General features: G+C 48.3%; 93 protein-coding genes and 1 pseudogene. 39 read left to right on the top strand and 55 right to left on the bottom strand.

Annotation, left to right across the window (positions count from 1 at the left end):
* The 4 genes from ACFVSO_RS09395 to ACFVSO_RS09380 form a co-directional block, all read left to right on the top strand.
* Positions 1-326, top strand: a 326-nt coding sequence (locus tag ACFVSO_RS09395) for a hypothetical protein (protein WP_387472523.1), incomplete at its 5' end; no start/stop codon positions are given.
* A 160-nt stretch (positions 327-486) separates the two neighbouring features.
* On the top strand, positions 487-1,776 hold the full coding sequence (locus ACFVSO_RS09390; RefSeq protein ID WP_387472521.1) for a DUF445 domain-containing protein: 1,290 nt from the start codon (positions 487-489) through the stop codon (positions 1,774-1,776).
* A gap of 1 nt (position 1,777) precedes the next feature.
* Entirely contained in the window at positions 1,778-3,121 is a 1,344-nt protein-coding gene (locus tag ACFVSO_RS09385; protein ID WP_387472519.1) for a DUF445 domain-containing protein, read from the top strand.
* 138 nt (positions 3,122-3,259) lie between these two features.
* Complete coding sequence (locus ACFVSO_RS09380; protein ID WP_387472517.1) at positions 3,260-4,123, top strand: DegV family protein; 864 nt, start codon at positions 3,260-3,262, stop codon at positions 4,121-4,123.
* 942 nt (positions 4,124-5,065) lie between these two features.
* Here the strand turns inward: ACFVSO_RS09380 and ACFVSO_RS09375 are convergent.
* The 41 genes from ACFVSO_RS09375 to ACFVSO_RS09175 all read right to left on the bottom strand — a co-directional run bounded on the left by ACFVSO_RS09375 (position 5,066) and on the right by ACFVSO_RS09175 (position 37,998).
* Positions 5,066-5,197 carry a hypothetical protein gene (locus tag ACFVSO_RS09375; protein WP_387472515.1) on the bottom strand — a complete coding sequence of 44 codons (132 nt, stop codon included), beginning with the start codon at positions 5,195-5,197 and terminating at the stop codon, positions 5,066-5,068.
* Positions 5,190-5,375 (bottom strand): hypothetical protein, encoded by a 186-nt coding sequence (locus ACFVSO_RS09370; protein ID WP_387472513.1) that lies wholly within the window; start codon positions 5,373-5,375, stop codon positions 5,190-5,192. Before ACFVSO_RS09370 ends, ACFVSO_RS09375 begins: the two co-directional genes overlap by 8 nt.
* Before the next feature lies 1 nt (position 5,376).
* Positions 5,377-7,665 carry a hypothetical protein gene (locus ACFVSO_RS09365; RefSeq protein ID WP_387472511.1) on the bottom strand — a complete coding sequence of 763 codons (2,289 nt, stop codon included), beginning with the start codon at positions 7,663-7,665 and terminating at the stop codon, positions 5,377-5,379.
* Between the two features lie 2 nt (positions 7,666-7,667).
* Entirely contained in the window at positions 7,668-7,964 is a 297-nt protein-coding gene (locus ACFVSO_RS09360) for a hypothetical protein (protein WP_387472509.1), read from the bottom strand.
* Positions 7,961-8,758 (bottom strand): putative phage tail protein, encoded by a 798-nt coding sequence (locus tag ACFVSO_RS09355; RefSeq protein ID WP_387472507.1) that lies wholly within the window; start codon positions 8,756-8,758, stop codon positions 7,961-7,963. The genes ACFVSO_RS09360 and ACFVSO_RS09355 overlap by 4 nt, the downstream gene beginning before the upstream one ends.
* The gene (locus tag ACFVSO_RS09350; protein WP_387472505.1) at positions 8,755-9,855 is read right to left on the bottom strand and encodes a baseplate J/gp47 family protein; all 1,101 of its coding nucleotides are present in this window, start codon (positions 9,853-9,855) and stop codon (positions 8,755-8,757) included. Before ACFVSO_RS09350 ends, ACFVSO_RS09355 begins: the two co-directional genes overlap by 4 nt.
* The gene (locus tag ACFVSO_RS09345) at positions 9,855-10,292 is read right to left on the bottom strand and encodes a DUF2634 domain-containing protein (protein ID WP_387472503.1); all 438 of its coding nucleotides are present in this window, start codon (positions 10,290-10,292) and stop codon (positions 9,855-9,857) included. Before ACFVSO_RS09345 ends, ACFVSO_RS09350 begins: the two co-directional genes overlap by 1 nt.
* Positions 10,285-10,707, bottom strand: coding sequence for a peptide methionine sulfoxide reductase (locus ACFVSO_RS09340; protein ID WP_387472501.1), 423 nt, complete (start codon positions 10,705-10,707; stop codon positions 10,285-10,287). The genes ACFVSO_RS09345 and ACFVSO_RS09340 overlap by 8 nt, the downstream gene beginning before the upstream one ends.
* Positions 10,704-11,666: an XkdQ/YqbQ family protein gene (locus ACFVSO_RS09335; protein WP_483875065.1), complete on the bottom strand. Its 963-nt coding sequence runs from the start codon at positions 11,664-11,666 to the stop codon at positions 10,704-10,706. The genes ACFVSO_RS09340 and ACFVSO_RS09335 overlap by 4 nt, the downstream gene beginning before the upstream one ends.
* 41 nt (positions 11,667-11,707) lie before the next feature.
* Positions 11,708-12,337, bottom strand: coding sequence for a LysM peptidoglycan-binding domain-containing protein (locus ACFVSO_RS09330; protein ID WP_387472497.1), 630 nt, complete (start codon positions 12,335-12,337; stop codon positions 11,708-11,710).
* 14 nt (positions 12,338-12,351) lie between these two features.
* Positions 12,352-15,594, bottom strand: coding sequence for a hypothetical protein (locus ACFVSO_RS09325; RefSeq protein ID WP_387472495.1), 3,243 nt, complete (start codon positions 15,592-15,594; stop codon positions 12,352-12,354).
* 182 nt (positions 15,595-15,776) lie between these two features.
* Positions 15,777-16,268, bottom strand: coding sequence for a phage tail assembly chaperone (locus tag ACFVSO_RS09320; RefSeq protein WP_387472493.1), 492 nt, complete (start codon positions 16,266-16,268; stop codon positions 15,777-15,779).
* A 69-nt stretch (positions 16,269-16,337) separates the two neighbouring features.
* A complete protein-coding gene (locus tag ACFVSO_RS09315) occupies positions 16,338-16,775 on the bottom strand; it encodes an endoglucanase (RefSeq protein ID WP_387472491.1) in 438 nt (145 codons plus the stop codon).
* Positions 16,776-16,787: 12 nt separating this feature from the next.
* Positions 16,788-18,206, bottom strand: a complete 1,419-nt coding sequence (locus tag ACFVSO_RS09310) for a phage tail sheath subtilisin-like domain-containing protein (protein ID WP_387472489.1) — start codon at positions 18,204-18,206, stop codon at positions 16,788-16,790.
* A gap of 7 nt (positions 18,207-18,213) precedes the next feature.
* Entirely contained in the window at positions 18,214-18,414 is a 201-nt protein-coding gene (locus ACFVSO_RS09305) for a YqzN/YkzM domain-containing protein (protein ID WP_387472487.1), read from the bottom strand.
* On the bottom strand, positions 18,411-19,238 hold the full coding sequence (locus tag ACFVSO_RS09300; protein WP_387472485.1) for a 3'-phosphoadenosine 5'-phosphosulfate sulfotransferase: 828 nt from the start codon (positions 19,236-19,238) through the stop codon (positions 18,411-18,413). The genes ACFVSO_RS09305 and ACFVSO_RS09300 overlap by 4 nt, the downstream gene beginning before the upstream one ends.
* Before the next feature lie 454 nt (positions 19,239-19,692).
* Positions 19,693-20,079, bottom strand: a complete 387-nt coding sequence (locus ACFVSO_RS09295) for a Fe-S protein (protein ID WP_387472483.1) — start codon at positions 20,077-20,079, stop codon at positions 19,693-19,695.
* The gene (locus ACFVSO_RS09290; protein WP_387472481.1) at positions 20,079-20,444 is read right to left on the bottom strand and encodes a hypothetical protein; all 366 of its coding nucleotides are present in this window, start codon (positions 20,442-20,444) and stop codon (positions 20,079-20,081) included. Before ACFVSO_RS09290 ends, ACFVSO_RS09295 begins: the two co-directional genes overlap by 1 nt.
* Before the next feature lie 60 nt (positions 20,445-20,504).
* On the bottom strand, positions 20,505-21,536 hold the full coding sequence (locus tag ACFVSO_RS09285) for a phage major capsid protein (RefSeq protein WP_387472479.1): 1,032 nt from the start codon (positions 21,534-21,536) through the stop codon (positions 20,505-20,507).
* A gap of 18 nt (positions 21,537-21,554) precedes the next feature.
* Positions 21,555-21,968 (bottom strand): DUF2190 family protein, encoded by a 414-nt coding sequence (locus ACFVSO_RS09280; protein ID WP_387472477.1) that lies wholly within the window; start codon positions 21,966-21,968, stop codon positions 21,555-21,557.
* Positions 21,969-21,982: 14 nt separating this feature from the next.
* A complete protein-coding gene (locus ACFVSO_RS09275; RefSeq protein WP_387472475.1) occupies positions 21,983-23,014 on the bottom strand; it encodes a transcriptional regulator in 1,032 nt (343 codons plus the stop codon).
* 132 nt (positions 23,015-23,146) lie between these two features.
* Positions 23,147-24,154, bottom strand: coding sequence for a retron-type reverse transcriptase (locus ACFVSO_RS09270; protein WP_387472473.1), 1,008 nt, complete (start codon positions 24,152-24,154; stop codon positions 23,147-23,149).
* Positions 24,151-25,650, bottom strand: a complete 1,500-nt coding sequence (locus tag ACFVSO_RS09265; protein WP_387472471.1) for a phage portal protein — start codon at positions 25,648-25,650, stop codon at positions 24,151-24,153. The genes ACFVSO_RS09270 and ACFVSO_RS09265 overlap by 4 nt, the downstream gene beginning before the upstream one ends.
* Positions 25,641-27,368, bottom strand: a complete 1,728-nt coding sequence (gene terL / locus ACFVSO_RS09260; protein WP_387472469.1) for a phage terminase large subunit — start codon at positions 27,366-27,368, stop codon at positions 25,641-25,643. The genes ACFVSO_RS09265 and terL overlap by 10 nt, the downstream gene beginning before the upstream one ends.
* A 114-nt stretch (positions 27,369-27,482) precedes the next feature.
* Complete coding sequence (gene loaP, locus ACFVSO_RS09255) at positions 27,483-27,980, bottom strand: antiterminator LoaP (protein WP_387472467.1); 498 nt, start codon at positions 27,978-27,980, stop codon at positions 27,483-27,485.
* Positions 27,977-28,546 (bottom strand): phage protein Gp27 family protein, encoded by a 570-nt coding sequence (locus tag ACFVSO_RS09250; RefSeq protein ID WP_387472465.1) that lies wholly within the window; start codon positions 28,544-28,546, stop codon positions 27,977-27,979. The genes loaP and ACFVSO_RS09250 overlap by 4 nt, the downstream gene beginning before the upstream one ends.
* Positions 28,546-28,863 carry a hypothetical protein gene (locus tag ACFVSO_RS09245; RefSeq protein ID WP_387472463.1) on the bottom strand — a complete coding sequence of 106 codons (318 nt, stop codon included), beginning with the start codon at positions 28,861-28,863 and terminating at the stop codon, positions 28,546-28,548. Before ACFVSO_RS09245 ends, ACFVSO_RS09250 begins: the two co-directional genes overlap by 1 nt.
* Entirely contained in the window at positions 28,864-29,127 is a 264-nt protein-coding gene (locus ACFVSO_RS09240; RefSeq protein WP_387472461.1) for a hypothetical protein, read from the bottom strand.
* 4 nt (positions 29,128-29,131) lie between these two features.
* On the bottom strand, positions 29,132-29,587 hold the full coding sequence (locus ACFVSO_RS09235) for a guanylate kinase (RefSeq protein WP_387472459.1): 456 nt from the start codon (positions 29,585-29,587) through the stop codon (positions 29,132-29,134).
* A gap of 125 nt (positions 29,588-29,712) precedes the next feature.
* Entirely contained in the window at positions 29,713-30,027 is a 315-nt protein-coding gene (locus ACFVSO_RS09230) for a Mor transcription activator family protein (RefSeq protein WP_387472457.1), read from the bottom strand.
* Positions 30,028-30,066: 39 nt separating this feature from the next.
* Positions 30,067-30,798: a peptidoglycan recognition protein family protein gene (locus ACFVSO_RS09225; protein ID WP_387472455.1), complete on the bottom strand. Its 732-nt coding sequence runs from the start codon at positions 30,796-30,798 to the stop codon at positions 30,067-30,069.
* The gene (locus ACFVSO_RS09220) at positions 30,785-31,300 is read right to left on the bottom strand and encodes a hypothetical protein (protein WP_387472453.1); all 516 of its coding nucleotides are present in this window, start codon (positions 31,298-31,300) and stop codon (positions 30,785-30,787) included. Before ACFVSO_RS09220 ends, ACFVSO_RS09225 begins: the two co-directional genes overlap by 14 nt.
* 534 nt (positions 31,301-31,834) lie before the next feature.
* The gene (locus tag ACFVSO_RS09215) at positions 31,835-32,155 is read right to left on the bottom strand and encodes a hypothetical protein (protein ID WP_387472451.1); all 321 of its coding nucleotides are present in this window, start codon (positions 32,153-32,155) and stop codon (positions 31,835-31,837) included.
* Positions 32,152-33,000, bottom strand: a complete 849-nt coding sequence (locus tag ACFVSO_RS09210; protein WP_387472872.1) for an ATP-binding protein — start codon at positions 32,998-33,000, stop codon at positions 32,152-32,154. The genes ACFVSO_RS09215 and ACFVSO_RS09210 overlap by 4 nt, the downstream gene beginning before the upstream one ends.
* Positions 32,888-33,256: a hypothetical protein gene (locus ACFVSO_RS09205; protein WP_387472449.1), complete on the bottom strand. Its 369-nt coding sequence runs from the start codon at positions 33,254-33,256 to the stop codon at positions 32,888-32,890. The genes ACFVSO_RS09210 and ACFVSO_RS09205 overlap by 113 nt, the downstream gene beginning before the upstream one ends.
* A gap of 16 nt (positions 33,257-33,272) precedes the next feature.
* On the bottom strand, positions 33,273-33,707 hold the full coding sequence (locus ACFVSO_RS09200; protein ID WP_387472447.1) for a regulatory protein GemA: 435 nt from the start codon (positions 33,705-33,707) through the stop codon (positions 33,273-33,275).
* Positions 33,708-33,765: 58 nt separating this feature from the next.
* The gene (locus ACFVSO_RS09195) at positions 33,766-34,197 is read right to left on the bottom strand and encodes a hypothetical protein (protein WP_387472445.1); all 432 of its coding nucleotides are present in this window, start codon (positions 34,195-34,197) and stop codon (positions 33,766-33,768) included.
* 13 nt (positions 34,198-34,210) lie between these two features.
* Positions 34,211-35,164 carry an AAA family ATPase gene (locus ACFVSO_RS09190; protein ID WP_387472442.1) on the bottom strand — a complete coding sequence of 318 codons (954 nt, stop codon included), beginning with the start codon at positions 35,162-35,164 and terminating at the stop codon, positions 34,211-34,213.
* A 15-nt stretch (positions 35,165-35,179) separates the two neighbouring features.
* A complete protein-coding gene (locus ACFVSO_RS09185; protein ID WP_387472440.1) occupies positions 35,180-37,243 on the bottom strand; it encodes a Mu transposase C-terminal domain-containing protein in 2,064 nt (687 codons plus the stop codon).
* Between the two features lie 177 nt (positions 37,244-37,420).
* Entirely contained in the window at positions 37,421-37,717 is a 297-nt protein-coding gene (locus ACFVSO_RS09180; RefSeq protein ID WP_387472437.1) for a hypothetical protein, read from the bottom strand.
* Positions 37,718-37,779: 62 nt separating this feature from the next.
* On the bottom strand, positions 37,780-37,998 hold the full coding sequence (locus ACFVSO_RS09175; protein ID WP_387472434.1) for an XRE family transcriptional regulator: 219 nt from the start codon (positions 37,996-37,998) through the stop codon (positions 37,780-37,782).
* A gap of 249 nt (positions 37,999-38,247) precedes the next feature.
* Here ACFVSO_RS09175 and ACFVSO_RS09170 point away from each other — a divergent pair, with 249 nt between their 5' ends.
* From ACFVSO_RS09170 to ACFVSO_RS09140, 7 genes are all read left to right on the top strand, one after another.
* On the top strand, positions 38,248-39,129 hold the full coding sequence (locus ACFVSO_RS09170) for a helix-turn-helix domain-containing protein (RefSeq protein ID WP_387472432.1): 882 nt from the start codon (positions 38,248-38,250) through the stop codon (positions 39,127-39,129).
* A 77-nt stretch (positions 39,130-39,206) separates the two neighbouring features.
* Positions 39,207-39,425, top strand: coding sequence for a hypothetical protein (locus ACFVSO_RS09165; protein ID WP_387472430.1), 219 nt, complete (start codon positions 39,207-39,209; stop codon positions 39,423-39,425).
* Positions 39,426-40,222: 797 nt separating this feature from the next.
* The gene (locus tag ACFVSO_RS09160; RefSeq protein ID WP_387472428.1) at positions 40,223-40,861 is read left to right on the top strand and encodes an HNH endonuclease; all 639 of its coding nucleotides are present in this window, start codon (positions 40,223-40,225) and stop codon (positions 40,859-40,861) included.
* 638 nt (positions 40,862-41,499) lie between these two features.
* The gene (locus ACFVSO_RS09155; protein ID WP_387472870.1) at positions 41,500-42,468 is read left to right on the top strand and encodes an ABC transporter substrate-binding protein; all 969 of its coding nucleotides are present in this window, start codon (positions 41,500-41,502) and stop codon (positions 42,466-42,468) included.
* 152 nt (positions 42,469-42,620) lie between these two features.
* Complete coding sequence (locus ACFVSO_RS09150) at positions 42,621-44,288, top strand: helix-turn-helix domain-containing protein (RefSeq protein ID WP_387472426.1); 1,668 nt, start codon at positions 42,621-42,623, stop codon at positions 44,286-44,288.
* 47 nt (positions 44,289-44,335) lie between these two features.
* Positions 44,336-45,397, top strand: a complete 1,062-nt coding sequence (locus ACFVSO_RS09145; RefSeq protein ID WP_387472424.1) for an NAD(P)/FAD-dependent oxidoreductase — start codon at positions 44,336-44,338, stop codon at positions 45,395-45,397.
* A 322-nt stretch (positions 45,398-45,719) separates the two neighbouring features.
* Positions 45,720-46,796, top strand: coding sequence for a cysteine peptidase family C39 domain-containing protein (locus ACFVSO_RS09140; RefSeq protein ID WP_387472422.1), 1,077 nt, complete (start codon positions 45,720-45,722; stop codon positions 46,794-46,796).
* Between the two features lie 83 nt (positions 46,797-46,879).
* On the opposite strand, the gene ACFVSO_RS09135 is transcribed toward ACFVSO_RS09140, so the two are convergent.
* Positions 46,880-50,617, bottom strand: coding sequence for a non-ribosomal peptide synthetase (locus ACFVSO_RS09135; protein ID WP_387472419.1), 3,738 nt, complete (start codon positions 50,615-50,617; stop codon positions 46,880-46,882).
* A gap of 531 nt (positions 50,618-51,148) precedes the next feature.
* Between ACFVSO_RS09135 and ACFVSO_RS09130 the strand changes: the two genes are divergently transcribed.
* From ACFVSO_RS09130 to ACFVSO_RS09100, 7 genes are all read left to right on the top strand, one after another.
* Positions 51,149-51,976: an alpha/beta fold hydrolase gene (locus tag ACFVSO_RS09130; RefSeq protein ID WP_387472417.1), complete on the top strand. Its 828-nt coding sequence runs from the start codon at positions 51,149-51,151 to the stop codon at positions 51,974-51,976.
* Positions 51,977-51,988: 12 nt separating this feature from the next.
* On the top strand, positions 51,989-52,465 hold the full coding sequence (locus ACFVSO_RS09125; RefSeq protein ID WP_387472414.1) for a GbsR/MarR family transcriptional regulator: 477 nt from the start codon (positions 51,989-51,991) through the stop codon (positions 52,463-52,465).
* 920 nt (positions 52,466-53,385) lie between these two features.
* Complete coding sequence (locus tag ACFVSO_RS09120) at positions 53,386-53,931, top strand: hypothetical protein (protein ID WP_387472412.1); 546 nt, start codon at positions 53,386-53,388, stop codon at positions 53,929-53,931.
* 235 nt (positions 53,932-54,166) lie between these two features.
* Positions 54,167-54,652 carry an NUDIX domain-containing protein gene (locus tag ACFVSO_RS09115; RefSeq protein ID WP_387472410.1) on the top strand — a complete coding sequence of 162 codons (486 nt, stop codon included), beginning with the start codon at positions 54,167-54,169 and terminating at the stop codon, positions 54,650-54,652.
* A gap of 247 nt (positions 54,653-54,899) precedes the next feature.
* A complete protein-coding gene (gene serA / locus ACFVSO_RS09110; protein WP_387472408.1) occupies positions 54,900-56,492 on the top strand; it encodes a phosphoglycerate dehydrogenase in 1,593 nt (530 codons plus the stop codon).
* 23 nt (positions 56,493-56,515) lie between these two features.
* A complete protein-coding gene (locus ACFVSO_RS09105) occupies positions 56,516-57,259 on the top strand; it encodes a YggS family pyridoxal phosphate-dependent enzyme (RefSeq protein WP_387472406.1) in 744 nt (247 codons plus the stop codon).
* 21 nt (positions 57,260-57,280) lie between these two features.
* On the top strand, positions 57,281-58,510 hold the full coding sequence (locus tag ACFVSO_RS09100; protein WP_387472404.1) for a benzoate/H(+) symporter BenE family transporter: 1,230 nt from the start codon (positions 57,281-57,283) through the stop codon (positions 58,508-58,510).
* 18 nt (positions 58,511-58,528) lie between these two features.
* On the opposite strand, the gene pdxR is transcribed toward ACFVSO_RS09100, so the two are convergent.
* Complete coding sequence (gene pdxR, locus ACFVSO_RS09095; RefSeq protein ID WP_387472402.1) at positions 58,529-59,956, bottom strand: MocR-like pyridoxine biosynthesis transcription factor PdxR; 1,428 nt, start codon at positions 59,954-59,956, stop codon at positions 58,529-58,531.
* Between the two features lie 111 nt (positions 59,957-60,067).
* Positions 60,068-60,622: a pyridoxamine 5'-phosphate oxidase family protein gene (locus ACFVSO_RS09090; RefSeq protein WP_387472400.1), complete on the bottom strand. Its 555-nt coding sequence runs from the start codon at positions 60,620-60,622 to the stop codon at positions 60,068-60,070.
* 260 nt (positions 60,623-60,882) lie between these two features.
* Here ACFVSO_RS09090 and ACFVSO_RS09085 point away from each other — a divergent pair, with 260 nt between their 5' ends.
* From ACFVSO_RS09085 to ACFVSO_RS09075, 3 genes and pseudogenes are all read left to right on the top strand, one after another.
* Positions 60,883-61,239, top strand: coding sequence for an HAD family hydrolase (locus tag ACFVSO_RS09085; protein WP_387472398.1), 357 nt, complete (start codon positions 60,883-60,885; stop codon positions 61,237-61,239).
* Between the two features lie 15 nt (positions 61,240-61,254).
* A pseudogene (locus ACFVSO_RS09080) lies at positions 61,255-61,617 on the top strand (HAD family hydrolase); the annotation flags it as partial.
* A gap of 4 nt (positions 61,618-61,621) precedes the next feature.
* Positions 61,622-62,068, top strand: coding sequence for a hypothetical protein (locus ACFVSO_RS09075; RefSeq protein ID WP_387472395.1), 447 nt, complete (start codon positions 61,622-61,624; stop codon positions 62,066-62,068).
* 102 nt (positions 62,069-62,170) lie between these two features.
* Here ACFVSO_RS09075 and ACFVSO_RS09070 read toward each other — a convergent pair whose 3' ends face one another.
* Together ACFVSO_RS09070 and ACFVSO_RS09065 are read right to left on the bottom strand one after the other, a co-directional pair.
* Complete coding sequence (locus ACFVSO_RS09070; protein ID WP_387472393.1) at positions 62,171-63,373, bottom strand: MFS transporter; 1,203 nt, start codon at positions 63,371-63,373, stop codon at positions 62,171-62,173.
* A 25-nt stretch (positions 63,374-63,398) separates the two neighbouring features.
* The gene (locus tag ACFVSO_RS09065) at positions 63,399-63,980 is read right to left on the bottom strand and encodes a TetR/AcrR family transcriptional regulator (RefSeq protein ID WP_387472390.1); all 582 of its coding nucleotides are present in this window, start codon (positions 63,978-63,980) and stop codon (positions 63,399-63,401) included.
* 363 nt (positions 63,981-64,343) lie between these two features.
* On the opposite strand from ACFVSO_RS09065, the gene ACFVSO_RS09060 reads away from it, so the two are divergent.
* The 7 genes from ACFVSO_RS09060 to ACFVSO_RS09030 all read left to right on the top strand — a co-directional run bounded on the left by ACFVSO_RS09060 (position 64,344) and on the right by ACFVSO_RS09030 (position 70,157).
* Positions 64,344-64,940 carry a hypothetical protein gene (locus ACFVSO_RS09060; protein WP_387472387.1) on the top strand — a complete coding sequence of 199 codons (597 nt, stop codon included), beginning with the start codon at positions 64,344-64,346 and terminating at the stop codon, positions 64,938-64,940.
* A gap of 31 nt (positions 64,941-64,971) precedes the next feature.
* Complete coding sequence (locus ACFVSO_RS09055) at positions 64,972-65,289, top strand: hypothetical protein (RefSeq protein ID WP_387472385.1); 318 nt, start codon at positions 64,972-64,974, stop codon at positions 65,287-65,289.
* A 16-nt stretch (positions 65,290-65,305) separates the two neighbouring features.
* Positions 65,306-65,536, top strand: coding sequence for a hypothetical protein (locus tag ACFVSO_RS09050; RefSeq protein WP_387472383.1), 231 nt, complete (start codon positions 65,306-65,308; stop codon positions 65,534-65,536).
* Positions 65,537-65,690: 154 nt separating this feature from the next.
* Positions 65,691-67,979, top strand: a complete 2,289-nt coding sequence (locus ACFVSO_RS09045) for a right-handed parallel beta-helix repeat-containing protein (RefSeq protein ID WP_387472381.1) — start codon at positions 65,691-65,693, stop codon at positions 67,977-67,979.
* Between the two features lie 55 nt (positions 67,980-68,034).
* A complete protein-coding gene (locus ACFVSO_RS09040) occupies positions 68,035-68,388 on the top strand; it encodes a hypothetical protein (RefSeq protein ID WP_387472868.1) in 354 nt (117 codons plus the stop codon).
* Between the two features lie 151 nt (positions 68,389-68,539).
* On the top strand, positions 68,540-69,469 hold the full coding sequence (locus ACFVSO_RS09035; protein WP_387472379.1) for a VanW family protein: 930 nt from the start codon (positions 68,540-68,542) through the stop codon (positions 69,467-69,469).
* A 181-nt stretch (positions 69,470-69,650) separates the two neighbouring features.
* Positions 69,651-70,157, top strand: a complete 507-nt coding sequence (locus tag ACFVSO_RS09030) for a DinB family protein (protein ID WP_387472376.1) — start codon at positions 69,651-69,653, stop codon at positions 70,155-70,157.
* 63 nt (positions 70,158-70,220) lie between these two features.
* Here the strand turns inward: ACFVSO_RS09030 and ACFVSO_RS09025 are convergent, their stop codons facing one another.
* On the bottom strand, positions 70,221-75,854 hold the full coding sequence (locus tag ACFVSO_RS09025; RefSeq protein WP_387472374.1) for a glycerophosphodiester phosphodiesterase family protein: 5,634 nt from the start codon (positions 75,852-75,854) through the stop codon (positions 70,221-70,223).
* A 352-nt stretch (positions 75,855-76,206) separates the two neighbouring features.
* On the opposite strand from ACFVSO_RS09025, the gene ACFVSO_RS09020 reads away from it, so the two are divergent.
* Positions 76,207-76,779 (top strand): hypothetical protein, encoded by a 573-nt coding sequence (locus ACFVSO_RS09020; RefSeq protein ID WP_387472372.1) that lies wholly within the window; start codon positions 76,207-76,209, stop codon positions 76,777-76,779.
* A 216-nt stretch (positions 76,780-76,995) separates the two neighbouring features.
* Here ACFVSO_RS09020 and ACFVSO_RS09015 read toward each other — a convergent pair whose 3' ends face one another.
* Positions 76,996-77,535, bottom strand: coding sequence for a histidine phosphatase family protein (locus ACFVSO_RS09015; protein ID WP_387472370.1), 540 nt, complete (start codon positions 77,533-77,535; stop codon positions 76,996-76,998).
* Positions 77,536-77,724: 189 nt separating this feature from the next.
* Here ACFVSO_RS09015 and ACFVSO_RS09010 point away from each other — a divergent pair, with 189 nt between their 5' ends.
* Together ACFVSO_RS09010 and ACFVSO_RS09005 are read left to right on the top strand one after the other, a co-directional pair.
* Positions 77,725-78,471, top strand: coding sequence for an IclR family transcriptional regulator (locus ACFVSO_RS09010; protein WP_387472368.1), 747 nt, complete (start codon positions 77,725-77,727; stop codon positions 78,469-78,471).
* Positions 78,472-78,655: 184 nt separating this feature from the next.
* Positions 78,656-78,877: a hypothetical protein gene (locus ACFVSO_RS09005; RefSeq protein WP_387472366.1), complete on the top strand. Its 222-nt coding sequence runs from the start codon at positions 78,656-78,658 to the stop codon at positions 78,875-78,877.
* 34 nt (positions 78,878-78,911) lie between these two features.
* Here ACFVSO_RS09005 and ACFVSO_RS09000 read toward each other — a convergent pair whose 3' ends face one another.
* The 4 genes from ACFVSO_RS09000 to garR all read right to left on the bottom strand — a co-directional run bounded on the left by ACFVSO_RS09000 (position 78,912) and on the right by garR (position 83,598).
* Positions 78,912-79,763 carry a class II fructose-bisphosphate aldolase gene (locus tag ACFVSO_RS09000; protein ID WP_387472364.1) on the bottom strand — a complete coding sequence of 284 codons (852 nt, stop codon included), beginning with the start codon at positions 79,761-79,763 and terminating at the stop codon, positions 78,912-78,914.
* A gap of 87 nt (positions 79,764-79,850) precedes the next feature.
* Positions 79,851-81,287, bottom strand: coding sequence for a four-carbon acid sugar kinase family protein (locus ACFVSO_RS08995; RefSeq protein ID WP_387472362.1), 1,437 nt, complete (start codon positions 81,285-81,287; stop codon positions 79,851-79,853).
* Positions 81,288-81,321: 34 nt separating this feature from the next.
* Positions 81,322-82,668 carry a GntP family permease gene (locus ACFVSO_RS08990; protein ID WP_387472360.1) on the bottom strand — a complete coding sequence of 449 codons (1,347 nt, stop codon included), beginning with the start codon at positions 82,666-82,668 and terminating at the stop codon, positions 81,322-81,324.
* Positions 82,669-82,701: 33 nt separating this feature from the next.
* Entirely contained in the window at positions 82,702-83,598 is an 897-nt protein-coding gene (garR, locus tag ACFVSO_RS08985; protein WP_387472358.1) for a 2-hydroxy-3-oxopropionate reductase, read from the bottom strand.
* A gap of 201 nt (positions 83,599-83,799) precedes the next feature.
* Between garR and ACFVSO_RS08980 the strand changes: the two genes are divergently transcribed.
* Complete coding sequence (locus ACFVSO_RS08980) at positions 83,800-84,417, top strand: GntR family transcriptional regulator (RefSeq protein ID WP_387472355.1); 618 nt, start codon at positions 83,800-83,802, stop codon at positions 84,415-84,417.
* A 115-nt stretch (positions 84,418-84,532) separates the two neighbouring features.
* Here ACFVSO_RS08980 and ACFVSO_RS08975 read toward each other — a convergent pair whose 3' ends face one another.
* Positions 84,533-84,748, bottom strand: a complete 216-nt coding sequence (locus tag ACFVSO_RS08975; protein ID WP_387472353.1) for an aspartyl-phosphate phosphatase Spo0E family protein — start codon at positions 84,746-84,748, stop codon at positions 84,533-84,535.
* A 500-nt stretch (positions 84,749-85,248) separates the two neighbouring features.
* Positions 85,249-86,586 (bottom strand): LLM class flavin-dependent oxidoreductase, encoded by a 1,338-nt coding sequence (locus tag ACFVSO_RS08970; RefSeq protein ID WP_387472351.1) that lies wholly within the window; start codon positions 86,584-86,586, stop codon positions 85,249-85,251.
* Positions 86,587-86,871: 285 nt separating this feature from the next.
* Here ACFVSO_RS08970 and ACFVSO_RS08965 point away from each other — a divergent pair, with 285 nt between their 5' ends.
* From ACFVSO_RS08965 to ACFVSO_RS08945, 5 genes are all read left to right on the top strand, one after another.
* Entirely contained in the window at positions 86,872-88,182 is a 1,311-nt protein-coding gene (locus tag ACFVSO_RS08965; protein WP_387472349.1) for a homocysteine synthase, read from the top strand.
* Positions 88,183-88,205: 23 nt separating this feature from the next.
* Positions 88,206-88,994: a methionine ABC transporter ATP-binding protein gene (locus ACFVSO_RS08960; RefSeq protein ID WP_387472347.1), complete on the top strand. Its 789-nt coding sequence runs from the start codon at positions 88,206-88,208 to the stop codon at positions 88,992-88,994.
* Positions 88,991-89,659, top strand: coding sequence for a methionine ABC transporter permease (locus ACFVSO_RS08955; protein ID WP_387472345.1), 669 nt, complete (start codon positions 88,991-88,993; stop codon positions 89,657-89,659). The genes ACFVSO_RS08960 and ACFVSO_RS08955 overlap by 4 nt, the downstream gene beginning before the upstream one ends.
* A 115-nt stretch (positions 89,660-89,774) precedes the next feature.
* Entirely contained in the window at positions 89,775-90,635 is an 861-nt protein-coding gene (locus tag ACFVSO_RS08950) for a MetQ/NlpA family ABC transporter substrate-binding protein (RefSeq protein WP_387472343.1), read from the top strand.
* A 142-nt stretch (positions 90,636-90,777) separates the two neighbouring features.
* The gene (locus ACFVSO_RS08945) at positions 90,778-91,818 is read left to right on the top strand and encodes an LLM class flavin-dependent oxidoreductase (RefSeq protein WP_387472340.1); all 1,041 of its coding nucleotides are present in this window, start codon (positions 90,778-90,780) and stop codon (positions 91,816-91,818) included.
* A gap of 279 nt (positions 91,819-92,097) precedes the next feature.
* On the opposite strand, the gene ACFVSO_RS08940 is transcribed toward ACFVSO_RS08945, so the two are convergent.
* The gene (locus ACFVSO_RS08940; RefSeq protein ID WP_387472338.1) at positions 92,098-93,225 is read right to left on the bottom strand and encodes an ROK family protein; all 1,128 of its coding nucleotides are present in this window, start codon (positions 93,223-93,225) and stop codon (positions 92,098-92,100) included.
* A 325-nt stretch (positions 93,226-93,550) separates the two neighbouring features.
* On the opposite strand from ACFVSO_RS08940, the gene ACFVSO_RS08935 reads away from it, so the two are divergent.
* Both ACFVSO_RS08935 and ACFVSO_RS08930 read left to right on the top strand, forming a co-directional pair.
* Positions 93,551-94,960, top strand: a complete 1,410-nt coding sequence (locus ACFVSO_RS08935) for an MFS transporter (protein WP_387472336.1) — start codon at positions 93,551-93,553, stop codon at positions 94,958-94,960.
* 38 nt (positions 94,961-94,998) lie between these two features.
* Positions 94,999-96,429: a sulfatase family protein gene (locus ACFVSO_RS08930; protein ID WP_387472334.1), complete on the top strand. Its 1,431-nt coding sequence runs from the start codon at positions 94,999-95,001 to the stop codon at positions 96,427-96,429.
* The last annotated feature ends 78 nt before the right edge of the window (positions 96,430-96,507 follow it).

The following is a 96,507-nucleotide window of genomic DNA, read 5'->3' as shown; positions in this document are numbered from 1 at the left end:
GTGCTGGCGAAGGTAAAGGCGGCAACATCGGCGGCGGCGGAGCAGGCAAAGGCGGCAATATCGGTGGTGCTGGCGAAGGTAAAGGCGGCAACATCGGCGGCGGCGGAGCAGGCAAAGGCGGCAATATCGGTGGTGCTGGCGAAGGTAAAGGCGGCAACATCGGTGGCGGCGGAGCAGGTAAAGCGCCGGGCGGTAATGTCGGCGGTGGCGGAGCAGGCAAAGCACCGGGCGGCAATGTCGGCGGTGGCGGAGCGGGCAAAACGCCTCCGGGCGGTAAAGTTCCCCCAAGCGGCAAGATCGACAGCCAGCCGCGCAGTCAGCAATAAGAGGTAACGAATAAGAGCCGTCTCGATGGGTGCTCCTTACGGAGAATAGCCGGTCGGGGCGGCTTTTTGCCATGAACGCGACTAGAGGCGAGTGGATGGGCGCTCCAAAAAAGGTTAAACTATCATTACCGTATTCTAGCAAGCGAAATGGGGCAACGAGATGAACAATTGGAGCGTGAAAAAACAAGCCAACACTATCTTGATCTTATCGGGCATAGGCATCCTGGCGGCGTTCCCCTTCCAGCACACGTTTGCGGGAGGGCTGTTATTCGCCATATTCAGCGCCGGGACGATTGGCGGACTGGCGGATTCTTTTGCGATTAGCGCATTATTCGGTGATCCTCTGCGGATCAAATGGCCGAAATGGATGGGCACTCATATTATTTCCCGTAATAAAGAGCGGCTGATTGGCGAGCTTGTCGACATGGTGGAGAAGGAGCTGCTGACAGTTGCATCAATCAAAGCCACGCTCGAAGAACATGATCTGGGCAAGGTGCTGGTCCGCTATTTGTCCGAGAGCGGCGGAAGCGAAGAGGTGCAGCAATTCGCAGGCAAGCTGGCAGGCGATCTGCTGGAGAAAGTGGAGCCGGGCGGGTTGGCCGGAGGCATCGAGCGATTCGCCTATGATCATGCCGGCTCCTTACAGGTGTCCGATGTGCTCGCAGATGTAGGAGAATGGACCATTCGCAACGGCTATGATGATAAAATTATCAATTTTGTCGTTCAGCCGCTCGTGCAGTTAGTGAAGTCGGAGCCATTCCGGGCGCTTGTCGAGCAGTTCGCTGATTCGGCGATCCGATCCTATGAAGGGGAGAAGCTGCGCCGCAGACTGGTCGACTTCACAGCGGGCTTGAATGCGCCTGCCATTAGCGTGAAGGTTCAGGATTGGCTGGCTAACTTCATTGAGCAATTCGCTGCGGAGGATCATCCGCAGCGTCAAAGCTTTAAGCTGTTTCTTGCCGAGTTTGTACGCAGGCTGCGGGAGGATGAATCGCTTCGCCAGAGTATTGAGGCTGGGAAGCTGACTATTCTGGCCAAGATTCAGGAGAATGTCCCGCTGGAGGAGTTGCTGAAGACCCGTATCGAGAAGGCGCGAGCAGCTCTTATGGCAGCCGCTCAAGATGAGGGAGCCCCGCAGTCATCCCCGCTAGGCTGGCTGCGCCAGGAAATTGACAGAGGGCTAGAGCAATTAAGGACGCGTGAGGATCTTCAGGCAGCGCTCGACACTGGCGTTAAGTCGTTGTTGCTCGGCTGGATTGAGAACAAGCATACGCTTATCGGACGTTTGGTGAGAGAGAAGCTGAATTCTTTTTCAGAGGATGAGCTTATTGAATTAATCAAAGAAAAGGCAGGCAAGGACCTGCAATACATTCGGCTTAACGGGATGGTTGTAGGCGGGCTGGTCGGCCTCGTTCTCTATCTGCTCACGTTCTGGATAGGGGGGCGATAACATGACGATGAGACGAAAAGCCAATCTTAGCTTGCTGTTGCTGGCTCTATTATTCATCGGTGCGGCTGCCTTGACGTATTGGTATCCCGGCAGATGGTGGTCCAAGCTGTTGCTGTATTCCGCGGAAGCGGGCTTGGTAGGGGCGCTGGCCGATCTGTTCGCTGTGACGGTCTTGTTCCGGCATCCGCTTGGCATGCGCTGGGTTCCGCATACGGCGATCATTCCGCGCAATCGGACGAAGCTGGTCGAAGGTGTCGCCGCCATGGTAGAGGAGCAGCTGCTCAGCAAAAGCATGATCAAGGATAAACTGATGGCTTACAGCATAGTGGATGCCATCATCGGCTGGCTGGACCGCAAGGGCAGCGGCGGCATGGGTATTGCCGAGAAAGGCTGGGAGCTGCTGCTCTCCTGGGTGAAGGGAACGGATACGGAGAAGCTGGCTGGCAAGCTGGACGGATATGTTCGGGGTTCGCTTCGAGGGATGGATCTGTCCCGTTACGGTGGGAGAGGGCTTCGCTGGCTGCTGGTGAACAGCGATTTTCAGAAGTGGATGGGCCAGGTCGTCGAGTATGCGGCGAAGCGGGTCGCTAGCGAGGATACGAAGCAAGCGATTCGCGCCATGCTGACAAAGGAGAAGGACAACTTCGTCTCCGAAGGAGGCTCCTTCACCAAGTGGCTGAAGCGCAAGCTGGTTGATTTCGCCGAGGCAGCGGATGCGTTGAATCTGGATGATGCTGCGAATACGCTGTACAATGATCTGCAATCGTTTATGAATGATTTGAGGGATCCGAAGCATGAGCTTCGTGTGCTAGTCGAGGTCCGGCTGATGGAGCTGGCGGAGAAGCTGGAGACGAGCGAGGACATGGCTGCGACCATCGAGAAGTGGAAGCTTGAGCTGCTGGATGAGCTGTCGCTCCAGCCTTCCATCCATGCGCTGCTGGACAGCATGAGAGGGATGCTGCTTGCAGGCAGCGAGCTGAAGTATTTGGCAGCAGAAGAGCGCCAGCTTCATGTCGATGATGTGAAGAACTGGCTGTCGGAGCTGATCGGCGCGTATTGGGAAGCGTTCAAGGCGGATGAGGAGACCAAGGCTCAGCTCGATCGTTACTTGAAGCAATTCATCAACGGCATCATGGAGCAGGAGCATGCCTTGATCGGGCGTATTGCGCGCAAGACGCTGGAGGGCTTCACCGAGGAGCGGCTGGTGGAATTTATCGAAAGCAAGGTCGAGACGGACTTGCAGCGTATCCGGTTGAACGGTGCATTTATCGGAGCTGGGGTGGGGGCACTTATCTTCGTGATCCTGCATGGCATCTATGGGCCGCTGCTGGAGTATCTATTTTAGGAAAGTACTGGAGGAAGGCCTGTGCCGCATGGCGGTATGGGCTTTTTTTTCGCGGAATGGACACATTACCCTGAAAAGAAAACGCTGACATTAAAGTTAAATCGTTTATACTATATATAGTGATAGACAGACTATCGAATGGAGGAAGCAGGCCTGAACAACATTAGATTATTCGCAGACAGCGTGTCGGATTTGCCGCAAGAATGGATAGAGAGATATAACATTACGATCGTGCCTTTATATATTATTTTCAACGAGGAAGTCTTCCGGGACGGAATTGATATTACGACTGAGGAGATCTACCGGCGGGTGGAGGAGAACGGGGTATTGCCTCGTACAGCAGCGCCTTCGCCGGATGATTTCACGCAAGCATTTCAAGACGCAATTGACGCTGGAGATTCGGTGTTGTTTATCAGCATGTCTGCCAAAGTGTCTTCCACAAACCAGAATGCCAGAATTGCCATGAATGATTTCCCTGAGGGACGAATCACGCTCGTCGATTCCACCCACTTGTCCGCAAGCACCGCCATGCTCGTCATTATGGCCGCACGGCTGCTGGAGCAGGGGAAGGATATGGATACGGTGGTCGCACATTTGGAGTCGCACCGAGACCGCGTCGAGATCGACATCCTGATTGACCGCCTGGATTACTTGCACAAGGGCGGACGCGTATCCAGCATTCAGAACATGATTGGCAGTTTATTAAATATCCGGCCTGTACTTGGCATCAAGCAAGGTCTTATTCTATCCACGAAGAAATACCGGGGCAAAACGCAAAAGGCGCTTGAGGGCGTTATGCAAAATATTGTAGATAATATTGATAGCATAGATCAAAATGTTGTCGTCATTGCTCAGACTGTAGCTGAGAAGGCGGCGGACTACATGCGCAGTTACTTGTTGGAGCATACGTCTGTTAAAGAGATTATTATGATCGAAGGCGGTTGTACGATTGGCTCGCATACTGGGCCTAAGACGGTGGCTATTAGTTATTTGCGGAAGTAGGTATTTGGGAGTAAGTCTTAATAGAGGTACTGCACAAGCGAGTTATAGTTTCCTGAACTGCAAGTTGTACGTTGGAATCTTATCGGGCGCGCCATACTTAGAAGTTTCAGAACCGTACTGTTGTGCGGTTCTTTTTTTCTTTGGAGTTGTTCGCAGGAGAGACTTATGGGGAAGTTTTTCCTGTTGTTACTCTTTTGGCAGCAACAGGAAAGCAGAGTTGTTTTGACTTGTTGTAGCATGTCGTATTAGGCGCTATATTTCTATACATAGGTCAAATGGCATGATATAGTCAATTTGCAGGGATTGGAATTTAATCCAGTAGTATTAGCGAAGTTCATATATAAAACGTTTCAGGAAATCGACTCTAAGAAAAAATTCTTGAAAGGATGCGATGAGTTGGGGGGAAGCATGTGGTTGTTCATCTCAAAAGACTCAAAGGTAACGAAAATTTCCAAACCTATAAATCAAGTTTATAAGCCAGTTCCTTTTTTAGCTAGACAAGAAGTTCTCGAAGTCACTTTGTACTATGAAACCAAGTCTAGAAAACCCTCTAAACTTGAGATTGTTAATTTTGATCGATTTAGATTGGATGAAAATGGAGGGTTTGTAATTACGGATTTTGAAAGACGAAAATCGCTCTATAATTTTTTTGAATTTGGAATGAAGACGCCGGAGGAAAAAGCAGAAGACGATCAACCCATAGCTCTCCCAATACCACCGGTTATTCCGACTTTTAAAGAAAAAGAGGTAATATATTCATATCTAGAGCAAAAGTATCCATTAATAGCAAGTCAGGCTCCCATAATTGTAGAAAATATGATTGGTTTTTCTAACGAAACACATAAAAAACATATAGAATTTGTAGCGGCGCAAAATTTTTGGCAAAGATTCTCATCATATTTGACAAAAAAAGCCCCGCTTTTGCAGGGCTTTTCTAATGCTTTATTCTTCGTTATTTTGAGGCTCGCTTTCAGCCTTCAGAGCAGAACGATATGGTTCAGGTACAAATTCAATAGGCAACCTTCCCGATTGAACTGCTGTACGATACATACCCATAAACACTTCATTAAGCATTTTCCCCACCTCCCTCTAGGGTATCGACACGCGCCCGTAGAAAATCTACTTCAGCCATAAGGAATGTCAACAGAACTGCTACCATTTCTGTATTGAGTTGAAATGTGCTTTTTTGTGGCGCGACATCGATTCCCTTTTCTTTAAGGTAGGAAATCACATCTTGCATATTTAAGTCCATACTAAGCCTCCTCCAGTGCCAATAACCTTGCTGCATATTGAGCTAATATCCAATCTTGTATTCCATCGTGTGTTTTAATTTGAGCTATTTCTTGCACCGCTTGTGCCAGTATGCTGTTGGTAGCTGCCTTATAATGCAGAACAGCTTCTATTGCGTTCGTGCTGAAAGAGTATTTATCCAGCACTACATAATCAACGTACACATTATCAGGATTTAGCAAATCTTCTACGTTGATAGACGCCCTGACTTTGCCATGAGCGTTGCTTGAAACTGCGATAGACCATTTGGCATTGCGTTTTTCACCATCATAAATGGCTATTATTATAGCGGCGCGATGTGTTAATTGTGAACCCGAAGGAACTTCAAAGCTTGGTGTCGTTACTTGATTCAAGTTGATGTAATATTCATTACGGCTACTGGTGCCAGTTCCGCGAACGGGGTTTGCTTTTTCCCGAACGATCGTACCTTCCAGCAATTCCACTGAATTTTCTCTTGCATCCAGCGAGATGCTGCCTAGATCGCCCGATAGCTCTTCGGTAACTGGCATCGCAAGTACATAATCTAGCGTCGCCCATGCATCCCATCCTGGAGCTTTATTTGCAGCAACATAAGCCTCAGTATTGGTAGGTGGAGCCACACCCGTTAAAATCGATACCCAGCTATTGTAGACGCTGCCATTGTTGCCGTTAGCCTTCCATCCGTTCATCATCGCTTTGACAGCATTTGCGTTAGCATTTACCGATTCAACCCACCCAACATCAGACATCCGCACGTTAATGTAAAAGGTTCCATTGGAGTGAGCCATGAAGATGTTTTCTGTGCCTTCCGCTGTACTACCTTCAGGGAATATCAATCCATCGTAACGATGAAATATATGTCCTGGCATACCTACCATAATATTAGGAAAGTTGGTTATTGAAATACGTTTTATTACAGGATTTTCGGAGACATTCCATGCACCTAACCACGAGAGGGAACCATCCAACTTAACGCCTGTCTTCCATCGTCTAAACACTTGTCCCGTTGTGCTGTCGTAGCTATCCGCTATACTACGGTCAACGTTACTCCCCAAAGTAACGGGACAATGGGCGTATTGGTCGACGCGAGGTTCAAATGAATCTGGGAGTTTATCAACGCCACCATGAACCAACATCCAATTCTCTACAGTGAAAATGCCGTTGTAATTATTGCCAAAGCGTACCGATACATAAGCGGAATTTTGCGGAACGATAAACGTTAAAGGGTTAACACCAGTTGGCTGATAAATTGTGGTTTCGACACCGTTCGTATCAAATGACGTAACATAATGCTTCATATCTATGTCCGTTTTAAAGCTAATAGTGTAAGTGCCAGGTTTTAGACTTATGTCAAAATCCATTGTTTGGCTGGCACCTGTCCGATTTTGTATTGCTTTATATGGACCTCCTACAGTCCAAACCGAGCGAACGCGAGATGCTAGCGTTGCAGGCGGCAGCAAGTTTTTCCCCGTCTTACGCACACCCACACCTTTTAAACGCTTTAAACCATCCACATAAGGCAAATAAGCGTCAACGGCGTCGCCCAATATTGTTGTGCCTATGGCTGCATAATCGGCGGCAGATACCTCATATAGACGAACATCATCAATATACACTACTGCTGTAGGTTGACCCTCGGTGGTACTTGCCAGACCAATAAGTAATCTAAATCCGTTACCGACAAGGGTATTGGCTGCCGGGATTTTAACGTAAGCAAATTGCCATCCACCCACATTTGCTGAGGTGGTGTATAAGGCATAGCGAGATGTTGTAAGACTGCCTGGCTCGTATAGTCCTACCATGGGAAGCCCTCTCGTAAAAGATTCGACATATATCCATGCACCTAGTACATACTGCTTATTAACATCGAGCTTGTTGTTAAAGTCTTTCGACACATAACATGTTGCTCCAGACGCTGAAAATTTAAAGCTACTATTCCCCGATCTTTTGACTAAAGTCGATAATTCCGGCGTTCCTGCTTTAAACCAATTTGTTAGACTCTCGCATCCACCATCGTTACCCAAGATATTGACTAGCGTCCGGCCCTTAACCTGAACTGTCGCTCCGCTTGCCTTATCAGGCGTTACAATGTTTACACCATGTTTGATAGTTGCTGTTTGCTTCTCCTGGCTGTCAAGCTGCTTATGTGCATCTTCGATGCCTTTTTCGATGTTGTTAAGCCGAGTGGCGCTCACGGGTGTACCTTGTTGGATGATTTGGCCCGTATGATTATCAACAACATGATCTTGCCAAACGGTCTTATTATATGCCATCGTCATACCCTCCTTAACGTATACTTAAATGCTACAAGCAATCCGTTGATATTCGGCTTTGCAACTGAATCCGGCTGATCATCAAACACGGCTCCAGCCTGATCAATAAGCTGAAACTTATTGATCGTTCCCGTGACGGTATCATCCAGGTATAAATAGAATGTGATGACATCGCCGGAACGCTCTGTTTTAAAAATCGGTACAGTCGTTGGGGTGCTGCCGATGTAATAACGACCTTCTTTGATTAGCCCCTGTAAATAGTCCTTCAGCTTGTTGTGTCCTGTTGTTGTAATACTCAAATTGTCCCCCCCAATCCGCTATGAAAATTGCCGCACAGGTTGTATGGCCGTATAGATTTTCGTTGTTGTTGATTAAGCTCTAAATCTGATGAAGATTGAAGATAGAGCGTTTCGATCTCACGGTTTGAACCTGTCTGTACTTTTCCGGCGTACTTATACGGCCATTGCCCTGTATAGTAGTCGCTTTGCTTCAGCTCCACATCATCCCTGTAGAGTCGGCCCCATGTGGATGCATCCGGCCAAGTACCACATAAAAACGTTCCAGTGATAGGGAATGGGTACATGTACCTTTTAAAATCGAATTGCACTCGAAGCTCTTGGGTATAGGTGAAAACCGCTCTATACCTCGGTGACATGTGGGCATGAATAATGGTTTCGATTTGTTTGTAAAAGCTGGACGCCGTGATAAATGCCGTTTCAAATTCAAACGTAATCGTATACGTTAATGCATCAACAGTAACTTTGACAGGCCTCCCAGTGTAAGCCGATGCGACGCCTTCAAGCGTTCTAGCCGAAAAAGAAGAGCTGCTTCTAAGCTTCGCCAGGATTCGGCTCCGTCGCACATCGAAGCTATCCGTTTCTATCGTTTCAAGTCCTAATTCTTGTTCCCATGAGTCTAATCCCCATGTTGCCGTTCTGACAAAAAACTGATCTAGTACACCGTCCAGTGCATACCGTAGCTTATCAAATTCAACTCCTTCAGCCTGGAAAGTATCACGTAGAAACTTAGAGCGGCGGGCGTGCAACGGGAGATAGGAAAGCATTTCCTGTCCCCGTAGACTTGTTACAGTCATACCAGTGTCACCGTCCCTAATACGGCCACCTCGCCAAGCCCAACAGGGATATTGTCCGTGATTCCATTTACCGTCAAGCCGGAGTAATCTTGTACACCTGGCGTATCTAGCAGGATTGACCCTATCCGTACATACTTAACGGATGGATCAGAGCTGAAGGCCAACGACTTGATGTAATTAAGAAGCACGGAGCTAAACATGCTTTTTACGGTTTGCAAGTTGGTATCCTCCGCGAGCTGTACTTCTGCCGATACGTTTATCATGATCGCTTTGGCTGCCGATACTGTCACCAAAGCACCGATTGGAGCCATGCCATTTCCAAGAGCTGGATCAGGGGATATAAAGTTTTGAACGCTATATACAAGATCGGGTGATGCTGGTTGTTTGTCAGCACCCAAAATGATGACTTTTACCGTTCCTGGACCATCCCATAATGGCAGAATTTGAACATCTGAGACACCTGGCACTTCTAAGGCCCAATTAATATAATCATTCTTGTTCCCACCAGCAGAAGGAGTCCGCACCTTTTTAAGATAGCGATCAAGCAGAGCTGCATCACTCTCACGATCCGCTCCTCCACTTGTAGGACGTAGGTTTGTAACTGAAGTTAATCCTTCAATACTCTCTACAATGTTCACAATTGTTCCTGCCGCCACGTTTCCCAAAGCCCCAGCTTCCATAGCCCTGATTGCAGCTTCAACTTCTCCATCAGCTCCAACCATGACAGCATTCACCAGTTCAAAATAGATAGGGGCGTCACCAATCGTCGATAACTGCCAGCCTGAAGGTACATTTGTACCGTACTTACCTCTTAACAAAACCTTTTCGCTTGCGTGTACTGCCTCTTTACGAATTACACCATGTTCTTCAGTACGTAGGTCCAGATATTCGCCAAACGTATGTTGAGCGAAGCCTCGCCTCAAAACCTCCTGTGCCCAATCTGCCGCCAAAGTAAGCTCAATAGCAGCAGGGATTGTAGTATCCCACGGCATGGAACCTTCTGCTTTGTCCAAATTATCCGGCATGGAAGTAAGCATACGGGCATGGATGGCTTCTAACGTTTGGTCTGTGAGATATTCGGGGAGTGGTATGGTCATTAAAACATCACCTCCAACCTTTGCTCACGACCGATTGCAGGAACAGCCGTGAATGAAATATAATGCGAATCACCTTTAAAATCATGTTTGAAATCCTTGACCGTTTGTGTACGAGGATCAACCATTAACGCTTCAGTTATAGCGCGTTCAGCTTCCAGCATAGAAGCTTGTCTATTAGGCTGTTGCCGCGCTCGTTTCATTTCGGCCCCATAATCAGAGGTATAAGCAAGACTTTCAAACCTTTCGGTCATAACGGCTTTTATACACCATTGCGCCCAAACTGTATGGCCGTCAGCCATCACGACACGGCCAGCCCCGTCTATTACATAATCCCCGGTAGAAAAATCATAAAGCGGCCCCTCTGGATACATGACTTGACTGTTTGTATCATCTTCGACTAATTGAGGTGCGTCAAAAACAGGGAATAGATCAGGCATCTCCTGGTACCACCTTACTGATGATTACAGGTTCATTTCTTACCCATATGACAAGCACGCGATCACCAGGTTGAAGCGCCGAACCCATCTGAAGCTTTGCTTTTGGAATATGTCCATTATCAGAACCAGCACCAAAGTCAAGCCTTGAGCTTTGGGAATAAGACGTAACGCCTGGTATATCTGTTCCGTCAGGATTGACGGGGGAAGCAGTACGATAAATACGAGAATCTTGCGGAATATGTGCATCAACCATCCATTCAGCAATTAGATATTCGCTTTTAGGTAGAGGGATAGAAAATTGGTCAAGTAGCAGTTCACCGCTTTGGCCGATGGTAGCAAGGTCTATTGAAGATGGTTGTTCCTTACTACCTGTGCCTCGAATCGCTTCTGCTAATCGGCTGAATCCGTTGCTCATATTTCTGACACCTCCATTGTCATTTCACGATTGTCAGCGGAATGGGTAATGCTTTCAATCGCAAAGTATCCCTTAATAGTTCCGGCTGCGACATAGACTTTATCACCCCGCCGAAGAAATGGAACATCAGGAGCGGATATACTACGTCTTCGACGGGGTGAGCCTCTCTCTTTGAGAACTTCTTGCGCGGCCCTTTTTGCCGCAGCTACAGAGTCATATTGTTCGCGGTAAATTACATCCTGCAAAACGCCGAACTCTTTACGGCCATCGACAGTAGCAACAATTGGAGCGCGTCCAGCGGCGTTTTCTTTGCCAATTATTTTGACACGAGTCACAAGGTCCTCGATGTTTTGATTGTCGGACATTCGGGACACAATGTTTGAACCAAAATGATAGACTTCCTTGTTTTGTGCTTGGGGGAGAACATAGATTTTACCGCCATAAGCTCGCATGAAAAATTTACCGCCGCCACGATCCCGGACTTGATCAAGAACCTGCTGAATCATTGCCGCTACAGTATCACCGCGAAAGATTTGCTTTGATAATGAGATAGCAGGTAATGACATCTGCGCAACAGGGATTTTCCATGCTTTGGCGATGTCATTAATAATTGCGTTTGCCCGTGTCCCCTTGGGATAATACCGATCATCTTTGCTCCGTAGCAAATATATAAGCATGTCATAAGCCTTTACCGTCAAGGAGCCAACCGAATCATTGGTATAGTCCCAGTCGAAGACAATGCCCTGATGTAGCTCTTTCCAGCCTTGGCCCCAGTCAGCTTGCAAGATAGTCCGTGTGCCTAATGGCAATTTTTGATGCAGCCAGCCCTTGCCCATGGGTTGGTTCAGCAGCTTGAATTGTACGCTCGACGCCAATTCTCCGGCTTGCTCCGACCAACTCAATCCATTTGCAAGCCCAGTTAAAGAAAGCCGCTCTCCAGTTGGCTGGAGAACGGCAATGTCGTATTTTACATTTGATATGTTTATCAGTTTAATTCCTCCTATCCAGGCAAGCGGAGAACCTGACCAGGCTTGATCTTGTTCGGATCAGGACCAATAAGGGATTTATTGAGATTATATATTTCCTTATGTCTTGCTCCGTTTTGGAGATACCGCTTGGCGATTCCCCAAAGCGTATCACCTTTCACAACAGTATGAGTCTTGGACGATGCTGGAATTGGGCGAGAAGAAGCTGTCGAATTTGCTTTATTGACGGTTGGCACTATTATATCTCGCGCCTGTACTAGCTCTAATGTGAATCGCATGTCCCCATGACCACCTGACCACGTATGTTCAAACGACTGAACATATACATCAAAATTGATGACTGTCTCAGTAACAAGAAGTCTAAGCTTAATACCGCCGTCACGCCATCCCGCTAGGACAGAGGATAGCTCTCTTGGGTCTTGCCACGATTTGATAAAGGATGCATTGCGGCGTAATTTTCCAGGGAAGATGCCATCTAACATGACTCGCGACAGCATGGACCCCCTGGGTAAAGCATATTCTCCGAGGGATAGGCTTTCATAGGTTTGAATGCGTGCATTGGTTCCGACAGTGATTCGTTCAGGGTTTAATGGAAAGTGTAGTCGTTTACCGCCGCTTTCAGTTAGGTAGAAGTCTATTGCCATCACCCCCATATTTACTAGCTTGGCTGAATAATATTACTGTTTGATCCTTCAAGCTCTCTCGCAATAACATTTGCAACATCGCTTGCAATCTCTTCAACGTGTTCACGGATGGCTGTTATTACATCTTGACCATCGCCAGAAACTGAAATAGAAATCTGTATGCCTCCGAGATGAACCGCAAAACCACTAGCTCCACGGCTCGGAGAAGTTGAAAATGGTAGATTGCCGCTTCCTTCTATTGCAGGAACGCTAAAACCACCTCCAACAATGCCTCCCATCGCATATGGTGTCACACCGAGCATCAGTCCAGCTTTTTCCCAAAGCTCACGACCACGGCCTCGCATGTTTGCGGACAGTGGAATTATGGCTTCGGGTCCGGCTTCACCTACAAGCCCCATGTGAGGGCGAGATATGAAACCACCACGCGCATATGCTTTATAGCCACCACCAGCGGCTTTTTGTCCGGCCTCCTTGCCTTCGTTGAAAGCACCGCCGACTTTATCCCAAAACTTACCCCAACCGCTTTTAATATTCTCCCATGACTTGGAAGCCCAGCCCTCGACCTTGGCCCATTTGGATTGCCACCACTCGCCGTTAAAGAGCGTTGATTCAATTGCGGCCAGAGAGTTATTCCATACGTCCTGCGTCTTGTCCCAAGCGCTGGATGTCCAGTCCTGGACACCTTTCCACCTTTCAGCCCACCATTCGCCGTTAAAGATCGTGTCACCAATAGCGGCAATGGCGTTATTCCAAGTTTCCTTTGACTTCTCCCAGGACTCATCTGACCAGGCTTCAACAGCACTCCATTTTTCGTTCCACCACTCGCCGTTAAAGAGCGTATCACCAATAAAACCGACCGCATAGCCAATACCTTTAGCTATCGCTTGCGGTCCAGTATCGGAAATCCATGTCCATGTTGCTGATGCACCATTTTTTAGTGACGGCCAGAGAGTGGAGCTGAACCATCGAGATATGTCCTCACCCTTTGATCCAATCCAATCCCCTATGGCACCGCCACCCAAACCACCAAGGATGCCACCGATTAGCCCGCCGACCGCCGTCCCCAAGCCCGGCACAACAGAACCAACTGCTGCACCTCCAGCAGCCCCAGCAGCAAAACCACCCCAACCTCCAACAGTCCCGCCAATCGCTCGGTTACGTTCGGCTCCTGGTTGAGCTGAAGCAATATTTGCAGCATCCAGTCCAATGGATAAAGGAATAGCCGCTTTACCCACCGTTCTAGAAAGGAGTCCTAAGCCTTTACTTTTGCCACCACCCTTAAACAGGCTTTTCCACCAGCTTGTTTTTTCCTGGACTGGTCCACCAAAGGCTTTTTCCAGATCGTTAAAGCGCGATAGCCGACCTGAGTTCGCCATGTTTACAACTTCGTCGCGGCTATAAGTCTTATCCATCTGGATGTTTTCCCAGAACTTCGCGCCAGCAGGACGGTAGTTTGACGAAGGACGGGCAGACGGTCCAGATACCGGGATTGCCTCAACTGATTGTTGTATTTCTTTGCGCTTCAACAAATTTTGATGCCATGGCGTTTTACGTGACGATTCAACCTCAACAGGAGGGAACGGTTGAGTTTCTTTGCGTTTGAAGAGATTAGCCAGCCATGGCGTTTTACGAGCCGTTTCAGCAGCAGCCACAGGGGTAGCCGATTGAGCAACATCTCCAGCCGCCGTAGCTACTTTCTTTCCTCTTGCCAAGTCAAATATCTTCTTGCCACCACGTAAAGCCCCGCCTCCAGGTCCTTTAAGCAAGCTGCCGATCTTTGTAAGCAACCAGGCATCCATCATTAATACAAGTGCTTGACCCATAGGGCTGCTGGTTTCACCGCCTAACCAAGTGGGTTGAATATTGAAGAATGCTTCCTTGGCTTTATTCGCAATTTCTCCAGCGTCAAAAGCTTCAAGAAATGCAGATAAAAACGAACGGCCAGCAGAAGCCCCAGCTTCAACAAAGGGGGATTCACTGACCTTGGCTTCTGCACTTGAAGTCATACCCAACAGACCGAGGAGCACGCTGTTCAGTCCGGCCCCTAAAGCACTACCCACTTGGGCAGCGATTTTATCTACTTGCTCTTTACCACCACCAGACCACCATTCGGCGAATGGCTCACTGATGATTTTGTTCCAAGCAATTTTGACCTTGCCGAACAGATCAGCATTTTTAAATTCTTCGTCATTTAACAATTCACGTAGCCGACGAGTAACAACTTTGATTTTGTCCACAAAATACTGAGTGAATTTTACCGCTACCCGTTCCACTTGATTCCCAAGCTCTGCAATACCTGCGCTGTTCTCTTTGCGCCATTGTCGAAACGATTGCAATAATGGGGTAATGGTTGTTGTTAATCCTTGGCCCCAACGCTTAATCACATTGTTCATAAAAAAGGATTTGACACCTAGCATTAGGTTAGCAAGGTTATCGGACAGCTTTTCCATCATACCGTCAAACCTTGCGAACTCTTTCGTTGCTTGCGGCCAGGTCTTATGAATACTTTGCCCGGAAGCTGCAAGCTTCTCCAGACGATCACGAGCTGCTCCTGAAATTGCGCCCATCTCTTGTAATCGGCTCGTCATTTCACCGACAGGGCGACCCGCTGCCATTGCATCATATAGACGACCGACCCACAACGCCACATCACCAAACTGCTGTTGTGTACCCGCTGCAATATCACCGACCATGCGAAGTCCCTCGCCAGTGGATATTGCATTCCCCGTAAAGACTTGCAAAATACGACTAGACTCATAGATTTCATCACGGGTAAAAGGAGTAGACCCGGCAAAAGTCGTTAACTCTTCAACCCGCTTTTTCGCTTCTTCCGCGCTGCCAAGCAATACCTCGAATGCAGTTTCAACCGTCTGTTGCTGCATTACCATTTTTAATGGCAAAACAATAGTTCCCGCTGTCCCGGCACCTATGCCCAATATTCCCAATGCACTATTGAGGCCTGACATCATGGCGCGTATTGGGCTGGTAGCCAGGTCTAGCACTCGGACCGTTATCCGATACGATCCGCTTGCTACTCTTCGAGCTAATGCTCCGATACCATTGATCACAATGGATGCGCGATCTGCTGCACTAACTATCATCTGCCATTTAGTGCGATTCATCTGATTCAGACGATTGCGAACACGGTCCGTTATCTGATCAAACTTACTAACTTTTTTCTCTACATTGGTCAGACCTGGCTCAGTACGATCATCAATAAGCACAGGTATCTCAATGCGATATATTTCCTCTGCCATTAATGATCACCTATTTCTGGACTGTAATGCTCTTCGTTCTTCAGCCTCTTGTTCCAACGTGAGCTGCATCGAGGCAAAGCAAAAAAGCCGCTCACCTTCGGGCAGCTTCATGATTTCGCCAGGAAGTAATCCTTGACGCTGAAATATATGATGCAGGAGGGTGGCCCGCCCGCCCGCTTGGATTAGTTTTTTACAATATCAACTGCCTCGACATCATCCTCATCAAGATCGTAACCCGACAATTTATCAATCTGCTCGATTACAGCATCTTTCTCGCCAGGCAGCAAAACCTTTTCAATGAGTTGTGTGCCACTCAGAACATTGAGCTGATCCCAAGCTGCTTTATTGTTCCAAACACTTTTCCTATCCTCGTCAACTGTAGCCTGGTAGATAAGATTGGAGCGATATCTGGCTGTATCTGTATCCTCAGGCATCCTAAAGCCGCCCATACGTTTGTTTTTCTTGTACGTTGTTGCTTTTTCGCGGCAGTCATTATATTCAGCTTCAGACAGAGGATGAATGCGGAATAGAAACAGTACTTTACCTTTCCGCGAGATTTGGATTGTTTTCGTTTCCTCTTGCGCTGCTGTTGCTGCTTCTAGCAGCCCCCGCAAAATATCAGTCTCACTAGCCAACAATTCCTCTTGATCGATATGTTTATCTTGTGTTCCCATCTGTTTATTCCTCCTAAATTAGTTAGTAGGGGAGATGCCCAGGGAATCCCCGGACAGCTCCACTCTTTATTAGGCGCGAACTACGCCCGTGAAATTGAAGATTGCGTCTGGAGTATTGGAGCGGAGACTGTCATTCAACTTCTTGAACAACCGTGCATCCCTTACCACTGTCTCTGTAAACGTCAGGGTTACGCTGTAGCTCTGCATTAATGCCCAAGTGATTTTTTGACCCGCAGCCTGGTAATCACTATTTGTTATGCTAATTTGGGCTTGCCATGTATTCACTTCAGCGAGAAAGTTCCCATCGCCATCATAGAGTTGCCCGTTATAGCCACGAACGATGTTTCGGGGGTCAAATGCCCCTTTATCAAGCATCTGCTGAAGGTCTACAGCATTGTTGACGCGAAACGACCATGCTCTTTGCAGGATCTCGCCAGGCTGGACATTAGCGATATCAATTGAACCATCCGGGACACAATCCCTGAAAATGTATCTTGCATCTGACATTCATTACCCTCCTTATGCCTGTTGAGGCGTGAACTGAAAACCAAAGTCCAAGTAGATTTTTTCAATGCTATCCAGATCAATTAAATCGACAAAGCGGAACCAAGCCGAATCTCCTTGTGGTGGATAATCTGGATCAACCATTAACTGGCCGTCATCCAACCCACCCTCACGGATCATGGTCTGAATAATACCGTTTGCAATTGTCACAACAAAAGCACGACCATCAGCGTTGTTGTTCCACTTCCCTAAGTACGGATGAAGCGTATATACAATGCGGTCAATTAATTCAAAGCGTGTCCGTGTCCGACGAATCTTTTTCCAGCCTTCGTCTTCATCAGCCAGGAGGGTGACTTTGGTGTTGATGCCATAATCAATCTGAGCCATACCATCTGGGTTAACCGAGAAAGCCAGCATCCCGGATTGAATCGCTTCTTTGTATTGAGCGTTTGTCAACTCTCCGACCACGCCGATAGAACCAGTCATCGGCACATGAGTCAAACTCGCGTTGTATGCACTTGAAGCGATTACGCCCGCTATACGAGCTGCCGCTCTAGCCCCTTCAATACCCCCAGCGGCTGTCTCAATCCCATTGCACACGTAAACCATTGCAAAATCATTAAAAGCTTTAGCGTTCGCCGATCGATCCGCAAATGGTACGCTTGTTGACTCACCAACTACTCCTATCAAGCGACCACCACCTGAAGACAACATTCGACTAACAAACGAGTGGAGGGAAGCATGTACACCTACATCCTCAGAGTCAATACAAATCGTATCGAAGAACTTCCGCTCTAACAGCTCGAATGCAGCCGCATAATCTGCCCCAGTAACAATTGGATCAGCTCCACCCGTTATGGCTACATTCATAACGGTGTCAATTTCTCCGTTGCCATCAGCCACTTTCTGGCCCTTCAGATAGCGGCTATTGGCGTTAACCGCAGCTACCAACTGTGCTGGTTCATCCGTTCCGCTTGCAAACACAATCCGTTCCAATTGACGACTGCCTTCAAAGAGCAGCAGCTCTTTAAAATTATCCTCTAGTGTTTCACGGACTGTGACCGTAAAGGCTCGTGTTGTTGTGTACTTTGTTAATAGCTGTACGGATTTTACTGCTGTTGCTTGTGTATCGGATAATTCAAGCGAAGCAAGCTCACCGCCAGAGCCTGCACGTATCGAAAAGACTGTGCTTGTCCCGCCGTTGAATATTTCGTTGAGGCAATCCGGGCCTTTTCCCATACCAATCTTTGCAGTGATCTCATTAGGCGATTCAAGCGTTATTACTTTGTTCAGCGGCCCCCAATTGGACTGAACTACCGCAGCAGCAACACCCACAGTACCCGTCACCGTTCTGACGCCTCCAGCATCATGCCATTTTATATAAATATCTGGCCGTACTTTTTGTTCACCTAATACGTATACTTCTCCTGGCATAGGTCAGTCACACCTTCTTTCTTTTAAAGTCTTGTATTGCTTTTTCCACTTCGGATCGCGTCAAGGTATCCTTGTTGATCCGGCGTAAAGCTCCAGCCATAACATCCGACGAAACCTCAAAACGAGAGGCAGCGGCTATAATTTCTGCCTTAGTATATTGGGGTTCAAAAGTTGAAGCCTTCTGCTTTACTGCTTTTTGTTCAGTCATGGGGCACCCCCTATAAAATTTATTTGGTCAAGCTTCATAGCATCCGGCGATGTTCGTAATAACCCGAATCGGACGTCTATAGCAATTTGTCCTACTCGAAAAGGGTCTTGGCTGCTGTCAGCGGATATCTTTTGAATAAACATCGTTGATTGATCAAGCATGGACATATGACCATCCAGAGCGAGCTGCCGGATACAGCGTTCTAGCCATATGTTGCGAGCCGAGACATGGGGGACCAGCATATGACCCCGTAGGGTTGCATCAACCCACGCTCCCCAATTTGTTGTTTGCATGTTTCGTATACTGGCGGTGCGCCAATATAGTGCTGGAGAACTGTCTGAAGGATTCCAGCTTTGCGGGTCAGTTTGCATTTCAACAAATCTCTGCGCTGTCCATTGAGACATAGCGGATACGGGGTCTGGCTCAATGGGTTGATGCAGCAGCCAACCAAAAGAGAACACTTCAAATTGAATGCCTCTCGTTATGGCTTTGGACTTTTCATCCAGCATGTCCGCGCTGGTTGATCCTGTGAATCGGCAGAGGATAGATTCGCCCGTATCTGTGTCCGTTAACAATTGATGATCGAGCGCGGATATAATTTCTGAAACAAGTTTATCTACGCGCTGGAATAGGGTATGTGCAACATACGGCCATACTTCAATCATGTAACTTGATCCTGCCCAATCATTTTCTTCAGATTCGTTACCCTTTGCCAATACGAGATATGGCAAATCTTCATCGGCTGCCGCTGCATCTGTCTCATAGACTCGACCATTAATGTCAGGGATTCGGTCAATTAATCGTTGCCGAATTGTATTGCGCATGATTTAGTCCCTCCAGATATCACGGACAGCTTTTCGCAACGTTCCGATGTGTTGCTGCACTGTGGGCTTGATAATTGGCCTTGGCTTCATGCCTTTTACAGCCCTCGTCACTACAAATTTACCTCCACCGACAGGGAAGCGAAGGGCCTTTTTATTCACTGGCTTGATTAGCCGTTTTCTCGGCCCGTATAATCCCGTGCCTGTTTCCAAGTAATTACCGTAACGCATGGTATGCGCTAGATATACAATGACCTGACCATTGTCGGACCTCGAAGCATTACTTCTGATAACTGCACCGCCCTGGATACCTTGCCTAGCATGTCCCGTCCGATCTTCCCACGAGGCCCTTTGCTTGGCGTCACTTTCCATGACTTTACCTACATGACCAGCAACCGCGAATGTAGCAGCCTTCCGGCGAGCTATCTTTGCTCTTACAGGGTCCAAGATAGTCATGTCATTTCACCCTTTCGAGTCGGCATGTATATCCGCACAATTCACCCTGGACTATATGAGGATTGACGGAAGTAATTCGAAAGCGACCATAAGGTTCTGCTTCAAACTTTTGTTCCATATCCGGCCCACTACAAAGCACGGCTGTATCGTCAAACAGGATCGCATAGCTATCCGTTATTTCCTGCCTTACAGATCGTTCGGATTCTATCTTTGATGCCGGGGAGTTTGATGCGGCAAAAATACGGCCTGTTAACGGTCCGATATTCTCTTTCACATCTTCGAATCCGCCACCCGATCTGATCCGCCTAGTACCATGGATAATGATCGTTGAAGGATTTTGCTGAATGTTCCAACGTATATGTTTTCTTCGGGTTTCGGCATCTATCATCAAAAGACCTCTGGCCGTTTGACGCCCAACATAAATGAACCCGCTGCGTTGGGAGAAGGCTTCAGTGCCAGCCCATTAAATGTCTCTGCCATTTTTAACGCTGCATTTAATGCAGTAGTTAGATTTACACGTTGATACTGTTCTGCTCCTGTTTGATAACTCGATATGTCTCCAAGGCGCTTTTGAATCTTGGCTGCTTTTCTTCGCCATCCTTCAGCGGCAGCTTCATATAGATTAATCGCCTCATTCAACAATCTATCCAGCCGGACATCCGTGAAAGCAGTATCCTGATCGGTACCGTTTTCAGGTATCTCTTCGTCAAGCAGCTCGCGCAATTCTTCACGCAAATCATCGGTCGGCGTCATAGTTACACCCCCATACAAAAAAGCCGGGAATCCCGGCCTTTTTGTCAAATAAGTTGATAATTATTTCAATGCGATTTCTTGAACGTTTTCTTCCACGGCTGCATATGAGCCTCTGAATGCATAGCCAACCAACTGACTTTCTACCAGTCGGGATAGATCACCTTGATTCGCTTCGATATGCAAGTCTTTCTTCAGCAGCTCCTTGAACCCTTGTTTCGGTCGAATCAGATAGGCAGTGCCTGGAGCAACTCCTTCATACGTGTAATCTTTTTTTCCGACTTTCGTGTTGTAACCGTCATAATAGATGATGGTTGTAATTCCACTGATTGGCGCATAGGTTGTTCCACCAGCAGAGAAGCCTTTCAAAGCCATTTCGATATGTGTTTGATCGGCACTATTGGCAAGCAGGAGACTACCTTGGCGTTTTTTTGTGCCAGCCTCGCCTTGGGCTTCAATCAGAGTACGCCAGATCGCTACCCAACGTTCGTCTCCTGGCTGCCCCTGGAATGAGGTCTTGTTTGCAGCTTTGTAGGAAAATTTTACGATAGGGCCTAAGTGTATGTGATTCAGTAGGGCATTATATCCTTCGCCCATGGCGCGGTTCAGAATATCAATTTGAAAGCTGTGGTTAAACTCTTTCATCTGCTTCGTATACTCTAAGCCAGCAGAATACGTCACAATCCGTGCAGTCGGTCCTTGCTCAGCCCTCAAGGAACCAAATTTTACTTCCTGGCCTTCTGCATGTTCCATGAAGACGACTGCCCCCGTAAGTGCCCATTTTGCATCAATAATCTCAGGCAAGTTAGGGTCCGTGATCAGGTCATAGATTTCCTTATAAAGCAAAGGAATTTTTTCGCGGCCCAGCTCAACATCAAGCGCCACTTTGCCTACGACTTCTTTGTAGCTCTCGACACTGCCCTGAGATAACATTTCGCCGACAGGCTTCGTCCACCGTGGGATAGACATCTCACCATTTACAATCTTTTTTTGCACCTCGTACCGCTGACCATCCAATACAAATGGTACACGACTTTCAATGGTTCCCTGACGGCGCTTTGCCTTCTCTGAATCCGATGTAATGACTTTTAGCATTTTTGTCCATCCTCCTTATTAGGCTTGTGGCTCGACTTGTGGGCCGAGGACAAACCATATCACGTTATTGGCATCTTTTCCGTATGTGACACGACCAGCAGGACGGTTGCCTGTTGCCGTTTCGGTAAACTTCTTCGACGTATCGTTCCAATAGATCGCCACACCTTTGGCAAAGGTTTGGCTCGTGCTGATCTGATCCGTCTCATACTCCGCTTGTTGAATGGTAAGGGCTATTTCCTTGGATTCAGCAGCTCCCGTCTTGACTGCTTGGACCGTTACCCCCAAAAAGCCATCCAGTAGCGCCCATTCACCTGCTTGCAGCGTTGTGTTGGGTGGTACTGTTACTGTGACGGCTTCTCCATCACTCACTTTTGCTCGTGCTAATGAATGGACAGTGACGGGGACAGCACTACCTTGATATCTTGTTTCCATATGATTTAGCCTCCTTAGATCGGAACACTGTCCGTTGTTGTTGTAGTGCGGTCATTCCCGGAGAAGCCGCCGATAAAAGGCGGGAGGTCCGTTTGCATGCGACCTAGCATAGCTTTAATGGAATCGTCAGCCAGCAGACTGTCAATCTCGCCGGAGATGGTTTCTTTCGTTTGACCAGCCTTCGGCTTGACCAGCTTCAGCAAGAGACCCTGAGCCATTTCACCAGCTACTTTTTCCTTAACAACCTCTTTCACCGTTTGTCCAAGCGCTGCTTGATCAGCATCTTTCAGAGCCTTGCTTGCTTGCTCCACACTGGCAAGCAACTTGTCATCTTCCGTGACACCAAGCGCGTTCTTAACTTTATTGAGAAGCTCCAGCTTTGCAGCGGTATCCGCATCCAGTCCCGCCAGTACATCCTTCAGGTTTGTTTCTCCGGCTGTAATTTTCGCCAGGAGCTGCGCCAGCAATTCTTTCCAATCCATGTCTTTATCTCCTCCTTCGTTGTCATCCATTTCACCCACCGCAACAATTCTTGTCGGCATCCCGGAACGGTCAAGCGGCGTCCAGTCAATCGATAATGGCTTATAATCTATCACTTGTGTCTCACCGTCAACAGTCTGAAGCTTTGGCATTCCGTATATACTCACTTGCTTAATACGTCCGGCTCTGATCCAGCGCTTTAGGTCTGGAGATACGGCATCGACGATGCCCCGGAAGTACGCGCGATTACCGTCCATTTTTGCGCCCACCCAATGCGTAACGGGGTCTTCAAATACATTGGCGACGTCTTCTTCCTTCTGGTGACCTTTAAAGCCGGATAGTGTGTATTGATTTACATGATCGACAATTGCCTTCAGACTTTCAGGCAAGTAATTCCATCCTCGTGTCGATTTCCCGGCAGGTACTTCGACAACCACTTCAAGCGGATCATCATCACCAGCTTTGATGGCATCTAGGTCAACGCCGGGAGCGAGAGGGATATCTTGCGGCTTCATTTCACCGCTGATCGTCGCGGACAAAATGCTCTTATTTTTGGCCTTGCTCATTCTTCTTTCACCTCCTTGTCATAGTTGACCTTTAGAAACGTTCGCTAACGGCGTTATAACGCGTGATAACGGGGGTAAACTCTCTTAGTCGTAGAATCGGGCGATAAAATTCCGAATCGTTCTAGCGCCATTCTAGGCCGCTGACATGTAATGAGTAGCATACCAGTCATTTAATGCGGGTTGACTGTTCGGATTATCAATCCAACCCCGTAGCCTATTAGTGAAATCTTTGGGTGTTTCGTGCGTTTCAATCAGGTACGAGAGTGTATTCGGATGTGCAGGATATGGCGGGGGGTCATCTAGTGGATATACACCAGGCCCCAAACCTACGTCATGCCTTGCCAGCTCGTCGCATACATCCCTTACACGATGGGCAGGGGATAGGCAAAACTTGATCCCTTTACAAGACGGAGATGCTCTCGCCGACAAAATCGCACCTTGCCCAAGCGCTGCTGTCGTTTCGCTGCGAGCGGTCCGAAGCGCTTGATAGCTTAAATCCTCCGGGACGCGCCCCTTCATTCGTGACATCATCCCTTCGTAATACTTGGACATGACATTCGCATCACCACGGACATACGCTTCGAGCGCTCTGGCCGTTGTTATTGCATCCTGACCCTTTGCAATTCCGTCCTGGACAATATTACGGATCACATCTCCTGCGCCTTGCGACGTGTCCCATATGCGTTCTGATAGCTTCATCCCATATCGCGTTCGACTCCAATACGCTTGGACAGCAGACTCATTTATACGCACAAACATATTTTCCAAGCCATCCTTGGTAATGCGCGGGATAGATACTTTCTGCGTCATAAGGTCGATGGTCACTGCCCGATTATAGCGGCTGCCTATGTCTACAGCAGCGGCTATAGACCTTTCCAGGCTTAACGTTAGCCCGGTGTTGAGCTGCTCGATTAACGAGGAGAGTTGAGCTTCCATACGTTCCAGTAGCCAGTCATCGACCATGGAGCTGCCGCCTCGCTTCAGCTCATCCGCAATCCCGTCAGCAACTCTTACGAATAATTTGCGAATCTCTGGATCTTGTTTCAGCCTGAGTTCTAACCAGGCTTGTCGAGCTTTCAGTGCTTCAGAAGCATAATCTCCCGTTACGCGCCGGATTTCCTCAATCTCTGTTCGCTTCATGCTGCACCTTCTTTAAGTGCCTGTTTAATAGCAGCCAATTCCCCGATGCCTAGCGCACCATCGGACAGACGCTCGCGCTCTACCTGACTTAGAATAATGCGTGAATGTTCGGTATCGTCCTCTTCGTTTTCCGATTCGTATTCTTTCATGGTAGTGACATAGAGCTTCAAATATTCAGCAGCAGATTCCGTACTCAGGAATTTACCGTCGATTGCCGTTTTCAATCCGCTTGTTAGGGCATTGATCGTATCGGCTAACTCTTTTTCATCCCGTGGGTCAATTTCTTCCCACTCCAGCGTCGTGGAAAAGGTTTCAAACTGCTTGCCTGTATCCGCTTTGATTATGGCAAGTACCATACGCGCAAGGCGCTGCCAATTGCTTGTGAAATCACCACGCTTACGGCTAATGTTTCGTACAAACACAGGCATTTGTTCTTTAACGCTTGATAGGCTACTCGGTGTATGAACACCAAGTACAAATTCTGGCGTTTCAGAGACGGACACAATGCAATAGAAGATAAGCTTCAGCAGACTGGCTGCATCACCAGTCGAGCTGCGCACCTCGATAAAGCTTGCATCTTCGCCATCTGTCATAATTAAGAACTCTTTGCCATCAAGGGATATGGTGCCGCCATCCTTTGCATACTTCGCCGGGTCTTCGACACCAAAGTTGTTGCGAAGAAACGCCGCTACGTCCTTCAGGTTAAACTTTAGGCGAGGGGTAGAGTGCATCTTGCTTCCTTGCAAGGCATGCAGCATAACGTCGTGATAAGCCTTCAAAAATGGCTCAATGGCTTCCAACTCAGATTGCCCGTACAATCTCGTTTCGTCCTTCTCATTAGCAAAATGCTCAATCGGGATAAATCCAAGCGGATTCGATTCGATGATTTCGGGAGGAAATCCCGGAATCGAGTCACCTTCAAATTTCACCTTGCGGCGACTGGCGCTGATCCACTGTGTTACTTTTGTACTCCGCTTGTTCCCGGCACGATCTACCCAATCCATATTCGATTCAAGTACATATTCCTCGACACGCCCTGTCATAGGGTTGCGATTAATCGTCTTGACTTCCTCGTTCGGGATGATCGTATATGCCAGCCGCGATTGCGTTTCAGGATATAAAAGTGAATCCGTTGATTCCCTTGTAATCCATACAAAGCAATCTCCTTCTAACAAAGCTTTCTTGTGTGTTCTGTGCATCTTGGATGTGTGTTCGTCAAAAAAGGACTTTAATTCTTTCTTGGCTTCTACATCTATCGAGTTAAATGTAGGCACACCCATAAACCCTGATTTTGCATTGATGATCGGCTTGCAAAATCCAGCGCCTAGCTTGTAACTTTCATCCGTGTTGTCGTATAAGCTCCTAGCTAGTCCATAATCCACCCGTTGACTATCCAACTTGTACTTGGAGAAGCCGAGGCCGACCATGGCGCTGACCCGGCTACGTAGCTTGGAGATTTCACCGACAGCTTGCTTCATCCATGTGCCTAACCCCATATTCTCAGCCTCCTGAAAACACTTAATAGCCCGCTATCTAACACACCGTAACCTTTCGCCATGGACATACAAGCTTCCAAAGCATCCGGCCCGTCATCGTATCCCATAGGAAACTGCTTTAGTTGCTCTAACAGTCGTTTATGGCGGGCATCAAATTTAACAAAACGATTTTTGATAGTCGGCTGCATGCTTTGAATGCGAAGCTTCTTGTCGCCCGTCTGGTTCAGCTCTTCGATAGGGAGATAGAGGCTTTCTTTTGCGGACCTGGCCGCGAGCTGCTCCTTCAGGAACCACTGGAATTGGTTCGTTTCGCAGCCGAATTTCGCGTAGCCCTTGCCATAACTCATCCGCAACCAACGCTCTTTTTCTAGGACATCTGCAATAATGACATCCGGGTGACGCCGCTCAATGTCTGCATCCAGGATAAACATATAGCCTGTACTGTTTTGCTTGGCGATGGTAATGATCGAAGAGAAGTCACTTTTCTTCGTTTTGCCAAGGGAAGGGTCCACAAAGCCGAAGAAGGAGAAGTCCTCTCTAAAATCCATCGCCATAGGATTGTAGTAGTCGAACCACTCTTCGTTAAAGAGGCAATCGGCTGGATTGACTGGCTCGTTCTGTTCCTCGGAGTTAAAGGAGGCTTCGCCCTCTATAACGCGCATCACCATCAAGTCATAGTAGGAGAGCTTGGCATCCCATAGGACGTTTGTCCCTTCCAGCATTGCATCACGATTCGCTTCAAAGTAGGAGAGAGCATCTTGCTCACGGCTTTCATTCTCCAGATCGGTGAGAATCGCTTCCCAGGCTTCCCACAAGTCGTCTCTCGTGCTGAATGAGATGACTGCCTTATATTTCTTGCTCTGATAGCCAGGATTGCGGAGGATGCCCGCCAGCAAGCTGTCATAGTGTAAGATCGTACCGATGTAGAAAATATCCGTGTAGCTATCGCCAGCCTTGGACACCGCTTTAAAAAACCAGTTGGCGAGCTTTTTGCGTTGCTCCAACGTTCGCACGTTCTCGTCGTTTTCGATGTCGTCCAAAATAAACAGATCGGGACGCCAATTCTTATGCTTACGGCCACGAATCTTTTTTCCTGATCCGATAGCTTCCACCTTAATCCCCGTACTGGTGAGTATGACGTTGTTTCGCCATACCTTGCCCTTCAGCTCGCCAAAGTCCTCACGGATCGCATCGTTTTCTTCAAACTCTTCACGAATAGACTCCAGGAAACCCTCGGCCTGATCGGAGCTGTCGGAAAGAATGATCGGGTAATGCTTGTATTCGTAGACGACTGCATGGATCGTGTCCTTAAACGTGACATTTGTCGACTTTGCGTGACCACGGGGTGCAGCAGTTGCTTGCTTGCTACCTGACTTGCGATTAACCTTCTTTGCTTCACTTTCATCAATCGGTACGATTCCCTTCAGGACACCTTTTTGCCAAAGCTCGTCAAGTTCGCGGTGAAACTCTGGCGTGTCCCGGTTAAAGTAGTGAGGGAAGTAGGCTTTGCCGAAGTATTCAAGATCAATAGCCCCGAGTCGTCGCCGCAAACCATTTCGCCCTGTGAGCTGCTTCCCGGCTCGATACTCTCGTTGGAGCTTCACACGCTCCTGCGACTCATCACGATACAAGTACCGTTCCATTAGCTGCTTGATAGTCTTTGACTCTTGGACAGCTTCATGATTCGTTTTCCTAGCAAAGTCTTTTAAAATGCTCAACTTGCGTCACCTCCGGCGGGCATGCTTCGCCACCTAGCTGCTTATATCAGCGCCAGTTGATAAGCTTCCATATGTTCCCGGTGGTACACGGCCCTGCCGAAACAAGGTGCTGCTTCATTCCGGTGCTTGTAACAATTCGATTCCAAAATCAACGTCTTTCTCCTGGCCGAATAATGTCATGCGTACTCGCGCACGTCCTTTTCGGCGATCTACCTTGATAATCTGTCCCTCAAAGTCTTTCAGTGGTCCGCTAATGATTTTGACTTTATCCCCGTCAGTAACCTTAGATGTACCGACTAGCTCACTTTCTGAACACAGTCGAAGGACATTAGCCATCTCATGCGGGGGAACCGGGGAGGGAGTGGGCCGACCTAAGAATGAAATTACTCCTTCAGGAGCAATGGCCTTGTAATAGCTCTCAGGTGTTAAATCCACCTGGACGAACACATATCCCGGAAAAAGTATCCGTTTGACTGTCTTTTGGACGCCGTTTTTTCTTTCATTCACAATTCGGCAGGGGACCAGTGTCTTCAGCTCTGGCGTTCGCTTTTCATGATATCGCTGAACCTTCAATTCCTGACCACTGAGGACATGGAGCACATACCATCTCATGTTTCATCGTCCTCCAATCGTTCGGCCACGCGATCTGCAACCTGTATAAGCCGCTCGCACAGCTCCGGCTCGACACCTTCAAGCTCTGCATAGACTTCTTTTTTAAATGCTTCAAGCGCGACTTTCGTCTTCTCGGCTAAGTCGGCTTTCAATTTATCTTTGTATATCTTCGTGCGAGACAGTGACACCATGACTCTAGCTGCTTTATCCAGCGGCATGTCGTCCCATTCTTCCTGAGCCTGGGCGAACTTCTTTGTCAACTCACCCGCCATGATCTGAAGAGCACCTTCGGTGTAGTCCGCTTCCGGGTTTTGTTTAACCAGCTCGATCAGTGCTTTAGTTTGTTCTTGGGCTTCACGAAGGCGCTGCGTTGCTCGGCCAACTCGAAGTGCATAACGGCCGATAGAGCTTTTCGATACCTCAAAGCCTTGGTCCCATAAAAATTCCGCGATTTCATAATAAGTGTATTTCGTGTCAAGCAGCATTGTATCGACCTGATCCTTCATATGGACAGGCAGCTCGTCGACTTTCGACCGTACACGCCGTTTCTTGTGCTGGTCGCCCATTAGATCGCAACTCCCGGATCATCAGGCGATGATCCTTCGAGCAAATCGATTCCGTTTACCGTCAAGCGGATTACCGCATCGTTGGTGTAGGCGTTATATGAAGTAATTCGATCATTCGTATACTCGATGTAGCCTTTATTCTTCAAGTAGTCGAGATGCTTGGAAATGTCAGGGGAGATGATGATTCCATCGCTGACCATGACGTTTACAAGCTGGCGACACAGCAGGGAATTGTTGTTCCCTTTGACCAAGCTACGCATGATATAGCCACGCACAGCCTTGTTATGCTGTACACCGTGATAAGTTTGTTCATCCATCTATCTGCCACCTCCTAGCATTTTGTCGTGTATCTTATCCAGCTTATTATCCACGTTGTTCATCATGCGGATAAAATCCTCGCGGGTCGTGTAAATAAAGGGGAGGTCGTGCTTCAAATCTCCGAGTTCCTTCTCCAAATCATCCACGCGCTTTGATACAGTTGATATCTTATTGCCGATGTCGGCCATTGCATTTTTCATAAACCAAGCTAATGCGCCAATGCCTAGAAGGATGGCCGTTTGAATTGCCCATTCTACAGTCACAGCCTTAACCCCCTCGCAGCTCCAACACTTCGGTAACAACGGCATTTTGCTTCATTTCAAGAACCTTAGCCTCAATCGTGCTTGTGATGTACTTGTCAAGATCGCCGATTGAATCCCGCAGGGCGATATAATATTGAGGTTCTATCGTCTTGATGATGTCGGCATAGGCGGTATGGAATAGATTTTTGAGCCGCTTCGGATCAACCTCGCCGAGTTTAACCGCTCGCCTTAGCTCCTTGGCCGTTGTTTGTTCAATCGTCATCACCGTTTTGCTGGCGATATCATCCAGTCGAGTTATAGCATCCTGGATCAATTGGCGCTGATCATCCGATTCAATTTTGGCCGTCTCAACCTTCAGCTTATCGATCCCTTTTCTGATGTAAAAGAGGCCATACGAGGCAAGCAGCGTCACCACCGCCAATACCAAATTAAGCAATGTTTCATTTACAGTTTCTTGCATGTAATCCACTCCCTTTAGTTGTTTTGAAATGCAAAAAAGCTACCATCTGACTTTCGTCATAATGGTAGCTTATAACATTTCATTTTTTCATTTTAGACGGGGAAACCCGCTATTTGGCCCCGACTTTAGAATAGTTTGAGCTGGTTTTCGTCTTCGTCCCAATCCGGTGTTGGTCTTACGCCTTCGCATATTTCTCGAATGCGCCGCTCGCTTAAATTGTACTTCTTTGCGAGGTCGTGGGAATTGCTGCCGCGATAATCATCCCGTATGCGTTGATCTCGTATAGGCCGTAAGAAAAATTCTGATGTCGGAATATATAAGGTATCCCCACTAGAATAGTCAGCCAGCTTAATGAGGTTTTCCAGACCAATCAATTCTGCAATCGGACGGTATCGCTCCGGGATCGTATCCGTTGTCAGCTCTTTGATCCAATCCTCCAACGGAGAAGCACCTCCCATTATAACAGATTTTCAAATATGTCAACCAAATTGAAGTTGACTCTGTGCGCGAAGAGCAACGGCCAACGTTCGCCATCCTTCTTTTGAGAAGGTTGGCTCGTGAATCAACTTTTCAACGTTGCCCCCAAATTCCTCCACGAACCACTTGGGAGCTTCGATTCTCTCAGTAGCTGCTTTCAGAGCATTTGATTGAGCCTCTAATTGGTCTTTTTGGCTGCGTACGGTTTGTTGTAGTTCAGCAAATGCTTTTGCTTCGGCTGCTGTCATTTTGTCATCCTCCTGTTTTTTGTCGATGTTCTTTCTAAAGTCCGTCATGCTGATGACCGGGCAAGCTTTCCATGCATAATCAGGGTATTCACTATGACCAAGTACGTTGGTTGCATTCGGTAGCTGCTGACGTAACCAGCGAACCAGTTCAAGTGCCGCCGCATATTGTTCCTGGGTGGGAAGCTGCGTCCTGAAGTCACCCACCAAGCAAATGCCTAACGCATGCTTATTACTGTTTCCAACATGGTAGCTAACAACTGTATGATCCCAACATTGATAGACTGTGCCATCCCTACCGACAACGTAAGTGTACCCAATGCCAGGCCAAGCATTTGTCGTAACATGATAACGTGCAAATGCTTCAGCACTGCCAGAGAAAGTAAGTGAATGATGTATGGCAAAGGAACGAATGTCCGACAGCTTTCGAGTCTTATATTTGTATGTGGCATGTACTGGAAGCTTTCCTCTTAGATCAATGATTCTCATGTTCTACACCTTCGCTTTCGTTTGCGCGGCTTACAATGGCTTTTATCATATGGCCGTTGCCAATCTGAATCTGATTATCATCGAGGCGTTTTACACGGTAACGATAGGCTGATGATATCTGTGTTCGATCTAATATAATGGCATCTACCAGTTTACGCCCTTCTTTCTTGTATCCTCCAATAAGGGGGTTATCAATAAGTTTGGGTACTCGAACGACATCTCCGATTCTTGCTGACTCTCTCATATGACGAATATCTTTTAGCCGCTTCATTGTGTCACGTCGTAATTGATTGCGTTGCTTGACTGGCATGCGCTTGACGTTATACGCATAGACCGCCAGCCGCACACCCCGAATCGCCTGGTCAAACTTTCCTCCGTTGTCATCACAGATAAGGGCGATAGCTTCAACACAGCCTACTCGATCCCGCCAACTGAATTTATTTCCTTTAGGCTGATCCAGTTCGTCGTCTTCTTGACTTGAAGCAAATGTTTCTTGAATCATGAATGCGTTCCTCCTGGTTTAAAATGAATGGATAGTTTGCGCGAGAATGAATCGTAATCAATCGAATCTACCTCGCGTGTAGTCACTTGTTGCTGTATTTGACTTAATAGGCTTTGTAGACATACGGTCATATTAGCAGCCGTTAAATGGGCGGCAGGGAAGAGTATAAAGCACTTGTGTGGATCACGAGGAGCGGCAACGACTACAGGGTTTTGATTATTACTTTTCCGTCCCATTTGACGCCTCTCGTTTCGTTCGTTCCCCAAACCGTATAGGCTTTTTAATGAGCTGCCCATCTGTCGTCCGTGCGGGCTTCACTTCCCGCTCACGCAATATATCCAGTTCCTCCGGGGTTAATGTCCGAGTTTCAACTGGCCCCGATCCGTATGACCGATTTTCTTTTTCCCGTATAGGCATAGGATAACCCACAACTAACGCCTCCTTTTGCGCCGCCAGCGCCGCCATTTTTTAGCCTGGCTTCTCTCTTTTCGAAAGGCCAGCGGCCTACTTTCCATCATGCGCATTTGACGCTTCTTAATGTCCAAGCGCAATTGATTGATTTTTCGATCTATTTCTCTCATAGCGAAGAGAAAGCTTGCATCCCTGATCGTTGGGCGAATGATTCTGCGAATGATTCGGCTCATGGTATTCTCCTTTGTCATTTTCGTTGAGAATTTTTCGAAGTAGCTGCCTGTCGTCTGGTTTAATGATTAAGATATGACAATGCAAATCAGGACTCCATCGGATAGAACGGCGTTGAAGGTAAAGAGCGTCACATAAGTCATAGAGATAGCGGCGGCGATCAGCAACGACATGAGCTGATCCAGAAGCTTCGTTCATTACCGCTATCTTCATAGCTCCCAATTCTTCAAACGATAATCTAGTGCAAGGGGGTCTTCACCATCTTCTGTTAGCATCGTGGCAAAGAATTTTTTCCCCTTTGAACTAATCGTCCGCTCCAACAATCGGCCCGTTGTCGCTTTAGACAGGTATCCAATCAACTCTGAATAATACTCACTTGTATAGATAATAGGGAGGCGCTTTCGATAGCGGTAATCGACAATGCCATAAAACTCCCTGACCCAAGTATCCTTTTGACTCTCTTTACACACGTCATCAATTATGAGCAGCTCACAGTTGTATATCCTTTGCCGAATCTCTTCGACCTTGTGCGCTTCATCGGCATTATAATAGGCCATCCATTCCGTAAAGCTCTGCACCCAATTAAAGAACAATGGATTGATGCCAAGACCCAACAGCGGCTCGACTATCGCCGTTGCAAGATGTGTTTTGCCGCTGCCCGCTGTTCCCACCAGCCCGAACCATGGGACGTTTACTAATCCTTGACCGCTCTTTACTCGGGCTATGAGTCCGTCAGAGTATTCCTTCGCCAGAGTGTGCGCCTTGACCACTCGCGGATCAGCACCCTTCAGATTAAAAGACTCAAATGTTTTGTAAATCGCATCCGTGCTGATATTCGTAGATTTCATGACCCTTTGCAGCTTCTTCTGTTCCATACATGGGCAAGGATGAGCAACGTTTTGCTCGGCTACAAAGATAATGCCTTCATCTTTACACTGTGGACAGCTATAGGCGCCCGCCGAGGCGTCGTCTGAAGGCTTCTTCGGCGGCTGTGTCGCGCTTGCCTGGGCTGCTCTTTCCCTGAAAAGGTCGAGTAGCGGGAGCAAGGCTTCCCCGATCCCCTGCATTTATGCTTCCTCCTTTCAAATTGCGCAAAATACCTCTAGTGTAGTTTTCTTTGATATTGGGGTACTTTTCGATGTGTATGTTTAGCGCCCGAATCACAAGCTCCGGGTCGTATTTAGACCAGTAATCTTGTTCGCGCTGTTTGATGGCATTCGATATTTTTCCAGTAGACCGGGTGAAACGAATCGTATCCCAATACGAATCAATGACTTGTTGTTGCTCTGGTGAGTACCGTTCTTGCTCTGCCATAGGCAATGATCTCCTTTCATCCATGTTGTTGGCGCTCTTGCGATTTCTTGAAACCCTTTAACGATTCAATCAAGGATTGTGCTTGCTTGTACGCTAACCATTCCAGGCGTATAACACCTTTGCAGCATCGCCGCATAAAGCCCTGTAAGCGTTTAGGTTCTTTAGCCCATCCCAATGCCTGCTCCAGCTCACGGATTAAATGCAATTGCTCTGGCGTTGCCATACCTGGGCGGCGAACCTCTGTCGCAGGTGCTGGTCCTTTTCCGCTCATAAACTCCAATTCATCAATGAGCCTTGCGGCCTGTGTTCGGGATAGGGTGGATGTACTTCGCTGTGCTGTGAGTCGTTCAACAACATCTCTCAGCAGACCTTCGTCCAATCCCAACTCGCCAGCCAAGGCCCATATTTTGCGGTTTTGTTCCTGAGTCCGCTTCTCTTGGCCTTTGCTCATATGTGTTTACCTCCAAGTTTGTATTTGTCGAATCTACGTTCTATGGATCATTGACCCTTCAGGGTGGGCGAAGAGGGTCTAGCTCACTCTGCCTTTCAAAAACGTGGGAAAGCATCAGTGATAGGGTTTCACTGGATGTAATAGATTGAGGGAGGCGTTGTAGGATGTCCCTTGCAGCCTCTCTAGCATCTTCAAACAGGGCATCAAGAGTCATCCATTTGACTTGAATGATCTCCGCGAGCTGCTTGCATCTAAGGGCTATTATTTCGTGTCCAATGGATTCTGCCATGACAGAGAACTCAGTCAGGGCAACATAGAAGAAGGACAAGTCGTGAATATTAAACTGATAGAGTCCTATAGGACCCAACCGATCCGCAAGCTGCTCGTTTCTTTTTCTTGAAGCTTCTTGTGATCGGTAGCGTAGTGCTGCCTTTAAAATATCGAGTTCATCCCGAAGCAGCTCCAGCTCACATAGGCCAAATTTAAACATTGCATTCGCCTCCTTATAGCATCATCATGCTGCTGGCCTTCAGGATCGTGTTGACGGTTATGGTAGCACCGCCATCTTCTCGATGGACACGCAAAGCATTATCTAATGTTCTGGCAAGCAGCCTGAAGCATCCCGACTTACTGTTCGTACCGCGCACAATCATTTCTTCGATGGCGTCTGCCTCGAACGGAAATCCATTGAGATAATCGCGGACTTCCTTCTCTGTTAGACCAATCAAAGCAGTCCTGGCATCAACTCGATTCGCAAACCGCTCCAAGTAGCCTTTAATCAGCGTCTCCAGCCTTGGTTCCCCCGCAATGACCAGCCCGACCCGGCCCGTACCATAGATGGATCGGAGGATTTCCATTTTCTTTTGGGTGTACTTATTAATCAGCTTGTCTGCCTCATCTACAATCAACAGATAGCCGCGATTCACATTAAAAAATGAAATGATGCCTTGTTTCTTGCGGTAGATGCTGCCAGGCGTTGAAGGAATGCCAAGTGCATCTTCGATAGCGTCAATCAAGTCTTTGCATCCCATCGAATCATCACATTCCACATAGACGACCTTGGACATTTTGGCATAATGACGGAGTGAGTGGCTTTTTCCGTACCCGGTCTTACCTGTCACAATGCCCAGCTTTCCATGGTCTTGGCATTCGCCGCATAGACCTACGATATCGCGAGCATCACGCCCCACGTAAAAGTTCGGCGCGACTAATGGAACCGTAGCGGCATTAGGATTAGCGTCTTGGCCGTATTGGGACAGAAATTCTAATGCAGCAGGTTCGATCTTGGAGTTCTCTGCGTTGTAGCTGCCAGACAAATAGCGTGATAGTGCCGTGCGTGAGATGTTCATCTCCTTTGCAACTTCTGTAATCGTCTTGCCAGTTTCTTTTATGACTGCCTCAATTCGGCTCGCGGTATCTGCCTTAACGGTATATAGTTTCGTCGCTTCTACTGCCATTGAAATACCCCTCCATTAGCCGAGTTCTTGAAGCTTAGCTAAAGCTTTCTCGGCACGTTTTTGATAGTAATCATTCTCTACAGCCGCAACAGGGCGGGCTTTTTTGCTGCGTGTCTCTTCCTTATATTGTTTGTCTGATGGTAGGGCCACCACTTTAGACGATCTTCGTTTGGTTTCACCTTGGATAAAGAATCCAGCAACGTTATCCTGAGCATTCAAATGTTGTCCGACACGTTCTTCCAGTGGGGTGGTCAGCTCTTTCAACCGTTCGCGATCAGCCTTGATCTGTTGACTTTGACTGCGCTTATGTTCTTCAAGAGCTTTTTGCGGTATACGAGGTGCGATTCTAAGCAGCTCTTGGCTTTCCGCTTCACAAATTTTATTGCCAGTTATCCGATCATACACATACAGCCTCGTGACATCGTTCTCATCCCATTTGATATCCACATGATCGTCAATGTAGCTATCCAGTTCAGATGCACGGTACTCATACCCAAATCGCTTAATGCCAACCTGATAGACTCTGACGTTTTCTTCAGCTCGCATAAGCATAGTTGCGGCGAAGGACCTTGGCGGTACCGCCTTATAGTAGCGATCAGCATTTTGGAAGACCTCTAGCGGGGTATGCCACTGTTCGCCTTGACTCTTTAACCCACTGTGTTTGCGGGTATGGTATTCTTCATCGCGGAATTGCTTCCATAGCGTATAAAGTTCGTCCAAGCTGATCAGTTCACCACGTTCCAGCATGCCAGGGATATTCTTCTTGACCTTCCCGGCAGTCCGCGAGCCAGTTAAAGTGCCCGTGTAGCTGTTCAGCCACTTTTCAAATCGGTTAATCAGTGTCAGGAAGAATCTTTCGATTATGGCTTTACCCCATGGTTGATAGGGCAAGCTACGGAAATCATCCTTAATGCCAATGGAGCGATAAAAACCCGTTGCTTCACTGTCAAGGCTGATGCGCTCCTTGCGGCTGCGGCCTGTAAGCGTCTCGGCGGTAAATTCCTTCCCGTTATCGATCTTAAGCCACTCCGGGACACCGCCGACTTCGTTATAAACCATGTTAATAATAGACTGTTTGATAGTTTGGGAATTGGCAGTCAAGCAAATGATATCTCCAACGATGCAGCGGCTTCGCGTGTCGATCCACGCCACCAAATTCGGCTTAACTGCTGTGACCTTGCCGTTCGGGTGCCTGTACTGTACCCAAATGTCCATGGTATGTACGTCGCCTTGTACAAGCCCCATAACTGGAACGGACATTGCATCTTGCGATCCCTTGCGCATCTTCTTGTTTCGATAGGCACGATCTCCGTATTCAGCGAGATAATGAGCGTTCTTCAAACGTTTGACATCCATCAAATATGAGATATAGCGAGCAACTGTTTGATAGGATGGATAATCCCAACCGTTTGCCGAAGCCACTTGACTAAGCTTGCTGTATAACATGTCTATGGTTCCTTTGTTCGCTGCAAAGCGAGTATCGAACCATAGATTTTCAATGAAAACCTTGGCTTCATCAGATAATGAAGGGAACGTAAAGCTTTCTTTTGGTTTGCGGCATAGCGCTAGAATCTTGAAATAGTCATAATTCCTGCTATCCTGCTTGCCAAGCTTCATGGACCAAGCACTTGCTTCTAGATAAGCTTGTGAGTGCCGATAGAGTGTTCGCTGGCTCATGCCTAACTCTGCCGCAAACTCAGCCGCAAACCCGGTACGGTCGCGGTCTGCGTAATTAAGGAACTCTTGAATACTTTTTGATAATTCGACCGCCTCATAATATCGACCGCCGTGCTTCTTGATATATCCATCTAAGTCCAGATCGATGTACCAGGGAATTTCTTCACCTGCACGTTCCTCAATACCGTAGTCATTAATGCTATTTGCTTCTTTAAATGACCGCTTGGCCTTTTTACTCAAAGATGAAACGGCAATCATTACCCGATCTTTGCCACCATTAAGAGATGGTTGTGTTTTGGTTATATAAGCATGCGAGTTTCTTTGGATTTTCTTTTTCATTGCATCATAGCTTGTACCCTCAAATCTGGCAGCTTCTTCAAGCGATACATATAGTTCTGTCAAGCTGCTCCTCCTTCCCAAGACGTTGACTGGAATGATACAATTGAGGGGAATCATCTTAGCCAATGATTCATTGCTAGGGGGCAGTCACTTGGGGGTGATTTGCTCCCTTTTCTATGCAATTAATCATTTGTTCTCCTCCGTCTTGCTTCATTTATCACAATCAATTGATCTTGATGCTTAATTCTTTGAAGCGATTTTCTCAACTAATTTATTGTGTTCATCGTAACAACGGCGAAGCTCCATCATCATTGTGTTGAACACGGCGTTCCAGCGTTCTTTCTCAATAACTGCTGCTTTGGCTTGTTCCTCCATGGCAGCGATTTGTTGGTCCAGTATCTTGATTTGAGCCAGATACGTTTCAATTTCATGTGCAGCTTCATATTGTGTTGCTGCCCCTTGAATGAGCTGCATGCGCGTGCCAATATCAATGCGTTCGGGATTAACTCCAACGGCTTTGGGGGATTTTGGGTCCAAAATACATTCCACCTTCTCGATTTAGTTTTCAATGAACACCATATAAATCATTTGAATATTTCCTATAGAGCTTGCTGATCTGCCTGTTCGTCCGTGATGCCAAGTAAAGCTTTAACTTTCTCCGTTTGTTTAACAGCCTTGCGAGCGCCAGTCATGATGTCAGCTAGTCGATTCTCCGGGATTTCATATTTCTTACAAAACTCGCGTTGATCCATCCGAAGAGCAGCCAACCGTTGTTTAATTTGCCATCCCAGAGATGTGATTGGCCTTTTACGTGCCAATATCTTCCCCTCCTTTTTCGACAATCTTAGTCATAGCCAGAATGAATAAAATGCTATATAATTTCCTATGGGAATCTACCTCCCATAGCCACATTATAGTTTCCTATAGGAATCATGTCAACAACAAATATCCCATAGGAAACAATAATGGATTCGAAAAGTTTCCTATGGGAATAAATATGCCGTTTTTCCGTTGTTTTTTCATAGTATTGTTTCTTATATTGCTCTATTAGAGAGGTTGTGTTTCTTATGAGTAGTTTGCGCAAGTTAGTTGGGGATCGAGTCAAAGAACAACGTTCACTTCGCGGTTGGAATCAAGAGGTACTTGCAGACAATGCTGGACTTACCAAGAGTGCAGTGAGCAAGATTGAAAATGGCAATGTATCGGTAGCATTTGAGAGCATTCATAGCATTTGCAAAGCATTTGAAATTTCAATTGACGAACTACTTGATGGACAGACACCTAAGAGCGCAGCTTCGCAGCAAGCTCTTTTTTTTGATGAAAAAAGGGAAGTAGTTTCCCATATTGATTCTTTAATAGCTAAATTGGATGAAATCGATCAAAGTTTCATAAAGCGTTACATTGACCTTGCAATTTCCCATAGGAATCATATTGATGCTGCAATGAATGCCAAAGAAAGTACACGTTTAAATGATGAATCATCAAGTATAGTTAATAAGGAATCCGATAAATCGAAAGATGATGAAGAACTCGAAGAAGTGCGACCAGTACCTTTAGTAGGCAAGACCGCTGCGGGGATCGGGAAAACTTATTATGAATTCATTCATGGTTATATGCCAGTTCCTAAAATTTATACAAAGGGGACTTGCTTTGTCATGGAAGTGGATGGGGATAGCATGACTGGAGATGGAATTGAAAGCGGGGACTTTGTTGTTATAAGACAACAGCCTTCTGTTGAAAGCAAGGATATTGCATTATTAAAAATAAACGATGAAGAGATGACTTTAAAACGCATTTATCAGTCAAACGATGAGCTTGCTTTGCTTTCTTCTAATGCATCGCATCCAGAACGTATAGTTCCCGCTTCAAAGGTTCAAGTAATCGGAAAATTCATATACCGCATACCAAGAGATTTAGGCAGAGAATTAATCCGTGAAGAGCTATTTTAATGTCGTTTCTTCCACATTTTTGTAGTAAAATAAAAGTACTACCAACATAAATATTCACTGAGGGGAGTAATTACGTAATGCTAATTATCCTGGGAATCGCATTATTAATCGTTGTTATCATATTCCGTAATGAAATCAAGAATCTAATTGCATATGCAGCACTTGTTATTCTTGGCGCTGCACTTTGGCAGTTTTCATGGTGGGGAAAAGCGATAGTTTCGATTCTAGCCCTTATTCTTTTATTCGGAGCTGCTGTCAGATTGTTAGAAACTTTACGGGGGAAAAAGCTTCAGTAATCTGTCCCTTTGGTTTCGAGCACTCTTTAGTGTTCAAAATCGCCGAGATGCCGCATATTTACGGCAATGGGACGGCTTTTATGCAATAATTCATGTTTGTCCCATTGTAATTCACGTTTTACAAGCCTTTTTTGCACGATATAAGATACAATACGTGATTAATTCAATAGGATGTTAAACCTGAAACACCTTGATATTGCTGGCTTTATATAAAGTAAAGAATTTATCACGGTTACTATTAACGCATTTTTAACGTAGTGTTAGCACGTTTGCCGTTTTTTTTCGATCCAAAGTATTAATCATTCTGTTCATGAAATACATAAAAAGCCTGAAACCTCTTGTATATCAAGGTGTTTCGGGCTTTTTTGGCGTTTTTATCTTTTTTTGAATCTTCTCACCACAACTGACAACAGTTTTTCAGTCTGTCCCACCTAAACCCTTGTTGTATCAGCCTTTCTCGGCATTTCCCACTTCTTTTTTGGTTATCTCTCTTTTGTCATTTATTCTGAGAGTGTACAGAATTCGCAAAAAAAGCAATGAAAATAAAGAACAAATTAACGTCTAACTAATTCTCTCTAGTCACTGACATTCTAGGGCGCCAAATTCAGGCATCGTGGATTCGTCGTTGTTCCCAGAAGTAGTTTACTAGAATAGATACTGTGGACTGTGGATACACGAATCGTTATCTGCTGAAGTACCATGAAAGAAATAAAATAAACAGAGTTCTAGACTCTCTTACGGGTCATAAAACAAGTGATATAAGGCAAAAATGATATAGTAAAGAAGGTGTATATAATATGGCCTTTTCAGAAAAAGTGAAGAAATTAGCAAAACAGAAGGCAAACTTTCGTTGTGTTATTTGCTATAAACCATTTGTTGAAATTCATCATATTACACCTCAGGCAGAGGGAGGAGATGATACATTAGAGAATGCAGCGCCGCTCTGTGCTTCATGCCATGATCTTTTTGGTGGGAATCCTGAAAAACGTAAGCAAATCAAACAAATGAGAGATCACTGGTTTGAATTGATGGAGAAAAGAAGCCGCGGTGCCATAAACGTTTTAGCTCCGATAAACGAAGAACCTAATAATATTAATATGTTAAAGGAAAAAGGACTTGCAATATATCATTGTGTATATGAACATGAGAATTTTGAAACAACTGTAGAAATTTTATTGAAATTATTGAATCGAGCACAAGCAGACAGTCCTAATCAAAAACGTGTACTCTATTTAGATATAGAAGGACACAGAAATGCTGTGAGGGGATTTGATCATGATATGCTTGAGCTGCAGAAGGATTTTATGCTTGGATTTTTCATGAAATTCTTCACTCAAGTTAGTATGCCTCTAGGGAAAGTTGAAAATAAGAATTTACAAAATAACGAGATACCTGAGGAACTAAATATCTTTTCGTCAGAAAATGAATTAAGTTAAGCAAGTAAAGAAATAATTTTAAATTATTGAAAATTCTATGTTCAGCTCCGAGAACGAATTATTTTCCCTACACTGACTATGGAATGACCCTTCACAAAACAGCTGCGATCTTTCATATTCCAACACATAATCAGTTATCCCGCTGGAAAAAAGAGTTTAAGACTCAAGGTGTAGACGCCCTTATATCAAAGAAAGAGTGGGCCGTCGATTAAAGAAGAATTAAACAGGTCAACACCAGGTAAAGGGTTTGTAGAAGCCTTGCAAGCCGAAGTAGAGGCATGATTACCCAATCATATCATTGCTGCAGCTGGCTCAGTTGTCTCGTAGCATGTATTATTATTTGGTTGGTACATCCAACCGTCTTGACAAAGATACAAGATATGGATCTCAAATCGCAAATGGTAGCAATATTCCATGAACATAAGGTTGATAAGGAGTCAGGGGCCGTACAATCGTACGGTTCTTTTTTATGTTGCTCACACGCTCTATTGACATTTTTCCAAACAAATCATTGCGCTTTTTTCATTGTTTCCCCTTTTGGCACAAGCTATAATAACACAGGTAATGATAATCATTTTCAATTAAAAGCGAGAAGGAAAGGGGTAACAAGCGTGAAAAGACATCATGGAAAGCGAATTATGTTATGGGGAGGGATGCTGCTCCTTTTATTCATATTATCGGCATGTGGCAATGCTGGAGGCAACGAGCCTGATGTAAAGGTAAAGGAAAGTGAGCAACCAACTCAAGCTGAAGTGCAGGTAGAGGAAAGTGAAAAAACAGTTCAATATACAACGATTAAAGGGGAGCAAGTTGAAATACCTGCACATCCAAAACGAGTCGTTTATATCGGTCCGACGCTTGGCGATTTCTTGGTAATGAATATTCCGATCGTTGGCAGTAATCTTGTCCATGCTGATGAAAGTTATTATAAGGGTAGAATTGAAGGAATAGTCGATGTTGGTAATCCAGGCGATGCAGAGGTAATTCTATCTTTGAATCCGGATCTAATCATTAATAGTTATTACAATGCGGATGCAGAGCAAAATGAGAAATTGTCGAAAATCGCTCCTACGATCCCCTTCAACCCGTCTGTTCCTTATGCCGAACGTGTTAAGGAGATGGGGAATATCTTTGGCCAACAGGATGAGGCGGCTAAGTTGACTGCCAAGTTTGAATCACAGTCGAAAGAAATGTTCGATAAGCTTCAATTAGCTGAAGGGGAGACAGCTACCGTATTTTATCAGTTAGGTAAAACGCTTTATGTTATGGGCAATCGTTCGCTTGGCGCCGTTATTTATGGAGAACACGGCTTTGCCGTCCCGCCAGCTGTACAAGAAAATATTCTTGATCACAAAGGCGTATCTTTCGTTGAGGTTTCAGAAGAGGTGCTTCCAGAGTATGCTGGTGATCATTTGTTTGTACTTGTACAAGATACGGATGAAAGTAAATCGGAATCTGATCGAATCCTGCAAAGTCCGCTATGGGGAACTCTGCCTGCAGTCCAAAAGGGAAATGTGTACGTTGTTTCTTCTGAATGGAATACAGATGGCTTGTTGGCTTTGGAGCAATTGTATAAAGAGCTGCCAAAGTGGATGCAACGGTCATAAGTAGTTGTAACTGCTCAGTTAGTTCTTTAAACCGTTTGTTTTTCTAAAAAAGTGATTCTCCAACTAGTAAAGCTGAGCTGTAGTAAAAAGCAGGTCATTATATGTTACAATAACGATAATGATAATCACTTTCAATGGTTGGAGAGTTGCTTATGAATCTAACGCCCTTGTATATTAGGCTGCAACACTATGACAGGCTACAAGTTGACCAGATGACGCCAGTGATCAGCGATAATGAAGGCGCAAACGACAATGAAACAAATGCATGCACATTATTAATAGCACTCAGTCACGGTATACGGCTGTATATAGACAAAGTTGCCATCGAACTTCGTCAAGGGAGCTGCATTCTTGTTGCACCTGCGCAACACTACACTATGGAATCAAGCAACGGGGAGGCACAGCTTGCGCGCTTTGTCTTTGAAACCTTTGAGGTAGAAGGGATGACTTTGAATCCGGTTGCTCATCCGCCCTTGCTTTGCGGTTATCCTTATCATCTATTATTTTCTGGGGTCAAGCAAGTATTAGGGAAAGAACCATGGATGAGGAATCGGGTTTGTTCCTCTCTATCCGCATCAGAGATGATTATGATGCAAGGCAGGCTTCAACTTATTCTAGGATGGATGGCCCAGTTAGATGAGCAAGCTTCCCGTGCGCAGAACGAAGATAAGCTAAAATTGATTCAACATACTCTACATTATATGGAACAGCATTATGATGAGGAATTAACAGTAGAGCAACTGGCTAATATGGCCGGAATGGTCAGATGGCAATATAGCCAACAGTTTAAAACATTGACCGGGCAGAAGCCAACTGATTATTTGACGCATTTGCGTATCAAACATGCCAAGAAACTTCTGTGTCATTCCACCGAGCCATTGAGCACAATATCTCGGCAAGTTGGATTTAGGGATGAATACTATTTTAGTCGTTGCTTTCATAAATTAACGGGGAGCACTCCGCGTGAATATGCCAATATTCATGTTCTTACTGGGCAAAAGACAGTTATCGATTCGCTTGGCAGAAAGGTTCATGTTCCTAATGATGCAACACGTATTGTGACTGATGGCAAATTTACACTTGGGGAATTACTGGCTCTAGGCATAGCTCCTATAGGAGCTGCCATCTCTATTATGAAAGATAATGTGATTTATCACGATAAGCTGCGAAATATTCATAATATCGGGTACTGGGCAGATCCGGATAAAATAGCACAACTGCAGCCGGAGTTATCATTACTTAGCTTTTTTCATCCAGAACAAGATTTGCAGAAATTAGATGCAATCGCTCCTACTGTTTTTCTGAACAACAAGTTTAGTCTATTTGAACGGTTAAGCTATATCGCAAAACTATTCGAACGCAATAAAGCGGCGGAGAAGTGGATTGCTAGATATGAGGACAAAGTAAGGCTGGTGCGCAGGCAATTATCAGATGTTTATGCTGCTGGGGAGACTGCTGCTGTATATCTCAAGTTAGGTGGAAAACTTTATATGATGGGCCACAACGGATTGGCTGCCACCTTGTATGAATCTCTTGGCTTTCGTCCCTCAGCCAAAGTGTTGCACCTAATCGAGCAAGGGCAAGCATGGATAGAAATTCAGCAGCATCAAATGAAACACTATGCCGGAGATCGCAATTTCATCGTGGCTTCCCGTCCAGATTTGCAAACAGCTGCTCACTGCCAAGAGATCGCGGCTATAGCCGAGTTAACTCAAGGAAAGCTTCATTATATGGATGTTACATGGAATTATGATGATCCAATTACACGTGGACGGTTGTTAGAGGTGCTGCCGTATATGTTTAAGAAGAAAACGATTTGATTTGGTTTAGGGGAAGACGATCAACCATTTCATCAGGAGGTAGCGGCATGACACAGGCGTTGGAGCTTTATGATATTACGATTATTGGCGGAGGTCCCGCCGGGTTGTATGCGGCTTTTTACAGCGGCATGCGCGATATGAAAACCAAGCTGATCGAAGCAAAGGAAGAGCTGGGCGGACGGCTGTTGATTTACCCGGAGAAAATGATCTGGGATGTCGGCGGGATTACGCCAATCCGTTGCGAGCAGCTCATTCAGCAAATGATTCAGCAGGCGCATACGTTTGATCCAACCATCGTATTGGGTCAACAGATCAGCGGACTGGAGCGGCTCGCAGATGGGACCATGCTTCTGACTGCCGTAACGGGAGAGCAGCACCATACACGTACGCTTGTATTGGCGTTGGGATATGGTGTGCTGAAGATGGCGAAGCTGGACATTGAAGGCGCCGAGCGTTATGAAGTGACGAATTTGCACTATACCGTACAAGAGCTCGAAGGCTTTCGGGGCAAGCGTGTGCTCATCTCCGGCGGCGGCGACTCCGCAGTCGACTGGGCCAATGAATTAGAGCCGATTGCCGCAAGTGTCACTGTCGTGCACCGCCGTGAACGCTTCGGCGGACATGAGAAGAATGTGAAGCGGATGAAGGAATCATCCGTTGACGTTCGTACGCCATATGCGGTGGCTAGACTTCATGGCAATACTAACGGTGACGCCATTGAAGCGGTATCGATTGCCCGGATGAATGCAGAGGGTGTATTAATGGAAGAAACGGAACAATTAGAAGTGGATGCCGTGATCGTCAATCACGGGCTGCGCGGTGACTTCGGTTCGATTGTCGATTGGGGTATGGATATGGGGCAATGGACGATTAATGTGAACGAGAAACTCGCAACCAATTTGCCCGGTATTTTTGTAGCAGGAGATACAGCAAACTATTTGTCTAAAGTTCAACTAATCGCAGGTGCGTTTAACGATGCAGTGTTGGCAGTCAATAGCGCCAAGCTGTATATGGAGCCAGAGGCGTCGAAGATGGCCTATGTTTCTTCCCATAATGCCAAGTTCAAGGAAAGGAATAAAGCGCTTGGCGTGGCGGAGGAAGATGCTTAAAATGTTTCTATTCAAACAGATGAATCGCAAACCAGATCGAGAGATTGGGACACAGAGCTGCGAATCTTCTGCACGAGTGCAATGACCGCCAGGTTATTCTCTCGATCATACGGTCAGGACAAGACACTACCTTAGAGGGTACGTGTCTTTTTGTCGTATATGCATACTGGAAGCAATCGCTATTATGATTTAATCGCTGCATTTTCGTTTAAATTATTACAAAAAAACCGAAAAATTGATATAATAACAAGGAATAGCTTTTAAAATAACTACAACTTTATACTATCTTTTTTATCCTATCCGACGAACAGGGAGGTTCTTCATGTTGGCCAAGCATGTGCTTCCAATTGTCCATCCACCGCTGTATGGGCTGTTGAGCTGGGCGTACACCCTTAGCATCACTAGCTCGATGCCGAACTTTAATCCTTGGTTTTACAGCAACTTTATCCAGGTATGCTGCAACAAGAATTATCTGGAGGACAAGCAAGAATTGTTTTTCGATTTTTATCGCGGAGGGAATAACGAGCTTAATCACAATCCCTTCCTATTATCCAGTACGCTTGATACACCTATGCTTTATGAGATTTTCAAGGATAAGCTTCATCCCTTCTTGATCAAGAAGATTCAGGAGGGCATCTATCCCGTATTATTTCTTGATGAATACCACATCTCCTACACCACCGCGTACCACGCTTACCCATTTCCCCATCATGTGCTTATTTACGGCTATGACGAGAATCGCCAAATCTATCACACCTACGGCTTCGGCAAAGACCTGCTGCTAGGCTACCACGAGACAACCTTTGACGAACTGGAACAGGCTTTTCACTCCATCGACAACTATCTGAAAAACAACGCCATCTACGACCAATACAACTACTTCTTCACGCTGCTGCCTCACTTTGTCTACTCCTTGAACATCCGCTTAATCTACGAGCAGCTAGGGGAATACTTGCGTTCCGAAAGCAGTAACAATGACCAGAATCGCTACTTCTCGCCTGATAAAGAATTTCTGGCCTTCGGGATCGCCTGCTATGACCACTTGATCGAGCACTTCCACATCTTAAACCATCATCCCGAGTCCCTTGTGCGGGCGAATCCGCCACGGCAGCTTCATCTGCTCTGGGAGCATAAGAAAATGCTCAGAAACCGCGTCGCCTACTTGCAAAAAGAAAACAATCTTCCGCAAGACGAAGGCATGCTTCTTGAATTCCTTGAACTGGAGGAGCTGGCCCGTCAATCCCGCAACCTCTATGCCGAGCATGTCGTGAAGGGAATTCCGGGGGTGAATGAAAGCATCAAGCAAAATCTGGAGCGTATGCGGGAAATGGAGCTAGAGCTGATCCCCAAGCTGATGGACCAACTGAAGCGGCATACGGAACAGCTCCTGCCTGCATAATGTAACTATCGTCTTAGCGTGACGCTTAACACTGATAGCCGCCTGCACGAACAGGCGGCTATTCGTCTATCTACTAATGCGGTTTACTTGCACCAGCTGGCAACGTCCTGCATCAGTCCAAGCACTCTGTCCGCAAGCAATCTTATTTTAGCTGAATCCTCGCTATTCGCATAATCGAACGCTACATATAGCTCCGCCCCGGACTTGCCGAAGGAGCCTTCGATCTCATAGTGTCCTGTAGGCTGCTGGTAATGATGAATGCTTTCCAGCTCTGGCGTAGCAGCTGCCAGCTTGTCCATTCGAACGAGGAGACGAGTTGGGGGAGCAATGTCATCATCCACAGAGGTCTTATCACCTGCAGAGCCAAATTCCTGAATAGGTCGATCCGGTTCAAAAGCATATTGGCTCAGCGCAACCGTCAACGTCCGATCCATTCTGCCGATCGTCCGGCTGTAAGTCAGCCCCGGTATGGTTATGCTTCTGCCATCCAGCCTGATATGCGCCTGCTCATTACGCCACTCTTCAGCCAGGGCTTGGAGCAAGGTATGCGCCAATATATTTTCCACAAACCATTCGTCGTTCTCATCGGTGAAAGAGGTGAGGAGCATCTCCGTCAAATCCGCTCCCAGACTAACGGTGTATCTATGCATTGCGGGATGATTCAACCTGTCAAGCTGATGCTGTCCGCCACGCGTGGCTTCCTGTTCCTTCATTAATTGGGCATAAAGCTGGAACGAGTTTGTTTTGGCAGGCAGGCGAATATCTATTGCAGCTTCTGCCTGTTGGTAGGCTGACCTTAAATCCTCCAATAAGATATTCCAGGAGGAGGCATCCAGCACAAGCGGGTCACCCATGAGGGCCAAATAATCCCCCGCAACTCCCTTGCACCAATGCGCCTCAAGACGCCAGTCGGAAAATCTGTTCCTCCGGCAGTCAGTTTCCTCCATCATCTGCTCCAAATAAGGGATAATCGGCTGATCCTTCGGAAGCTCGCTTTGCTCGAACTTGAATACTGGCGCGAACATTCCCTGATTATATTGAATGATTTCATCGCCTTTCGGAAAATAACCGATGCGAAGAGCGTCATGCTGCTCCATCACGCGCCCTAGAGCAAGCGTCAACAATCTCTCTTCAAAACCTTCAGGACGGTAAACGATGCTATAGTCATATATTCTTCCGCTTGTGCTAGAGCGGGCCTTCGCCAGATATGCTTGCTGCCCATGAATCAGCTCCACCTTTCCTTCAATCGTGCCTGAGAACAGACTCCATTCCTGATGCTCCGAAGTCGTTCTCTTCATGAGTGGAGCGGTGCCGGCAATGGTCTGGTGACGGAACATGTCTTCCACCTTCAGCTTCCAGCCTTCTTGCTCCAATTGGCTGCATACTCGAATGATCATAATGGAGCTGCCGCCCGAGTCAAAAAAAGGCTGGTTCCGATGGAAAGCGCGGTGACCCAAAAGCTTCTCCCATACCGCAAATAAAATAGTTTCCTGTTCATTTTGCGGTTCGTTGTCATGCTCGCCGCCAGCTGCGAAGTCTTGAAGCATGCCTGCGGGATGCTTCGTCGGATCGGGCAACGACTTGCGATCCACTTTCCCGGTAGGGGTGAGCGGAATAGCTTCTAGACTCATCATATAGGAAGGGATCATATAGGCCGGAAGCTGGCTGGCCAGATATTGTCGCAGCTCGGCTGCATCCGGTTGTTCCTCTGCCACGATATAGGCGCAGAGCGCCAGCTCATCCTGTCCCGCAATCGGCACAGTGTGAAGGACGGATTCGCGAATACCCGGATAACGAAGCAGCACTTGCTCAATTTCGCCCATTTCAATACGGAAGCCGCGTATTTTTACTTGGAAATCCCGTCGTCCGATATATAAGAAATCGCCATTATGAAGCTTGCGTACGATATCCCCGGTACGGTATAGCCTCTCGCCCTTGCGATAACGATGGCTGACAAATGCAGCTTCTGTCAGATCAGGACGATTCATATATCCCCGGCCAAGTCCAGGCCCGCCGATGTACAGCTCTCCTGGCACTCCGTCCGGCTGTAGCTGTCCGTCGGCATTCATGACAAGGAACGTTGTTTCCGCCAGGCCGCGGCCAATCGTAATGGGATGCTGCTCCTCCGTAACCTCTTGCGCGGACGCCCACACAGTTGTCTCAGTCGGACCGTACAGGTTGAATAGGCGGGCGGAAGGCGACAAACAAGCCTTTAGCGATTGCCAGATGGATGGCGTTAACGGCTCTGCGCCAATCATAAGCAAGCTTAAGGAGCTGAAGGCTTCGGTGGCGCCGGTTTGAGCCGACCACCATTTGTAGCGGGACGGGGTCAGTTGTAAGACATCAACTTGTGCCTCTGCCAGCAGGGAGGATAGGCGGGCAGGATCGTTTTTCTCCACTTCGCTTGCCAGCACAATCGTCATGCCGAGCGAGAGGGGCAATAACGTTTCTACAATAAAGATGTCAAAGGACACTGTCGCAAGTCCCAAGATGCATTGTTCTGGCTTAAGCGGCAATTGAGCTGCAAATCCAGCGAAAAAATGCGCCAGACCGCGATGCTCAATCATAATGCCTTTTGGCCGTCCGGTCGAACCGGATGTGTAAATGATATAGGCAAGATGATCCATACCGGATACAGGCTCAAGATCGCGGTGATCCTCATCATAACTGGATTCCTCGTCGAGATACCAAATTCGCTGCGCATTGATATCTCCTTGAAGCTCACGCTGCAGGAGCAAGTAGCGGCAGCCGCTGTCCTCCAGCATGAATTGCTTTCTATCCTCTGGGAAGGTCGGATCAATAGCCAGATAAGCGGCGCCCGCTTTCAGCACGGCCAATAGCCCAATAAGCAATTCAGGTGAGCGATCGGCCATAAGCACTACAATTTCATCAGGCGCCACTCCGTCGGCACGCAAGGTACGGGCAAGCCTATTAGCACGGGCATTCAGTTCCCGATAGGACATCGTCTTTTGTTCAAATATTAAGGCCGGGGCCTCAGGGGTAAGAGAAGCTTGCCGCTCGAATTGCTCATGCGCCATCAGACGGTCCGTATCGTTGTCCGTTTGTAGTACAGAGGAAGCCAGCAGCGATTCTTCAATATCTTGTTCGGTGAGCAAACCGATAGAAGCCAACTCTAACTGGGGTTTGTCCAGCACCTGATCGACAATATGGAAGTAGTAACGCATATATGCCTCGATCGTCTCCGCCCGAAATAAGGAAGGATCATATACAAGCTGTAGTTCAGCATCGTCATCGTACATCCGGATTTGCCATACTAGCGGCAAAGAAGCGTCACCAGCGGTATTTTGAGAGAAGGAAGAATCTATATATATGAACATGGACGAATACAGCGCGTTCTCCAGGCCTGATTGCTTAAGATCAAACTTGGAGGCAAGCTCCTCATACAGAAACCGGCTGTTGCGAAGTCCAATAGAGCGTTTTTCTTCCACTTGCCGCAGCAAGCTAGAGAAGCTTATTCCCTCATGCAAGCTAACCCTTATAGGAATCCCGGGCAGGTTCGACAGCGATCCGTTCGAATGATTATCCACCTCAGACTTGATACCAACGATGATGTCATGATCGCCAGTTAGCTTGTGAAGCAAAGCGATTTGGCAAGACAAAAGCAGCGTCTGCTTATCCACATGCTGCTGCAGCACGTACGCTTCCACACGCTCCATTCGATCGATTCCTACATTTGTTGCAACAACGCTGCCCTTATCAGAACCAAGAAAATCAGGCATCTTGTCGTAAGGCAGCTCCAGTCTCGGTAACGGCTCTTCAAGCTCCTGAAGCCAGTATCTTTCCATCGTTTTGTTTGGCATGTTCCATTAGCCCCCTGAGTTTATCCATACTTAAATAAGCGTTTGTTTTACCAAAATGGGAAAAGGGATGTTTGATGTCGCCATGCAGCTAGTGAGGTACAGCGATTGTTCGGATACAAGTTATGAAAGGGGAATACAGTTAGGAAAGATGGTGACTGAGGTGAATTGCGTTGTAGTCGGTATATCAACTAATGATTTCCAGATTACTACTAATGTACAACGTCTAGTAGCATAGTTCAATAGAAAAAAAGTGAGTTTTATAGGAAGAAGAGATAATGAAGGGCAGGAGAGCACATTGTATTTTAGGAGAGCAAAATGTTAAATGATGTGGTTTTGTGGGAGATTGGGGTATATGTGTGGGAACTGATGTGATGACTCATAAGAAGGCCAACATGTACGAGCCTGCGAAGAAGCGATTTGACGCACTTAAAAAGACCTCGTCCAACGTTCAGTTAGCCAAAGCGAATATTGTAATTTCACTTATTTCAGTATAAACTGAAATAAATGAAATGTTTTGAGGGGGGAACAGAAATGCGGCTGGAACTACAAACGATAGAGAAGGATGGCTGTACGATTCATTACTGGATTACTCCTGAGCATCACGGCCCGTGGTTAATATTTATGCATGGCGCGGGAGCGGACCACCGGATGTTCAACGAACAGCTTCAAGCCCTCGATGACAGATACGGCGTGCTGTTGTGGGATGCCAGAGGGCATGGACAATCCAGACCGATCGGAGCAGACTTTAGCATTCAATTGCTGGTCGAGGACATGTTGGTTATTACGAACAAGGAAGGCATAGAACGAGCCACTTTTATCGGTCAATCCATGGGCGGGAATACGGCGCAAGAGATCGCCTTCTATCACCCCGACAGAGTGGAAAACCTGATTCTGATCGATTGCACCAGCAACACAATGAAACTCTCGTTTATGGAAAAGCTGCTTATCGGCATGACACCTTTTCTCTTGTCCATCTATCCATGGAACACGATGGTCGAACAAAGTGCTCGTGCCAGCTCGGTCAAGGCGAGTGTTCGCGAGTATTTGCGCGAATGCTTCCATTTGGTCGGGGCAACCGACTTTAAGAAAATATTTCTGGCGACGACGGCATGCCTGCATGAAGAAGAAGACTATCGAATTCAGAGGCCGTTTCTGTTGGTTTGCGGAGTGGATGACCAGACCGGGAATATTAAGAAAAATGCGCCATTATGGGCAGAACGCGAACCGGCATGCGAATTTCACTGGATCGATCATGCAGGGCACTGCGCCAACCAGGATCATCCGGAAGCGTTCAACCGACTGCTGTTATCGTTTCTCGACCATCATAATCCCGTTAATGCCAAAGCCAATATGGAATGAGAGGAAATCATTATGTCAGAGAAGCAAAATGAGTTGAAGATATCTGCAGGTATCCAAAAGTTCATCGATAAAATGGGATTGTATTATGAAAGTTACGGAATCCCCCGAATTGGCGGGAGAATATTGGGATTGCTCCTGACAGCTTCCGAACCGATTTCGGCGGAAGCCATATCCAAAACATTGCAGGTGAGCAGAAGCAGCGTCTCAACGAATATTCGCCTGCTGATTACCATCGGCATGTTGGAGATCACCCAGAAACCGCTGGACCGAACGGATTATTTTGTTTTGTCGGATGAGGCATGGGTGAACGCGATACGGCTTCGAATACAAGGATTTCAGGAGCTTAACAAAATTGTCGAGCAGGGTCGTCAGGCAATGGAGAGCACTGGCCAAACGGGGAACACCAAGCTTCAGGAGATGGAAAAGTGGGCGGAGATGATGCAAAGTCTGCATCAGCAAGCGCTCGACGAGTGGAAACAGTCCGAATAATCAGGGGGAACGGTGCATTCCCTCTGAATCAATATGAACAGGAACAGCGTAGAGGCTGTTTCTTTTTTTATGGTACGCCCAGTATGGGCGGGGTTATTTTCTATACATAGGTCAAAAGACATGGTATATTCAAAAGGAATTGTAATATTATCCAGTTGTTTTTTTGAAGTTTGTAGATAAGCTGTGATCTGAAGTTCATTAGAGAAACTAAAAAGTGGTTGACGATCGAAGTGAGCTTCAATGAGAATGACCACGATAAATTGATGCCGTTAATTGCAGGTTTTTTACTAGTTATTGATAATGGTACTATTGATATATTTTCAAGCTTGTGAATACCGATAAGTTGTCTCAACATATTGAATCGATTGTGTTTCACTTATAAATGATGCTTATGATTACAACGGGTCTGATATTTATAAAACCTTGGAAAAGCAAGAATAGCTTCATAAAGGGAATTATATATTCAACCGTATTTTACATACTTATATTAAATTATATGCTGCTATTAACGGGTATTTTATACGATAACTGGCTGTAGTTAAACGATTCAAAGGAGAATGAATAGGTGAAAGACTCCAATCTCACTTTAATATATATCTTAGGATTTTTCATTATATTAATGTTGGTGTTAATTACAACAAAAATCTTGAAAGGCAGATCATATACAGCTGAGCTTACCATTAAACAATTAAAGCATTATTTTTTCAAGAAACACCACTGTGTGGATTGCGATTCGAGATTGAAAAGAGATTCTAAAGATGATTTTCTAGGTGAAGGTTGGTCAAATAACATGGGAACATACTCTTATTCGAAGAACTATAAAAGAACATACTTTTTGAAGTGCCCTGTATGCAACAAAATGTATACTTCAGATGATTTTTAACATCATCTGAGCGCTGCAGTCTGAGGAGGATATGATTTTGAAGAATGCCGCATCTCCCAATTCATTTTTCAGCAAGCTGATCAGGAAATGGCTATCGTTATTTCTGTCTTTGATGTTTGGTTATTTTATTCTGATAGGGGTTCATTATTTCATAGATTTTGATTTTTCAAATGAATGGTTTGCCAGTTCATTTTTGCGTATAGTCATCATGCAGTTGCTATTCACTTTTGTATGCGCGTTGATTTTATCGATAGGAAAAATAAAGCTTCCCACGATGAATGCTGCTTGGAGGATGATGATCGCCTTATATATCCCGCTGATTCTGGGGTTTTTATTGGTGCTTGATTACGGGAACGACGGCATGATTAAACAACTGATCGACTCGCTCAGCAAGTCTGCGCCGGTGGAAGAATCCATACGCTCCTTTATTTTGATGGCTCAGATTATGGTTGGACTAATCTTTTTGAGGCCATGGAGAGATAGAATAGCCCTCCTTACAGGGATAATCTATGCTTCTGTACTTTATTTGCTGTTGAATTATTATGAGATGCTTTTAACGTGGATGATATTCGGTGAGCTGTAAGGGAAGTTATTTATTGTAATTAGGATGAGGGTTACTCTAATAAAGAGTCGGCGAATACAGCTATGGAAACGCTAAGTATCGTCGAAAACATCAAGATTATTAACGAAGCAACTCCAAACAAAATTGAAAGCTTAATTATATTGTTGAAAAAATTCCTCCTGTCTGTTCTCCCACAATAATTTTATTGTGTTTTAGAAATCATCCATTCTAAAAAGATAAAAAAGCGAGGTGCCCAATGTCCTACCACATAAGAGTCAGACCTACTGCATTAGTCATAAAAGATAACTGCATCTTGCTAGTAGAATATAAAGATGACAAGGGGATTCATTATAATTTGCCTGGTGGCGGGGCCGAACCAGGTGAAACCATAATCGAAGGTGTGAAGCGGGAAGTCTATGAGGAGACAGCGTCTGAGGTTGAAGTAGGACCGCTTGCATTTGTATACGAGTGTGCATCACACAAACAGTCAGGCGATTATCCTGATGCCCCTCACACATTAAATTTGATATTTGAATGTACGCTAAAAAAGGGAGCTGATCCTAGACTCCCTGATTATCCCGATTCGAGTCAATCGGATATTAAGTGGGTTCCTCTAGAAACGCTCGATAGCATCATTTTATTTCCAAACATAAGAAAAGAAATTGTGGAATACATAAGTAGCCGAAGAAATATTGAAATCATAGAAGACTTCAAATTAGAGAGCTATTCAAAAAAGGTGTAGGTTTGTTCAGCTCAAAACCGAAAAGTTAATCAAATAACAGAGAAGACACTGCACAAGTGTCTTCTTTTTTTACTTTCACCTGCTTTTTGGATTGCATCATAACGATAAGTTTGGATATCCATTTCCAATCCAACTCTTGATAAACTAGCAGGGAACTCCGACAAGGAGTGACTGGTGGAGTGGGCTATTTGACTTTTGCCTCCGCTCAGCCTCTGGTTAAGCGCTCGGAAAAGAAGGAGGATGTTCCATGTATAAGGTTTTGGTATCAGATCCGATTAGCGATTTTGGCCTGCAGCAGCTGACTTGTGCGGCGGATGTGGAAGTGACGAAGAAGACGGGATTGAGCGAGGACGAGCTTATATCCATCATCGGCTCTTATGACGCGCTGCTCGTCCGTTCCCATACCCAAGTTACTAGTCGCATCTTGGAAGCTGCGGTCCGATTGAAGGTTATAGGCCGGGCGGGAGTCGGCGTTGACAATATTGACCTGGATGCCGCAACGCTCCGGGGAATGGTAGTGGTTAATGCACCGGATGGCAATACAGTTACGACATGCGAGCATACCTTTGCCATGATTATGGCATTGGCTCGGCATATCCCGCAAGCCTATTCGACAACCGTTGCCGGGGCATGGGATCGCAAATCCTTTCTTGGCGTTGAACTGCGAGGCAAGGTTCTTGGCGTGCTGGGGCTCGGCCGTATCGGAATCGAAGTAGTAAAGCGCGCCGCGGCGTTCGGTATGACCATAATTGGCTATGATCCCTTTCTGACAGAAGAAAAGGCGGATGAACTGGGGATCAAGCTTAAGACAATTGATGAAATTATGCGAGCAGCGGACTTCATTACGGTGCATACGCCGCTGACGAGCGACACGCATCATCTGATCGGTAAGCGGCAATTCAGCATAATGAAACGGGGAATGCGTGTGATTAACTGCGCCCGAGGGGGGATTATCGATGAAGCCGCCCTGCTCGAAGCGCTAGATGAAGGGATTGTGGCCGGCGCTGCTTTTGACGTGTTTGAGAAGGAACCACCGGAGCCCAGCCATCCCTTTTTTACTCATCCAAATATCATTGTTACCCCGCACTTGGGCGCATCTACGATTGAAGCCCAGGAGAACGTAGCTGTAGCAGTATCGAAGCAGGTTATCCACTGTTTGCGTAACGAGCCGGTTCAGCATGCGGTTAATATGCCTGCCATTCCGGCCGGTCTTCGTAACAGGCTGCAGCCCTACTTTACTTTGTGCGACCAACTGGGAAAGTCGCTGGCTCAAATGACGGATGGCGCTGTGAGGGAAGTGTCGATTGAATGCGCGGGAGGGCTAACTGACACTGATATTGCGCCACTTGTACCCTATGCGCTCAAAGGGATATTGTCTCATCATCTCGGCCCGGAACAAGTCAATATCGTTAATGCATTATATAGGGCGAAGGAGCGGGGCGTCCAGGTCAAGACACGCAAATCCTTAATTGCCCAAGGCATGGCCGATGAGATTACGATTCGATTAAAGACTACGATAGAAGAAAGATGGGTAACGGGGACGGTATTGGCTGGCGTCGGCGAACGTCTCATTCGCATAGGGCCTTATCCGGTAGAGCTCAAAACGGCAGGGTATATCCTGTTAATCTCACAGCTTGATCAGCCAGGAATCATTGGGCGAGTCGGTATGTTGCTTGGAGAAAGCGGCGTTAATATTGCTACGATGCAGGTTGGCCGTACCGAGATTGGCGGTTCGGCGGTCATGATCTTGAAAGTGGATAAGAAAGTACCCGAGCAAGTGATGGAGGCCCTAAGCGCGCTCTCTGCCATTAAGCGTGTACGAGAGATCAACTTTGATTAGCCTTATTTGGAGGTGGAATGGATATGGATGCTTTAGTAGAAAAGAATCTCGAAACAATCAGGCGACAGATGGAACTGGCTTGTCTCGCATCAGGGCGCAACATAGATGAAGTGAAATTGTTGCTGGCGACCAAAACAGTACCGATCGAGAAACTGGAAAGGGCCATGCAAGCGGGTGAAACGTTATTCGGGGAAAATAAAGCTCAGGAGCTGCGAAGCAAATTTCCGCTTATGCAGCAATACGAACAGGTGGAATGGCATTTTATCGGCCACTTGCAGACGAATAAGGTTAAAGATGTGATCAAATATGTGACGCTCATCCATTCGGTAGACCGTTTGAAATTAGGCCAAGCGTTGCACCAGCAGTTGCAGAACGAGAATAAGGTCATGGATATTCTAGTGCAGATCAATACGTCATATGAAGAAAGCAAGTTTGGCGTTTTGCCGGAAGCGGCACTGGAGCTGGTGGAACAACTGTCGCAATTTGAAACGCTGAATATCAAAGGCTTGATGACGATTGGAAAGCTTGGCGCGAGCAGTAACGAGACCCGGCATTGCTTCCGATTATTAAAGCAACTTCAAATGCAAATCAAAGAGAAAGAGATTCCGCGAGCAGATATGGGTATTCTCTCCATGGGGATGTCCGGGGATTATAGGGTGGCTATTGAAGAGGGAGCAACAATCATTCGGGTAGGTACAAATGTATTCGGGCAGCGCTATCTGCCGGACGGGTATTACTGGAATGAAGATGTACGCGAGGATGAATAGAGGAGAGGCAGGAGAACGCTGATGGACACAAGATCCCCTTCGCTGCGCGGCCGCGATTTCATATCGCCTACGATCGCGGCTTTAATATCGGTCGTAGTCAACTATGGCGGAACCTTTATTCTCGTATTTCAGGCGGCGAAAGTCGCGGGGTTGAGCCCTGAAATGACTGCTTCATGGATATGGTCGATATCCATTGGGGTAGGAATAACCGGCATATGGCTCAGCTACCGTTACCGGGCGCCGATTATTACGGCGTGGTCAACGCCAGGGGTCGCTTTTCTCGTCTCGGCACTTGCGGTAACCCCTTATGCAGAAGCCATTGGCGCTTATATGATCTCCGCGCTGGGGTTTATCCTGTTGGGGTTATCCGGGATGTTCGAACGATTCGTGCGAATGATCCCGCCTGGTATTGCATCCGGGTTGCTGGCAGGTATATTGCTCCAATTCGGGATCTCGGCTTTTGGCGGCGTTGAGGTTGACCCTATGCTGGTCGTGATATTGTTTGCTGCGTATATTGTACTGCGGCGTTTTACATCCCGGTATGCGATCATAGGCATATTAGCAATCGGGCTAGTTTATTTGATTACTACGGGAAAAGCTGATTTCAGCAGTATCAAGCTTGCCGCGGCTTCACCGGTATTTGTTGTTCCCGAATTTTCTTGGCATGCACTGTTAGGCGTGGCATTGCCTCTGTTCATCATTACGTTGACAGGACAGTATATGCCCGGCATGCTGGTGCTGCGGAACGACGGATTCAAGACAAGCGCCAATCCCATTCTAACTGTAACAGGATTGGGATCGCTCCTTGCAGCGCCATTTGGTTCGCATGCTTTTAATGTAGCGGCCATTACGGCAGCGATTTGTACAGGGAAGGATGCACATGAAAATCCGGAAAAACGTTACCTTGCCGGGATTGCCTGTGGAATCTTTTATATCATCGTTGGGGTTTTTGGGGTTACGCTGGCCGCACTATTCCTCATCCTGCCCGCCACATTTATTGCGACGTTGGCAGGGTTGGCGCTGCTTGGCACAATAGGGGGCAGCTTGGCTAATGCTTTGACGGAGCCCAAAGGCCGCGAGACTGCACTTATTACTTTTTTGGCGACAGCAGCCAATGTTACCTTGCTAGGAGTCGGAGGCGCATTTTGGGGATTGATGGCAGGCTTAATAGCCCACGCATGGATGCATGGGCAATTTCGGAGAAAGTCATATGATGCGGATGATTCTTATCAGGCTAGTCAGAAATCTTAATCGGGCAAGTTTGCTTACTTAAAGCATCTCCGAGAGGCGATAAATGCCTTCTTCTATGGCGGCTTCATCTACTTTTGCAAAGCCGAGCACCCATCCCTTGCGATTGCTTTCCAGGCAATACGTGCTAAGCGGATAAACCCGAACCCCATGCTGGAGCGCTTGATTCGCGACAGCTTCTTCGTCGAAGGACGCCTCGGCTTCAAGCAGCATGTGCAGCCCCGTTTCTACGCCGCTTAGCGTAAAGCGTTGACCCAGATCGGTTGCGGCGATTGCTTTCGTCATCGCTTCATGCCGGCGCCGGTATACATTGCGGACTCTGCGCATGTGGCGAATAAAGTGGCCGTGCTCGATAAAATGAGCAAGTGTAACTTGCTCCATAATCGGAAGATGCCGATACACCAGCTCCTGTACTTGGGCTATCTGGCGAATGGCCGCCTTAGGACCAACAATCGCGGATAGCCGAACACCGGGGGCGACCATCTTGGAAAAACTCATCATGTACAGCGTATTTTGCGGCAACTGGCTGAACAAAGTCGGAAGCGGATCGCCGCGATAGCGGAATTCGCTGTCATAATCATCCTCAATAATCCAAAAAGGGCGTTGTGCCGCCAGATGAAGCAATTGCTGCCTGCGCGGTTCCGACATAATGACACCCGTCGCACATTGATGCGACGGGGTAACAAAGACCAGCTTGGAACAGTGGTCAATATGATCAACTTGCAGACCATGCTCATCGACAGGTACGGGATTGACCTCCATGCCCCGGTACTTCATCGCCATCCAGGCAGCAGGAAAGCCGGGATCTTCTACTGAAACCGTATCGCCTTCTTGTAAGAGCGCTTGAGCGATTAGATCAAGACTATGCTGAGCCCCTGAAGTTAATAGGATTTGGTCGATCTGTACATGGACGCCACGCGCAAGCGACAAGTAGCTTTGAATTTGCTCGCGCAGCGGCTCATAACCGTAGGCGTTGCCATATGACCATTGAGTCAAGTCAGGTACGGACGAGGTTTGTATATAGGATTGCCGCCATTGCTTATGGAATTGGTCATCCAAATAAGGCTCATGAGGGTTGAAGTTAATATCAGCATAGGTATTCTCTTTGCCGCGGAGCCAGTTCTGCAAGTGGCTTGCAGTTGCATTTAAAGCAGGCAACTCGGGTTGAAGCGGCCCCTGAGGAGTGACAGACTCGGAGGAATGAGGACGGAACGTCCAATCACTCACTCTTGTACCGCCCCGACGCGAAGTGATCGTATATCCACGGCTATATAACTCCTCGTATACAATCTGGATCGTCGAACGTGATACCCCTACTAGCTGGGCAAGCTCGCGAGAAGGAATCAGCAGCTCGCCTGGCGGCCACTTTCCCGTCTTAATGTTTTGGATAGCTTGATCCAGCAATTGCTGCCATATAGGACGGTTGTCGTCACGGTTGAATGATAGCATTGGGCTGCCCCCTCCAATGGAACTCGTGTAAATGATAGATTGTACGAATCCTATCACATAGAGTGCCTCTTCTGCAATTTGGAAGCAAGATCAAACGGATTGCCTCTGAAATTAGTGTGCCGGGCAATTGGAAACCGATCTTCCCGAATCAAACATGTTTTGCTCGTCAATCGGATTTTCTTTCGCTGTTATCGTGTGTGGACGCATGCGGTATACAGATACGGCTTGATGATCAAGTGAGGAGCGGTATTTATCCACATGAACCTTCGATAACGGGCGGTCATAATAACCGGGTACGTACTTGTTCAAAAATTGTTGAAGAACACTTGTCGAGTCATCCAGTTGTTCGACCTTTTCCACGATTCCGAATAGCATGACACTCATGTAGGCCGTATCTGTTTTCGCGGGGACGGGATCTGTTACGGTTCCAAACTCTTCGAATACAGTAAAACAAGCGTTATGATTTTGCCGGATAACGGAAATCTTTCTGCCGCTGCTTAGACCATGAAAGTAAATACATTTGTTCCACCAGACGTAATTCAAAGGCACGACGTACGGTTGAGGTCCGTCTGCCAAGCCTAATAAGCCAGTACGGGTATTCGTCAGGAAATGATCAATCTTTTCCTGATCCTCGCAGTTTCTTTGTGAATGAATCATGGTTCTCATAGGGAGTGGTTTCCTTTCTTCTGCTAAATGAATACATAAATTTTATAGTTATGAGTCTATCCTAGCTGATTTATGATGGTTTGCTATATCCAAAATAATGAGTTTCGAGCAATCCATATCGATGTAGAATGAACGAAGGCCCTCGGAAAAAGCGAAAGCTTTTAATTAGCTATGCTTAGCACAAAAGGAATGATATATTGGGTTTGAGTGATTGACAATTATATCCACAATTTAGTATGAAAAAAGATCGGAGTATGTTAATGAGTAACTTCCAACTGGTATTATTTGATCTGGACGATACGCTAGTCTACTTTTGTGATTATTGGGAAGCGAGCGCGAAGGATGCTTTTCGTTATTTTCGGGAAACCAGGGACTTGAATACCGATGAGCTATTTGAAGCATACAGGAAGCACGATTTGGATCTGGAGCAGTTGTATCTGCGGCAGGAAATTACGGTGGAACAATATCGAATCGAGAGAATTACCCGTACATTGCGAGACCATGGCAGGGAGATTGCTCCAGAATTCGCGCTCACTTTTGAAGATCGATACAAGACATTCAGCAGAATTCATATCAAGCCGAACGAGGAAATTACAAAAACCTTGCAACTATTATGAGGCAGCTATCATCTAGGTATTGTAACCAACGGGACGGCCAGCTGGCAGTACAATAAGATCGAGGCATTAGGATATGATGTGTTTTTCCCAAAAGAGAGCATCTTCATCTCCGAACAAATCGGGATAGAGAAGCCCCACCCGCTCATCTATCAATCAGCTCTAGATTACTTCTCCGTGGAGCCTCATGAAACCCTATTTGTCGGCGATAATTGGAGGAACGATGTGGCGGGTCCTGCCGAACTAGGCATGAAAGCTGTATGGCTAAATGAGACGGAGAGGCCTGTGCCTGCTGATGGCCTCTCATATGGTGTGATCAAAGAACTGCCCGAGCTTCTGAGGTTGCTTGCAACAAATCATCAAGAAAGGAAGGAGTCGTAATAAAGTGACGAGGAAACTTACGTTTGTTTTTGTATGTCTATTGATGTTCGCAGCTTTGATCGGCTGCACGAATTCGGGAGAGAAAGATAAGGTTGTTGAAGATGGCATTGTCGTTAACATGATTTCCACTTCGCTAGGCGGCGATAACCCAGATAATACACGTGTATCTTATTCTTTTGATGTGTGGAACAGGCTCGGGAAATCGGTAGTCGTCTTATCGGTGAAGCCCGTTATTTCGAAGGAGATTTTGGAACGGTTAGTCGAGCGTAATATTACATTAGAAGTGAATACCCCTGTGAAAAGCAATGAATCACAGAAGATATCGGGAGCGTTTCAGATCGATACCAAAGGAATGTCTAAAGACGAGGTAATCGACCTGGTTGGCTCCATTACACAATTCAGGATTGTAACGGAGCAGGTTGTTGGGCAAGAGTCTGGCAGTTCTCAATAATAAGGACATACAAAAAGCCTTCCTTCGAATGCGCTGTATGCATCCAAAGGAAGGTCTCATCTATTCACTAGAAGCTGTCCCAAAAGGACACCCCCATAAGCTTTACTCCGCAAATCCCGCAGACATCTGCTTTTCCTTCCACCATACTGTTATCGCCAGACCGACGAACATCACGGCGGCAGAGAAGAGATACGGATAGTTGATATTGATATCGAACAGCAATCCGCCCATAGCCGGACCGACGATATTGCCGAGGCTCGTGTACGTGGAGTTCATACCTGCGACATAGCCTTGCTCTTTGCCAGCTGCCTTGGACAAGTAGGATGTCAATGCCGGGCGCAGCAAGTCGAAGGCGAGGAAGATCAGACACGTCACACCTAACACCATCCAGAAACCGGACACCATCGTGGATAGAACGGCCAGGATAACGCCTGCGATCAGGCAGAGCTGGATCAGTTTCTTTTCACCCATTTTCTCTACCATCTTGCCGAACATGAAGACCTGAACAATGACGCCGAAGATCGCGCTTATTGTAATAATGGCAGCGATATCCTTGGGCGAGAAGCCGAACTTGTGATCAGAGAACAGGCTGAAGATTGTTTCATAAGCGGACAAGCCGAAGGCGAGTACAAATACGATCAGAAATGCGATAAAGAAAACCGGCTTTAGCGATCTTCTCATATCGCCCAGAAAGCTGGATGGATTAGCCTGAGTCGAGTATTCTGCAATCTGCTCTTTGGTGAGTGTCTCTTTCAAGATGAAGAATGACATGATACAAGCCAGGAACGCAATTCCCGCCGCAAAAAAGAACGGCAGCCGAATCCCGTATTCCGCAATGAAGCCGCCAATGCCGGGGCCTATGATGAATCCGGTGCTGATGGCTGCGGACAAGTAGCCCATCGCTTGCGGACGGTCTTCGATGGTCGTCACATCCGCAATGTATGCCGTAACGGCTGGCATGATGAATGCGGCGCTAATACCTCCAAGAATCCTTGAAAAGTATAACAAATAGACATGAGTGCCTAAACCAAAAATCAGTTCCGAAACGGCGAATATGAATAAGCCGATGACGATCATTTTTTTGCGACCGATACGGTCAACCCAGCGTCCGGCGATCGGCGACATCAGGAGTTGTGCGACTGCGAATACGGCAACCAAGTAGCCCATTGTTTTGCCCGACAAATCCATCGTTGTCATAATGGACGGCATGACGGGTATGACAAGTCCAATACCTAGAAAAGCGATAAAAATGTTGCTGAGCAGTATGATTAAGACTGCTTTTTGTTGATTGATACTCTTCTTCATCTTTCTCTACCTCATTGTGTCAGAATCAGTGATGTGAGATGCCCCTCCAGAACACAGACCAGCATGCCTCCAGCTTATCCTTCGGCCGCTGCTCATCATTGCCATATACAAGCTCGATCAAGATCGTATCCACGACTCCTGTGAAAGCCAGCGTCACGGATTTGGCATTCATGCCGACAATGGCATCGGCTTCAAGCCATTCCTTGAATTTGTTCTCCAGAATCGCTTGAACTTTATTTTCAATATCCATGACTTCCTCGCTGACGTCTTTCACCAGATGAGCCGGCGGGAAAAAGGACATGCGCAGCCAAAACTTTAATTGCTCATTCTTCTGGAACAAATCAATGGTCAGCTTCAGAAATCCGTACAGATCCTTCTCCGGATGCTGCGCGTCAAGCTCGCTGAAATAATCAAGCTTGGATGATAGCTCGGTCTCCTTGGCATCCCGCAACACTTGCATAAATAAATCGTCTTTGCCTTTAAAATGGGCGTAAATCGATTGCTTCTTCATGCCTACTTCATCGGCAATCTGGGATAAGGATGCCCCTTCATAACCATGGATGGTGAAGTACTTAAGTGCTGCCTCCTTAATTTCATCACTTTTCATGCTTACCGCCCCCAAATAATTAACGAACGTTCGTCAGTTATCTTAACAAATAAAACCATGTTTCGCAACTGGAAAATGCTTGGTCATGACCAAATGATGCCCTAATCGGTGAATGTTCATGAATGACGCGTAGGCCGCTGTCCATAAGAGGCAGCAATCATTCATTTTGGGCGAAAAGTGTGGAGGCAATGGCGGGCTTCGTTTACAATAAATAGGAAGACGAGGCCGAGGGGGATACAGGATATGTCCAACCGGGGGAGGGAGGGAAGCTGGGCAGGAACGGAGAATCCGTCAATATCCATGCTGTCGGGATTTTGAATATGTTTTTTAACAAGTGATGGGCATTAGAAGGAGAATGGTTGAATGTCATACACAAAACCAGTAGTTATGGACCCTTACTATGATCAACCTGAATGGATGACCAACGAAATCATACGAAAAGAGTTTATTTGTTTGTCCTCTGAATCCAATGAACATGATGTTGAATTATTTCTTATCCTTTTATTTGGTTTCAATCATATCCCTGTTAATCAGTCATTCCAGAAGTCGTTCAATGAATTATTAAAGGAAGAGGAAGTTGCTATTTCTGGGGGGATTGCTTTTTTTCAAGATGAGCAGAGCTTTATTCTGCCGAGCTGTTGTTGTGGCTTGGAAAAGATTTCGGATATTGTCCATTCGATTAGGAATAAACAAAGTCCATGGCTAGGGCATGACCCTTTTCCGAGTGTTACATATGAAGGAGATAAAGCTTTGGTTTGGCCAGATGATCCGGAGGCATGCATAAGCAAGGGTTTTTTGCCAATTAAATATCATTATAAAGAGCTTGTAACAAGTCTTGATAAATCAGTAGAATACCTTCATGACTTTATAGATGGACCTCTATACAGATGGATTGGCAAGAGAGACAATAAGATAGCAGATGCCGTAAGAGAACAAATGAAAAGATGGTTTGAGCATTGATCCGGCGTTACTACCATCGAGCGGAGGAAAAATGAACAGAAAAGTGAAATTAACCTTTGGCGTTATTATGGTCGCATTCATTATATTAGGGATCACGAACCCTGGTAATGCAGATCCCAGGTTTACGAGTTGGCTGGAGAGGGAGCACGGCATTTATTGTACGTATGACGGCAACCTGAGAGCATGCAAACAAATCATAGACAACACGGAGAAAATCATTACGAACAAATCTGGGAAGACGACAAATACGGGGTTTTATACGGAGTATAGGCGCAATATCACCTTCGAAGACGGCGAGAAAACCGAAATCCGGGCACTCGGCATACTAACTATGTTTTTCAACCAATAAGAATGGCGGCGTTCAAATGGGCAGCATCGACAAACGAGATAGACTTAGCGAAGAAGTGTTCACTTACAAAACGAGCAAAGACAACAAGGTATTTATTGACTGGCAAGGGAGACAAGTCACGATTCTGTCAGGCAAGGCGAGCGAAAAGTTTTTGAAAGCGATTGAGGGCAAAGAACATAAGGAAGCCCAGCTTATTATGGCTAAGGCTACAGGGAATTTCAAACGAGGCAATGAGAAGGACAATTAGGGAAAGTCATAGCTGAATCATGAGTGATTCATGATTCAGCCTCCCATAAAATTAGGTCTATATGTTCTTTATCAAGAACGATGATCCTGCTATAGTTAATGTGGACGGTTATGTCTATTCTGATAAAATATACCGTCAAGCTGGGAGGATTACAATGAAATGGATAGTTTGGAGCGTGCTCATTGCGATACAGGTTTCGCTATGGACTCAGGCTGGAGCGGGTGCGTGGTTCACGCGCGGGCTTGCGTCTAATGCCCATTTGGTTGCAGCAGCTGCGTCGAGTGATTCGAGCAAGGCTAATCACGCGGTCGTGCAGGGCGAACTGCCAAAGGGAGCCGCGCTTGCCGATGAGAAGCTGACGCCGCAAGTGATTGATTTGAAGAAGTGGGGCATCCACAACGACGGGACGAAGCCTATTGAGACGACGAAAGGCATTAACAAAGCGCTGCAATGGGCGAACAAAAATAAAGTACACGCGGTCACTCTGCCAAAGGGCACTTATCTTATAGACAAAAACAGTTATATTAACATGGTGAGCAACCTGATCCTCGATCTTCCGAACGATGTCGTCATTCAGAAAGAGACGAATGAAAAGGAATTTTACCATACGTTCTATATCGGAGTCGGAGTCGAAAATGTCGTGCTAAGAGGCGGCAGCTACAAAGGAGACAAGGAGACGCATAATTATAAGAAGAAGGACAGCGTGCATTCTGCCGGCACGCATGAGAGCGGCTACGGTATTACGATAGAAGGCGCGAACGCCGTTACCATCGACGGGGTGAAGGCGACAGAATTTACAGGGGATGGCCTGATGATCGGCGGGCACGGCAAGCTTATTATGGACTTGTACGCCGCCAGCTTCGTATCAGGAGAATATAATGATAAAGGGAAGGCTGTCGCGAATAAGCAAAAGATTAGAACGAAGCAGCCGATCAGCCTCAGCCACGCCCTGCTACAATCGCAGAAGAAATTCGAGATTACGAACAATATTAAGCTGCCTGGCACGTTCGACCTGGTGTTTTTGGACAAGTCCGGCAAATTCGTGGAGCTGGTGAAGGGCAAGAAGGTGCGGGAGACGATTCCTATTCCGGACAAAGCCGCGAGCGTTCATCTTATTTTCCAAAAAGCAGATAGCAAAGAGGCTTACATTGAGCTGTGGAGCCGCACCGTCAGCTCCGATATCGTAGTGAAAAACTCAGAGTTTGCTTATAACCGGAGGCAGGGAATTACGGTAGGCGGCGCCGACCGGGTACTCATCCAGAACAACGAGCTGCATCATATGAAGGGGACGCTGCCTCAATCCGGCATCGATGTGGAGGGCGGTTACCATTATAACGGGCACTTCAACAGCAATATTTATATTAAAGACAACGACTTTCACAGTAATGCTTCCTACGATCTGATTCTGTACGACGGCGCGGGAGCGCTGGTGGAGGGCAATCGGTTACGGTCCAAAGGCGTCATTGGACTTGCCATATCGGAACCGTTCGAAGGCGCCGTTATTCAAAATAATCATTTCGACGGGGCGCGCATACTGGCGTATCATAACGCTACGTTTATCGGCAACCGGGTGGACCGGGCGCTTGCTTCCTTTATCGGCACGAATGTGACGATTGACGGGATGACGATGACGGATTCCGTGCTGTCGCTTTCCTCAAAAGACGCATTCGGCATCAAAGTTTCGAATGTCTCCATTACAAGCAAAGATAAGAAGCTGGAGTCCGGACTCGCTTTGTGGGGCAAAAAGCTGCGGCTCGACAATATTACGATTACGGGTGAGTCCGCGCTTCGGACCGTGACCGGAGGCATTGAGCCAGGAAGCGTCATTAACAATTTGAAGGTGCGCGGTTTCAATTCCACCTATGGTGTATCACTGCCTCCTGCGACTTATAACAATTGTGAGTTTTCGGGAGTGGAGGGAGCGAGTCATGGCGCAATCGGAGTCAGCCTTGCCGGGAAGTATGTGTTCGATCAGTGCACCTTCAACCTGAGTAAATCAGCCTGGACCGGCATCTCTGCCGATCATGCGAAGCTGGATCTGACGGTAAAGAACTCCACCTTCAACTTGCTGGGCAATACGCAAGCGATCAGCGTGCAGTCGGCCAAAAATGTGTTGATCGAAAATAATGTGATTACGGGCAACGCGCTGACATCAGAGAAGATTGAAATCATTAAGCTGAATGATTATTGGAAGCGGAATGACAGACATGATATCTTGGCTGCCGTTATTCGCGGGAACGAGATCATCACCAATATTCCGGTGATCGGCATCTCCACATCCTATGCGGGCACAGGTGCGCCTGCCTATACGATAGAGAACAACAAGCTGACCAATGCGAAGCTCGCGCTTAAAGAGAACGATGCCGTTTCTCAAAATGAGCTCGTCAGCCCAAGCGCGAGCGCGATTCCGGCAAGCGGGAAGACGCAGACGGATACACGATAACGTCTTGATGCTAGATGCATCTCCTGGCGCATATAAATGGCGTTAGAGGAGCGTGATCAGGGTGAATCGTCAAGTGGGCCGTTATTTTCAGCTTAAGAGCAAGCAAAAGGAGATTGAGCAAGAGCTTCAGGAGCTGCGCAATGAAATATTGGCGTACTACGAAGAGCAAGGCGTAACCGAAACGACAGTCGGCAACTTCCAGGTAAAGCTGGTGAAGCAGGAGCGGAAGGAATATGATGATACGCGTCTATCGGAGGCGCTTCCCGATCTGCAATTGTGGCGGCTACTATCCAAGCCCGACTTATCTCGGATTGCCAGCCTGCTTAAGCTGAAGGTGATTACGGAGGACCAGCTGAAGGACACGTATGTGACGAAACATGTGACGTTATTACAGATTGATAAGAGGTAACGATAAGGGCCAAGGGCATCCCGAACCGCTTTGATGCGGAAGAGGATGCCCTTTAGTTGTGTGTGCAAAAAAAGCACATCGCGAAGAATGGAGCGGCTGCAACTATCGCATACTAATCCGGTTACCTTATAGAATCGGGAGTTGGACGAATATGGGATGGAATGGGCTGCTTGCCGTTCTGATCGCGCTGCATCAATGGGTATATCCGAATCTGACCATCGAATCTCGTGGGGAAGTTGTGAAGGACGATGTGTTCATGTCCGATTATTCGTATCCGCTGCCGGTCGGACCGCTTGTGAACGAGGAGCGGCTGAACAAGCTGATGGATACCATTGCAGCCAAGGTGGAGCGCGACCCGGTGAATGCGACATTGGATGGAGCGGGGCGTATCGTGCCCGAGAAGCCGGGGCTCAAGCTGGAGCGCAATGCGTTCAAGCGATTGTTCTACGGCTATATGCTGGAGGGTGAACCGCTTAGGCTGGAAGTTCCGCTGCGCCGCATCTATCCCCGCGTCGATAGCGAGGTGCTCTCTGGCATCAAGGTTAGGCAGATCGGACAATACACGACGTTTTACAATAGCCGCAATCGCAATCGTTCTGCCAATATCGCGCTGGCAGCGATGGCGATCAATAACCATGTTGTTTTTCCGGGCGAGCGGTTTTCATTCAATGGGACCGTCGGCATGAGGACGAAGGAGAAGGGATATCTTCGCGCACCGGTCATTGTCCGAGGCGAGATGTATGAAGATATTGGAGGCGGCATCTGCCAAATTTCCTCGACGTTGTTCAACGCCGTTGACCGGGCGGGACTGACGATCGTCGAGCGGTTTTCCCACAGCCGAAGAGTTCATTATGTACCCGCCGGACGCGATGCGACGGTTAGCTGGTATGGGCCGGACTTTGTCTTCGAGAACCGCTATGACCAGCCGATCCTGATTCGCGCATATGCCAATGCGGGAGCTGTCAGCATCTCTATCTATTCATCGGAGCTTCTGGAGCTTCAGCCTCGGGAAGTGCCTGGCGCATCACGGAAGCTGCCCGAAGAAGTGAGGATGGATGATCGGAGTGTCATCGTGGAATAGGATATATCCTTTCACAAACCGGTTCAGAGATATAGGAAGGAGGTTCGGGGCTTACGCCCTGGACCTCCTTTTTTGTCAGCGATTATTTGCTGGCTTCATCACAAGTCATATTTAGTACCAAGTCTTAATACCTTGTTATATAATAGGATTTGAGATGATCATTGTCATGGGAGGCATTCATATGGAGCTGATCCAACGCTATCAACATGATCTAAGTGCAGCCAGAGCGTATTTATTGCAAGAAATCTCTTCCCTCAACGAAAATGAATTCAATCGGTTCGCAGTAGAGGATGCCTGGAGCATCGGGCAGATTTGTCATCATCTATGGAAGACGGAAGTCTTGTTCACCAAAGCGATTGTATTCGGACTGAAGCGGAAGCCTATATCCGATGCCGGACGAAAGGCTGTTGAGGTCGTGCTGGATCAAGCTGTGAAATACAGGGCGCCGGAGATAGCCGAGCCGGATGAAGGACCTTTTCATGTGACGGAGCTCATTTGGCTGCTTGACGGATCTAGACAGCAATTGCTGGAGGTGCTTGTGAAGATTGAAGATGAAGCTATTCTAAAGGAGATCGCTGTGAATCATCCTCGCTTCGGAGATTTGCCGCTTGATCAGTGGATTGAGCTCTTGTATATGCATGAGCAGCGGCATGCCGAGCAAATTAAGAAGCTAAAAGCCCATCTCTAATCAAGAAAGGGGCAGTCCGAGAGGTCATAAACGACCTGTCGGGCTGCCCCTTCGTAATAGGAATTAGATGAATGCTGCTATCGTCAGGAATCGAATGAGCAAAGCGGCGGATTGTGCTCTTGTCGAGTGGCGGTCAGCCTGAAGGACGTCGCCTTGCATGCCTTTCAACAGACCGAGCTTCACAGCTGCGGCAAGCTCTTCATGCGCCCATACAATGTTGTGTGCGTCCTTGAATTGCCCTTGCAGGAGCTGATCCGCTTGATCGACTGCCGGGATAGTAGCGCCGGCATAGGCTAGCGCGCGAACCAGCATAGCAGCTTGATCTTCTCTTGTGATCTGTTGGTCTGGACGGAAGGTTCTGTCCCCGTAGCCTTTAATCACGCCGGCCTTCACCGCTGCGGCAACATCACGCGCATACCAGCGGTCAGACGGTACATCTGTGAACGAGCTGCCGGCTGTGCTGTCGGCAAGACCAAGCGCCCGTACCAGCATGGATGCGAATTCTGCGCGTGTAATGCTGCGTTCAGGCAGGAACTGATCGCTGCTGACACCATTGATCAGTCCTTTGTTGGCCGCAAGCTCAATATCCTGCTGCGCCCAGTGGCCGTAAGCATCCGAGAAGGACTTGTCATAGGAAGCGATCAGGTAGATGCTGTTGCCGTTGCGTTTCATATGGGCGGTTGCCTTGTCTCCCTCGAATGTGAAGCGGGATGGGACAAATAGCAGCTCGCCTGTGCTTGGTACGAATTGCAGCGCGGTTGTATGCTTAGCGTCGCCTGACGGCTTGAACATAATATCGCGGGTCGCGTATGCCGTCCCGAGCGGTACAGGCCAGACCTTGCCGGCCTGATCCACAAGCTCGATCTCGAAGGAGATAACCTCGCTCAGCAGCTTGCCTCCAGCTTGCTGCACAGCTTTCAGCGCGGCCGCTTCTTCATCATTCGATGCTTTCTTAATCGTGAAGCGAACTTGAAGTGAGTTTAGGTCGGCGCCGGAGATGAATTCCCACAGCTTCGGATTCCATACGGCTGCCGGGATACGGTAAGTTGCCCATTCGTTGCTTACGGATAATGTGCCGTTTTTCGAGCGGGACGACTCCGTCCATGCGTCTGCAGCTACTTGCCAAGTGTCCCCTTTGAATTGAACATTTACGCTTGCAGCGGACTGAAGCGCTTCGCGCACCGCTTGATCGCAAGCGGCTCCAGCTTCTGAAACCGTAAGGTTCACGGAAGCGCCTGCTGAAGGCAGAACCTCGCAACCGTCTGTACCTGTCTCTTCACCAGTCTGTCCACCGCCATCACCGCCGTTGCCGGAAGATTGAACAGTGATACGAATAGGTGCGGTGTAGAGATCATACGCTTCTCCGCTGTCCAGATGCGTCGTATAGCGGAGCAGCAGCGAGGCTGTACCAGACTTTTGAGCCTTCATTGTGTTGCCTGTCGTATCGAACAAGTCCTGTCCTTGCAGCCATACGATCTCCGGCACAACTTCATGGCTAGTGCGATTATATGCCTCTGCCAGTGCCGTCAGCGTCAGCTCCTCATTTCGTTTCAGGGTATAGCTTTGTTCCTTCGCTTTCAGAGCGACGTTCCAGTCTGCGGAATAATAAGCGTAATCGGTCGTAATGCCGAAAACTCCACGAAGGAAGAAATCGGTGTAGTCTGCCAGTCCGTTGATGGTCCAAGGTGAGATAATGATGCCGCGATGCTTGGACGCCTCCATATAGGCTGGCCCCATACCGATAAAGCCTGCATTATAGGTCGCATTTAGCGACTGGGTAGTACGAATCGTATCGCGCAGCGCTTTGCCGACGTTGATGTCGGTCTCCGTGCCGCTGCCGACAAGTAAGCCTACAGGCATGCCTGGGAGCTTCTCTGAGAATAGCCGCAGCTGCGAAGAGTGGAAGGCCATGACGTTGATCAGGTCTTCAGCGTTCTGTTCCTCGATCACCTTCACGAGGACGTCGACCGCTCTTGGATTGGCCGTCTTGATCTCGGCATATACCATAATGCCTTTCTCTCTGGCCAGCTCGATCTGCTCAACCAGCGTTGGCACCTTGACGTCCGGGAAGCCGTTCGGGTACGGCTTGTTGGCGTTCAGCTTCTTAATTTCCTCAAGTGTAAAGCTCTCTACGTTGCCGGTTCCGTTCGTTGTATTCTGCAAGACGGAATCATGGATAATGACCAGATGGTCGTCGGATGTCACATACATATCATTTTCGATATAATCGGCGCCGTTCTCGTAGGCCATCAGGTTGCTTTCGATGGTATTCTCCGGCGACTTCGACGGCATGCCGCGATGGCCAATAATATACGGCTTGCGGATTAGCGTCGTTGCGTTGTTGTAGACGGCAAGCGCGTCAAAAGCGGCTTGCGGCGCTCCGGTCAGAATGCCGTTCGTGCCGGTCGCAATCAGCTCATGCATAGCAAGCGAGCGGTCGGCGCTTGCAGCTTTCTCCTTCGTCCACACGACGATGGTACGCTGCTGCAAGTATTCGACATGCTCTTTCGTTGCTGCCGCTTGCGGCAGGATGGCGATCTTGGAGCCGCTGATGGTCGTCGCTCTGCGGATATCGAGCAGTGAATCCTTCGTTACGGCTACCGAACTGAAGTCCAGAATGCCGCGCAGCATCGGGACAGCAGCTCTCACGCGGGCAATCCACTCCCCATGATCAGAGATGACGAACGCATCCTCCAGGCCGTTTGCTTCGGCATAGGCAGCTACTGCGTCCGCCGCTTTTTCCGAATGGACGTAGAAGGCCGGGATGATCTTGCCCTCAATTAGCTCCATCATCGACGGAACATCCGATAGAACGTTATTCAGATTAGATGGAGCCACGACATTCAGCTTCTCGTCTACATGAAGGATGACAGTCGCCGGAGTCGCAGGACCGGACAACAGAGCAAGCCCCTCTGAATTTGCCAGCTCTGTTACGATGGTCGGCCCCATGACGATTTTTGTGTCCGGCTCGTGTACATTGGCGAACCGGTCAGCCGGCATGGGAGGCAATTCCTCCAGCTGGAGCGTAACTCTTACATTATCGACTCGCATGACGCTTCCATTGGATTGAAGTCCGATTGGGCCTTTGGCATAAGCTATGGCAGAATCGGTATCGACGATTAGTGAATCGTTAATCCATTCCTGCACGCGATTTCCTTTTGCTACGACGGTATAATGATACATTTTGCTGGCGTCGATCCGCTCTTTGAATGGGCCTTTGTCCAGAATGGACCAGCCGTTCGCTGGATTCCGCTCGGCGAATTCCACGCCGTTCGCAGCAGTGGCGTCTTGACGGACGGCCATTTGGTAGTACGGATAATCTCCATTCTGAATGCGGAACATGATGGAGTGCCATCTTGCCGTATCATTCGCGCTTAGATGGGTGACATCGGCTTCGATCTTATAGTCGCCGAACAGGCCCAGATAATCCGGGAGCACTACGCGCGAAGGATTGTCGGGCGCTGCGGATGCATGAAGCTCGAATGCGCCGTCTCTCACCGTTGCGCGGGAAGCTGTCGTGCCTTCCTTGCGGGTCCAGCCCTCTGGCATTGATCCGTCTGCAAGCTGATCGAAGTTGTTTTCATAAAGCACGTAGCTTGTTTCGTCCTGCTTCTTCGCTACGACCAGCAATGTGATGGAGACACCGTCAATGGAGCCGGTTACCCGATGCACGCCGCTGCTCTTCACAAGCAGCTTCCCGTCTGCGATCTCGACTCCATCGCCTTCAACCGTCCACTCCAGTTCGCTGCCTTGAACAGTACCGGATGTGAAGTCGCTGCGCTCTGCCTGGAAGGACCACTTCGCCAGCTCTGCAGGTGTGCCGACCGTTGCCAGCTCATAGCCTTGCTCATGCTTCATCGATACTACTTTCGCGCCAGTCTGCGACGCGCTTACGCTTACTTCATAGGTGGCCTCCGTATTGGCATAGATCGCTGTAAGGGTTGCTGCGCCTTCACGGATAGGGTAAAGCTGCCCGCCGACCACCTTCAGGACGCTCTCGTCGGAGGAATACAGCTTCAGCTTCGCGGCCTCCACCGGTTCGCTAATGCCGTCCGAGTAGTCGACAGCAGCGGTGAAGGCCACAGGCCCGCTCAATGCTTCAAGCTGCGGCGGCAGCGACAAGCTGATGGTCTCCGCTGTAAGGCGCGTGACGACCAGATTATCGAAGGATGCATGGGCCTGGTCTACCTGAAAGCCGACTTTGCCTCGCTTCAGCAAATCCTGGGAGAAGCTCCGGTCGACGAGCAGGACATATTCGTCCGCGCCAGCTGGCTTGATATATTCCTTGACGTTGTCGCCGAATACGCGAACCTTCATCGTATAGCTTTCATTCAGCGCCATCGGCTGCCACAGGCCGGAAGCGATAACGGACCAGGCGTTATCCGGCTTGCGGTATGCGACCTCATAGCTGCCGTTCTGGCGGATCGCCATTTGGTTGTAAGGCTGCTTGCCTTCCGTTGTTCCGCGGAAGATGAGCGATGCCCATCTCGCCGCATTCAGCACGTTATGGAATTGCAGCTCGGCTTCGACCGTGTAATTGTCCCATTGTACAGGAGCGGTCACTCGGGATTGTGCGCCGGAAGCGTTGCCCTTCAGCTCAAGCCTGCCGTTGCTGACGCCGAATGGAGGACTGCCCGTATTCACATCGGAGATCCAGCCTGCCGGGAGCTGTCCATCCGGTACGCTGTCAAAGCTTTCTTGCAGCAAGATCGGATCGGCCGGTCCGGCTGCAATGTCATCGCTTAACGTCAGCGTGCCATAGCCGCTCGTATCGTTCCAGAAGGACGATGATTCGTATGCGCTCCAATAAGCGGAACGCTGCATCGTGGTGTCCTCGCCGAATCGGTCGGTGACGCTGATCTCCAGCCCCAGCTCTCGGGAGAGCTGCGGGTCGAATTGCAGCAGCTCCCAGCTGATCGCGACTTCCAGCTCCCAGCCGCTGTCCGTCTTGCTCATGGCGCGCATGATGCCCTTGTCATCCTTGCCCGCATGATTCGAGAGGGCAGCGCCGAAGTTGAATTGCGGTGTCGCGGATTGCTCGCGGAAGATGAATCCCGCTTGCATATCGCTCGCAGCGAATGGGGAGGAGCGGTGCAGCGTCGGATCGACGAACAGGCTGACACTGTCCTGGTCGAACCAATAGCCGGACTGCTGCGCAAGAGGCGTATCGTCTTCGATGCGCACGCCTACATATAAGTATTGCTGATCCCAGAGGGCGCCGAAGCTCGCAAGCGGAGCAACGGGCGCATCCGCCGGCAGCACGCCGCCAGGCAGCCGCTCAATCGGCTGGTCCAGGCTCCAATTCATATCGTCGAGCTTACCGTCGATTACAGGCGCGTAATCGGTTTTTGGAACGGATAGAGCTTGGCGCTCCAGCGGCGCTGCAGCCGCGAGTGCAGCAGCTTCCTCTGAATTTTCTTCTTTCGGTTCGCCGGACTCTTCCGAACCGTCGGTTCTCTCTTCCTCCGCCGGAGCCTCCGTCTCTGCCGGGTCGGAATCGCCGCCTTCTTCGGAAGGCTGTTCCATCTCCTGCTGCGTTCCTTCCTCCAGCGTGCCGTCCTGGCTGCCGTCTGTAACCGATACCAGATGATCAGTCATCGGGTAGCCCTCCGCTCTTATCGACTGCACTGGCGGCAGCAATCCGCATAACAAGGTTACGCAAATGATGGCGGACAGCAGCTTTGAAGCTCGTCTCATGAATTCCTCATCCTCTCCATTGGGTTGGCAGAGATTTGAGCACGGCAAAAAACCCTTTTACGCATCGGTTCAGGAAGCATCGCGCATCTGCGGAACGCATTCATTGTCGATTCATAAAAGGGTTTTCTCTCCATCTCGTACCCTTGCCTATAGGGGGTGTTCACCCGTATCCAATGTAATCCACGAATGTTATGGGGGCATTTGCGAGGCGTGAAACATCTGTAAAGCCGAAGTCGAAATTCATGAATCCTCCACAATTTGTTGAAAAAGATAGAATAGTTGGCATTTTCCGAGAAAAAGCGCTATAATTCTCTATTAAGAACACTTACTAGAGTAGCGAGGGTGGGAGATATTGATCATACGTGTAGAAAATGAGAGTGAGCGGAGAAAGTTCGACAATTTGTGGATGGAAGTGTGGGATGAAAAAGGATTTGAGCATGAGAAAGCGGTAGGGGATTCGTATTTGCTCTATGTGGACGGCAAGCCGGCAGGTACGGCGGAGTTCGCGCCGTATGATCCGCAGGGATCGGATGAGCTGCACCGCGTATTTGATTTCAGCGGAATTGATCGTATCCAGCGTTATCACCGGCAAGTATTTGTGATCGACAAATTCGCGATTGCGAGAGAATTCAGATCCAGCTCGGCACTGGATCTGCTCATGTACAATTTGTTCGACTATGCGGAGACGCGCCAGAAGCTGTTCGCTATCGCTTTGCTGGACCCGCTGCTGTACCGGCTGATCCGGTTTCATTATCATTTTCGGGTGGAGAAGGTAGGGGATCGGACGTTGTACAAAGGGGCAGAGGTCATCCCTGTCCTGATCGACAGCAATTATTTTTTGAATCGCAAATGGGACTATGCCTGGTATCGCAAAGCTGCGGCAGAGCTTGGCGGGGAGAGGCATGCGGCTTCCAAAACAGTCTGATAGCAGCACAAAGTACAACCTGTTTCTTCTATTGAATAGAAGGGACGGGTTGTTTGCGTTTATGAAGTCCTGTCTGTTTCTATTCAGGGGACTAGGTACCAGGACAACTACATGGCTAGCTACTAAAGGAAGTCGTTAGCCTATGCAGCCGATTGTGGTATCGCATGGATGTGAATGGCTCGCTTCGGATGTGCGGAATTTACTTGAGCATCAAGATCAAGAAGCTGTGGATCGGAAGGTGTACGTTTTATATGCACCATTGTCCGACGAATATCGCAAAATATTGCGGTCCTCAGGCACGCCTTCGAAATAAGCGCCGATACTGCCAGTCGTACAGCGGTGACCTGATAAGAGGATGTTCACGCCGCTTTGACCATAACGAGCTTCAAGCTCTCCCATGAACGCGAATATCCGCTGCATGAAGCTCTGGATATCTTCCACGCCCTTATAAATACTGGCATCGGGGACCGGTCCCGCCAGCGTCACCTCGCTCTTCCTCAATCCATCCGCTTCCCCAAGGTCGAAGACATCGAGCCGTTCGTCGATATGCACGGGAAGCCCGGAAGCAATCTCGGCGGTCTGGATCGCCCGCGACTGCGGCGACGAAATGACATGGTCGAATCGAACGGAGGCCAGCTGCTCCTTCAGTTCCTCAGCTTGGCGAATGCCTGCCTCATTCAGCGGTAAGCCGTTGCGCCCTTGCAATCTGCCTTCCTTATTCCAATCCGTCTGACCGTGTCTGACAACATAAATCATGATCCATTTCCCTCCCCTCCCGTTATGTATTCTTCATAGGGCTGCCCTTTCCTTTTTCTACAAGTACAGGCCAATCTGATTCTGCTTTGGCTGGAAAAAAGATCGATGTCAAAAGCTCGCGGGGAATGGCGTGTATGATATAATGATCACGATAAATGACCAAGTATAGCATACCTCCGAGGTGCTGATATGAACGGGACACAGACGTTAGGAAGAGCAATCGATATATTATTCGTATTGGCAGAGTCCGGCTCGACGCTCACTGTAAGCGAAATCGCCGAGAAGGTGGGTATACCGGACAGCACGGCGTACCGATTCATTCAGACGCTGATCAAAAACGGCTTCGTCGAGCGCAAGGGCAGAGGCCAGATTGGCCTTGGCCTGCGCATCTTCGATCTGGCCAGAAGCCTGTCGCAGCAGATCGAGAAGGACCTGCTGACGATTGCCCGGCCGATCATGGAAGAGCTGACGTTCGCGACAGGAGAGACGACCGTACTGTTCGTGCGCTCTGGCTCGAAGGCGATCTGCATCGAAAATGTGACGAGCAAGCGGCTGATCCGGTTATCCATCGAGAACGGGCGAGTGCTCCCGCTTAATTTGGGCGCATCGGGCAAGACGCTGCTCGCCTACGAAAGCGACAAGATTATCGAGGAGATGTGCAAGCTGTTCTCCGAAGGCGAGCAAGGAGCCGAAGCGTTATATCAGGAGCTGGATACGATCCGGCAGCAGGGCTATAGCTTCACGCTGGGCGAATACGATTCGGATGCTTTTGCCGTAGCGGCTCCAATTCTTGATCCTCAGCAGCGTATTGTGGCGAGCCTGTCGGCGGCAGGTCCGATCCATCGGCTGAACAAGGATGAAATTCCTGCTGTGATCGAACAGGTAAGGGATGCCGCTTCGCAAATCTCGTGCAAGCTGGGCGGGTTATCGAGCTGAGCAGAGACAGAATTCATCTGAAATACCAAGAGCTGTCTAAAAGTCTTTTTTGACTAATACGCAGCTCTATTTTAATTGCAAGACGATGTCACAAATTTAAAGATTATGCCATGGCTGAGCACAAACTGCTCAAGACCAATACTTCCGATCGCTGCCCAATTCAGATTCCCTGAACTAGAGTTTAATGGTGGAATCCGAATACAAAGGCGAACGCTATCGCTTCTCCAGCATAGGTCTTGCTCCGTTTGTTCCTGCCATAACAAATGTTAAAGAAAAAGAAGCCATTCCTTGGAACTGGAAGTGTCAAACACTTCGATTTCAAGGAAGGCTTCTTTCTTTTGTTCGTTCTCAACTTTCTGACAAACTTCATCTGCCAATGGATGATGGCAAAGTTGAACCGCTGTAATCCAGTGCTTCTCTACTTGGCACAATCCTCTGTTCTATGCTTGCTTTTGTTGGGCCAGCAGCTTTACGAATTTCTTCATGACCGGCAAGATTGTGCCTTGCATATCCGCCATGATCGTGGACAGGTGAGCACGCTGCGGCTCAGCCGTGGAGGCAAATTGGATCAGATGAGACACGGCGGCGAGGGATACCTCGGTATTGATGTTCACCTTGCATATGCCGCTTTCGATTGCCTGGGCAATAATCATATCGGGCGTGCCAGACCCGCCATGCAGCACGAGCGGAACCTGCACCGATGCTTGTATGTTGCGGAGCAGTTCCAGATCAATCTTGGGCTCGCCCGTATACATGCCGTGTACCGTGCCGATAGCCGCAGCCAGGAAGTCAACGCCAGTCTCCTCGACAAAACGCTTGGCGTCGGCGGGATCGGTCAGTCGTCCCTCACCTTCCTCTTCGTCGGAGTAAGCGCCTCTTGATACGGAGCCGATCTCCGCTTCCACGGATACACCTGCCATATGGGCAAGCTCTACGATTTCTTTCGTGCGTGCAATATTTTCTTCTAGTTCGTACTTGGAGCCGTCATACATGACAGACGTGAAGCCGCACCGGATTGCCCGGACTATGGATTCCTTTTCGTAGGCATGATCTAGATGAAGCGCGACGGGAACGGTTGCCTTCCGTGCGATAGCGATTGCCAGCGCGGCGAAACCTTCCAGATCGACGGTAGGCAAGTAACGCTCGCCGAGCGCGATAATCACGGGGCGATCCTCTTCCTCTGCCGCTCGCACAGCAGCTTGCACCGTCTCCAGATTAAATACGTTAAAGGCGGCAACAGCTTTTTTCTCTTGTTGTGCTGCCAGCAAGATGTCTTTGGTCGATAGTAGCATGATTGAACTCCTTCCCCAATAAAACGGCGTATGCAGAGCATCATCAGTTGTCCGCACACGCCGCGTTTTGTCTTCAGTCCTGATGGATTAGCGCTCTAGCAGCTCTACCGTATCTTTCAGCGTGGATGCCGAGCCTACATTGCCCGGGAAGATAACGTAATACAGCCCGGGGAACTTGCTTTCGTCTCCTGTAATCCAGACCGGAATGCCGGGCTGGATCTGTCCGGCGACTGTAGCGCGCTGTACGCGCAATCCCTTGGTGCCGATATCGCTGGATGTAATGCCGCCTTTGGCAATAATGTACTTCGGCCGTACATTCAGCCGCTGCACAATGCTGGTGACGGCATCCGAAATTTTCACCGATTGCTGCAGTTCTTCCTCTTGCTTCCCTTCGCCAAGATCCAGCCGCTCGCGGCGCGTGTAGACCGTAACGGTCTTGCCGGTTGCAATCGCCGCTTCAGTCTCGGCAATGACGCGGTCAATCTCTGACTTGAATGCTTCCGGTTGCGTCACTAAATGAACATTAAATTCGATAAAGGTTACAAAATCGCATGTTTTCAGCTGCTCAAGCTGCTCGGTCGTTTTCTTTACATGCGAGCCGACGAGGATCAGCCCGCCGGTCCCTGGCTGGCCGTCCACAACCTCTTCCTTCGTCAGAAGCGGTCTGTCGCTTACGCCGCCAATGACTTTCGTAAAGGCTGCAGCCGTGCGGAACATAAACGTCTTGCCATTCTTCATCGCACGTACCAGCGCAATGGCGAACACCTTCACGTCGATGTCGTCGACGGCATTGACGACGACCTTATTAAAGTCGCTTACGTTCATAAGCTGCTCCTCGATGTCTCCGATTTGCAGGGCGCGCAGGCTGTCTAGCGAGACGTACGTGGTGTCCGCAGCTTTGAATGCACCGCCGGACTTCTCTTCTACCCATCGGCCCAAATCGGACTCGGTATATCCGAAGGTGCGGTCACGAGCGAATTCCGTTTCGCCCGCAGGTACCAGTTCCTCGCCATATTGAACGTAATGGATGTTGTCGATCGTATAACGTCCGCCCGCTTTGAAGAAGGGCAGAATGACCTCGCCGTCAAACGGGATGCCGGAAGCCGCTTCCGTAGTCTGGCGTAGCGTCTCGGTCTCCAGCGGATAATGTCCCCGAAGCGTGGAATCGCCGCGGCTCACAATCAGATAAGGCTTGCCGCCAAGCTGTTTGGACGCCTCCGCCGCATGGCGGGCAATGTCGCGGTGAACCGTTTCCGTCTCGCTTGCGATGAGGCCGCGCGAGTTGGTCAGGATGAAGAACATCGATTCTTGCTCGCGAAAGCCTTGGAGCATCGTCTCCAGCGACCAATCCGTATACACGGAGATGCCATGTACCGTCTGAACGCCGGTCGGATCATCGTCCAGCACAATGATTTTCCGGTCGAAGCTTTGCAGCTCCGCTTCAAGCCATTCATTCACTTGCCTGCTGTCGACAGCAGGGAAGCGGTCAAATACGTCTCTCGCCAATCGGTTTCCAATATGCATAGGTTTCACACCTTTTTATTTATAGTTAGGGAGATTACAGCCCTGGCAGAATGCCGCTGAACAGGCTAAGCGCATAGACGGAAGCCAGCGCGGTCAGACCGGCGATGAAACCGCCGAGCGTCCATACTTTAAGCGTCTGCGGCACCGTCAGCTTGCCGAAGCGGTTCACGACCCAGAAGCCGGAGTCATTCGGCAGTGACAAGCCGATGCCGCCCGCACAGATTGCGAGGCCGAGCAGAATAGGCGATACGCCCAGATCGACAATAAGCGGTCCCATGATAGTAGACGTTGTCACCAGCGCCACCGTCGAAGAGCCGAGTGATGCCCGCAGGATTTGAGAGAAAATAAAGGCCAGCATGAGAACCGGAATGCTCCAGCTCTGCATCGTCGTAATCAGATAGTCGCCGATGCCGCTATGATTAATGACTGCGCCGAATGCGCCGCCCGCGCCCGTAATGAGTACGATCATGCCCGCCGTAGCGATTGCTTCGGAATACAGTTTGTTGTAATTGTCCGCAATGTAAGGCCGAAGGAAGATGATCGCCGCCAGAACGCTTATTAGCAGGGCGATGTTCTTGTCACCGATGAATCCGAAGAACGTCTCAATGGACGTGCCCGGAAACAGCATTTTGGAGAAGGTATTCGCTAGAATTAGCACGATCGGAAGCGCCAGCATGCCGAAGGACAATGCCGTGCTGATTTCTTTGCGCGAGCCTTCCTCGACTTTCACCTCTTCGATGTCCTCTGCTTTCACTTCGGTTTTCACACGTTTGCCGATGAACATGCCGTATACGAAGCCCCCGACAAGCGTAGCCGGAATAGCGCAGATTAATCCGTACAGAATGAACAGACCCAAATCCGAGCCCGTATTCTCAGCTACGATCATCGGGCCAGGCGTAGGCGCAATCATGTTATGAGAGGTAATGAGGCCGATGCCAAGCGCCGTGACGAACGTAATAATCGAAATCCCTGTGCGGGAGGCGAGACTCTTCAGTAATCCGCTCAGAATGACGAAGGCGGCGTCGAAAAAGACAGGAATCGATACGATAGTACCTGATACGGCAAGGCCTGCCGGGGATTTCTTGATGCCGAATATTTTCAGCAGCGCTTCGGCAATTTTCTCGATCGCGCCGGAAGCGCCAAGGAATTGGCCGAAGATAACGCCAAGACCGATCAAAATGCCAACCCCTGTTAGCGTATTGCCGAAGCCGGAGGTGACGATGCCAGGCACTTCCTTCAGCGGAATCCCGATGGCGATCGCCGTTCCGAAGGCGATAACAGTCAAAGCGAGAAACGGTTCAACCTTCCATTTGATAATGAGCAGGAAGAGAAAGGCTAATGCAATAACGAATGCAACAATGAGCATAGGTCCGGTTAACATAGGGCTTCCACCTTTTCGTCGTAGTGTTGTTGCTTATTTAGGATTCTTGCCGCCGACTTCCACATTCGCCAGCTTCTCGTAGTACTGAACGATGCCGCCGTGATCATGTGCTTGCTTGCCTTCATCCCGGAGCGTCTCGAATACATGGCGCACATGGGCTGTAAGCGGAAGCGGCACGTCATAGGCGTCAGCCGTCTCCATCACGTTCGTCAGGTCTTTCAAGTTAATGTCAACACGGCCGCCCGCCTTGAAATTGCGCTCCAGAATCATGGGAACCTTGGCATCAAGCACCGTGCTGCCTGCCAATCCGCCGCGGATCGCCTGGTAGAGCTTCTCGATATCGATGCCGGCTTTTGCCGCCAATACGAGCGCTTCGGACATAGCTGCTATGTTAACGTTTACAATGATCTGATTGGCCAGCTTCGCTGTGGAGCCGCTGCCGCTCGGGCCGACACGGACCACATCTTTGCCCATGCTAGTGAGAACGGGCAGTACGCGCTGGAAGGCCGCTTCATCTCCGCCTACCATAATGGATAAGGTGCCGTCAATCGCTTTGGGCTCGCCGCCGCTTACCGGCGCATCCAGCATGGAGATGCCTAGCGCCGCAAGGGCCTCGGCCACTTCCTTTGCCACGACGGGCGAGATGGAGCTCATATCGACTACGATAGTGCCTTCTTTGGCTCCATGGATAATGCCGTCCTCGCCAAGAACAACGCTCTTCACAATTGCATTATTAGGGAGCATCGTAATTATGACATCGCTTTCAATTGCAACGGCTTTAGGGGAAGCTCCTTGCACTGCACCCGCCTGTACCACGTCGGCAACGGCTTCCGTATTCAGATCGTACACCGTAAGGCTGTAACCTTTTTGAATCAAATTTTTGGCCATTGGTTTACCCATAATGCCAAGTCCAACGAAACCAATCTTCATGTTGGAACCTCCTATATCGTGTTGTTTAGTGATTTCGAAAGTTATTGTACACAAATATTTTTAAAATGTATACAAAAAATACGAAATGGATACAAAATAAATATTGGATTCCACTTTCAAAGGCGATTCGATAGCTTTATAATTTAGAGATAGTCTGTACCGAACCGCTATTTTTATGAGCAGCAAAGGAAGGTTAAATTCATGAGCAAGCAGGCGTTTCAAGCGGCATATGTGCATTGTTATGAGCTGATTAGGGATAAAATATTGAATGGAGAATTGCCGGGAGGAACAAAGCTGGTAGAGGAACGACTTGCGGAAGAACTCGGCGTCAGCCGAACGCCTGTCCGAGAGTCGATTCGGAAGCTGGAGCAGGAGGGCCTCATTCAGCGCAAGCGTGTCGTACAGCCCACAGTGGAGGATTTGCGCCATATTTTCGAGGTACGCATGCTTCTGGAGGGTTTCGCTGCGCGCTGCGCAGCATCTTATATGGACGAGGCGACTCAGGACAAGGTGCAGGAATGCATCACGATTGCGCACGAAGGCACGGTCGAGGTAACAATGAATGCGAACAAGCAGTTCCATGATCTGATCGTTCAGGCGAGCCGGAACCCGGAAATTATTAGTATTATTGATCGGATGCAATCCATCATCTATTTGTTCCGAAGAGCGGTGGTCTATTATAAACGCCCGTTCCTGATTGATGAGCACCAGCATATTCTGGATGCGATTCGCGCTCATGACGCAGCAACCGCAGAGAGACTGATGAAGGAACATCTACAGGCGGATTTGGATTTTTATTTGCATCTGGGAAAGCATTAGGCATGACAATAGAAGCCTCCGAGTGTCTCGGGGCTTCTTTCAATAGGCAGCGGGCAAGAAAGCTTGAGTCACTCAGGTGCTGCAGTCTATGTGTAAAAGGGATGGCAGGGGCGTGCTAGCCAGCCATGCGCTTCTTCTTATCTTCAGTGCATGTGCGCCCCCATTGGTTGCATTGGTTGAACATCGGGCATTTGCGGTATTGGACAAGAGCGTCGTCCAGCGCTTGGCTAGCTAGCAGTACGGACGGGTCGACGAAGGATTGGAACTCATCAAAGGTGTTTTCCATAATGACTCTGAGCTTCTCGATTTGATTCCTACATGGACAGTCCAAAGGGCTAATCCTCCTTTGAAAGTATAAAATTTCATGCGAAAGTATCATTTCTTATCTATAGTTTACAACAAATAGAGAAGAATGGCGATATGTGGAATAAAAAGTCGAAGAATGTTTTGTGAATTTCTGGATCGTATGTTATTTTGACGCTTGGTCCATGTCAATGATAGTATATACACAAATTACCAAATAATCCAATGGGGATTATGAAAAGGATAGAAGGGGCAAAGGGTAAGCAGAAGGAGAGTTCCGGCCCTGTGAGCATGAGGACTGGATGAGGCTTCCGACATCGATGGATGAAGGGTGGGGTTATGGAAAGACCAAGTTTGCGCTTTGATAAAAAGCGGACGCAGCCTTTGTTTTTATGCCGGTGGGGGTGCTGTATGGAGCAGGAGTCGCAAGGGCATTTTCGAATGTGTATATCGAGCGAAGGCAGGTCATATGAATCGGCAAAATATGGGGGCTGGACCGGCGCCGCAGCGTCGGGCCAGCCCCGTCCTTTAGGCATGAATGCTTGTATATCGGTTAGGCGGAATGGGGATGCCCAGATGCTCGCGAAGCGTGGCGCCTTCATATTCGGTGCGGAATAGTCCGCGCTTCTGCAAGATCGGAACGACCTGGTCGACGAAGACCTCCAGCCCGTCGGGCAGAGAAGGCGCCATCAGCATGAAGCCGTCGGCTGCTCCGCCGAGAAACCAGCGCTCAATGGTTTCGGCAATCTTCTCCGGCGTGCCGACCCAATCTTCGCCGCTGAATGCGCCGGTAAGCAAGGAGTACAGCTCCCGAAGCGTCGGATTCTCCCGCTCGATCACCGGCTGATGCTTGCGGTAATCCGACTTGGCGAGCTTAAGCTCGCCGAGCCCCAACTCATCGGCGCGCGCGTCCAGCGTATAGCCGGTAAAGTCGATATCTTTGAAATAATCGGAGAGGAAGCTGATGCCGGTATCTTCACTGATAAGCGATTCCAGCTGCTTCCGCTTCTCCGTCGCCTCCGCTTCCGTGCTGCCGATGATGGGGGAGAAGCCTTGCAGGATATGGACATGCTCCGGGTTGCGTCCGGCTTCCGCTACAATACGCTTATACGAACGGTAGAACTGCTCGGCATCCTCAAAGTTGTATTTGATTGAGAAGATGACTTCCGCAACTTGGGCAGAGAAGCTTTGGCCGGAATCCGAGGTGCCTGCCTGCACAAGGACGGGATGGCCTTGCGGGGAACGGCCGATATTGAGCGGACCCTCTACGGAGAAAAACTCGCCTTTATGCCGGATACGATACAGCTTCTCAGGATCGAAGAATACGCCGGACTCCTTATCGCGCACGAAGGCGTCGTCCTCCCAGGAGTCCCACAGCCCGCGCACGACTTGCAGAAATTCAGCCGCGCGCTTGTAGCGGAAGCTGTGCTCCAGATGCTCCTCGGCACCGAAGTTGCGGGCAGTATTGCCGGAGAGATCACGTGTTGTGACGATATTCCAGCCTGCTCGACCTTTGCTGATATGATCGACCGACATGAGCAGTCTTGCCAGATTGAACGGCTCGATATAGGAGGTGGACGCAGTGGCGACCAGGCCGATATGTGACGTAGCTCCGGCCAGAGCGGCGATGAGCGTAATGGGCTCGAAGCGGTTCAGAATGTTGGGATGGGACACTTCGTTAATGGCAAGGCTGTCGGCCAGGAAGGCGATATCGAACTTGCCGCGCTCGGCCGTCTGAGCCAACCGCTTGTAATAGTCGATGTCGATGCTGGAGCCGGGTTGTGCCCCCGGCAGCCGCCATGAGGCGGTATGCATGCCGGTCCCGACCAGATAAGCCGATAGTTTGATTTGACGATTCGCTGTCATGTTGTGCACTCCCCATATCCAATTAATCACATAAGATTTATTGGAAAATAATTTAACACGGTGCCAATTCTTGCGTCAATCCCCATTTTCAAATGATTGCTTGAAATAATCTTTTTTTGAAATGTTGACGAATCCGGGAAGCTGGCCTATACTGTGTTCATAAGTCCAACTAAATAGGTATGAATACTCAATATTATTCTACCGGATAACCGGGGATGCTGCTGATCGTTCAGTTGCATCTCCTTTTTTTGTTCACCCATTCATCATACGAGGAGAGTGTTGAACATGGCAGACGAGCAAAACTACCGTCCTGAGACACTGGCTGTCCACGGAGGACAAGAGCTTGATCCCGCTACCTTTGCAAGAGCGGTACCAATTTATCAGACGACATCTTATGGGTTTCGTGATACCGAGCACGCGGCGAACCTGTTCGGACTGAAGGAGTTCGGTCATATCTACACCCGCGTAGGCAATCCAACGACGGATGTATTCGAGCGAAGAGTCGCTGCCTTAGAAGGCGGCGCCGGGGCCTTGTCTACCGCATCGGGTCAAGCGGCAATCACGTATTCCATCTTCAACCTTGCAGGAACGGGGGACCATATCGTATCCTCGGCCAGCCTGTACGGGGGCACGTACAATCTGTTCGCCACGACCTTTCTGAAATTCGGCATTGACGTGACCTTTGTCGATCCGTCGGACCCTGAGAATTTCCGCAAAGCGATCCGCAGCAATACGAAAGCGATCTTCGCAGAAACGATCGGCAACCCAAAAGGGGATGTGCTGGATATCGAGACGATCGCTGAAGCGGCGCATGACAACGGCATTCCACTCATTGTGGATAACACGTTCCCGAGCCCTTATCTGCTTCAGCCAATCGCCCATGGCGCAGACATTGTCGTTCATTCCGCCACCAAATTTATTGGCGGTCACGGTACGTCGATCGGCGGGGTCATCGTAGACGGCGGCAAGTTCGACTGGGAAGCGAGCGGCAAGTTCCCGGGGCTGACGGAGCCTGATTCGAGCTATGAAGGCATTGTGTTTACAGAAGCGTTCAAGGAGCTGGCTTATATTACGAAAGCTAGAGTTCAACTGCTGAGAGATATCGGCGCGGTCTTGTCCCCATTCAACTCCTTCCTGCTGTTGCAAGGGTTAGAGACGCTGCATCTTAGACTGGAGCGTCATAGCGAGAACGCGCTGGCTGTAGCCCGGTATCTGGAAGACCATCCGGATGTTGAGTGGGTCAGCTATCCGGGGCTTGAGTCGCACGCTTCCTACGCCTTGGCGCAGAAATATTTGAAAAAAGGGCAGGGAGCGATTCTCGCATTCGGAATCAAGGGAGGCGTCGCAGCCGGCAAGCAGCTCATCCATGGCGTAAAACTATTCTCTCATCTGGCAAATGTCGGCGACTCCAAGTCGCTCATTATCCACCCGGCCAGCACGACGCACTTGCAGCTGTCGGAGCAGGAGCAACTGGCGGCAGGCGTTACGCCGGGACTAATCCGGCTGTCGATCGGAACGGAAGCGATTGAGGACATCATCGAAGATTTGAAACAGGCGATTGAGCTAAGCCAGCAAGTGCCGGCCAGCGAGGCCTGAGGGCAGGGTGGAGGCAGATATGCATGATTACAGTACAACAACTGAGCAAGAGCTATTCTACGGCAAAAGGAGCTGCGATACAGGCGCTTGACGGAATCGATCTGCATATCGACAGGGGAGATATTTTCGGCATTATCGGCTTCAGCGGCGCGGGCAAATCAACGCTCATCCGCTGCCTGAACCGGCTGGAGGAGCCGGATGCGGGCTCCATCCTCGTCGGCGGCAAGGATATTATGCTGCTGAAGGGGAAGGAGCTGCGGCAAGCGCGCCAGAAGATCGGCATGATCTTCCAGCAGTTCAACCTGCTGGACTCCCGCACGGTATACGGGAATGTCGCCTTCCCGCTGGAGGTGGCGGGGAAGAGCAAAGCCGAAATTCGCGATCGTGTGACCGACATCCTGGAGCTGGTGCAGCTGTCTGACAAAGCGGGCATGTACCCGTCGCAGCTGAGCGGAGGGCAGAAGCAGCGCGTCGGCATTGCCCGGGCGCTCGCCAACGACCCCGATGTGCTGCTCAGCGATGAGGCAACGTCGGCGCTTGACCCGGAGACGACGCATTCCATCCTGGAGCTGATGAAGGATATTAACCGCAAGCTGAAGCTGACGATTGTGCTCATTACGCATGAGCTGGATGTGCTGCAGCATATTTGCAACCGGATGGCGGTCATCGAAGGCGGTCGAATTGTAGAGACGGGTACGGTGGATAAATTTTTTATGCATCCCGAAAGCGCCACGTCAAAGCGGTTCGTCCATATTGTGCAAAACTATTACGCCAATCGGTTTTTGGTAGAGGGACAGGGTGCAGGCATATGAGGGATGATCTATTCGATTTGCTGTGGACCGGACTGCTGGAGACGCTGTATATGGTGTTCTGGTCGTCGCTGTTCGCCCTCGCGATTGGTCTGACGTTCGGCATTACGGTGGTCGTGACAGAACGGGGAGGCATTCTGCCGATTCCGATTCTGAACAAGGTGATCGGCTTCTTCATAAATACCGTTCGCTCCTTGCCATTTATCATTCTAATCGTCATTCTGCTGCCTGTATCGCGATTCATCGTCGGTACCTCGCTAGGTCCGAAAGCGGCGATCGTGGCATTGTCCATCGGTGCAGCTCCATTCCTGGCGCGAATTATCGAGAATTCGCTCAAAGAAGTTGCCGGGGGCAAGATCGAAGCAGCGAAGTCGGTCGGCGCATCCCCCGCCGTTATCATCTTTCGGGTGCTCATTCCCGAGGCATTGCCCGCGCTTGTGCGCGCAGCGACGATTGCCGTCATTGCGATTACGGAATTTACGGCAGTAGCCGGAGCGATCGGAGCGGGCGGGCTGGGCAGCCTGGCAATCCGATTCGGCTATCAGCGGTTCCGGGAGGATATTCTGCTTGCGACTGTACTCGTTATTATTGTGCTCGTTCAACTCATTCAATGGACGGGGGATTGGACGGCCCGAACCATCCAGCAGCGGCGGTTCAAACGGGAATAAGGCAATCCGATTCAGCCAAATCAATCCTATGATCCAATTCCAGCGCCCGCAGGAATCGATACATAGACAATGCAATCACATGAATCCAATTACAGGAAAGAAGGTCATGATTCCGATGAAACGTAAAAAAAACAAATCGATTACAGTAGCTGCTCTTATGCTGACTCTTGCCATCCTGGCGGCGGGCTGCTCATCGGGCAATAAGGAAAAGGGCAATGAGCCGGGGCCGTCGGAGGCAGCTGGCGGCAATACGGGAAGCGTGACGCTGAAGGTCGGCTCCGCAGCCGTGCCGCATGCCGAGATTTTGAATGAGGTGAAGGCGTCTTTGAAGGAGAAGGGTGTCGACCTTGAAGTGGTGGTATTCGACGATGAAGGGCAGCTGAATCCGGCGCTGCATGAGAAGCAGATCGATGCGAACTTCTTCCAGCACGTGCCTTACCTTGATTCGATCAAGGATGAGAAGGGTTATGATTTTGCCGTGACGACGAAGGTTCACGTGGAGCCGATCGGTTTCTACTCCGATAAGCTCAAGTCGAAGGATGAGATCAAGGAAGGCGCCAAAATCGGCATTCCGAACAACCCGTCCAATGAATACCGCGCGCTGGTGCTGCTTCAGGAGCAAGGTCTGATCAAGCTGCGCGATGATCTCACGACCTATGAGGCGACGCCGAAGGACATTGTCGACAATCCGCTTAAGTTGGAATTTATCGAAGCCGACTCCGCGACGCTGCCGCGTGCACTGCCGGATCTGGACGGCGCTATTATTAATACGAACTTGATTCTGGAAGCGAAGATTGATCCGGAGTCAGCTCTGTTCCGTGAAAATGCGAATTCTCCATATGCCAACATCATTGTTGTGCGCAAGGGTGACGAGAACCGCGAGGAAATCAAAAAGCTGCACGATGCGCTCACTTCGCCGGAGGTAAAGAAGTTCATTGAAGAGAAGTACGGCGTAGCTGTTGTACCGGCATTCTAATGGGCAATTAAGCCAGAACGAGCGACATTCTCTAAGTAAACAAGAAAAACCAAGTTAGAAACTTGCGGCAAAGCCGTCCTACTTGCGAGGGCGGCTTGCTCGCATCTATGCGATCAAACTTATGACTCAGGGAGGCTGCAAGATGGCTGTACGATTAAGCATTTTAGATCAAAGCCCTATTTATAAAGGAGATACGGGCTCGGAAGCGTTAAGGAGTACCGTGCGGCTGGCGCAGCGGGCAGAGCAGCTAGGCTACTACCGTTTCTGGGTATCGGAGCATCATGACTCCGCCCATGTAGCGGGATCGTCGCCGGAGGTGCTCATCTCGTATTTGCTGGCAAGCACGGAGCGGATTCGCGTAGGCTCAGGCGGCGTTATGCTCCAGCATTACAGCCCGTACAAGGTTGCGGAAAACTTCAACGTGCTGTCGTCGCTGGCGCCCGGCCGGGTCGATCTCGGCATCGGACGTTCGCCGGGCGGCTTGCCCAAGTCTGCGCAGGCGCTTCGGCAGAGCAATTACGGTACCTTGCCGGATTTGACGGAGAAGCTCGCGGAACTGGACCGCTACTTAACGGATTCCTTGGAGGAGAGCCATCCGCTGTACGGACTGAAGGCCACGCCGCTCCCGCTTATTCCCGCCGATCTCTTCATTCTCGGCACGTCGGTCGAAAGCGCGAAGCAAGCCGCACGCCTCGGATTGCCGTACGTATTCTCCTTGTTTATTACGGGCGATGAGGATGCAGCGGAAGAGGCTTTGAACGCTTATCGTGATGCCTTCACTTCGGTGCGCGGCTCGGAGCCGCTGCCGCTGGTGGCGTTATCGATTATTGCCGCGGATACGGAAGAGGAGGCTGCAGCGATTGCCAGCGAAGTGCAGCTGATTAAGATTCATCTGGCAAGCGGTCGCACGATCACGGTATCGACGCTGGAGCATGCGGAGCAATTCGAGAAGCAGTCGACGGAGCCGTATACGATCGAAGTGAAGCAGCCGCATATTACAAAAGGAACAGGAGAGTCGGTATGGCGCGAGCTGAAGCACAAGGCCGAGCGGCTGAATGTGCCGGAGCTGATCTTGCTTGCTCCGATTCGCCACCCGGAGAAGCGTATCCGCAGCTTCGAGCTGCTCATTGAAGCGGCACAAACAGCTTCTGAAGAGAAGGAGTCCGACCGAGCTATTCCTTAATTGGATATGAAAAGAACAAGGCGCAGCCAATAACGGCTGCGCCTTGTTCAGGCTGTCGAGAAAGTCCCCAGTTACTGGAACGTTGCTGCAGGCTACATCTTGCTCTCAACCGAAATAGGCTGTATTCGGTGTATCGCAAGAACGATATCGCCGTTATAAGTTAATCTATATCGATAAGTCGCTGCGGCGATTCAACGTAATAAAAGCATCGTTCCCTTTATGCGGGACGATGCTTTTTTGCGGAAATATGCGAGGAAATGATTCAAAAGGAGCTGTATATTATTCCGTAAATGAATCAATGACGTGGCAGCCTGCACCAATGGCAACAATGTTGTAGTTTGCGGCAGGTTTGTATTGGATGTTCATCTCAGGTAGGTTTGACATTCTTTTTTTAACTGCGTCGACCGCAGTATTGAAAAATACGGGATTCGGACCTAGCGCGCCTCCAATAATAACGGTGTCCGGCTGTGTGATGAGGGTCAAATTGAACAGACCAATGCCAAAATAATAGGCGGCGGTTCTTACAACGTGGCAAGTCAAAGGGTCTTCAAGCGTAAGCGCTTCTTGCATATGCTCGAATTCGAGATGCTCGATATTGTCTATAAGCTCAGTAAGCTTAGATGGTTGCCCTAACTTAATCTGACGCACGAGTTCGTGACGAATGGCTCGAACGCTGCTGAACGCCTCTAAACATCCATAGGCGCCGCAGGTGCATCTTGGACCATTCACATCTACGACCATATGGCCGAATGCATGATCGGATAGGACGGAATGCCGATTTTCGATTCCGAGTTTGGTTACAAATCCGCTCCGAATGCCAATGCTAGACATCGTGTAAAGGAGCCGTTCCCCCTGATCATGGTTGAATTTGCGGTATTCGCCCAGGGCTGCGAGATCTGCTCCGTTTTTCTCTATGATCCTGACTTGGAATCTTTCCTCCATGAATTGCACGATCCCGTTTACAGGACGATGACTGGTCGAACCAATTCCAATCCCAAGCAGCTTCTCTTGATCGATATGATGTTCCTGAATTAAGCTTTGAACGGATTCCAGGCAAAATGCTTGAATGGCTGCGGCACTTTCAGTTGATTGAAGTTTTTTCTTTATGACATCGATAATATCCAGCTCCAAATCAAGCAACGCAATCGTTATATACGAGAGTGAAATGTCGATGCCAATTACCGAATAGGCTTTCGCATTAATCCGATACATAAGCGGCTTTCGTCCCCCGCTGGAGAGTCCGTATCCGGACAACTGAATTAAATTCGCTTGAAGAAGCTCTTCTAATAAGCGAGAGCAAGTATTGGGCTTTAATTTGGATATTTCCACAACATCACTGACCGATACAGGTCCGAATTTATGAATAATCCGATACATGGTCTGCAAGTTCAAATTTTTGGGCGACATGGGTTGTGTAAATTGCTTAAGCAGAAGAATCACTTCCTATTCATTAGAAAAGAAAATTCATTCTCATTCTAGCTGAATCCTTATGGGGATACAAGAATGGAGAAAAATAGGAAAAAATAGTTTGATGAAGAATCCGTATACATACATTCAAAAACGAAATAAGTTACGAGTAAATATTGGGATACAAGCTTTTTATTAATTTAAAACACATACTTTTATTCAAATTCAAAAAAAGTTATGTACAAATAGGCTCAATCGCATTACAATGAAAGCAGTTACATGTAGCTGCAATAAAGGAGCATACTAAATGATGGGGTGAGTTTTTATGGGAATGAGAACTGAGTTGTCCAAAGAGGGAAAACTCGGGATATGGAAGGTATTGACTTGGTTGCTGGTGTTTGAATTTTTCTTTGTATTTAATAACAATGTATTCAATTTGATTTCCCCAAAGCTTGTTGATGAATTCAAAGTTGCCCCATCAACGGTGAGTCTCGTTATCTCAATGGGGACGCTGGCATTTGGAGTTTGCTCGATCGTTTATACGATATTAGCCGATCGCATCAGCATGCGGAGAATCTTGCTTGTCACTTGCGCCACATTTCCGATTATTTCGGTTCTCGGCGTATTCTCCGTCTATCATTTCACGCTATTAATTCTTTTCCGTGTTTTGTTCGGGATGTCGATTGCAGCACCGGTCGCACTAGCTGTCATTATTGCGCTTCGTTATTTCAACAAGCTTGAGGCGGCAAAGCTATTCGGATTTATCGGAGCCATTTTCCAACTGGGAGCGGCTTTCGGCAATGCGCTCGGCGGCTATATTACCGAGCACCTGAGCTGGAATTACATTTTCTTATTTTCATGTATTACGATATTCAGCATCCCAACTATTTACAGGCATATGCCACAGGAGAAAAGCCGGCAGCATTCTTTTGATTACGCAGGAGTTGTTATGCTGACGGGAGTCGTCACACTTATTATTCTTTTCTTTACCTTCAAAATGCAGTATCTCTGGATGTTGGGGGCAGCTATTGTACTTGGCTTCATTTTTGTGCTTTATTCCAATAAGAAAAAAGATCCATTTGTTGATCTGCGTGTGCTGGGTATTAAAGGGGTAAGTGGATCGCTTCTAGTTTGCTTAATTTTTTATATGACCCAAGCGGCGTTCCTGTTCATTTTCCCATTTATCGTGAGGGATACGTACGGCATGTCTCTGAGCGTAATCGGGATGTTCAATATGTTCACCAATATATTGGCGTTTGCGACAGGCATGTTCTCTGGACGAATTATTAAGGCCATCGGATATAGAAATATGGTGATCCTTGGAGGCGGTTTCATTTTTACCGGTCTATTGGTCGTTGCACTTTTTGTCGGATTTTCGGTAGTGCCTGTATTTATTGGACTTGGGGTTTTCAATATTGGCTATGTGCTGTTTTTCTCAGGATATTTATCGAACTACACGCAACTTTTGCCATCTCAATTTCATGGCGCGGGCGTTGGCATAGAGAAGCTGGTCGTGCAATTAGGATCTTCAATCGGAGCTGCCTTTATCGGGATGTTCTTCGGCGCTTCTTTCATGAGTAAGGCTCTGGTCGATTTCTCCGGTCGCGCGGAAGCCGCGCCATTCAGTAATATGTCAGTCATATTATTAGTTCTTATTGTAGCGGCGACGTCCATGTTCCTATTCATATTTAAGAAAAATGTCAAGCCTCAGGAGGCGTTGATTAAGCAGGCTTAGTGTAGAAAAGATTGTGAGAGGATGGAGGAACGACAACAATGTCAACTCAGCAACCCAATATTGTGTTTATACTGACGGATGATCAGGGACAATGGGCGCTTGGCTGCGCTGGAAATGATGAGATCAAGACGCCTAATTTGGATCGATTGGCGAGCGAAGGCATACGATTCGATCATTTTTTCTGCACCTCTCCCGTGTGCACTCCGGCAAGAGGTTCCATTCTTACTGGGAAAATCCCTTCTCAGCATGGCGTACATGATTTCGTGAGAGAGAATGATAACCCGCACTTGTCTTATTTGGACGGGCAAGTCGCGTATACTGATTTGTTAGCCGAGCAAGGGTATGTATGCGGTCTTAGCGGAAAGTGGGGGCTGTGTAATGACTATAAGCCGCAGAATGGATTTAGCCACTGGTACACCTATCTGTATGACGGCGGGCATTACAACAACCCGATGATGGTGCGAAACGGGGAAGTGATTAAAGAATCGGGATATTTAACCGATTTGATCACACAAGATGCAATGGGATTTATCGAGGAGCAGTCCGAGCGGAAGAACCCGTTCTATATAAGTGTTCATTATACGGCGCCGCATCACTTGTGGATTGGAGAGCATCCGCAGAAATATGTTGACCTGTATAACGAATGCCAATTTCACTCTTGTCCACAGGAACCTATGCATCCAGATTACCTGTCTCTGTCTAATCCCGCGAATGTATTCGAAGAGGCCAGGGAGAATCTTAAGGGATACTTCGCAGCGGTTACAGCGATGGATTATAACGTAGGGCTGTTGCTGGACAAGCTTGAGCATCTTGGGTTGCGAGAGAATACGTTAATTTGCTTTATGAGCGATAACGGATTTAGCTGCGGTCAACATGGTATATGGGGCAAGGGTAATGCAACCTACCCGCAAAATATGTACGACAATTCTGTTAAAGTACCGGCTATATTCAGTCATCCTGGTCGTATTAGGCAAGGCGAAGTGAGCTCTGCGTTGCTTAGTCAATATGATGTGATGCCGACATTGCTCGAGTATGTAGGCATATCTTATCAATCGAATACAGATTTGCCGGGGCGAAGCTTCTGTTCGTTGCTGGATGGCATAGAAGGTCAGGAAGAAGGTCACATCGTTGTCTATGATGAATATGGTCCTGTGCGCATGATTCGTTCGTACCAATATAAGTATATTCATCGGTATCCTTACGGCCCTTTTGCATTCTTCGATTTAGAGCGTGATCCAGAGGAGCGCAACAACTTGTATGAGGAACCGGCTTATGCGGATCTCGTTCAGGAGATGAGGAATCAACTCGAGCAATGGTTCGTGAAGTACGCTGATCCGCAGATGGATGGAGCGCGAATGCCTGTTACCGGTACCGGACAGAGCAACCTTGCGGGACCGAATGTGACCGGAATTGCTGCCTTTAATCAAGAGGGCCGGCTGCATATGGAGAAGTTGAAGCAGCGGCAATAAACATGAAAGTATGCGGAATAGGAAATCAATCAATTAAATTAGGAATTTGAAAGGTGAAGAGCTAAATATGTCCAACAT

Source organism: Paenibacillus sp. NPDC057967, from assembly GCF_042887015.1.
Classification (GTDB): Bacteria; Bacillota; Bacilli; order Paenibacillales; family Paenibacillaceae; genus Pristimantibacillus.
This window is presented reverse-complemented; position numbering and strand designations above follow the sequence as displayed.

Bases quoted from the DNA above. Each gene is read 5' to 3' on its own strand.
- ACFVSO_RS09300 (WP_387472485.1), bottom strand. From the start codon at position 19,238: ATGCGCAATACAATTCGGCAACGATTAATTGACCGAATCCCTGACATT.
- ACFVSO_RS09050 (WP_387472383.1), top strand. From the start codon at position 65,306: ATGGGCAGCATCGACAAACGAGATAGACTTAGCGAAGAAGTGTTCACT.
- loaP (WP_387472467.1), bottom strand. From the start codon at position 27,980: ATGAGATGGTATGTGCTCCATGTCCTCAGTGGTCAGGAATTGAAGGTT.
- ACFVSO_RS09030 (WP_387472376.1), top strand. From the start codon at position 69,651: ATGGAGCTGATCCAACGCTATCAACATGATCTAAGTGCAGCCAGAGCG.
- pdxR (WP_387472402.1), bottom strand. From the start codon at position 59,956: ATGCTATCATTCAACCGTGACGACAACCGTCCTATATGGCAGCAATTG.
- ACFVSO_RS09060 (WP_387472387.1), top strand. From the start codon at position 64,344: ATGTCATACACAAAACCAGTAGTTATGGACCCTTACTATGATCAACCT.
- ACFVSO_RS09245 (WP_387472463.1), bottom strand. From the start codon at position 28,863: ATGGATGAACAAACTTATCACGGTGTACAGCATAACAAGGCTGTGCGT.
- ACFVSO_RS09005 (WP_387472366.1), top strand. From the start codon at position 78,656: ATGGTGGAATCCGAATACAAAGGCGAACGCTATCGCTTCTCCAGCATA.
- ACFVSO_RS09345 (WP_387472503.1), bottom strand. From the start codon at position 10,292: ATGCCTGATCTATTCCCTGTTTTTGACGCACCTCAATTAGTCGAAGAT.
- ACFVSO_RS08940 (WP_387472338.1), bottom strand. From the start codon at position 93,225: ATGTCGCCCAAAAATTTGAACTTGCAGACCATGTATCGGATTATTCAT.
- ACFVSO_RS09105 (WP_387472406.1), top strand. From the start codon at position 56,516: ATGGATGCTTTAGTAGAAAAGAATCTCGAAACAATCAGGCGACAGATG.
- ACFVSO_RS09235 (WP_387472459.1), bottom strand. From the start codon at position 29,587: ATGCAAGAAACTGTAAATGAAACATTGCTTAATTTGGTATTGGCGGTG.
- ACFVSO_RS09280 (WP_387472477.1), bottom strand. From the start codon at position 21,968: ATGGAAACAAGATATCAAGGTAGTGCTGTCCCCGTCACTGTCCATTCA.
- ACFVSO_RS08950 (WP_387472343.1), top strand. From the start codon at position 89,775: ATGAAACGTAAAAAAAACAAATCGATTACAGTAGCTGCTCTTATGCTG.
- ACFVSO_RS09295 (WP_387472483.1), bottom strand. From the start codon at position 20,079: ATGATAGATGCCGAAACCCGAAGAAAACATATACGTTGGAACATTCAG.
- ACFVSO_RS09205 (WP_387472449.1), bottom strand. From the start codon at position 33,256: ATGGCAGAGCAAGAACGGTACTCACCAGAGCAACAACAAGTCATTGAT.
- ACFVSO_RS09380 (WP_387472517.1), top strand. From the start codon at position 3,260: ATGGAGGAAGCAGGCCTGAACAACATTAGATTATTCGCAGACAGCGTG.
- ACFVSO_RS09170 (WP_387472432.1), top strand. From the start codon at position 38,248: ATGAGTAGTTTGCGCAAGTTAGTTGGGGATCGAGTCAAAGAACAACGT.
- ACFVSO_RS09065 (WP_387472390.1), bottom strand. From the start codon at position 63,980: ATGAAAAGTGATGAAATTAAGGAGGCAGCACTTAAGTACTTCACCATC.
- ACFVSO_RS09310 (WP_387472489.1), bottom strand. From the start codon at position 18,206: ATGCCAGGAGAAGTATACGTATTAGGTGAACAAAAAGTACGGCCAGAT.
- ACFVSO_RS09100 (WP_387472404.1), top strand. From the start codon at position 57,281: ATGGACACAAGATCCCCTTCGCTGCGCGGCCGCGATTTCATATCGCCT.
- ACFVSO_RS09355 (WP_387472507.1), bottom strand. From the start codon at position 8,758: ATGACTGTAACAAGTCTACGGGGACAGGAAATGCTTTCCTATCTCCCG.
- ACFVSO_RS09055 (WP_387472385.1), top strand. From the start codon at position 64,972: ATGAACAGAAAAGTGAAATTAACCTTTGGCGTTATTATGGTCGCATTC.
- ACFVSO_RS09250 (WP_387472465.1), bottom strand. From the start codon at position 28,546: ATGGGCGACCAGCACAAGAAACGGCGTGTACGGTCGAAAGTCGACGAG.
- ACFVSO_RS08970 (WP_387472351.1), bottom strand. From the start codon at position 86,586: ATGACAGCGAATCGTCAAATCAAACTATCGGCTTATCTGGTCGGGACC.
- ACFVSO_RS09220 (WP_387472453.1), bottom strand. From the start codon at position 31,300: ATGATTCAAGAAACATTTGCTTCAAGTCAAGAAGACGACGAACTGGAT.
- ACFVSO_RS09070 (WP_387472393.1), bottom strand. From the start codon at position 63,373: ATGAAGAAGAGTATCAATCAACAAAAAGCAGTCTTAATCATACTGCTC.
- ACFVSO_RS09275 (WP_387472475.1), bottom strand. From the start codon at position 23,014: ATGAGCAAGGCCAAAAATAAGAGCATTTTGTCCGCGACGATCAGCGGT.
- ACFVSO_RS09135 (WP_387472419.1), bottom strand. From the start codon at position 50,617: ATGCCAAACAAAACGATGGAAAGATACTGGCTTCAGGAGCTTGAAGAG.
- ACFVSO_RS09350 (WP_387472505.1), bottom strand. From the start codon at position 9,855: ATGACCATACCACTCCCCGAATATCTCACAGACCAAACGTTAGAAGCC.
- ACFVSO_RS09125 (WP_387472414.1), top strand. From the start codon at position 51,989: ATGTCAGAGAAGCAAAATGAGTTGAAGATATCTGCAGGTATCCAAAAG.
- ACFVSO_RS08955 (WP_387472345.1), top strand. From the start codon at position 88,991: ATGAGGGATGATCTATTCGATTTGCTGTGGACCGGACTGCTGGAGACG.
- ACFVSO_RS09305 (WP_387472487.1), bottom strand. From the start codon at position 18,414: ATGACTGAACAAAAAGCAGTAAAGCAGAAGGCTTCAACTTTTGAACCC.
- ACFVSO_RS08945 (WP_387472340.1), top strand. From the start codon at position 90,778: ATGGCTGTACGATTAAGCATTTTAGATCAAAGCCCTATTTATAAAGGA.
- ACFVSO_RS09130 (WP_387472417.1), top strand. From the start codon at position 51,149: ATGCGGCTGGAACTACAAACGATAGAGAAGGATGGCTGTACGATTCAT.
- ACFVSO_RS09190 (WP_387472442.1), bottom strand. From the start codon at position 35,164: ATGGCAGTAGAAGCGACGAAACTATATACCGTTAAGGCAGATACCGCG.
- ACFVSO_RS09015 (WP_387472370.1), bottom strand. From the start codon at position 77,535: ATGATTTATGTTGTCAGACACGGTCAGACGGATTGGAATAAGGAAGGC.
- ACFVSO_RS09200 (WP_387472447.1), bottom strand. From the start codon at position 33,707: ATGAGCAAAGGCCAAGAGAAGCGGACTCAGGAACAAAACCGCAAAATA.
- ACFVSO_RS09330 (WP_387472497.1), bottom strand. From the start codon at position 12,337: ATGGCAATAGACTTCTACCTAACTGAAAGCGGCGGTAAACGACTACAC.
- ACFVSO_RS09315 (WP_387472491.1), bottom strand. From the start codon at position 16,775: ATGTCAGATGCAAGATACATTTTCAGGGATTGTGTCCCGGATGGTTCA.
- serA (WP_387472408.1), top strand. From the start codon at position 54,900: ATGTATAAGGTTTTGGTATCAGATCCGATTAGCGATTTTGGCCTGCAG.
- ACFVSO_RS08990 (WP_387472360.1), bottom strand. From the start codon at position 82,668: ATGTTAACCGGACCTATGCTCATTGTTGCATTCGTTATTGCATTAGCC.
- ACFVSO_RS09370 (WP_387472513.1), bottom strand. From the start codon at position 5,375: ATGGACTTAAATATGCAAGATGTGATTTCCTACCTTAAAGAAAAGGGA.
- ACFVSO_RS09160 (WP_387472428.1), top strand. From the start codon at position 40,223: ATGGCCTTTTCAGAAAAAGTGAAGAAATTAGCAAAACAGAAGGCAAAC.
- ACFVSO_RS09365 (WP_387472511.1), bottom strand. From the start codon at position 7,665: ATGGCATATAATAAGACCGTTTGGCAAGATCATGTTGTTGATAATCAT.
- ACFVSO_RS09010 (WP_387472368.1), top strand. From the start codon at position 77,725: ATGAACGGGACACAGACGTTAGGAAGAGCAATCGATATATTATTCGTA.
- ACFVSO_RS09150 (WP_387472426.1), top strand. From the start codon at position 42,621: ATGAATCTAACGCCCTTGTATATTAGGCTGCAACACTATGACAGGCTA.
- ACFVSO_RS09090 (WP_387472400.1), bottom strand. From the start codon at position 60,622: ATGAGAACCATGATTCATTCACAAAGAAACTGCGAGGATCAGGAAAAG.
- ACFVSO_RS09285 (WP_387472479.1), bottom strand. From the start codon at position 21,536: ATGCTAAAAGTCATTACATCGGATTCAGAGAAGGCAAAGCGCCGTCAG.
- ACFVSO_RS09270 (WP_387472473.1), bottom strand. From the start codon at position 24,154: ATGAAGCGAACAGAGATTGAGGAAATCCGGCGCGTAACGGGAGATTAT.
- ACFVSO_RS09000 (WP_387472364.1), bottom strand. From the start codon at position 79,763: ATGCTACTATCGACCAAAGACATCTTGCTGGCAGCACAACAAGAGAAA.
- ACFVSO_RS09045 (WP_387472381.1), top strand. From the start codon at position 65,691: ATGAAATGGATAGTTTGGAGCGTGCTCATTGCGATACAGGTTTCGCTA.
- ACFVSO_RS09025 (WP_387472374.1), bottom strand. From the start codon at position 75,854: ATGAGACGAGCTTCAAAGCTGCTGTCCGCCATCATTTGCGTAACCTTG.
- ACFVSO_RS09325 (WP_387472495.1), bottom strand. From the start codon at position 15,594: ATGGCAGAGGAAATATATCGCATTGAGATACCTGTGCTTATTGATGAT.
- ACFVSO_RS09215 (WP_387472451.1), bottom strand. From the start codon at position 32,155: ATGAAGATAGCGGTAATGAACGAAGCTTCTGGATCAGCTCATGTCGTT.
- ACFVSO_RS09375 (WP_387472515.1), bottom strand. From the start codon at position 5,197: ATGCTTAATGAAGTGTTTATGGGTATGTATCGTACAGCAGTTCAATCG.
- ACFVSO_RS09225 (WP_387472455.1), bottom strand. From the start codon at position 30,798: ATGAGAATCATTGATCTAAGAGGAAAGCTTCCAGTACATGCCACATAC.
- ACFVSO_RS08935 (WP_387472336.1), top strand. From the start codon at position 93,551: ATGGGAATGAGAACTGAGTTGTCCAAAGAGGGAAAACTCGGGATATGG.
- ACFVSO_RS09385 (WP_387472519.1), top strand. From the start codon at position 1,778: ATGACGATGAGACGAAAAGCCAATCTTAGCTTGCTGTTGCTGGCTCTA.
- garR (WP_387472358.1), bottom strand. From the start codon at position 83,598: ATGAAGATTGGTTTCGTTGGACTTGGCATTATGGGTAAACCAATGGCC.
- ACFVSO_RS09085 (WP_387472398.1), top strand. From the start codon at position 60,883: ATGAGTAACTTCCAACTGGTATTATTTGATCTGGACGATACGCTAGTC.
- ACFVSO_RS09320 (WP_387472493.1), bottom strand. From the start codon at position 16,268: ATGGGAACACAAGATAAACATATCGATCAAGAGGAATTGTTGGCTAGT.
- ACFVSO_RS08980 (WP_387472355.1), top strand. From the start codon at position 83,800: ATGAGCAAGCAGGCGTTTCAAGCGGCATATGTGCATTGTTATGAGCTG.
- ACFVSO_RS08995 (WP_387472362.1), bottom strand. From the start codon at position 81,287: ATGCATATTGGAAACCGATTGGCGAGAGACGTATTTGACCGCTTCCCT.
- ACFVSO_RS09035 (WP_387472379.1), top strand. From the start codon at position 68,540: ATGGGATGGAATGGGCTGCTTGCCGTTCTGATCGCGCTGCATCAATGG.
- ACFVSO_RS08930 (WP_387472334.1), top strand. From the start codon at position 94,999: ATGTCAACTCAGCAACCCAATATTGTGTTTATACTGACGGATGATCAG.
- ACFVSO_RS09290 (WP_387472481.1), bottom strand. From the start codon at position 20,444: ATGACGCCGACCGATGATTTGCGTGAAGAATTGCGCGAGCTGCTTGAC.
- ACFVSO_RS09195 (WP_387472445.1), bottom strand. From the start codon at position 34,197: ATGTTTAAATTTGGCCTATGTGAGCTGGAGCTGCTTCGGGATGAACTC.
- ACFVSO_RS09340 (WP_387472501.1), bottom strand. From the start codon at position 10,707: ATGAGCAACGGATTCAGCCGATTAGCAGAAGCGATTCGAGGCACAGGT.
- ACFVSO_RS09140 (WP_387472422.1), top strand. From the start codon at position 45,720: ATGTTGGCCAAGCATGTGCTTCCAATTGTCCATCCACCGCTGTATGGG.
- ACFVSO_RS09390 (WP_387472521.1), top strand. From the start codon at position 487: ATGAACAATTGGAGCGTGAAAAAACAAGCCAACACTATCTTGATCTTA.
- ACFVSO_RS09145 (WP_387472424.1), top strand. From the start codon at position 44,336: ATGACACAGGCGTTGGAGCTTTATGATATTACGATTATTGGCGGAGGT.
- ACFVSO_RS09155 (WP_387472870.1), top strand. From the start codon at position 41,500: ATGTTATGGGGAGGGATGCTGCTCCTTTTATTCATATTATCGGCATGT.
- ACFVSO_RS09265 (WP_387472471.1), bottom strand. From the start codon at position 25,650: ATGGGGTTAGGCACATGGATGAAGCAAGCTGTCGGTGAAATCTCCAAG.
- ACFVSO_RS08965 (WP_387472349.1), top strand. From the start codon at position 86,872: ATGGCAGACGAGCAAAACTACCGTCCTGAGACACTGGCTGTCCACGGA.
- ACFVSO_RS09165 (WP_387472430.1), top strand. From the start codon at position 39,207: ATGCTAATTATCCTGGGAATCGCATTATTAATCGTTGTTATCATATTC.
- ACFVSO_RS09115 (WP_387472410.1), top strand. From the start codon at position 54,167: ATGTCCTACCACATAAGAGTCAGACCTACTGCATTAGTCATAAAAGAT.
- ACFVSO_RS08960 (WP_387472347.1), top strand. From the start codon at position 88,206: ATGATTACAGTACAACAACTGAGCAAGAGCTATTCTACGGCAAAAGGA.